Origin of the sequence: Polynucleobacter rarus (assembly GCF_003072505.1) — a bacterium.
In the GTDB taxonomy this organism is placed as follows: domain Bacteria; phylum Pseudomonadota; class Gammaproteobacteria; order Burkholderiales; family Burkholderiaceae; genus Polynucleobacter; species Polynucleobacter rarus.
The window spans coordinates 2,814,203-2,928,910 of record NZ_NTGB01000001.1 but is presented as its reverse complement, the minus strand read 5'-3'; the positions used below and the strand labels follow the sequence as shown (position 1 = coordinate 2,928,910).

Below are 114,708 nucleotides of genomic sequence, written 5' to 3'. Positions count from 1 at the left end.
CTATATACATCCTTCCTAACTTGAGATTCAAATTCAGCGCAAAGATAGTTGGCAGATAAGTCAAAACAGGAATACCAATCGCTAAAATAGGGATTGCAATTTTAGCGATTCTAATCACCCAAACTGCTAGCCAAGAGGGTAAATTACGATAAAGGAAGGACGGGCCCTCTTTCATATAATCTTCAGCATCTGACTGCAATGGCAGATCAAGTCGAATGCTTGAAGGGAATTCTGAGACTTCCTGAATACGGGTATAGTTTTTTAATAAATCATACAAAACTTCCATGATTAGATTTACAAATCCAGGACTAATATCTTCTCGCGCCACTAAAGTAGCTGTTGAGGCAATTACATGGATACTTTTAGGGGGTTGATTAAACTCTAAACTGACATTACCGTGTGGCAAGTACACTTTGCTCAAATACGGAAGCTGCCTAACATAGGTATCAGCTTGATCAAAATCCATGATGGTGAGTCCAGGCGATCTATAGAATTTTTCCAAAATAGGCGCATCTACACCAACAGAAAAACAAACCACATCAATTTCCTTAGCCTGTATTTTTTTTAATGCTTCATCCGGAGATATTTCAAACAACTGGATTTGAGAGGAGTCAAACCCATGAACCTTGAGTAACTCTTTTGATAAAGTATTCGTACCACTTCCCGCAGCACCGATGGCAACACGTTTGCCTTTTAACTGTTGAATACTATTTAAATGACCTGAAATATCTTTAAACGAATCTGTTCTATACCAAACCCAAAAAGGTTCATGAAAAACGCCTGCGATTGAAACTAAATTAGGATTTTTTTGTTCGTTTGTTACTCCAGATTGAACTAAGGCTAATTGAACATCGGATTTTTTATCTGCAATTAATTTTAGGTTTTCAAGCGAACCGGCAGTAACCTTTAACTCAACTTTAATACCGCTTTTTTCAAGCTGTTTTTTAAAATCCTCGCCAAATCGGTAATAAAGCCCCGTCTTAGATCCAGTTGCAATAACTACTTTATTTGGAATCGAGGGAACCAAAAACCACATTATTAAGAAAAAGATACCAATCAAAGCAACTAAAGAAATAGATGCAATATAGATTACTTTTTTAGGTACGTTATAAATGTCCATATTTTTTAGTAGTGGTTTGTTGATATTAATTTCAATTCTGTAATAGACTATCAGAATTACATGTTATTTACATTGGGATTTGTATTGTATAAACGACCTTTTCATCACTTTTTTCATAGAACTTGGCTTCTCGGTTGTGTTTTATTGCTTTCAAGCTGTCAACTGTTGAGCGAAACACCCAGAGCGGTCAGTGTCATTCAGGCAAAATCAGGTTCTAATATCCAAGGTTCAATGTCCTTTATTCAATCGGGGAGCCAAGTTCAAGTAACTGGCACTTTTTCAGGTCTTAGCCCGAACTCTGAACATGGCATTCATATTCATGAATTAGGCGACTGTAATGCTTTTGATGCATCTAGTGCTGGCGGACATTACAATCCAGGTGGCAATAAACATGGCAATCACAACAGCATTTTTTCTCACGCTGGAGATATGCCTAATATTCAAGTTGATGATCATGGTAATGCTTCTTATATAGCCACTCTCAACCATTTTAGTTTAGTTGGCGAACAAAATATTCTAGGAAGATCCGTGGTAGTTCATCTCAACAAGGATGACTATGTTTCTCAGCCAGCCGGGAACTCTGGGGAACGAATTGGCTGTGGAATTATTCGTTGATCACTATTGCTGAATTAATCCTCTTCCGTACTAGAATTTTCAGAACTACGATTCGTTTGTAAAATTCGGTTAGTCAATTTTTCTAGTGGTCCACCTAGTATTAAAATCAATAAAATCCCGAGTAGCCCAATGATTCCTAGAGAAATTTGGCCGGCTCCGAAAGCAACCCCCATTACTGCACAAACCCAAATACTGGCTGCTGTGGTAAGTCCTTTAATCGAGGCATTTTCACCACGATGAATAATCACACCAGCACCCAAAAAGCCTATGCCAGAAAGAATACCCTGAAAAACATGACTTTGCGCCTGAGCATCACCACCTGTAACCCCTTGCATAATTAAAATAGCCAGAGCAGCGCTTAAGGCCACTAGGCTATGGGTTCGAACTCCAGCTGACTTATGGTGCATCCAACGATTGAGGCCGAGTATTGTGCCACTAACAATCGCTAACAGCAGTCGAATCACAACTTCGTGTATGGGCAGATAAATTTCAAACATTATTTTTCCTCCTTTAATCCAGACCAACCTGGTAAATAGGATGCCTCCGTTTTTTTAGCGCAGTCTAATGCAAGCACAATTGCCTTATCCATGGACTCTTTTATCGTTTTGGCTTTTATATGTAGTCGAAAGTAATCGGCCCACATAAACTCTGCAAATGGAGTGTCTTCTTTGGCATACGCACCTTTATTTCTAGCGAGGCCCGCTAAACTGCGATACGGATCATCTTTAAGTTCGCTGACATGCTTCGGAAGGGACTGATAATCCAATCGGTTACCTTTAGCGTCATAAGGATGGACCCACTGAGAAAATTCCATTACTTTCCAAAAGATTTCTAAATCAAGCCAAGATAAGTCTTTCAAAACGGTAAGTAGAACAGTTTGTTGACCTTCCTGATGTAAAGCTAGCCCTAAATGATGGTGGTCCACAATATAGTATTGTTTGTTTGGACCAATAATACTTGGGAACCAATGCGTATCAATTAACCCCGCTCTTTTTTTCTCAGTTAAGTCAGCCCATTCTTTTCGCTTTGCGATGACTTCTTGATAACCAACTGTCGCTTGCGTGGGTTTGATTTCATCTAAAGCTATTTTCACAAGATGATGATGAACTGGATGCATATTAACCTTTCCTAAAATAGTGAATTATTGAGTTTTGCTTACCATACTTCTTCGTTCAATCACATTTACCTTGAGGAGCCAAACTAGCCCAAGTTATTGTTACGGCTTGATAAAGTGAATTTGCTGGAATAATAATTGGTGATTGTACTTTTGCATCGGGAAATTGATTTAGCTCTTTTTGGCTTGGTGAAATCATGACCATGCCACAATTTTTTACCATGTCTGGATGAACCCATGGGGCTAATTGATAATCTGCTTGGGTAAAAACAAAAATCTTACCTTCATTAAATAGGCTGATAAACCCCGCTTCCCACTCACCGCCTGCAACAATTCTGAGCGGTGAACTTGGATATAAATTTTGCCAATTTGTATGTACCATTTGAGCTATTTCAGGCGCTGGATAATTTCCTCTATTGGAATTTTTGTTAAAACTTGCTTTACCAACGTAGACAATCCCAAAAACGACTTGTATCAGAATGAAGCTGATTAAATATTTCTTTTTAAACAAATGAGAAAGGCGTCCCCTCAGCAAAAAGGCTAGCACGATGGTCAACATCGGCAACATTGGAGTGGACCATCGATAGTAAAGGGGAACACAAATACCAATCACACAAGATAATAAAAAAGGACCAAGACCCAAGTAAATTAAAAACTGCTTGTTCCTTAAAGTTTGTTGTTCAATCACTTTAGGAGTTAACAATCCCAAATCTTGTGGCTTAAATTTCACATAACAGAAAACTGCTGCAATCCATAAGAATAAATGCGCAATGAAGGTATTACCTACATAATCTAATAGTGATAAAAAATTACTCTTGGATTGATCAAGTTCCTCGAATCTTTCTGAGACATAACGAAATGGCATGAAGTCATGTTGAGTTAACCACCATAAATGAGGGCCAAAAACTAATAAAAACCCCAATGTTGCCACCACAAATATCTTTAAATTAACCTGCTCACGCCACTGTTTTGAAAAAATGAGCAGCATTAAAGCACAGGGAACAATAAATGCAGCAGTGTATTTTGACAACGCATTGAGTCCCATCATCACACCCAAAACAAAAGCTAGGCTCACGGACTTTGCTTGTAAAGTCTTATGTAAAAAAAGCAGGCTCCAAGCCCAAAAAGTCATCTGTATTTGGTTATGATTGAAATCTGTAGACCATAAGTGACAATAAATAGTGAGTGCATAGAGGAAAAGCGCAACGATGGCCTCTTTCTCTTCAAGAAACTGACTTGCTAACCAGGCGACTGCGTAGTAGGTGGCACTGATAGCAAGACTAGCGCATAAAAATAAAGAGAGCATGTTTTTGCCTACGATTCCTTGCATGACGGCAACAATCCAAGGAGGCATTGGGGGGTGCTTATAAAATCCCCACTCGAAACTTAAGCTCCAACCATACATTTCCGTTGCATCTAACGGCGGAGCATGATGAGATACCAATGGAACTAAGGTCCAAAAAAACATCTGAAAAAGGATTAAACCCCAAGTAAAACGCGTTATTAATGGTGACACTAGTAACCTTAAAGAAATAATTTTGTATTATTGTTAATCATCGATATTTCTATACAATTAAATTAACAGATTTCTTCTAGTTTAACCCCATAGAATCCGCATTTTGAACCCTTTTTAAGTTGCTATGAATCCAACTCCTATAGAAATTATTGCAACCGCTATTTTTGGCATTGCAATAGCTCATACTTTTTCAGTCTCTTTTTTTGAAAAGTTGTCCAAAACTCATCCGCAACATGCTGGGCTTTTCCATCTTTTAGGTGAAGTAGAAGTTGTTTTTGGTTTTTGGGCGTTGGTACTCGTTTTGATGCTTTCAATTCTTCAAACCTCCAAAGATGCCGTTCATTTTGTCGAAGATCAAAACTACACGGAAGCATTGTTTGTTTTTGCGGTAATGGTCGTCGCGGCGAGTAAACCAATTCTAACTTTTGCTAATACGGGTATCAATGGCGCTGCACAACTGGTTTCTAGATTTACACCTATTCCTGTAAATACAGTCATTTTCTTTCTTAGTCTATCTGTTGTTCCATTAATGGGGTCTTTGATTACCGAACCAGCTGCGATGACTTTAGCTGCTCTATTGCTGCGTGATCGATTTTATAAAGTGGGTCTGCCCATCAAATTTCAATATGCCATTATTGGCGTCCTATTTGTAAATATTTCCATTGGAGGTACCCTCACTAATTTTGCCGCCCCACCAGTTTTAATGGTTGCGGCAGCGTGGGAGTGGTCCACTCCTTTTATGTTTACTCATTTTGGCGATAGAGCGGCATTAGCAGTCTTCGTAAATGCCTTATTAATCACTATTATTTTTCGCAAACACATTCCAATTGAATTTAAAGAGTCGCCTGCTGAGAGTATGCCCATTACGGTGATTTTTGTGCACTTATTGTTTTTAGCAGCCGTGGTCGTATTCGCCCATTACCCTGCCGTATTTTTATGGCTTTTCTTATTTTTCTTGGGCTTTACTAATGCTTACTCAAAATACCAAAATCCATTAATCCTACGTGAAGCCTTACTTGTTGCATTTTTCTTGGCCGGCTTAGTTGTTCTCGGTAGTTTACAAAAGTGGTGGTTACAACCAGTCCTAGAAAGTATGACGCCGACGGTTGCCTTTTATGGAACAGCAGCCCTTACAGCTCTAACAGATAACGCTGCATTAACTTATTTAGGATCGCTAGTAGAAGGTACATCTCAAGAATTTAGGGTGGCATTAGTGGCTGGAGCGGTAACTGGAGGAGGTCTAACTGTGATTGCAAACGCTCCGAATCCTGCCGGTATATCTATTTTACGCGAGTACTTTAATGGCAAAGTTGTCAATCCGACTTATTTATTTTTAGCAGCACTAGCCCCTACTCTAGTTGCTGTGATTGCCTTTAGGTTCATCTAACAGGATTTCGAAGCATTTGTTTAATTGAAGATAGACTGTTAGAATGTGCGTTTGCCCCCAGTTTTAACCACTGAGAACGGCCCTCGCTATGAAAAAAGTATTTATTAAAACCTTTGGTTGCCAAATGAACGAGTATGACTCGGAGAAAATGGCAGATGTATTACAGTCACAAAGTGGCTATACCTCCACTGACAATCTCGACGAAGCTGATATGGTGTTACTCAACACCTGTTCGATTCGAGAAAAAGCCCAAGATAAAGTTTTCTCCGACTTAGGTCGATTGAGAGATCTAAAAACACAAAAACCCAATTTAATCATTGGAGTCGGTGGCTGTGTAGCGAGTCAAGAGGGGAAACAAATTGTCAATCGAGCTCCCTACGTAGACTTAGTCTTTGGTCCTCAGACGCTACATCGCCTCCCCGCCTTAATTAATGAGCGTCAACGCTCTGGTCGTTCACAAGTTGATATTAGTTTTCCAGAAATTGAAAAATTTGATCACTTGCCTCCTGCCCGGAAAGATGGCGGAGCAGCATTTGTTTCAATTATGGAAGGTTGCTCTAAATACTGCACCTATTGCGTTGTCCCTTTTACAAGGGGTGAGGAAGTTTCTAGACCTTTTGAAGATGTCTTAGTAGAGGTTTCAGGTTTAGCAGCGCAAGGAGTCTGCGAGATTACCTTACTGGGTCAAAATGTGAATGCTTACTTAGGCAAGCTCAATGACCAAACGGATTTGGCTGACTTTGCGATGTTACTTGAATACATCTCAGATATTCCTGGTATTGAAAGAATTCGTTACACAACGAGTCACCCGAAAGAATTTTCAAATCGCTTGATACAGGCTCACGCCACCTTACCGAAGCTCGTCAATCATTTACATTTACCTGTGCAACATGGTTCAGATAAGATTTTGATGGCAATGAAGCGTGGTTACACAAGTCTAGAATATAAAAGCATTATCCGTAAAATTCGGCAAGTCAAACCGAATATTCCTGTTTCAAGTGACTTTATTGTTGGTTTCCCAGGGGAAACGGATGAAGACTTTTTACAACTAATGAAGTTGGTTGAAGATATTAAATTTGATAATAGTTATTGCTTTATTTTCAGTGCTAGACCCGGCACTCCTGCTGCAAACTTAAAAGATGATATTCCTCGTCAAGTAAAGGTGAAACGACTCCAAGAACTGACCTCCCTCATTGATGAGCATATTTTGACCATCAGTTTGTCAATGGTTGGTGCAACCGAGCGGGTCATGATTGAAGGGATGGCTCGTGATGGAAAAAAATTGCAGGGTCGTACAGAAAATAATCGTGTTGTGAATATTGATTTGCCAAGTGATACCAATGCGCAAAGACTCATTGGCAAAATGACTCCGGTTTTATTTACTGAAGCTCTAGCGCATTCGCTAAAGGGTGAGCTAGTTCTCAAACACTCTTAAAGTATCGTCATGCCCTCTAAAAAGTATCAAGTAAACACACAATTTGCTACCTCTGCTTTAGAAAATAAGTGGGGTGAATTACTAACGGATGCTCAATTAAAAAAATGGATCAAAGCGGCATGTCAATTGCCGTTTGAATTTACTCTACGTTTTGTCAATGCAAAAGAAGGCCTTTTACTAAACCAGATGTATCGTGGTGAAGACCATGCCACGAATATCTTAACTTTTTCACTCAACGATTTAAGTAGTGACCTGAGTGATCAAACTCTTATGGCAGATTTTGTATTTTGTGTGCCGGTTATAGAAAAAGAAGCAAAAGTACAAGGGAAGCAACTTCTTCATCACTTTATTCATTTATTGATTCATGGGGTATTGCATGCGCAAGGCTTTGATCATGAAGATCCAATCGAAGCGCATGCAATGGAAACGCTTGAAATTGCAATATTACACAGATTAAAATTAGAAAATCCCTATATCTGAACACTAATCAGGTAACCTATATAAATGACCGAACCAGACCCTAAAAGTTTTTTTAATCGCCTAACTAGCCTTTTATCTTCAAAACCTGAAACGCAGGCTGAAAAGCGCAAGGATTTAATTGAAACCCTGCGTCTAGCAAAATTAGAGGGATTAATCGACTCGGATGCTCTCTCAATGATTGAGGGCGTATTTCAGGTAAGCGAGTTGACAGTCAGAGATATCTTGCTTCCTAGAGCACAGATTGATTGGGTTGATATTCAAGACCCAATCGATAAGATTGTGCCCTCTGTCATCGAGGCTGCTCACTCACGTTTTCCTGTCTTTGAAGGTGCGCGAGATAATGTAATCGGGATTTTACTTGCTAAAGACTTACTGCGTCATGCCATTGATAAAGATTTTAATTTACGTGATTGGCTCAGACCTGCTGTCTTTATTCCTGACTCCAAACCACTAGGGGTTTTACTCAAGGACTTTAGAAGTAATCGTAATCATTTAGCGATTGTGGTGGATGAATATGGTGGTGTTGCTGGTATTGTGACCATTGAGGACGTCTTAGAACAAATTGTTGGTGATATTGAAGACGAACACGATATTGATGATGAGGCTGATAACATTGTCTCCACTTCAGATGGAAAGTTTCGAATTCGGGGAATGACAAGTCTTGAACAAATTAATGAAGTACTTGACACCGATTTCCATGACGAAGATATTGATACGATTGCTGGGCTTGTGATTCAACAAGTTGGGCGAGTTCCCAAGCGCGGTGATGTGATTGAAATCGGTAATTTGGTATGTGAAATTCAACGTGCCGATCCAAGACAAATTCATATCCTAGTCATCCAGAAAAAGACCACTCTAAATCCTTAAATGCTACTTTACCGGGCCTATCTTTATTCCTTTTTGATTGGAATTACTACTGCAGCAGTAGGTAATTTCAGCAATGGGGCCTGGTGGCAAATGCTTTTACTGGCGATTTTTTGGCGACAGATTCATCAACATCATTTTCACGGTCTCAAAACTCAAGTTACCTTAGGTTGGCTGTTTGGACTTGGCTATTTTTGCCAAGGTATTTGGTGGCTATATGTCAGCATGCACGATGTCGGTGGGATGCCAGCTCCCATGGCGGCAGGAGGTGTTGTCTTATTAGCGGGTTTTTTAGCGTTTTTTCCGACCCTTGCAGTAGCACTAGGTGCAAGGTTTTATAACCAGTCTAATAGTGCCATTGCTTGGGCAAGCGCCTGGACTATTGCCGAGTGGTTACGAGGGAACATTCTCACCGGATTTCCCTGGATTGGTTTTGGCGATGCGCAAATTAATGGGCCGTTTCAGGGGTTAATCCCTATTTTCGGGGTCCTAGGCGCCACTTTTGCAACCATTTGGGGTGCTTATAAAATTGGCAGTGCGCCGGGACGACTTTTCTTACCTTTATTTTCATTAGGCTTTGCCATTGCTATTTGCTCATTATTTGAAGGGGTTGAATTTACAAAGCCTGTTGGGAAAATGCTTGAGGTTCGGTTATTTCAAGGGAACTTTCCGCAAACGATGCAGTATGACCCTGTTGCGATAAATAAACAAAATAATTACTATTTCAATGGTTACCTGAGTAAAGCGGCTGATTTAACAGTTGGACCTGAGACAGCAATTACTTTGCCAGAGAATTTAATCCCAACAGACTGGGTAACAAATTTACAAACTCATTTAAACGAAACAAAAGGCTACGTTTTAACTGGCCTCATTGGGATGAATGGGGATCAATACTCTAATCGCGCGAAAGCATATGGTCCGAACGGAGAACTATATACCTATGACAAATCGCACCTAGTGCCTTTTGGAGAATATATCCCACCAGGTTTTGAATGGTTTATCCGCGCAATTAGGGCACCTCTTTCTCAATTTACTATGGGTACAAATGCTCAGCCTCATTTAAAAATAAAAAGAGGGGATGAGCCAGATATATCCGCCGCGATCATGATTTGTTATGAGGATGTTTTTGGGGCTGAAATTGCCCAAAGAATTCGTCAATTTCCCGCATCAGCCCCCAATATGCTCATCAATTTAACTAATTTAGCTTGGTTCGGCGATACCTCTGCTCCTTGGCAACATCTTCGATTGGCTCAATTACGCTCGCTGGAGACGGGTTTACCCACTATCCGCGCAACCAACACCGGAGTCACGGCAATTATTAATGACAAGGGTAAGGTCGTTTCTCAATTACCCGTATTTACGCAAGGGGTCTTGACAGGCTCGGTTCAGGCTAGAAGCGGTATTACCCCTTATGTACAGTTTGGAGATTTGCCAATTTTACTTTTATCCATCATCACCCTAGCGCTCAGTTGGCGTAAAAAGAAACAACTTACGCCTTCAAGCTCCCGAGCAACTGTACTCTAAGGTTAAAATAGTCGAATTATGCTGACATTTCAAGAAATTATCCTCACACTCCAACAGTATTGGAGCAACCAAGGTTGCACCTTATTACAGCCTGTCGATCTAGAAGTAGGTGCTGGTACTTCCCATACTGCTACATTCTTAAGAGCCATCGGCCCAGAGCCGTGGAAAGCCGCTTACGTTCAACCATCTAGAAGGCCTAAGGATGGCCGGTATGGTGAAAATCCAAATCGACTTCAACATTATTATCAGTTTCAAGTCGTATTGAAACCCTCTCCTGAAAATATCCTAGAGCTCTATTTGGGCTCACTTGAGGCATTAGGTCTTGATTTACAACAAAACGATATTCGTTTTGTTGAAGACGATTGGGAAAATCCAACACTTGGCGCTTGGGGTCTTGGTTGGGAAGTTTGGTTAAATGGTATGGAAATTACGCAGTTCACCTACTTTCAACAAGTTGGTGGCTTAGACTGCAAACCAGTACTTGGTGAGATTACTTATGGGATTGAGCGTTTAGCAATGTATTTACAATCCTGTGAAAACGTTTATCAACTGCAGTGGACTCCAGAAGTAAGTTATGGTGATGTATATCATCAAAATGAAGTTGAACAATCTACTTATAACTTTGAATACTCAAATACTAGTTGGCTATTTGAGCAATTCACTAACTATGAAGCTGAAGCGAAGAGATTGATGGCAATCCCATTAGCATTGCCAGCTTATGAAATGGTGTTAAAGGCTGCTCATACTTTTAATTTACTAGATGCCCGCGGAGCTATTTCTGTTACAGAAAGAGCTGCCTACATAGGAAGAATTCGGAACTTATCGAAACAAATTGCACAGGCTTATTTCGAGTCTCGTGAAAAGTTAGGTTTTCCAATGTTGAAAAATACTACTTTAAATACGGGAGTGAAATGATGCGTATCGCTCCTTTATTGATTGAATTATTAACCGAAGAATTACCTCCAAAATCTTTAAAAAAATTAGGGGAAAGTTTTTCTCAAAAAATCTTTGATCAACTAGCTCGCCTTGATTTATTGGCTCCTAACGCAAGTTTTCAATCTTTTGCAACACCAAGAAGACTCGCAATCTTAATTGATCAGGTCTATGAAAAGTCGAGCGATAAAGAAGTAAAAGAAAAGTTATTACCTGTTTCGATTGCTCTAGATGCAAACGGAAATCCTTCAGGACCGTTGCTAAAAAAATTAGCTTCCCTTGGAATCACTGAGCCGAAATTAAACGAATTTGAGCGGATTGGTGAAGGTAAAAACGAAGCATTTTATGTCAGCTTAACCAAGCCAGGTATTGCTCTCTTGGAGGGTGCGCAAGAAGCTTTAACCACTTCGATTGCTGCGTTGCCCATTGCTAAAACAATGCATTATCAGCTTCATCCTGGCACACCAGAAGAAGTTCCAGTGCAGTTTGTTAGACCCGTACATGGTCTCATCGCACTATTTGGTTCAGAAATCATTCCTTTAACAATCTTTGGTCTTCATGCTAGAAATACGACTTTAGGTCATCGGTTTTTATCGAAAGGGCCTATTGCAATTCATGATGCCAATGAATATGAAAATATTCTGATTCAGCAAGGTAAGGTATTACCTAGTTTTACTGGTCGTTTAGAAAAAATCAGACAAGATTTAATCTCAACAGCTGGTACTTTAAATGTTTTGATGCCACAAAGTTTATTGGAAGAGGTAAATTCCTTAGTGGAGTGGCCAGCGGTCTATGCCTGCGCATTCGAAAAGGAATTTTTAGAAGTTCCTCAAGAGTGTCTTATCTTAACAATGCAAACGAATCAAAAGTATTTTGCTTTGACAGATGCTCAAGGTAAATTAGTAAATCAATTCTTAATTGTCTCCAACATCACCACTACAACACCTGAAAAAATTATTTCCGGTAATGAAAGAGTCGTGCGTCCGAGACTCTCCGATGCTCGTTTTTTCTATACTCAAGATCGTAAACGAAAGTTATTCGACCGAGTGCCTGAATTAGCGAAAGTGGTTTATCACAATAAATTAGGTAATCAACTAGAGCGTATCCAACGTATTGAGGTGATTGCAAAAGAGATTGCTGGACAAATCGGGACAGCTGAAAATGATTTAGTCGCACGATCCAGTCGGGCAGCTTTAATTATTAAAACGGATTTGCTAACGGATATGGTGGGTGAATTTCCCGAGTTACAAGGCATCATGGGCACCTATTACGCAAATCATGATCAGGAACATCCTGACGTCGCCTCTGCTTGTTCTGAACACTATCTACCGCGCTTTGCAGGCGATGTTTTGCCAAGTACGACGGTCGGTACAGTATTGGCGCTAGCAGACAAACTAGAGACGATTATTGGCATCTGGGGAATTGGTTTGTCTCCTACTGGCGAAAAAGATCCCTTTGCCCTAAGACGTCATGCCCTCGGTGTTTGCCGGTTATTAGTAGAAAAAAATCTACCACTCAATCTCATCACTCTATTAACCCAAGTTAAAAAAGCCTTTAATTTTGAAGAAGTACAAAAAAATGCTGACTTAGGGATGATTACCAACTTTGTGATGGATCGACTCAGATCCTATTTAAAAGAGCAAAATGGTATTACTTACTCTTCCGAAGAGGTAGAAGCAGTTTTGGCGAATTGTGCTGGTGATTTAACTAAATTACCCGAAAAACTCAATGCCGTTAGATCTTTTTCGCAAATGGAAATGGCTAGTGATTTAGCAAATGCCAATAAGAGAATTAGTAACATCTTGAAGAAAAATGATTTGCCACTGCCAAGTCAAGTTGATGTCTCTTTACTTACAGCTAATGCAGAAAAAGAGTTATTTAAAGAGATGACTTTAGTGACACCACAAATTGATCAAGCAATGCAAGAATCTGACTTTACGAAGTCTTTACAGCTTTTAGCCCAATTAAGTTCTGCGGTTACTGGTTTTTTTGCAGATGTCATGGTGAATGATCCTGATGTGCAACTCCGAGGGAATCGACTGGCACTTTTAACTCAACTCCATCAGCAAATGAGTAGAATCGCTGACTTAAGTTTGCTAGCAAAATGAAGACCTTAAATAACAAATTGGTCATACTGGATCGTGATGGTGTCATTAATTATGACAGCGATGATTACATTAAATCGGTTGATGAGTGGGAAGCGATTCCAGGAAGCTTAGAGGCGATTGCCAAATTAAACCAAGCGGACTATAAGGTGGTCATTTGTACCAATCAATCTGGTATTAGTCGCAGGTTATATGATGTTGATACCCTCAATGCAATGCATGAAAAAATGTTTCGCCAATTAGCGCGCCATGGGGGAGAAATTTCCGCTATTTTCTTCTGTCCTCATGTAGACGAAAACAATTGTTCTTGTCGTAAACCAAAAACTGGTATGTTCAAGGATATTATTGAGCGCTTTAGTTTACAAAATGAACTAAATGGTATTCCAGTCGTTGGTGACTCCCTGCGAGACCTTATTGGTGCAGTTCAGTTGGGTGCAGAGCCGCATTTAGTTCTTACTGGAAAAGGTATACCGACTCGAGAAAAAGGTGGGCTGCCACCTTATACAGCAATACATGAAAATTTATCGGCCTTTGTTGAGCACTTTTTGCGAGTGAAACAATGTTAAGACTTCGCTCAGGAATTTTCTTTATTGCCCTCGTGATTTATACGATTCTTTATTCAAGTTCCTGTTTTGTTGTATTTCCTTTTCTTTCACTGACAAACCGTTACAACTATGTAAGAGGTTGGTCTGCTGGAATTTTATGGTTTCTAAAAGTAATTTGTAATATCACCTACGATATTCGTGGCATGCAAAATGTCATTATCAATCAGGACAAGCCCGTCATTCTTCTTTCCAAGCACCAATCGGCATGGGAAACGATAGCCTACATCTCATTATTTCCCAAGCAATTATGTTACGTGTTCAAAAAAGAGTTATTAAAAATACCTTTTTTTGGTTGGGCGATGGCGATGCTACGAATGATTCATATCGATCGAAGTCAACGCGATAAAGCAGCGATTGCAGTAGCAGAGCAAGGGAAAGTTCGTTTATCTGAAGGGTGTTGGATCATCATCTATCCAGAGGGAACCCGAGTTCCTGTCGGCAAGCAGATCGTGTACCAAAAAGGGGGTGCAAGGTTAGCCGTCAATACGCAAGCCAACGTGATTCCTATTGCTCACAACGCTGGGCATGTTTGGCCCAAGAATAGTTTTTTAAAATACCCTGGGGTGGTCACACTTTCGATCGGTCCTTTAATAACGACCGCGGACAAAAATCCTTCTCTTGTTTTGAAAGAGGTAGAAGCTTGGATTGAAGCAGAAATGCGTGTAATCGATCCTAGTTCCTACTAAATGATTCGATCTTCCTTTGGTATGTTCGCCAATTTAGTTGCCCACTCAAGATAAGTTTCTACGGGAATATTTTGCGCACGCGATTTTAGGGTGTCGGCATCTAACTCTAAGAGATGTTTTAAGTGACCTAGGTTATTAGCAAGCATTTTCCTACGTTGAGAAAAAGCTAGGGCTACTAGCTTTTCTAAAACATTGAAGGTTTCAGTTGGAATTTTCACATTCTTTTTTGGCCACATTGCCACAATTGCTGAATCAACTCTTGGCGGTGGCTCAAAAGACTCCGGGGGAACTTCAAAGCAATTTTCAAGATGGTAGACAGTTTGTAACATGACAGAGAGTCGGCTATATTCTGATTCACCAGGTGCCGCGACCATTCTTTCAACGACCTCTTTCTGCAACATAAATACTTGTTCATCTACATATTCAATAGCGCTAATTAAATGAAAAAGTAATGGTGATGAAATATTGTAAGGAAGATTACCCACTACTTTCACCCCACCTTTATTCCCTTCATCTATAACGCTTGATTTAGCCGCTTGCGCCCATTCACGAAAATTAAATTGCAAAACATCCATCGCGTGGATTGTTAATTTATTAATCTTTTTTGCTTCCCAAAATGCAATCAAGTCTCGATCTATTTCAACTACTTCTAGTTGAGGTAGATGATCAAGTAGGGGATAAGTCATGGCACCAGTTCCCGGTCCAATTTCAATCACACGGTCCTGAGCTTTGGGGTCGATACGATTTACGATAGAACGAATAATGCCCTGATCGGTTAGGAAGTGTTGACCGAATCGTTTACGCGTTTGATGTGCCATGCTGTGCCAATTCAAAAGCTAATTCAATGGCAGAAACCATACTACTGATTTCTGCTTTTCTTTTACCAGCAAGGGTTAAGGCGGTACCGTGATCTACCGAAGTTCGAATGATAGGTAAGCCAAGTGTGACATTCACTCCCTGCCCAAAACAAGCCAATTTAAAGGGCGCCAATCCTTGGTCATGATACATGGCAATGAAAGCGTCTACTTCTGAGAGTCGCGAAAGATCAAAAAGTGTATCTGCAGGATAAGGGCCAGTAACATCGATAGCTAGGTCCTTGGCTTGGTTAATTGCTGGCTGAATTATTTCTATTTCTTCCATGCCTAAATGACCTTCCTCACCTGCATGAGGATTTAAGCCCGTTACTTTTAACCGAGGATGTTTAATGCCAAATTGATCTTTTAAAGCTTGATGGACTATTTGAATTGTTTCTAAAACTGCCTCATAAGTAATTGCATCTGGGACTTCACGCAATGGAAGATGTGTGGTCACGAGAGCGACTCGAAAATCTTCTTGAAGGTTTGTTACTGTGCAGTCCTTACCACTTAACATCATTACTACACGCTTAACCTGCATTTTTTCCGCGAGATATTCAGTATGCCCCGTAAATTGAATGCCAAATTCATTTATGACACTTTTTTGCAGCGGAGCAGTAATCATTGCATCGTAAGTTCTACTTAGGCATCCATCGATGGCATGATCCAGTAAGCTCAACACATACGGGGCATTATGAAGATTTAGTTGTCCGAAAACATTAGAAGCCAATAACGGTATCTGTTTTATTTGCAAACGGCTAGCCATAGCAGGGTCGATATCTAGTTCTGTTTGATACTCTTCAAATAAAGACCGGTCACCTAAAATCGTAATATTTACATGAGGGACCCGTTTTAGGAATGCCAACGCACCCCAAAAACTCACTTCTGGTCCGATACCTGCTGGCTCACCTGATGTAATAACTAAATGAATATTTTTTGGGGTCAAAATGATTTTTCAGGCACAAATGGTGGACGATACTCAATCGTAGCATTGTCTTTTAATTCACGAACCCAATCTTGATAAGCTTGATCTAAACGCTCTTGTCGCAAGGCATTTTTCGCATATTCTTTTTGTTGGTTATAAGTAATTTCTTTAGTTTGTTTATTCACAACTTGTAATAAGTGCCAGCCATAACTTGTTTCAAAAGGTTCGGTTATAGAATTTGGCTTAGTATTCTTAATCGCATAGTCAAATTCAGGTAAAGTTTGACCGGCAGATATCCAACCAATATAGCCCATATTCGGCGCAGTATCTTTGTCATCAGAGAACTTCTTAGCTAAATCTCCAAAATTAGCATTTTTATTTTCAACTTGTAATTTATAAGCTTTTAATTTTCTCTCTAAACCTGCGTCGCTAACTCCCGCTTTTTTAGCAAGCATGAGATGTCGAAGCTCAGCTTGTTCAATTTGAACTGATTGACCTAAAGGAATTTCAACAGAGGTTGGTGGTGGATTGACCGTTTTTCCACCTTTTCGGTCTAGCAGTTTAACAATATGAAAACCTGCGGAAGTTCTTAAAATTGTTGGGGCTAACTCTCCGGCTTGTAACTTTGCCGTAGCATCAATAAAAATCTGAGGTAGTCGGTCCAAAGTCCTGTATCCGAGATCTTGAACCTTTACAGTCTTATCAACTTGAACCAGACGATTCACAAAACTAATAAATTCTTTTTCATTTTTTACTCTTTGAAAAATATCCTCCGCTTTTGCTTTGGCTGCATTTAGCTCTTGACGAGAATCCGTATCTTTAGTTGGTACTATTATTTGAGTGATATACAAAGTCTCCGGGAGATTTGAACTTGCAACCGGAACAGGGTTTGGATTGACGTTATTATTCAACCGAGAAGCAATGTAGTCGTTTACATCAGAATCAGAAACTTTTACTCTATTTTCAATCAGCCTCTCGCGATACCTTGTAATCAAGATATCTCTTCTTAAAGTCTCTTTAAATTTTTCAAGGGACTGGCCGCTTTTTTCAAGGGATTGTGCAAGCTCAGCAACTGTCATTTTCCTTTGCGCTAGCACGTTATTAAAAATTGAATCAAATTCAATGTCACTAATCTTAAAATTTACATAGGAAGCTTCTTGGAAGATGACACTCTCTTCAACTAATTTATCTAAGACGGATCGAATGAGAACATCCTCGGAAGGTAAGGGGCGCTTGTTTTCACTTAATTGTTTTTTTACCAGTTCAATGCGATCTTTTAAGTCTTTTACGGTAATCACCTCTCGGTTGACTGTTGCAATGACTCGGTCCACTTCGTTCTTATCTAAGCTTAAGTTAATTGAACTGGCTTTTTCAACTGGAGCTTGAACAATCTGGGGCGCCGGTTCAGCTTTCACATTTTTATTAGTAGATTTTAAGGCTGGTTTGCCAGGCTCTGCAGCCAAGGTAGTTACTGAAAAAAAGGCACCAATTGTCAAAACGGATAATAGTCCATTTAACAACCATTGTTTAAGCATTCGAGTCATAACGTTCCAATAGATTTATTTTGTTTAGATTTTAAATGGAAATTAAGAAATTCCCTATTCATAAGATTCAAACCTTGATAATGGCAGGGGTTTTTGGTCAACCGGGATATAACCTGGGATATTTAATCTCATAATATCAATTGGATTGTTACCAAAACCACTCAACCCCTTGAACTCCAGTTGGAAAAAGATTTGGCTGGTTGAAACTTGAGAGGTATTCACAAATCGATTGATGGCTACCCGAAATGCCCAACAATCCTGATCATACTCAAAGCCGGCGAGTGTATTTAAGGTTTGTCCGGTGACTTGATCAAAATTCCAGCGACCAATTCCATATAAAGATTTAGTTAATGGCCATTGTCCTGATAGTTCGTATTGAAAAATGGTGGTAGTCATTAAAGAGGGGTCAAGGGTATAACGATAACTGGCGTTTAACATCTTTCTTGGGGCGGGCCGCCAACTTGCTGTAATCGAAGATTGCACTACTCGATTTAGGTTTTGGTTATATTCACTAGCGGCATCTAAATTGATATTTCCATCCAAACGCGTGGCAGCCCCAACTAATAAATTCGAATACGATGGCACGACAGTTTGGTCGCCATAAAGACCCACTCTCTGACCACTAATGTCAAAGCGCTGGGCGATTACGCCTCGAATTCGCTCCACGCCAGTTTCAGACTCTAATATTTTTGCTGTAAAGCCGGCAGTAACTTTATTATTATCAGCTACACGATCGTTACCCACAAAAGTATTTTCTGAAAAGATTTGGGCAATTCCAAAACCTGCCGAGGTAGTATCAAACAGAGGAATCTTGGTTTGATCCACATAAGGTGTGTAAACATATAAAATTCGTGGCTCAATACTCAACAAAATATTTTTACCAAAAATAGATTTGAGCTCTGGGGCATCTCTTTCAAAAAACATGCCAGAATCAAGACTCAGAGTTGGTACAGCAAAACTTTGAGTCATTCCTGGGTAGTTAGTATTACCTAACATACTGTAATTATTTGCTCGGAAACTGATTTTGGGCGTAATGAAATACCCTGGGTCAACAAATGGCATACTAACGCCGGTATTGACGAAAGCGCGATCTGAAGAAGAATAACCTCTGTTCGGTATGGCCAATCCTGGCGGATCTAAAGGTCCGCTATAGGTAAAACGCGTTACATTACCGACAAAACTGACCGATGTACCAAAATAATCGAGATTTTTATAGGTGGCACTAATTTCTGGTTCGCGGTCATAAGGCGCCAATACCAAATTAAGAGGATCGGGTTGCAAGGTTTGGAATTTTTGCACCCTCGCCAAGATATTCCAGCCATTTAGATAATAGTTCACCCCGGCCTCTTGAGTATATTGACGGGTAATAGCTTGTCCTTGGTTTCTAGCTAAATCATCGGCATAAAAGTCATCGGAAACTCTACTCACATTGGCATAGGCATTCAAGCCAGGGGATACTAACTGTTGATGACGCACCGTGTAGGCCCAACGATTTGATTGCAAAACAGCGTCATTGGGTAAATATTCAGCTTGTAGAATGCCAGAATAACTAGGCTCTAAATAGCGGTATTCGCCACCTAACTGCTCACCCCGTTTTGACATGTACCTTGGGTAAATTGTTAAATCACGGTTTGGTGCAATATTTAAATAATAAGGCGTAGTAACATCCAGTCCAGAATTGGAGCTGACACCAGCAGTTGGAACTAAAAATCCAGATCTGCGCTCGCTGCCCATCGGAAATGAATAGTAAGGAAAATACAAAATAGGTGTATCAAAAAAATGAAGGACGCCGTTGTCACCTGTTGCATCATCCTCAGATTGGTCAATTAACATTGAACTTGAGGAAAAATACCAATCTAAGTTTTCTGGGCTACAGGTTGTGTAAGTAGGCTTCGTTAACAGTGTTCTATTCCGATCTAAAAACTCAGCCCGTTGTGCTCGACCGAAGGATCGATTATCTCTAAATTCATAAACAGGTTGATCTATCCAACCTTCTTTGGCATCTAACTTAAACTCAGATTGAGGTCCTGTAAAACTCGAATTTTTCTTACGAAGCAGTGTATTGCCTTTAGCATTGACAGTATCCGTATCGATGTTGTAAGTAATTTCATCACCCTTGAGCACGATGCCATTTTTACGAATCTCCGCATTTTCTTTTAAGACAATATCCCGTTCAGTAACACCGTCGATGGTTTTACTCTTAGAAAAAGTAATTGCTTTATCATCGGTTTGATCGTCGTGCTCAACCAATTTATCATCTAATATTAGTGATAATGGCTTTGCGGTAACCTTCGTTTGTGCCTGGCTGACGTCTGACCACCCTAAAACCAACATAAGAAAAATCGCTACCCCCAAATAGGTGGTAGGACTTTGGTATTCTTCAGATAGGCTGGGGTATGATTTTGACATTAAACTCTCTAACACCCTTATTATACGAATCAATTATGCCGAATACACGACTTCAACAATTAAACCATTGGTTAGAATCATTACCGGAAGCTCTAAAGCTTAACTTATCTTCTCTTGAGCCGGCTTCGAGTGATGCGAGTTTTCGGCGATATTTTCGAATTTTAACCAATCGAGATGATTTTCCTAGTTTAATCATTATGGATGCACCCGTGGATAAGGAGGATGTAAGTCCATTTATCAACGTCGCACAACTCTTATCCGAGGCTGGTTTAAATGTGCCTCAAGTTATACATATCAATCAAAAAGAGGGCTTCTTACTCCTCAGCGATCTAGGCAATACCACTTATTTATCTGCCCTTAATCAAAGTACTGCGAATCACCTCTATCAAGAAGCAAATAAAGCGTTAGTTTGCATCCAAAGTAAGGCGAATGCGAGCAATCTTGCTCTTTATGATGAAGCACTTTTACAAAGAGAAATGGATTTATTTCCGCAGTGGTATTTAGGTAAGCATTTAAATTACACGCTAAGTCCAACAGAATCCCAAGCGCTGTCGAAGATCTTTCAGCAACTGAATCAGAATATCTTGGCTCAACCTCAGGTTTTTGTGCACCGCGACTTTCATAGTCGAAATTTAATGGTCACACCAGAAAATAACCCTGGGATTTTAGATTTTCAAGATGCGGTAAAGGGGCCTATTACTTACGATTTAGTCTCCCTGTATAGAGATGCATATATTGCTTGGGATGAAGAGCAACAAGTTGACTGGGTGATTCGTTACTGGGAACTGGCGCGAAAAGCAAGTTTACCGGTCCATGCTGACTTTGGTGACTTTTACCGCGATTTTGAATGGATGGGTCTGCAGCGCCACTTAAAAGTTTTGGGGATTTTTGCAAGGCTTTATCATCGAGATGGAAAAGATGGGTACCTAAAAGATTTACCGCTCGTTTTAGAATACACTGAAAAAGTAGCGCAAAGATATATTGCGTTTAAGCCTTTAATTAGAATACTTGATGCGTCTAAAAAATTTGTACGGCCCGATGGCTTTACCTTTTGAGAAAAAGCAATTAATTCATGCAACTATTTAATGCCAATATTCCTGTAATGATTCTTGCGGCGGGTCGCGGGGAAAGAATGCGTCCGCTCACGGATCACTTACCAAAACCTTTATTAGAGATTCATGGCAAAAGCTTACTTGCCTACCATCTCGAGGGATTGAGCAGTAACGGCTTTGACCGTGTCGTCATTAATCATGCCTGGCTTGGGCAAAAGATTGAAGATGCGCTACAGAATGGTCAACAGTTTCACTTAAATATCTCCTACTCTCCCGAAGAAGAAGCTTTGGAAACAGCCGGTGGTATTGCTAAAGCGCTGCAATTACTCAACCCTGAAGATTACTTTTTGGTGATCAATGGTGATGTTTTTACACCCGATTTTCCTTTTCAAAGGATCTTTGACTTAGTCGAGCAATTTAGGGCGGATATTGATCAAGATGCGCCAGCTTTGATGGCTCATTTGTTTTTAGCTGCTAACCCTATCCATCATCCAAAGGGCGATTTTTATCTCAATTCTCCCTATATTTTTTCTGATGAGCAGTTGGCAAATAATGCCCTTTCACAAAGTAAATATACATTTACAGGTATTGGTATTTATCATAAGGATCTATTTCAATCAATTACCCCTGGTGCCAAAGCTCCTTTAGCACCTCTATTAAAAAAAGCAATGGGCTCTATGTTGGTTGAAGGTGAACTTTTAAAAACCACTTGGCATGATGTTGGTACCCCTGAGCGACTTTTAGAACTGAATAAAGTACGATGAAAACTAAACTAATCCCTCCTCAAGAAATCTTTGTAGCTAGGCGTTTCGCGCTCGTAAAGCGAGTTCGAGCTATTTCAGAAAATAGTATTGTGATTCTTAATACTGCGCCAGAAGTCGCTCGTAACCGTGATAATGAATATGCTTACCGACACGATAGCGATTTTTACTATTTAACTGGTTTTACTGAACCAGAGGCTTTTTTAGTCATTCAAACGATTGGTGACAAAACCACCACTCATTTATTTTGCCGTCCGAAAGATTTAGAGCGTGAAATTTGGGATGGTATTCGCTTAGGTCCAGAAGCCGCCCCTGAAGAACTCGGGATAGATTATGCCTATTCCATTGCAGATTTAGATACCAAAATGCCCGAGCTGATGACTGGATTTGATCAAGTATTCACCAGAAACCATACCAATGAGTTAATGGACGAGTATTTAAGAAAATGGACTGGTGAATTAGCTAAAAAATCACGTTTAGGTATTTCTAAACCTAGTGTATTTCAGGATGTTGAATGCCTCATTCACGACATGCGGCTGTTTAAAGACGAGAGTGAAATTGCCACCATGCAACAAGCCGCTTGGATTAGCTCTCAAGCCCACCTTGCTGCGATGAAACGGTCGAAACCAGGTCTCAAAGAATACCATCTTGAAGCAGAAATTCTATACACTTTTAGAAATCATGGTTCAGAGTCGGTCGCCTATAACAGTATTGTGGCCACCGGTGAAAATGCCTGTGTCCTTCATTACAGAGCTGCGGATAGTATCTTAAAAGATGGCGATCTTTGTTTGATTGACGCTGGTTGTGAACTATTAGGCTATGCCTCAGACATCACTAGAACCTTTCCAGTCAATGGCAAATTTAGCCCAGCCCAAGCGCAAGCTTACAACCTCGTTTTAGCTGCGCAAGAGGCTGCGATTGCCAAATGTAAAGTAGGTGAAAGTTTTCAAGCGCCCCATGATGCAGCCCTTGAAGTTCTAACAAAAGGTTTATTCGAAATGGGTATTTTGAACCAACAACAGCATGGTTCCATTGAGAGTGCTATCGAAAATAAGGCCTATCAGCCCTACTACATGCATCGAACTAGTCATTGGCTAGGTATGGATGTCCACGACGTAGGTTCTTATCGTGAGCTCAACGACCCTAATAAGGCTTGGCGAACTTTACAGCCAAATATGATTTTGACGGTGGAGCCAGGTTTATATTTCAGACCAAGCAAAGAGATTCCAAAAGAATATTGGAACATCGGTATTCGGATTGAAGATGATGTCGTGATTACCACTGGCGAGCCATTAATTTTGTCGCGGGATGTCCCTGTCACCGTTTCGGAAATTGAAGCATGGATGGCACAGTCGTCATAAAGAAGATTCATGCAAAATAATTCAAATCAGCTCAAGCCACTCTCTTCACCCCAAGTTGCCATTCTAGGTGCAGGTCCAGTGGGACTTGCTTGTGCCATATTATTGTTAGAAAGAAATCCGGATTTAAATCTAGAGTTGTTTGATAAATTTCAGGAGTCTAATGAGCTCATTGCTCAAGGAGATGAACGTGGCATCGCCATTTCTGAGGGGTCAAAACAATTACTAGAATCCATCGGTGCCTGGAAGCTTGAGGCGCCCGCAATTCATGAGGTTCATATCTCCCAGCGTCACCATTTTGGACAAACTGTCATCCGAAGAGATGAACTCCAAAAGGATGCCTTAGGTTATATCGTTCGTTATAAAGACATTCATTTACAACTTCGACTTCGCTTACAAGACCTGCAGAAGGAATGTAAAAATTTTAATTGGCAATTTTCGTCCACTCGAAGTTATTTTGAAGGGATGCCTGCCTCAACCTGTTGTATCCATGCTGAAGGTGGATTGTTTCACGAACAAGCTGCTAAAGACGCTCGCACCGATTATGGGCAATCAGCCTTAATCGGGTGGGTTCAAACTAGAGGAGTTTCTGAGCATATTGCCTGGGAACGTTTTACCTCTGGAGGTCCCTTAGCACTACTTCCTCATCATCAGGGTAAAAATGCCCGTAATTTGGTATGGTGTGCATCGCCTGAACGAGTAGAAGAATTAAAAAACTTGGATTCGAAGCAATTCTTAATAGAACTGCAAGAAGCATTTGGCTTACCGGTTGGTGAGTTTTTAGAAATTCATGATCGCCGCAGTTACCCATTAGGTCTAAACATCAGAGAAAGTATTATTAAACAAAACCATGTATGGATAGGTAATGCAGCGCAAACACTTCATCCGGTGGCAGGACAGGGATTAAATTTGGGTTTAAGAGATGCAGCAACCCTTTCCCAATGCTTAGGGCCAGTCTATCTCAGTATGAACGATCCACAGTTTGAGGTTTTAAATCAAGCTTTAGTTGATTATGCTCGTTTAAGAGAAAAAGATCGACGAGCCACTATTGGATTAACTGACCTCATGGCGAGGGTATTCGCTACTGACTTAGCGCCGATTGTTATTGCCCGAGGTTTGGCATTGTCGATTTTGCAATGGATTCCGCCCTTAAAAAGTGCCATTGCAAGACAAATGATGTTTGGACAACGTTAAGGTTCAAAGTCTGCCCAATTTTTAGGCAATTTAGGTCTTTTATGATAAAGTCCTAGATTCTATATTTTTCTAAACAACGAACTTCTGCGATTGATACCATTTTGCAAATTGGTCCTCACAAACTTTCTAATCGATTATTTGTTGCCCCGATGGCAGGGGTAACGGATCGACCTTTCAGACAGCTTTGTAAGCGTCTAGGTGCTGGTTATGCAGTCTCAGAAATGATTGCTTCTAATGCAATGCTTTGGAACAGTGAAAAAACACTTAGACGAGCGAACCATGAAGGCGAGGTGAATCCTATTTCGGTACAAATTGCTGGTGCTGATCCAGAAATGATGGCACGTGCGGCAATCCTCAATGTTGAGCGAGGGGCCCAAATCATTGACATCAACATGGGATGTCCTGCTAAAAAGGTTTGTAATGTTGCATCAGGTTCAGCGCTTCTGCAAAACGAACCTCTGGTTGAAAAAATTCTGCTAGCAGTAGTCAATGCGGTTGGTTATCCTCATGGCGATATCCCGGTTACATTGAAAATTCGAACTGGTTGGGACCGTGAACATAAAAATGCCATTCGTATCGCAAAAATTGCTCAAGATTGTGGAATTACCATGTTAACGATTCACGGTAGGACAAAAGCTGATTTGTATCATGGCGAAGCAGAATACGAGACCATTGCTGCAGTGAAAGCAGAAATTAGTATTCCCGTAGTGGCTAATGGCGATATCAACTCCCCAGAAAAAGCGAAGTATGTTTTAGAGTACACGCGTGCAGATGCTGTAATGATTGGTCGTGCTGCTCAGGGCAGACCTTGGATTTTTCGAGAAATTGATCATTATTTATCTACTGGTCAGCATTTAATTGCACCAACGATTGCTGAAATCTCCCACATCATGGAAGAACATTTAATAGAGCACTATGAGTTTTACGGCGAGTACGTTGGATTAAGAACGGCGCGTAAACATATTGGTTGGTATTGCAAAGGGTTGCGTAATTCCCATGATTTTAGACATCACATGAACACGATTGAATCCTGTACTGAACAATTAAGTGCTGTGAAGAATTACTTTTTAGAATTAGCCCAATACTCAACCCATATCGAGTATTTAGAGGCCGCTTAACAAATTATATTTTTATAATGACGAAATCAACCAAACACCCTGTTTCAGAAGTACTTGAAGTGCATATACAAAGATATCTCGATGATCTTGGTGAAATCCCTCCTAGTAATATTTATCCGATGGTACTTACTTTTATCGAAAAGCCCCTTTTAGAACTTGTGATGAAGCATGCCAACCAGAATCAATCTTTAGCAGCAAAGTACTTAGGTATGAATCGGAATACTTTGCATAAAAAACTCGTTGAGCATGGTCTCCTTTCAAATTAATTTTTTTACTTTACTTCCCTGGAATATTTATGATTCAAACCGCTCTCATTTCAGTATCTGACAAATCTGGTATTGTTCCCTTTGCTAAAGCACTTCATGAGAGGGGTGTACGACTTATTTCTACTGGTGGTACCGCTAAATTATTAGCTGAAAACCATTTACCTGTAGTTGAAGTTTCAGAGATTACACAATTTCCAGAAATGTTAGATGGTCGTGTTAAGACGCTTCATCCAATGGTGCATGGGGGCTTACTAGCGCGTCGTGATGATCCGAAACATTTAGCAGCGCTAGAAGCGCACGGGATTAAAACAATTGATATGTTAGTTATCAATTTATATCCTTTTGAAAAAACAATTTCTCAACAAGAGTGTAGCTTTGAAGACGCGATTGAAAATATTGATATTGGTGGTCCAGCAATGCTGCGCGCTGCCGCCAAAAATCATCAAGATGTGACTGTCCTCATTTCACCAGATGACTATGCTGATGTTTTAGCAGAAATGACCGCTAATCAAAATCAAATTTCATTTAATACAAATTTTCGTTTAGCAAAAAAAGTCTTTGCGCACACAGCCAGATATGACGGCGCCATTGCTAACTATTTATCTTCTTTACCTGAAAACCTAGAACACTCAGCACGTTCAAACTATCCACAAACACTACAAATGAGTTTTAACCGTGTGCAGGAATTACGCTATGGGGAAAATCCACATCAATCAGCTGCCTTTTATCAAGATGTGAATCCAGTACCTGGAGCACTTGCGAATTTTGTTCAGTTACAAGGTAAAGAGTTGTCTTACAACAATATTGCTGATGCGGACGCAGCTTGGGAATGTGTTAAAAGCTTTGGTCATTCGCTTGAGGACGGAGTGCCAGCTTGTGTGATTGTGAAGCATGCCAACCCATGTGGTGTTGCCATTGCAGCATCTGCGGTAGAAGCTTATCAAAAAGCGTTTAAAACGGATCCGACTTCGGCATTTGGCGGCATTATTGCCTTTAATCGTCCTTGTGATGAAACATGTGCCCAAGCAGTGACTAAACAATTTGTGGAAGTCTTAATTGCGCCTAGTTTCACGCAAGAAGCCTTGGCAATACTTTCAGCTAAACAAAATGTGCGTGTCTTGCAGATTGAATTAGCACAAACTGTCAATGCTTATGATTTAAAACGCGTTGGTGGCGGTCTTCTATTACAGACACCTGATGTCAAGAACGTTCAACCAAATGAGCTTACCGTTGTCTCAAAACGCATTCCCACACCAAAAGAGATGACCGAAATGCTATTCGCATGGCGCGTCGCTAAATTTGTTAAATCGAATGCGATTGTTTTTTGTGCGGATGGAATGACTTTAGGAGTTGGGGCTGGTCAAATGAGCCGCATTGACTCGGCAAAAATCGCTGGTATTAAAGCACAAAATGCTGGTCTTAGCCTCATTAATTCTGCCGTAGCTAGCGACGCCTTTTTCCCATTTAGAGACGGCCTAGATGTAGTCGTTGCAGCAGGTGCTACTTGCGTTATTCAACCGGGTGGAAGCATGCGCGACGATGAAGTTGTTAAAGCGGCAGATGAACACGGTATTGCGATGGTCTATACCGGCACCCGCCACTTTAGACATTAATTCGATGCGCATTGTTGGTATTGATCCGGGGCTTCGCATCACAGGTTTTGGGGTGATTGAGTTTCACCAACAACGCCTTCAATACATTGCCTCCGGGGTGATCAAGACCTCTAATCTGACTGAGTCGGATAGCGCCAGACTTGGAACTATATTTGAAAGTGTGACTGAAGTATTAGCCACTTATCAACCAGATATCGCTTCCGTTGAAAAAGTCTTTTTGAATGTTAATCCTAAATCTACCTTAGCCCTCGGCCAAGCTAGAGGTGCTGCTATTACCGCCCTAGTTTGTCAAAAATTACAGGTTTATGAATTTAGTGCCTTAGAAGTGAAAAAAAATGTGGTAGGTTCTGGGCGTGCCACCAAAGAGCAAGTGCAAGAAATGATTCGTCGCTTACTTAACCTTAAGTCAGCTCCTAGTAAAGATGCGTCCGATGCACTGGCTGTTGCGATCTGTGCAGCGCATCATCATCAGATGAACCTACAAATCCAAAAGTCATCTAAACTTAAATAATATTTAAATTAAAGGAAGATTGATGATCGGTCGCATACAAGGTCTTTTGCTGCAAAAAAACCCTCCCAGAATCCTCGTGGATTGTCATGGGGTGGGCTATGAGATAGACGTCCCGATGAGCACACTTTATCAATTACCTGACAACGGTCAGCAAGTTACCTTATTAACGCATTTTGTCGTCCGTGAAGATGCTCAACTCTTGTTTGGTTTCGCAACGGAGTCAGAGCGTGAAGCATTTAAAACCTTAATTAAAATTAGCGGGGTTGGCGCAAGAACTGCACTGGCTATCCTCTCAGGTATGAGTGTTTCTGAGATTGGTCAAGCCGTTGCCATGCAAGAAAGTGCGAGACTTACTACAGTTCCCGGTATTGGCAAAAAAACAGCTGAACGATTATTACTAGAATTAAAAGGGAAATTTGGGGTTGACACTATTTCATCTGCTCCAAATCAAATTGGTATTTCTAGCAATAGTTCAAGTGAGATCTTACAAGCGCTTCTAGCTCTGGGTTACTCGGATAAAGAAGCTGTTCTTGCCTTAAAAAATATTCCCACCGATGTTAGTGTTTCGGATGGTATTCGCATGGCCTTGAAAACCCTCTCAAAAGGTTAATTGGTATATTTTTCAAACTCATTTAAACTATCTTGATGAGTATTCACACTGACCAATTAGAAACAAATTCTGAACCACCTCGTGGGGCTAAGGACCGTATGATTCAACCCCTAGCTTCTTCTGAGGATAATGTTGTTGAAAGAGCATTACGCCCAAAGCAACTTGAAGAATACATTGGTCAACAAAAGGCCAGAGAACAATTAGAAATTTTTATCTCTGCTGCAAAAAGTCGCTCGGAAGCCTTAGATCACGTTTTATTATTTGGTCCTCCAGGTCTTGGTAAAACAACACTAGCTCACATTATTGCTAAAGAACTTGGTGTTAATTTACGCCAAACGAGTGGTCCTGTTTTAGATCGCCCTGGGGATTTAGCTGCCTTACTGACCAATTTAGAAGAAAACGATGTACTCTTTATTGATGAGATCCATCGCTTATCACCGATTGTGGAAGAAATTCTATATCCTGCACTCGAGGACTATAGTATCGACATCATGATTGGTGAAGGTCCTGCTGCTAGAAGTGTCAAACTTGACCTCAAACCATTTACCCTAATTGGTGCGACGACTAGGGCTGGGATGTTAACCAATCCATTACGAGATCGTTTCGGGATTGTTTCTAGGTTAGAGTTTTATACCCATGCAGAACTCAGCGAGATTGTAAAAAGATCTTCTAAATTACTCGGAGCGACCATTGCACCAGACGGCGCCAGTGAGATTGCTAAACGTGCGCGTGGAACTCCTCGAATTGCCAATCGGCTATTACGACGTGTGCGGGATTATGCCCAAGTAAAGAGTGATGGTGTTATTACTGCGGCAATTGCTGACAAAGCACTATTAATGCTCGATGTTGACCCTGTAGGTTTTGACATCATGGACCGAAAACTTCTTGAAGCCATCTTATATAAGTTTTCGGGTGGGCCGGTTGGACTCGATAATTTAGCCTCAGTCATCGGCGAAGAAAAAGATACGATTGAAGACGTTATAGAACCGTATCTCATTCAGCAGGGCTATTTGCAAAGAACCCCTCGGGGCAGAATCGCTACCCGCTTGGCTTATGCCCATTTTGGATTGACAATGCCAAACAATGGAAGTGGCTCTTCTAGCTTGCTAGATTTAGATTAATTACGGCAAATCCCAAGAAACAGACTTAGGAGAGCTTTGACGGTCAATTTCATCCAAAGCGTCATTTTGTAAATGACTAATATCACCCCAACTCAAAATTTGGAAATTTTCACCATCAAATACTAGGCGATTCAAACTAGTATTGAGTAATTCAATCTTTCTTTTTTCCGAGATATCAACTTTTGCCGCCTCACGGTAAATACAATCCAAGACACCACCGTGGGCTACGATTAAAATTGTTTGGCCAAGATGACGCTTGGCAATTTGTCTTACTCCCAAAACTACACGATCATAAAACTGCTGCAAGCTCTCACCGTCTTTAGGCTGAAAATTAGCATTACGCGTTACCCAAGCATGGTAATTTTCGGGATGGGTTTGTTCGATTTCTGCGTAAGTTTTACCTTGAATCTCTCCATAGCATCGCTCCCGCAATAAGGCGTCTTGCTTAACTTCTAATTGATGATGATTAGCAATTGTTTGTGCAGTGTCATATGCTCTTGATAAATCGCTCGCATAGGCAACATCAATACTTTCAGTTGCTAATACTTTTGCTAATAACTTCGCTTGCTCAACGCCAATTGAATTTAAACCAATATCTAAATAACCTTGTAAGCGTTTTTCACGGTTCCAATCTGTTTCACCGTGCCTTATCAATAAAATATTTGCCACAAAAAGTCCTTGTTAACTTAAATGAATTTTCACAAATTTACGCTTACCAACTTGTAAGATGAATGTCCCAGGATCTAATTTGAGTGTGCGATCACTCACCTGAATACCATCTATTTTTACGCCACCTTGATCAATATTTCGATAAGCTTCTGTCGTGGAGGGTGCTAAGTTTGCTTGCTTAATCAGCTGAGCTAAACCAATCGGTGCACCGGTTAATGTCAGCTCAGGGATGTCATCAGGGATGCCCCCCTTGGCGCGATGATTAAAATCTTCAAGCGCCTTATCTGCATCCGCACGACTATGGAACCTTGTAACAATTTCCTGCGCTAGGATGACTTTGGCGTCTTTTGGATTTCGGCCCCCAGCCACTTCATTTTTAAGGGCTTCGATTTCTTGCATTGATTTAAATGAGAGCAATGTAAAGTAACTCCACATTAACTCATCAGAGATACTGAGTAGCTTGCCAAACATATCGCCGGGATTTTCACTGATACCGATATAGTTACCCTTAGATTTACTCATCTTATCCACACCATCAAGACCAACAAGTAGTGGCATCGTCAAAATACATTGGGGTTCTTGACCATACTCTTTTTGTAATTCGCGACCAACCAGTAAGTTAAATTTTTGATCCGTGCCACCAAGTTCCAGGTCGCTTCTTAATGCAACTGAATCATAACCCTGCATGAGTGGGTATAAAAATTCGTGAACTGAGATTGAGACCCCAGACTTAAATCGTTTTGTAAAATCATCTCGCTCCAGCATCCTTGCCACTGTATATTTTGAGGCAAGTTGAATCATGCCAGAGGCGCCAAGTGGTTCCGACCATTCGGAGTTGTATCTGATTTCTGTTTTTTCAGGATCGAGAATTAAGCTTGCTTGACGATAATACGTTTGCGCATTCAGTGCTATTTCCTCTTTGGTTAAAGGGGGTCTAGTCAAATTCCTACCAGATGGATCACCAATTAAACTCGTAAAATCACCAATGAGGAAAATCACCGTGTGACCTAAATCTTGTAATTGGCGTAGTTTATTTAAGACAACTGTGTGACCTAAATGAATATCTGGCGCAGTTGGATCCAATCCAAGTTTAATTCGAAGAGGCGTCTTTGTTGCTGCACTTTTTGCCAGTTTAGCCAACCATTCAGACTCCACCAATAATTCCTCACAACCCCGTTTGGTTTGTTCAAACGCAGCTTGAACCTCTGGTGTTATCGGATATTTTTGAGAATGAGCAGAAACTTTCGCTTCCGGTATTTCAGATGTATTTATACTAGTCATACTTACTTTTTCTTTAAAAAGATTTTCACAATAACTACTATTTTCGCATTATTAGACAAACCATCCCTATTTAACTGTTAATGCTCTCCGCAATTCTTCCCAACTTATCGAACTACTTCATTGGAATCATGTCAGGCACTAGTTTAGATGGTGTAGATTGCGTTTTATCCACCATTGATTCCAAAGGTCAGTGTCAATATATTTCGCATGTGAGTAGACCTTATAGCGCGCAAATGCGAGAGCAGTTTTTAACACTTCAAAGTCCAAGTACTAATGAACTTCACTTGGAAGCGCTGAGCGCCAATGACTTAGCAATTGAATATGCCCACGCGATTCAGGCTCTACTGGAGCTTACAGGAATTAGAGCAGATCAAATAGCCGCAATTGGTGCACATGGGCAGACCATTCGACATCAACCCTCAAAAACTCTACAGTTAGCTTACACATGGCAAAGTTTAAATTCTTCTTTGCTCGCTGAGTTAACTAGCATCAATGTCATCAGTGATTTTCGTACGAGAGATATTGCTGCGGGCGGTCAAGGTGCTCCTTTAGTCCCAGCGTTTCATGCGGCGCAGTTTCGTAGCGATTTACCCATTGCCATTCTTAATTTGGGTGGTATTGCTAACTTGACACTGTTGGAACCGAATAAACCTGTTTTAGGTTTTGATACAGGTCCTGCAAATGTGCTCTTAAATGACTGGATCTATAAAAACTTACAGTTGCCCTATGATGAAAATGGCGACTGGTCTAAGTTAGGCCAAATCCTGCCCAATATTCTTGAGTCGATGCTTTCCGAACCGTATTTTACCGCGCCAATTCCCAAGAGCACGGGACGTGATTTATTTCATCTAGATTGGTTAATGAAACATCTGCCGCATGACAATATGCCTTTAGCACCAGATATTCAGGCAAGTTTAGTAGAGCTAACAGCTATTTCAGTTGCCAGGCAGTTGCACCATTACCTACCAAGTAGTTCTGAGGTGATAGCGTGTGGCGGTGGTGTACAAAACCGTTATCTGATGGAAAGAATTGAGATACATTGCCAAGATCTAATTCCTAACATAGAACTCAGCACAACACAGAAGTACGGTATTGACCCGCAAACAGTTGAGTCGCTCGCCTTTGCATGGTTAGCATGGTGTTTTGTAAAAGGCTTGCCGGGGAATTTAACTAGTGTTACTGGAGCAAAGAGCCCTAAAATTCTAGGTGCCTTTTACCCCAAGTAAAACTATTAGATAAGCTACTTTTTAAGCGGAGAAAGAAGAACCACAGCCGCAAGTAGTGGTTGCGTTAGGATTCTTAATAACAAACTGTGATCCGTTAATGTCTTCTTTGTAGTCGATCTCAGCCCCAACTAGATACTGAAAACTCATTGAATCAACTAATAATGTAACGCCTTTTTTAGAGAACTCAGTGTCGTCTTCATTCACGTCTTCATCAAATGTAAAGCCGTATTGAAAGCCAGAACATCCACCACCTTGAACGAAAACACGAAGTTTAAGTGCTGGATTACCTTCTTCAGCAATTAAATCGGCAACTTTATCAGCAGCACTTTCCGTAAAATTAATTGGAACTGGTGGCTCTTCCATTACTTCTACAACATTTTGAACTGTACTCATTTGTGACTCCTCAATCAATATTTCTCTATTCTAGGCTTATATTGCCCTATTTACAGTAAGGTTATTTAACTATATTTTAAGGCATTAATGCAATTTGTTGTAAACCCATGTCCTCAGGAAATCCAAACATCAAATTAAGGCATTGGATCCCTTGACCGGAGGCTCCTTTTACTAAGTTATCTTCAACCACCAAAATGACTAAAGTATCTGCCCCGCCAGGACGATGAACCGCGATGCGAAGTTGATTACTGCCTCTTACAGAACGTGTTTCAGGCAAACTGCCAGCTGGCATAACATCAACAAATGGCTCATTCGCATAAAAATCTTCAAACAATTTTTGAAAATCAACATCTAATCCATCTGGAAGGATTCGAGCATACAGAGTTGAATGAATACCCCGAATCATTGGGACTAAGTGAGGGACGAAGGTCAGCTTAATCTCATCATGGCCGGCGATTGCTTTTAAACCTTGCTCGATCTCTGGTAAATGGCGATGACCCTTCACTCCATATGCTTTGAAGTTATCACTTGCTTCCGCTAGGAGCGTTCCAACTTCAGCTTTTCTTCCTGCACCTGATACTCCTGATTTTGAATCAGAGATGAGGTAGTTAGTATCAATTAACTTTTTACCACCAGTGAGTTTTGGACTAATTAAAGGAGCAAAACCCAGTTGTACTGAAGTTGGGTAACATCCAGCAAGACCGATTACACGAGCAGTTTTAATTTTTTCCCGATTGATTTCAGCAAGTCCATATACAGCTTCTGCAAGAATATCTGGGCACTGATGCGGCATCCCGTACCATTTTTCGAACTCTGCTGTATCTTTTAATCTAAAGTCAGCGGCTAAATCAATGATTCTGACTCCTGCGGCTAACAATTCTTTTGCCTGTGCCATGGCAACTCCATGAGGTGTTGCAAAAAATACGGCGTCGCATTGATCAAGTTTGGCATCCTCAGGTGTGCTAAAAGCAATATTGACTCGACCTCTTAATGATGAATACATTTCAGAAACTGGCATTCCAGCTTCTTTTCTAGACGTAATTGCCGATAACTCTACTTCAGGATGCTGCGCCAACATCCGAAGTAACTCAACTCCTGTATAACCTGTGCCACCTACGATACCGACCTTGATCATGATATTCCTTGGATAGATGTTATTTTTTTCTTATTCTAACAAGCAATAGTGACCGATTGTTCACATTACCATCAAGAAAAAGAAGAGAGTAAAAAAACCGCATAAGCTATGTAACTTATACGGTTTTTTGACTTACTCAATACGCATTGTTTTAATACTCTAATTTTTAGCCTTGCCTTTGCAAGACATATCTTCGTATAAAAATTAACGCTTACTGAACTGTTTACGACGGCGAGCACCGCGTAAACCAACTTTTTTACGTTCAACTTCACGTGCATCACGTGTCACAAATCCAGCCTTCGATAAACTTGGCTTGAGTGTGTTGTCATAGTCAATTAAAGCACGTGTAACACCGTGACGAACTGCACCAGCTTGGCCAGTTTCACCACCACCAGAAACGTTAACTTTAATATCAAAAGTTTCAGCGTGATTCGTTAAAATCAAAGGTTGACGAGCAATCATTCGTGAAGTTTCACGAGAAAAATATTCATCAATTGGCTTACCGTTTACAACGATTTCGCCTTTACCAGATTTAATAAAAACACGGGCAACTGAACTTTTGCGGCGGCCGGTTCCATAATTCCAATTTCCAATCATGACCGCTCCTTAAATTTCAAGCACGCTTGGCTGTTGAGCCGCGTGTGGATGGTTATCATCGCCATAGACTTTTAATTTCTTAATCATAGCGTAGCCGAGAGGGCCCTTTGGCAACATGCCTTTGACAGCTTTTTCCAAAACACGTCCTGGAAATTTAGCTTGCATCTTGTCAAAATTCGTTTCGTAAATACCGCCTGGGTATCCACTGTGGCGGTAATAGGTTTTTTGCAAACCTTTGTTACCTGTAACGCGCAATTTGGCAGCATTGATTACGACGATGTAATCGCCTGTGTCAACGTGAGGAGTGAATTCGGGTTTATGCTTGCCGCGCAGACGGTGTGCCACTTCACTGGCGACACGACCGAGAACTTTGTCTGTTGCGTCAATCACGAACCATTCATGCTTCACCTCGTGGGATTTAGCTGAAAAAGTTTTCATGATTACTTTCTTTAAATTGTAAGTCCAATAATGCCTAAATTATTTTTCGAATCGGCCTTGCTTATATTTGCACGCTCTCATCTTAAAACTCATTAGGTAACGCATTTTCTCTAGGACTGAAGTAGAGAATCAATGATTATAGCAAAAAAAAGCCCAGAGGTAAACTCTGGGCTATGAATTCCACCTTTGTTTGGGTGGAGGAGACATCTGTAGCAGTAAAATTGAATTAATTTAAACATATTTAAATTAATTCGTGCAATAGGGTAATTATATATTAGGGTATTTACTAGGTAAAGCCTTTTATTCATTTTTTTTGAAAGTGCGCTATGGAGTGTAAGGTAAATTGGCTCGGCATTGATGGTATGAGTTTTTCTGCTGAGGTTGGTAGTGGTCATTTAGTTAATATGGACGGCGCCCCAGAAGCGGGTGGCAGAAACTTAGCGCCAAGACCGATGGAACTTTTATTAGCAGGTGCAGGAGGTTGTACGGCTTTTGATGTAGTAATGATTTTAAAAAAAGCTCGGCAAGATATTCGTGGTTGTGAAGTTAAACTCAATGCAACTCGCGCCGAAGAAGATCCAAAAGTTTTTACAAATATTCACATGACCTTTGTGGTTACAGGTAAAAATCTAGATTTGAATCGCGTACAAAAGGCAGTAGATTTATCTCATGAAAAATATTGCTCAGCAACGATTATGCTGGGTAAGACTGCCTCGATCACCCATAGTATTGAAGTAAAAGAAGCTTAAAGTCCAATAGATATAAGGGCTGATTGAAAGTGGCAGAGTTGGTCGATAAGCCGGATTCTGTCGACCGAACTTTCGTCCGGGGGCAATCATTCCTCTAGACCCATTGTTACCAATGGGTTCAAGCTCTCTACCCGCAGGCTCAGCGGGACGCCTCAATGCCTGCCTATTTGAGATTGCTCCGAGTGGAGGTTACCGCGTTTCACCGTAACTAAATACGCTCGTCTCTGTGGCCCTATTCCTCATGTCACCATGGATGGCCGTTAGCCATCACCCTTCCCTATGGAGTCCGGACTTTCCTCCCCTCTTTCAAGCGGCGGTTGCCTAACCAACTCTGCACCGCTAGTCTAACCTAGAAATGTCCAATCGAGTGACTTTCCTGCATTGAGCGGCACTATTTCTTCCTCACCAAATTGGTAAGTTGAGGGGATTGTTTGTGAAGTTTTTTCAAGCGTAATTTGCTTCGTGTTTCTAGGAAGTCCGTAAAAATCTGGTCCCCTAAAGGATGCAAAAGCTTCAAGTTGTTGTAATTTACCAACAGAATCAAAAGCTTGAGCATAAAACTCCACCGCTTGAGGTGCTGTAAAACATCCCGCACAGCCACATTCATTTTCTTTTAAATGCTTAGAATGCGGTGCGCTGTCGGTGCCTAAGAAAAAGCGCTTCGAATCACTTGTCGCCGCGTTGAGTAAAGCCAGGCGATGTTGTTCCCTTTTTAATACTGGCAAGCAATAAAAATGAGGGCGAATCCCACCAAGGAAAATAGCATTTCGGTTATAAAGCAAATGATGGGCTGTGATGGTCGCAGCAATTTCACCTAAATTAGCAGTATCCGTTGTATTGACGTAGTCAACAGCTTGCGAAGTCGTAATGTGCTCAAATACCACTCTTAATTGGGGATGGCGCATTCTTAATGGATGCAGAACCTCTTCAATAAAAATTGCCTCCCGATCAAATAAATCGATCTCTGCACTCGTGACCTCACCATGAACCAACAATGGAAGGTTATGCTGCGCCATTGCATCTAAAACCTCATCACATTTTGCTAAATTTGTTACACCAGCATCACTATTGGTAGTCGCGCCCGCTGGATACAGTTTCAGTGCCACAATCCCAGCCTCTTTCGCTTTAGCAATTTCAGAGGCCTTCGTGTTATCTGTTAAATAGAGCGTCATTAGCGGCACAAAGGATTGACTATTCTCAGGCAACTCCTTTATTGCTTGTAATATTCGCGCTTGATATTGCAGAGCTAATTCAACTGTCGTAATTGGCGGACGTAAATTGGGCATGACGATGGCACGACCAAATTGTCTACTTGTGTGGCCTAAAACATCTTTTAGTACAACGCCGTCACGCAGATGTAGGTGCCAATCATCGGGCTGGGTAATTGTTAATTTAGTAGTAGAAGTCATTTTTTTATTTGGGATTAATTAAAAGTATTCTAAAGTCATTTACGTTCGTAAGAGTCGGCCCTGTCATAACTAGGCCTTTTGCCTGCGCAAAGAACCCATAAGAGTCATGAGCTTTTAAATAATATTGGGTATCTAAGCCTAGTTCTTTAGCTTTTTTGATTACATCTTGATCAAAATAAGCGCCTGCATTATCTTCACTACCATCAATACCATCCGTATCTGCAGCCAAGGCAGATAAGTTTTCTATCCCTTGACTGGCGTCAAGAAGAGCAAGTAAAAACTCTGCGCAGCGACCACCGCGCCCATTTACATTGGGAGGAATTGTTACGGTTGTCTCGCCACCCGAAATGAGTGCAATAGTTTGATTCGGGTTGCTTTTTTGTAATTCTTTGATTTGCTTTAACTGAATGAATGCTTGCTCTTTGGACTCGCCACTAATCCGGTCGCCCAACACAATTGTTTGAATACCAAAACTATCACAATATTTTGCAGCGTTAGCAAGACTTTGCATCGCTGTTGCATACACATTATTCTCAATCTGGGTCACTTCTAGATCGGTTTCTTTTAGTGTTTCAGGTACATTACCCAATGCACCCGCTCTTAAATGCTTGAGTATTTTTGGACTAATTTTGGATTCATCCAATTGATATGTCTGCAAAATATGAATCGCATCTTGATACGTTGAAGGATCAACTGCACAGGGGCCGCTAGCAATATCAGCAGGTTCATCCCCAATCACATCTGAAATAATAAAGGCATGGACTTTAACCCCCTTAGAGACGGCTAAACGCGCCAAATTGCCACCTTGTATTTGAGACAAGTGTTTTCTGACTACGTTCATTTGCTCAATTGGCGCTCCACTTTTGAGCAATACCTGTGTCAGATTTTGCATTTCTTGCAGTTCGATTCCATCGACCGGTAATGTCAGAAGACTAGACCCTCCCCCTGAAATTAATACAATCAGATGATCACTCGCCTTTAGCTTTTCAATACGTTTTAAGATTTCTTTAGATGCATCTACACAAGCTTGATCCGGGACGGGGTGTGCTGCTTGAAGAACAGAAATCTTTCTATTCGGCAATGGGTCGGAAAGATCATGTTGATATCTAGTCACTACCACCCCACTAACTTCCAGTTGTGGCCAATAAGATAAGGCGTGTTTTTCAAAAGCATCCGCCATTGAAGCACTTGCCTTCCCGGCGCCAATCACCAAACATTTACCCTGGAGTCCATCTGGAAATGCTTTTTCTAAGGCTTTAGGAAGGGCAATTTGAGGATCTGCCACATTCAAGGCAGCTTGATAAGCTCCAAAAAGTATTTGTTTTACGCTAACTTGGCTCATTGATTTAACTGACTTCCTCATCCCTTGCTTCTTTTTGTTGGAGTTGCCAAATTTCAGCATACTTTCCTTGCAACCCGATTAATTCTTCGTGAGTGCCTCTTTCAACAATTTTGCCATCATCCATCACTAAAATTTGCTCTGCATTAATCACTGTTGATAGTCGATGGGCAATCACTAGGGAGGTTCGATTTACTGTTAATCGATCAATTTCTAACTGAATTGCATTTTCAGTTTTTGAATCTAAGGCAGAGGTAGCCTCATCAAAAATAACGAGGGCGGGATTTTTTAATAAAGTCCGAGCAATCGCAACACGTTGCTTTTCACCACCAGAAAGTTTTAATCCGCGTTCACCAACTGCTGTCTTATAACCGTCAGGCAGGCTCATAATAAAATCGTGAATATGCGCTGTACGAGCTGCAGTCTCAATCTCCTCCTGACTTGCACCTGGTTTGCCATAAGAAATGTTATAGCCAATCGTGTCGTTAAATAGTACGGTGTCTTGAGGTACTATTCCTATCAACATTCTTAAACTACTTTGCTGATATTTACTAATGTCTTGGCCATCTATAGTAATAACACCAGATTGAATGTCGTAAAATCTAAAGAGTAATCGGGATAAAGTACTTTTCCCAGCACCGCTATGTCCCACAACTGCGGTTGTGCTGCCAGCCTTTATTTCAAAGGAGACGCCTTTTAAGATGGCGCGATTTGACTCGTATGCAAAATAAACATTATCAAAAACAATGGTCGGACCAATTTTAGGGTTCAATAATTTTAAAGTTCCTGCATTAGGAATATCTTGTACTTCCTTATTTTTTGATAAGATTCCGAACATGTTGCCCATGTCGATTAACGCCTGCTTAATCTCCCTGTAAATCACACCTAAAAAGTTTAAGGGAATATATAACTGAATCATCAAGGTATTGATCAAAACCAGATCACCTAAGGTGAGTTTACCCGCCTCTACACCCGCAACCGCCCGCCATAAAATGGCAATTAAACCCACCACAATAATACATTGTTGACCAACATTTAAAACAGCTAAAGACTTTTGCGATTTGATTGCAGCAGCCTGATAACTCACTAAGAATGTATCGTAACGTTTCGTTTCAAAGGATTCATTACCAAAATATTTAACTGTCTCAAAGTTTAATAATGAATCAATCGCTTTTTGATTGGCGCTGGTATCCATCTCATTCATTTTGCGACGATATTTACTTCTCCATTCGGTAACTTTTACAGTAAAAAGGATATAAAAAGCAATGGCAATAAAAGTAATCCCAGCAAAGACCCAATCATAATTCCAGCCCAGGTAGACTAAAACGATTAAAAATTCTATACAAGTAGGAACGATGCTGTAGAGCGAGTAAGAAATCAGCGACTGAATCCCTCGCGAACCACGATCAATATCCCGACTTACTCCACCGGTTTGTCTACCTAGATGGAACCTCAAGGACATAGCATGTAAATGTTGGAACACTTCAATCGCTATCTGACGGATAGCGTTTTGTGTGACCTTGGCGAATAAAAATTCTCGAAGTTCTGTAAAGACTGAGCTTGAAAGTCTCAATAGTCCATATGCCAGAATTAAACTCAATGGAAAAATCAAATAGCGTTTCGGATCGTTTGGAGCAAAAGATAAATTATCGATCAGATGCTTGAGAACTACAGGAATACCAATATTAGATACTTTTGCGAGTATCAAACAACTCATTGCTAAAGTGACTCTTAAGGGATACTTTAAGACGTAGGGAAGTAGCGTTTTAATTGTCTTGCCATCATCTAATGGTTGTGATGGTGGGACAGGTGATCCTCTATCTGCGGAAGGACGCATAGATATATTTCCAAAAAAATCCCACTACTAGAGTGGGATATTGATTTATAAAGTGGTTTGAGTTGTATTTCGTAAACGAATATGTAATTCTCTGAGTTGCTTCTCATCCACAAAACTCGGTGCTTGCGTCAACAGGCATTGCGCTCTTTGTGTTTTAGGGAATGCAATCACGTCACGAATGGAGTCGGCACCCGTCATCATCGTCACAATACGATCAAGACCAAATGCTATACCACCATGAGGAGGAGCTCCATATTTCAATGCATCCAATAGGAAACCAAATTTTGCTTGGGCTTCCTTAGGGCCAATTTTTAAGGCACGGAATACTTCACTTTGTACAGATTCTTTATGAATACGGACTGACCCGCCACCGATTTCCCAACCATTGAGAACCATATCGTAAGCCTTAGCTAAACAACTGCTTGGATCAGAATCCAAAATACTTAAATGCTCGTCTTTTGGACTAGTAAATGGATGGTGACATGCAACCCAACGAGCGTTTTCATCGTCGTATTCAAACATTGGGAAATCAACTACCCATAATGGTTGCCAGGCTTTTGTGAAAAGGCCTTTTTGACTACTCCAATCGGAGTGACCAATCTTCACGCGGAGTGCACCCATCGAATCATTAACTACTTTGATGGTATCTGCACCAAAGAAAATGATATCGCCATCCTGTGCGCCAGTTCTTTCTAAAATCGCTTTTAAAGCTTCATCGTGCAGATTTTTGACAATCGGTGATTGTAAGCCGTTGCGACCTTCTGCAATTTGATTCACTTTAATCCAAGCTAATCCCTTGGCACCGTAAATACTGACAAATTTTGTATATTCATCAATTTCACTTCTGGAAATTTCAGCACCTGAAGGAATACGTAAACCAACCACTCGACCGTTATCAGAATTAGCTGGGCCAGAGAAAACCTTGAAGTCTACATCTTTCATGACGTCGGTTAACTCCGTGAATTTCAAATTCACTCGTAAGTCAGGTTTATCTGAACCGTAGACTGCCATTGCCTCAGAATAGGGCATAACTGGAAATGGATTGGCGAGTTCAACATCCATGACTGTCTTAAAAATATGACGGATCATATTTTCAAACAAATCACGAATTTCTAACTCATCCATAAAGGAAGTTTCACAGTCGATTTGCGTAAATTCAGGCTGGCGATCTGCTCTTAAATCTTCATCGCGGAAACATTTAACAATTTGGTAATAACGCTCGAAACCAGCCACCATTAATAATTGTTTAAACAACTGCGGAGATTGGGGTAAGGCAAAAAATTGACCATCATGTACGCGAGATGGCACTAAATAATCACGGGCACCTTCTGGGGTACTTTTGGTTAACATCGGTGTTTCGATATCGATAAAACCAGAGTTATCTAAATATTTTCTACATTCCATCGCTACGTTATAGCGTAGGCGCAAATTCTTTTGCATCTGTGGGCGGCGTAAATCTAAAACGCGATGGGTCAGGCGGGTTGTTTCGGATAAATTATCGTCATCTAATAAAAATGGAGGGGTTACTGAAGCATTTAAAACATTTAACTCTTTGCAAAGAATTTCAATCTTTCCGGTAGTTAATTCTGCATTTTGTGTTCCTTCAGGACGTGCTCTCACTAGACCTTTTACTTGGATACAAAATTCATTTCTAACGCCTTCGGCATTTTTAAAAACTTCTTCTTTGTCAGGGTCACATACCACTTGAACAAAACCATGGCTATCTCTAAGATCGATGAAAATGACTCCACCATGATCTCTTCTTCTATTTACCCAACCTGCAACACTGACCTCTTCGCCAATTTCTTTTTCTGTAACTAATCCTGCTGAGTGACTACGAATTGACATACACAAACCTTTTGATAAAAATTGAATAATTAAAGTTCTTGACCCGCTGGAGGCACGGTGCCCATTGAGACAATATGCTTCAAGGCATCTTCGACCGAGATTGAAAGCTCGATAACACTATCCTTTGGCACAATCATAAAAAACCCAGAAGTAGGGTTAGGTGTTGTCGGAAGAAAAACATGAATATGGGGAGTTCCCAACTTTTCAGCTACTTCTCGCATAGGAGTACCGGTCTGAAATGCTAAGGCCCAAGAATCTTGATGGGGATAACGAATCAGCACTGCTTTCTTAAAAGCTTCCCCACTACTAGAAAGTAATGTGTCTGAAACCTGTTTCACACTGGAGTAAATCGATCGAACAATTGGAATTTTGTTAAGAATACGTTCCCAAATTTTTAACCACCAACGACCAGCGAAGGTAATTGCAATCATCCCAGTCAGCATCATACTAAAAATGACAATCAGAATTCCAACCCCAGGAATATTCCTAAAATTGACCAATGGTACGGTCGAACTTGTTGGCATGACTGTAATGATTGCCTGCATTACGGAGCCAAAAACGCCGTCCAAAATACCAAGTGCCCAGGTTATTACCCAAATAGTAATAGCCAGCGGAGCCCAAACGAGTATTCCAGCGATGAAGTATTTTTTCATGTTTTTTACCTTAATCCTCTATTATCCATCTTTTGAGTTCATGATGGAAGATTAGGAAAATCTAAGAGAGTGGTTCTGTCTTACGAATTAAATCAGAAGAGATCAAAAGGCTACCAGCGACCATGCCAAACAAACTAAAGAGTAAACCAACCAATTGTGGGGGTACCATCGCCTCCGAGAAGGCAATTTCTGACAATATCCAAGTGCTAAAACCTAGTAAAACAGACAAAAGTCCACCGATTGAATTGGCTTTTTTCCAATAAATTCCAAAAACTAAAGGAATAAAAGCGCTGACGAGAGTAACTTTGTAGGCACTTTCTACCATTTTAAAAATAGATAAATCAGAGTGCATTGCCAAAATGGTGACCAATACAGTAAAAACTAACACGGTTATTCTCATTACTAACAGCATTTGACGAGGATTTAAATGTTTAAAGCTTCCTTTAATAATATTCTCTGAAATCGAAACAGAAGGAGCCAGTAGCGTCGCACTGGCACAACTCTTTAATGCCGAGAGTAAAGCACCAAAAAACATTACTTGAGCAAATAGTGGCGTATGTTTCAAAATTAATTGCGGCAAAACCAATTGTGAATCTGTTTCCATATTGGTTTTAACTAATTCAGGATCAATCATGGTGGCTGAGTAGGCCAAGAACATGGGAAGAAATGCAAAACAGAAATATAAAATACCACCAAGGATTGCTGCATTTTGAGCAATCTGTGAAGTTTTGGACGACGTCACCCTCTGAAAAACGTCCTGCTGTGGAATTGAACCCAACATCATTGTGCACAGTGCAGAAACAAATCCAATAATCGCTGTTGCATTTGCCTCGGGGAAAAAGTTAAAAAGACCAGCCTGATTTGCATGTTCGATGACAGGCATTACGCCACCAGTTTGAAGGGTAATTTCATGACCAATAAAAAACAGTCCGATAACAACAATAATCATTTGTAAAAAATCAGTAATTGCAACAGCCCACATCCCGCCAAAAAGCGTATAAATTAAAACACTTCCTGAACCTATTAACATCCCAGTATTTTGGCTAATTGCCCCTTCAGAAGCCACATGAAATACAAGGCCTAAGGCCATAATTTGAGCAGAGACCCAACCTAAATAGGAGGCTGCAATACACAAAGTAATTAATATTTCGACTGTTCTGCCATACTTTTCTCGATAAAAATCACCGATGGTCAGAAACTTTTTTTGATAAAGTGGTTTGGCAAAGAAGAGGCCAACTAAGATTAGGCAAAGAGATGAACCAAAGGGATCAGCAACTACTGCAGCCAATCCACCGTTAAGAAAAGTGGCTGGGGCACCAAGTACTGCTTCAGCACCAAACCATGTCGCAAAAACTGTGGCGGTGACTACATACATCGGCAAACTATGACCTGCAGCAGCAAAGTCAGTCGCATTCTTGACTTTTAAAGAAGCAATTAACCCAATGGCAACTGAGACTACCCAATATGCAATTACATACCAAAAAAGCATGAGAAAAAGTAAGTTAGTTAATCAATAAAAGAAGTGTGAATCCGCCAGTACAAAATCCTATCAAAAAGATACTAATCAATTTCCATGGCAAATTTGTGTTTTTTGACATTTTTAACTGATGAATCAAGTCATCCAATTGCTGCTCTTGTTTACTGTTGATATTCTTTTCTAACAGTGTAGTGATGAGTCTAGGAATAGTAGGAATGGATTGAGCCCAATGTGGTGCCTCTTTTTGAATTTTATGGAAAAACCCCTTGAAGCCGACTTGTTCATTCATCCAATTTTGCATAATTGGCTTCACTGTCTTCCACAAATCTAAGTCAGGATCAAGCTGACGCCCTAACCCCTCTACATTGAGTAGCGTTTTTTGTAACAAGGTTAATTGGGGTTGGATTTCTACTTTAAATCTTCTAGAGGTTTGGAAAAGTCGTAGTAAGACTAGTCCTAAGGAGATATCTTTAAGGGGGCGATCGAAATAAGGCTCACAAACTGCACGAACAGCTCCTTCTAGTTCTTCTACTTTCGTTTCTTCTGGAACCCATCCAGATTCAATATGAAGGGCTGCAACCCGATGATAGTCACGATTAAAAAAGGCTAAAAAGTTTTGGACTAAATAGTTTTTATCTACCTCAGATAAAGTTCCAACAATACCGAAGTCAAGTGAAATGAGTCGACCAAAGGTTTCAGGTGCTGTGCTCACCATAATATTACCCGGATGCATATCTGCATGAAAAAAGCCATGGGCAAAAGCTTGTGTAAAAAAGACTTCAACCCCGTCAACTGCAAGAAGCCTTAAGTCCACACCCGCCGCTTTAAGCTCATCTAGTTTCGCAATAGAAATACCGTACATTCTTTCCATTACCATCACATTCGGATGGCAATAATCCCAGTGTACTTCTGGGATCATAATTTTTGTGGAGCCTTCAAAATTTCTGCGTAACTGACTGCAATTCGCGGCTTCACGCAACAGATCTAACTCATCATGAATCGTCATATCGAAACCTTCTACTACCTCACGCGGTTTCAATCGTTTACCATCATAGGAGAATTTTTCTATCAAGCGCGCAATGCTATGCATAAGCGCTAAGTCGCTCTCTATCACCTTTAATATATTAGGTCTAAGGACTTTGACAGCAACTGCTTTGCCAGCAAGCTCTGGATTCTTTGTATCGCCTTTTAATATGCCAAAATGAACTTGTGCAATCGAAGCACTAGCAATGGGATCTTTATCAAAAGATATAAAAACTTCTGAGAGGGCTTTACCCAGTGCTTTTTCAACAATTTTGGCTGATTCTTCACTAGAGAATGGAATTACTTGATCTTGCAACTTAGCGAGTTCATCAGCAATATCTTCAGGTAATAAGTCTCTTCTCGTCGATAAAACCTGTCCAAACTTAATAAATACTGGCCCAAGTGCTTGCAAAGCCAAACGCAATCTTTCCGCTCTTGGTCGATTGCGGGATGGGTTGAAAATGGTAAGAGGGTAAATGCAGATGGATAAGACACTCGGTTTAAGCGCTTTTTTTAATAAGTCAAATAGTCCATAAAACCATAAAATATGGAATATTTTTATAATTCGACTCATTTTTTTCATGATTTATTCTTATTCTGCAGGTGTTGCATTAGTCGTTCTATACGTTTTTCTGATCGCTCAACATCATCTCTTAAAATCCTTAAGGCAGATTTCAAATCAATCAAAGTTGCCTGATCGACCAAGACTTTTTTTTCATTTACCAAATATCCTTTGATACCAGTTTGCAGATCGGCAATGGCTGCTTGACCTTGCGCAAGCATCGTCTTTGATCGTGCAGTAATTTTGGTAGCGACTGCATCACCAAATAACTTCGAAAGATCCTCTTCAACTTCCCAATGCAAATCAGTAGCTAAACGATTCAGGTCGGAAGCAAAATCAACGTCTCCAGCAATTTTGACATGTTTGAGTGCGGCTGTTTTACCACCAGATAAATATCCCCACACAGCGTCTTGACTCACTGTAAAAGTAACGGAGGGCTGTACCAGTGTCTGATGATCTTGTAGATTAGTTGCTGACGCATCATTGCTTAACTGGTAGGCAGAAAAATACCCATCCTTGATTTGCAGCATCACTTCACCGGCTGGCAACTGCAGTAATAACACTTTTCCTTCATGTAGACTGAGTAATCGATGCGCCCAAGCTTCCTGCAGGATTAGATGATTTAATGCTTGGCAGGCGATCTCTACGATTGGTAACATATTGTTTAAAACTTATAGCCGATATGAAGAGCGACGATCCCACCTGTTAGACGATGAACATCTACGCGATCAAATCCACTTTCCAACATCATTTTCTGAAGTGACTCAGCATCAGGATGCATCCGAATCGATTCGGCAAGATACTGATAGCTCTCAGAATCATTGGCAATTTTTTTACCTAACCACGGTAGAACTTTGAATGAATAAATATCATAAATTGGCTTGAGTTGATCAATCGGTTTAGAGAACTCTAACACCATAGTTTTGCCGCCTGGTTTAATGACTCGGCACATTTCTTTGAGTGCAATTTCTTTGTGCGTCATGTTGCGCAAGCCAAAAGAGACCGTCACGAGATCAAAGTAATTTTTTGGAAAAGGGATTTTTTCAGCATCTAACTGAACGCATGGCAAGATCGCGCCTTGATCAATCAATCGGTCACGCCCAACTTCTAACATGGATGAATTAATATCACTTAACCAAACTTCACCTGAAGGGCCAACTTTTTTTGAAAAAGCGAGAGCCAAATCTCCGGTTCCACCCGCAATATCCAAAATCTTCTGGCCTGTTTGAATATTAGCCACGCCAGTGGTAAAGAGTTTCCAAACACGATGCATCCCGAGTGACATTAAGTCATTCATAATGTCGTACTTATTTGCTACAGAGTGAAAAACACCAGCAACCTTATCCGCTTTTTCTGACTCATCTACTTTTTGATACCCAAAGTGGGTTTGTGTCATCTTACAAACTCCAGTAAAAATTATTTCATAGGGGTGTCACGAGTGACACCTGCAGCCTCTAACCTGGCTAAATATGCTTGCCACATTGCTTCTTGATTCTGACAAAGCTCATGTAAGTATTCCCAAGTGAACAAGCCTGAATCATGACCATCTGTAAAGGTAGGTTTTAGCGCATAATTGCCGACTGGCTCAAGACTCAAAATACTAACCTGACGTTTCCCAGTTTGCAAAATTTCCTGGCCTGCTCCGTGTCCACGAACTTCCGCAGATGGCGAGTGAACTCTTAAAAATTCGAAGGGGAGTAAATACTTCACTTCATCTGCGTACGTCAACTCGAGTACCTTGGACTTTTGATGAACCACCAGATTTTCTGGAACGGGAGTTTTGATCATACGAGTACTCTTTCAATTCCGCCTGAATTAGCATTTTTAACAAAATCTGCCATCCAATTTTTTCCTAACAGATGATTCGCCATTTCCACCACGATGTAGTCTGCAGTTGTTCCTGAATCTTCATCAAAACGAGATAGGCCTTGCAAACAAGATGGGCAACTTGTCAGAATTTTTACGTTACCGTCAAAGTTCTCTTGCAAATCAGAGGCACCCTTTTTCATCTCAATTTCTTTTCTAAAGCGTATCTGCGTGGAAATATCAGGGCGAGTAAGCGCTAATGTACCAGACTCACCACAGCAACGATCGTTTTTAGTAATTTGAGTATCATCCGCTAATTGGATCAGTTGATTTACAGTTTTCAAAGGTTCTTGCAATTTCATTGGCGTATGGCAAGGATCGTGGTACATGTATCTCGTGCCTTGCACACCCTCTAGTCGAATCCCTTTTTCTAATAAGAACTCGTGAATATCAATAATCCTGGAACCTGGGAAGATTTTCGGAAACTCATAACCGGCAAGCTGGTCATAGCAAGTGCCGCACGATACCACGATTGTTTTGATATCAAGATAATTGAGTGTATTGGCAACACGATGGAAAAGCACGCGATTATCGGTGATGATCTTATCGGCTTTATCAAAGTCTCCAGATCCTTTTTGTGGATATCCGCAACATAAATAACCCGGTGGAAGTACAGTTTGTACACCGGCTTCCCAAAGCATTGCTTGAGTAGCAAGACCAACCTGAGAAAAAAGTCGCTCGGAGCCACAGCCAGGGAAATAAAACACCGCTTCAGAATCCACTGAGGTTGTCTTCGGGTTACGAATAATCGGCACAATGGATGAGTCTTCGATATCTAACAATGCTCTAGCAGTTTTTTTCGGTAAATTACCAGGCATTTTCTTATTAATGAAGTGAATGACCTGCTCCTGAATTGGAGGTTTACCCAGACTTTTCGGCGGTAAGGCAGTCTGCTTTTTAGCTAACTTTTTAAATAAATCGTTAGCGATACGCTGCACTTTATAACCCGTTTCAATCATTAGCGTTCTCGCTAATTTAATCGTTTCAGGATTAGTCGCATTTAAAAAGAACATTGCTGCTTGTGCGCCTGGATTAAACTTTTTCTGCCCCATTTTGCGCAGTAAATTACGCATGTTCATCGTCACATCACCAAAGTCAATCTTCACTGGACAAGGGGATAAACATTTATGGCAAACAGTGCAATGCGCAGCTACATCATCAAACTCTTCCCAGTGTTTCACTGAAATTCCACGGCGAGTTTGTTCCTCATACAAAAATGCTTCAATGAGCAAGGACGTTGCCAAAATTTTATTACGCGGGCTATATTGAAGATTCGCGCGAGGCACATGGGTTGCGCAGACCGGCTTACATTTGCCGCAACGCAAACAATCCTTAATGCTGGCAGAAATGGCCCCAATTTCGCTTTGCTGCATGATTAATGACTCATGTCCCATGAGGCCAAAGCTCGGGGTATAGGCATTATTTAAGCCAGCACCAGGCATCAACTTACCTTTATTAAAGTGGTTATTTGGATCCACTTTTAATTTATAGGCTCTGAAGTCTTTTAGTTCATCATCCGTCAAATACTCCAACTTCGTAATGCCAATCCCGTGTTCGCCTGATATCACACCATCGAGTGATCTAGACAAAGTCATAATCCGACCCACGAGATGATGCGCTTCTTGCATCATTTCATAATCGTCAGAGTTCACTGGAATATTCGTATGCACATTACCGTCACCGGCATGCATATGCAAAGCAACAAAAACACGTTTACGCAGAATTTTTTTATGGATTGCATTACATTCATCCAAAATCGGCGTAAAAGGTGCGCCCATAAAAATTTGACGTAACTTTGCTCTAACGTCTAACTTCCATGAGACGAGAATCGTGCGATCTTGTAACTTAGCAAAGTATTGCAATTGATTTTTTGCGAGATCTAACCAATGCGAACGAACTTCACGAATTAACTCCAAAGCTTTGATGACTCGATCTTCTAACAAATCTTCGGACGGAATTTCAGCAGCATCATCAGATTTACCGAGTGGCATCGTGCCATTCGCAAAAAAATCTTCTAGCGCATCTAACAGAGCAATCTTGTTTTTTAAGGACATCTCAATATTGAGATATTCAATACCATCGGTATATTCACCCATTCTTGGTAATGGGATCACCACGTCTTCATTGATCTTAAAGGCATTGGTATGCTTTGAAATTGCGGCTGTTCTCGCTCTATCGAGCCAAAACTTCTTCCGCGACTCAGGAGAGATAGCAACAAAGCCCTCGCCAACTCTTTGGTTGGCAATCCGAATTACTTCACTAGCAGCACTTGCAACCAAATTCGCATCATCACCAACGATATCACCAATTAAAACCATCTTAGGCAACACGTTACGTCTTGATTTGGTGGAGTATCCTACCGCTTTTAAATACTTCTCATCCAAGTGCTCAAGGCCAGCAAGAATCGCTCCACCTTGCTTGGTTTGTTGGTCTAAATAGTCTTTAATTTCAACAATACTTGGAATCGCATCTCTAGCTTGGCCAAAAAACTCTAAGCAAACGGTGCGAATTTCTTTTGGCATTCTGTGCAGAACCCACTTGGCACTCGTGATTAATCCGTCGCAACCTTCTTTTTGCACACCAGGTAAGCCAGATAAAAACTTATCTGTCACGTCTTTACCTAAACCAGTTTTTCTAAATTTACGGCCTTCAATCACCAAGGTTTCTTGACTTAAAACTACTTCCCCGGGGGCTTTATTACCGTCTGAGAGGGTGCATTGAAAGGTCGCAACCGGTGCATCATGAATCTTAGAAAGGTTATGATCCATCCGCTGAATTTCTAACCAATTGCCATTGGGATCGACCATTCTCCACCACAAGAGGTTATCTAAGGCAGTCCCCCATAAGACCGCTTTTTTACCACCAGCGTTCATGGCAATGTTGCCACCAATACAACTTGCCTCTGCAGAGGTTGGATCTACAGCAAAAACTAAACCCGCCTTATCCGCAGCGTCCGCTACCGTCTTGGTAATCACACCAACTTCAGTAAATACAGTCGCTACATCTTGCTCATTACCTGGGATTTTCTCAAAACGAACTGGCGCAATAGTTAATAGCTTCTCAGTATTAATCACCGCTGACATCGGCGTCATGGGTATCGCACCACCTGTATAACCCGTTCCACCACCTCTTGGAATAATGGTTAGACCTAGTTCAATACAACCCTTCACTAAATTCGGTATTTCTAGTTCGTCATCTGGAGTTATCACTACAAAAGGATATTCCACCCGCCAATCGGTCGCATCCGTGACATGCGCAACTCGAACAAAGCCGTCAAAACCAATGTTATCTTGAGCTGTAAATTTACCAAGAACCTTTTTGGTTTTGATACGTAATTCGCGAGCTAAAAAGAGTTCTTCAGAAAATTTCTTTACAGCTACTCTAGCCGACTCAATCAATTGTCGAACAGGTACTTCTAAATCTTTCGTGACACGTTTTTCAATCTCTTTTAAGCGATGAGACAGAGCATCGATTAACGCATTTAATCTCTTTGGGTTATCTAATAGGTCATCTTGTAAATATGGATTTCTTCTAACTACCCAAATATCACCCAATACCTCATAGAGCATCCGAGCCGACCGACCTGTTTTTCTTTCACCTCTCAGTGCATTGAGGAGATCCCATGCAGACTCGCCTAATAGACGAATGACAATCTCTTTATCAGAAAAAGAAGTGTAGTTATAGGGAATCTCTCGCAACCTAGACGGCGGATTGGCTGTTTCCCGAAGGGGTTCTAAATTCAGGGGTGCGTTCATAATAATTGATGCTCAGTAAATAATCATTCTAACGGAGGGGGCAATTCTTTGCTAAAACTACTTTTAATTGGTATTTTGTAATCCACATTTAGCTTTTCACTACTATTTAGCGAATTTGTAAAAAAGTAACGACAACTATTACATAACGCAGGGACTTACCGACCAACATATAAAAAAAACAAGGTCCTAGAGGTAGTTTCATCCATCCTGCGAGTCCGCTGATGACATCCCCTACCAAGGGTAACCAACTAAAAATCAACATTCTAGAACCATATTTTTTCATATATTTCAATAATTTATGGTGCTTTTCAAATTTTGATTCACTACTTACAAGGCGATTACTGAGACTTCCTAAATACCAAGTACTCAGGCCACCAAGCGTATTGGCTATGGAAGCAATCACAACTGCTTCTAGATATTGCTGAGGATGAAGCTCTAAAAAAGCTAGCAAATACGGCTCAGAGCCTAAAGGCATCACCGTAGATGCAAGAAAGGACGTAATGCCGATAGCAATCAAGCCCACTTCTGTTATTGATAAAAATTGCCAAATTGGCTCAAAATAAGAAATCATGTGGCATTTTAGCAAATCAAATTTCCGCCAGCTTTCGTAGAACCTTATTTGTTGCTACTAAAATAGACGAATCTTGTCCATTTATTGAGAATTGCACTCATAATATATCCATGCCACAATCCTACTTAAGAAGAATCCTCAACGCCAAGGTCTATGACGTTGCTAGAGAAACAGAGTTGCAACCTGCTAGACATCTTTCAACTCGTTTAAAAAATAAAGTTTTTCTAAAGAGGGAAGACAATCAACCTGTTTTTTCCTTCAAACTGCGCGGTGCCTACAACAAAATGGCACACCTCAGTGCCGAAGAATTAAATAAGGGCGTGATTGCAGCATCTGCTGGGAATCACGCGCAAGGTGTAGCTTTAGGTGCAGCAAAGTTGCAATGCCAAGCCACAATCGTAATGCCGACCACCACTCCGAAGTTAAAAATTGATGCCGTCAAGGAGCGCGGTGGCAAGTGGGTAAAAATTGTTTTGCATGGCGATTCTTACAATGATGCTTTTGACCACTCGATGGTTCTAAAAGAAGAGCAAGGCTTGAACTTCATTCACCCCTTTGATGATCCTGATGTGATTGCTGGACAAGGTACGATCGCGATGGAGATTCTACGTCAACATCAAGGACCCATTGATGCCATTTTTGTCGCTATCGGTGGTGGTGGTCTGATCTCTGGGGTAGGTGCTTACATTAAATCTGTTCGCCCTGAAATTAAAGTAATTGGCGTACAAACTGTCGACTCTGACGCGATGCGCCAATCACTTGCCGCGGGAAAACGCATTGAGCTCAAAGATGTTGGACTCTTCTCCGATGGCACGGCCGTTAAATTAGTTGGTAAAGAGACCTTTAGGCTTTGTAAAGAAGTGGTGGATGACATTATCTTGGTTGATACGGATGCCATTTGTGCGGCAATCAATGATGTTTTTGCTGATACGCGTAGTATCCTAGAGCCAGCCGGAGCACTTGCTATTGCAGGTCTAAAAGCCTATGTTGCAAAACATCAAATCGAAAATCAAACACTCGTTGGCATTGCTTGTGGCGCCAATATGAACTTTAATCGTCTGCGCTTTGTTGCCGAGCGTGCTGAAGTCGGGGAAGCGAAAGAATCTGTCTTTGCGGTCACGATTCCTGAAGAACGCGGCAGTTTTAAGCGTTTTTGTGAAATTATCGGTAAACACAATGTGACGGAATTTAATTATCGGATTGCTGATTCAGCGAAAGCACATATATTCATCGGAATCGCCACCAACAATTTGAATGATGGCGTTCAAATTGCGAAGACCTTTACTAAAGCTGGATTTGATACGCTCGACCTAACCACAGATGAGATTGCTAAGTCGCACCTTCGTCATATGGTGGGTGGTCATTCTGACCTAGCTCAGAATGAGCTGCTGTATCGTTTTGAATTCCCAGAACGCCCAGGTGCATTAATGAAGTTTTTAAACTCAATGTCCCCGAATTGGAATATTAGTCTGTTTCATTATCGGAATCATGGGGCTGATTATGGAAAAATCTTAATTGGGATGCAAGTTCCCCCAAGAGAGAAAAAAGTATTTAAAGAATTTTTAAAACAAACTGGGTATCGTTACTGGGACGAGAGTAACCATCCTGCTTATCAATTATTCCTCAAGTAAATATGAGCTTTTCTCTTTCTGGAAAACTGGTCGTTGCTATCTCTTCTAGGGCATTATTTGACTTTGAAGAAGAGAATCGTATTTTTGAGGCGACTAATGATAGTGCTTATATGCGTTTGCAAAATGACCGCCTCGAAATTCCAGCCAAAGCAGGAGTCGCGTTTCCTCTCGTCGAAAAGTTACTACGATTTAACTCAGCAGAAATATCTCGAGTAGAAGTCGTGATCTTGTCTAGAAACGATCCAGTGAGTGGCCTTAGGGTTTTTAGATCTGCCAAGCATGCTGGACTCAAGTTAGAGCGTGGGGTATTTACCAGAGGACGCCCGCCCTATCACTATCTTCGCTCTTTACATGCCAATTTATTTTTATCTGCGAATGAAAGTGATGTACGCGAAACCTTAAATGCTGGCTTTCCAGCTGCTTTAGTTTATCCCCAATCCTCCAAATTAGCAGAATCCAATCCGAATGAAATTCGGATTGCCTTTGACGGTGATGCCGTGTTATTTTCTGATGAATCCGAACGGATTTATCAAGAAAAAGGCTTAGATGCTTTTGTTGCCCATGAAATCACTAGAGCACAAATCCCGTTGCCGCCAGGACCTTTCAAGCCCCTCTTAGAAGCACTTCATCAACTCCAAAACTCTGCAGGCAGTACGCCGATGCGCATCCGAACTGCACTGGTAACTGCAAGATCTGCCCCTGCTCACGAACGGGCAATTAGAACATTAATGAGTTGGGGAATTGATATTGATGAAGCGATGTTTTTGGGTGGCCTAGACAAGTCTGATTTTTTAAAAGAATTTGAACCGGATTTCTTTTTTGATGATCAAACAGGCCACTGCGAAAAAGCAGCCGAAGTTGCGCCAACGGGACAAGTTATTTCCGGTATTTCTAACGATAAAAAATCAACTTCCTCATGACAGACCACCACACTGAATCAACCGTTATTAATGCTCCATTAGGTAAAGAAGTTACTTATCCTACGACCTATAACCCTGAACTCTTGTATCCGATTTCACGTTCAGTCAACCGTAAATTATTAAATTTTTCAGGCACCATTCCCTTTATGGGAGCAGATATTTGGAATGCCTATGAATTAAGTTGGCTAGGTCCAAGGGGTAAGCCAGAGGTCGCGATTGCCCAGTTTCAAATCCCCGCAAATTCGACCTATATTATTGAATCAAAGTCTTTCAAACTCTATTTAAACAGTCTGAACTACGCTAAATTTAGCGATATTTTTGAAGTAAAAGCAGCATTAGAGAAAGATTTATCAAAGGTAATTGGCACCCAAATAAAAGTCAGTTTATTAACCCCGACTGATTGGGATAAGCGTGAACAGCCACCTCTACTAGGTAAGTGTATGGATCGATTAGATATTGAAATCGATCCTTCAAAGTCTCCCGATGCAAGTATTCTCAAGGCTGATTTTTCTGCTGGTCAAGTCGAAGAAACTCTTTATACCAATTTACTCAGATCAAATTGCCCAGTCACAGGACAACCAGATTGGGGTACTTTGATGATTCAATATAAAGGGCCGCAAATTGATGAGGCGAGCCTTCTTAGCTACATCATTGCTTTTCGAAATCATCAAGAATTTCATGAGCATTGTGTAGAAAAAATATTTTGTGATGTAAAAACCTACTGTCAATCGACTGAGCTCAGTGTTTATGCAAGATACACTCGGCGAGGTGGTCTAGATATCAATCCATTTAGAACGAATTTCAATGCACCTTGGCCGTTTAATATTAAATTAGCGCGTCAATAAAATTCATTACAAAAAAATACCTCCGAACCAAAATTCAGAGGTATTAGATAATTATTTTAATTACTTATTTATTGTTGTAGCGCCTACTTTACAGACTACCTCGTCTTGAGAGCCAGTACCACCGGAACAGCCAATAGCGCCGATGATTTTGCCATTCTCAACGAGTGGAATACCGCCCCTTGAAGCAATTACACCATCTAAAGTGATGATGTTGTTATTTTTGCCAATATTAATTCCCTTTTCAAACAGCTTTGTTTCACGACGAAAACGTGCAGCTGCTCTGGCTTTGTGCTCAGCAATTGCAACTGAGGCTATTTGAGCGTTGTCCATTCTCTTGAATGAAATCAAATCCCCATTAACGTCTACAACAGCTACGTTCATTTTCCAATTACGTTTTTTAGACTCAGCGATAGCGGCATTGATTGCGACTTCAGCCCGCTCCAAATTAATCGGCGTGCCAAGTGCCAAGTCAAATGGCATAACATCTGGAATATCATCTGCTGGATCTGGAGCTGGTTGAGCCATACCAAAAAATGCTTGAAAACCAACTAACAGCATTACCAATACTTTAAGCTTCATTTTATTCATCGTTTATCTCCTAATTTATTCAATTATTTTCAAAGGTCTCATTAGTTTGCTCTGATTTTCTTCTTTTGAAAATCAAAATGAACTAAGGATATTCCCTATGAGATGAAACTAACTCACTGAGTAAACCCTTTTTTCTTTAACCAATCATTAATTACTTGGGCAACTTGCATATTGTTTTTATCCATCATCATCATGTGAGAATTACCTTTAATACCAATCTCAGGTAAGTTAATCACATCCATTTTGGCACCTGCCGCAATATATTTTTCATTGAGTGCTAACTGTCCCTTTCTCATAGTTGGCCAACGAGAATCTTGCTCAATGTAATCTCCATAGACAGTTAAGATTGGCATACCATTTAGGGCGGCTACTTTTTGGGGATCTGGATCACCTAGTCCTGCTGGTTCAACGAGTACTAGTGCCTTCACTTTATCAGGTCTAGCTTGTGCCACTTTTTGACCAAACTGACCACCTTGACTATGTACTAAGACAACGCAGGGGCATACTTTGTCAACCAGGTCTGTATATGCTTTGATAATTGCTTCATCAGTTGTAGTCCAACGTGGTACTACTTGTTTCATGAAATTCAAATAGCCTTCAGCTGGAAACTGACTGCCAGGATATTGGTTTCTTTTTGCTGGATCATCATTCCAAGTACCTGTCCCGATTCGAAATCTACTCCATGGGTTATCAATTGTCAGGTATTGAGGTGACGCTGGCCAAATATCAGGGGATGCAAAGCCTGAACGACCACGCTCGACCGCATCAGAGACATAGGTTTTCCAACCATTACGAATAAAGTACTGCTGCCACCCCTCTCGTCCATCTGGAGTTGATTCATAGGTAACGCCGGTTAAGCCACCGCCGTGCCATAACAAAATGGGTAATTTTGCCTTTAAAGGTTTGGGTGTGAAATATTGCACGTACATCGATTCCACCAAATACTTACCATTGGGATCAATCCTGGCGGGTGCACCGCCCGGTGTAAAGACCACATCCTTCACTTCTTTGCCACTCACTTCAGCAAAACGACCACCAACGTGAAAAGATCCAATATCTACGATATTCATTGGCGGTAATTTTGGAGTGACTACAGACTGAGCATGTCCGATGACTGAGCCAAATACTATTGAAAAAGAAGCAATCGCTAATTTATTTTTAAAAATACGCATGGTGTCTCCATTATTTTTGATAATTTTTATTCAATTTAGCATAAAACCTACTCAATAGAGTTACCTCCATAAGCAAAAAAATAAAGTTTTGGATTTTAATACCAACTTATTGGACTAAATTATCAATAAATTTAAAGTTTCCAAATAATATGTTGTACTTCACAAAATCAAAAATAGGTGGTGATCATCGTCATCAAACGAAATAAAGCCATATTTTATGTAGAAATTTCTAGCTTTTTCATTCTTTGCCTCTACTATCAATGCAAAAGCTGCTACGAATTCTTTGGCTTTTAAACATCGGATAACAGCTTTACCAATCAACAGTTCGCCAATATCCTGGCCTTTGTGTTTCTGACTTCTTGCTAACCTTCCTAATCGAAAACAAGGTATCGGATATTTGGGTAATTTTTTTTGTAAGCCCTGATTAAATTGTGAGTGGTCAACCTGAGCGGCACTCAAAGAATAAAACCCCACAATTTCTGTTGGATTGTTTGGTTCGACTAATACGTAGGTATTAGTTATATTTTTTTTTGCTAATTGGCCTGCTAGATTATTAAGAAAATGATCTAGTTGAGGTTCACCACATCGAAATGCTTTTCGGTCATGGAGTTTGGTATCTAAAATTTGTTCTTCAAGCAATCTCTAAATTCCCAGCCTTTGCGATTGCATTTTTTAATGCTTCGTTCGGGGTAAACCCATGATTTAAAGCCTTTGAAAACTTTTCAAAGTCTTGCTGGCTAAGGGATAGGCGCGACTCTTTATCGATAATTTGCTGTGCCTTTTCTTTTGCGGCTGAACGCACGAAATTCGCCATTGAAGTACCGGTTAGTTTAGAAGCGTACAGGATTGCAGCTTTCTCATTGGCTTCAATGAGTAAATCAAATCGTTTATTCTCATTCATGACTAATTCCCTAGTAGTTTTTTACCGTATTTTTACCGTAATTATACCGTAATTTTTCAGAAAAGAGGCCTTAAAACTCAGAACGGAATATCGTCGTCCATTCCACCGCCAAGAGATGCACTAGGTGCACTCGACGGGAGATTCATTGGCGCATCATTTCTCTCTTTATAACCACCAGAGGATGAGCCACTCATTTCTGACTTGCCACCTAGCATCTGCATGGAGTCAGCAATAATGTCAGTTGAGTACTTTTCTACGCCGGCATTATCGGTCCATTTACGAGTACGCAGTTTTCCTTCAACATAAATAGCTGAACCTTTTTTTTGATACTGAGCAACAATCTCAGCTAGTTTTCCAAAAAAAGTAATCCGGTGCCACTCGGTTTGTTCTTTCATCTCATTGGTGGTTTTATCTTTGTATTTATCAGTTGTCGCTACCGTAATGTTGGTAACGGCATCACCACTAGGTAAATAACGTGTTTCGGGGTCTTTTCCTAGATTTCCAACAATAATTACTTTATTCACTGATGCCATGACAACCTCCAAAATTTATTTAGTACTTCTTAACGTTCGCTATTGCTTTAAAAGTGCATGCGATTAGATTCATTTTAGCAAGTAGTCTAAACCAAGCAAGCACAAATTACCCACTTAGTTAAGTGGTTTTTGCTTTTCTAACTAAGCCCGACATCTTCAAAATTAATAACCACCAAGCCAACATTAATCCCAGACTAATTGCAAATACCGCTTGGGTGCCAAGATTGCCAAATATCCAACTCCCCATGATTCCGCCTAAAAACAAGCCAATAGACATGGAAGTATTGTAAACACCAAGCCCAGCGCCCCGATTATCCCCAGCAATTACCGAAATAAGTGAGGGTATTAAGGATTCCAAAATATTAAAGCCCGTGAAAAAGATCGTTAGGCCAAAACCTAAAACATATAAATTGAGGTTATTAACTTCGACGATTCCGGCAAAGATGAGTTGGGCAATCACAATAAAAAATGCTCCAGCCTTCAGTAACCACGATAACTGATGTTTTTTCTCAGCCCTCATCAACATCGGCGCCATTACCACTAATGAAAGGATTAAAACGATGATATACATTTTCCAATGAGCATGAAGCTCAAGGCCGTCCGCTAGCATTAACCTTGGAATTGCAATAAACATTGCCACCTGAGAGGCATGAATTAATAACACCCCAATATTTAGCTTTAGTAATTGAGGGTTTTTTAATACTTTGATAAAACGATCCCAATTAGTTTTAGTCCCTTCCGGTTGTGGCGCTCTAAAAATTGGTGAGGAAGGCACAAATCGAACCGTAACAAGGAGGGCAAGCAAACCAAGGACAGCCATCATCAAAAATATGCCTGACATCCCGAGAAAAGCATATAAAGGAGTTGCAATAATGACCGACACAGCAAAACTTAAGGCAATACTAGCCCCAACAATCGCCATTGCACGAGTTCGAACCTCTTCTCTGGTCGCGTCTGCAACCCACGCGGAAATTGCGGCAGAGATGGCTCCTGCCCCTTGAATAGCTCTTCCTGCCAAAATCCAATACAGATCATCATGGCTCGCTGCAACTAAAGCCCCGATGATAAATAAAATGAGTCCAAACGCAACAATTGCTTTACGTCCATAACGGTCGGACAAAATACCTAAAGGGATATGGAAAAAAGCCTGAACCATGGCATAAATACCAATCGTGAGTCCGACTAAGGTGGCATTATCGCCCTGTGGCAAGTTTTTAGCGTGCAGGCTAAAAATAGGGATGATTAAAAATAACCCCAACATTCTGAGGGCAAAGACGCAAGCAAGGGTAATAGATGATCGAAGTTCTGACGAATTCATAAATTAAGACTATATTATTAGGTTAAGCTGAGTAAAAGTACATCATATTATGAACGAAGAAATTAAAATCCGTGGCGCCAGAACCCACAACCTTAAAAATATTAATCTTGATATCCCAAGGGATAAACTTGTCGTACTTACGGGTCTTTCAGGATCTGGTAAAAGTTCACTAGCATTTGACACCCTCTATGCGGAAGGTCAACGTCGCTATGTAGAGTCATTGTCCGCCTATGCTAGACAGTTCTTGCAATTAATGGATAAACCGGATGTAGATTCAATTGAGGGTCTCTCACCTGCCATTTCTATTGAACAAAAGGCCACCAGTCACAATCCAAGGTCTACGGTTGGAACTGTTACTGAAATTCATGATTATTTACGTTTATTATTTGCGCGGGCAGGTACGCCCCATTGTCCGGAGCATGAATTACCTCTTGAAGCACAAAGTGTTTCTCAGATGGTTGACCATATTTTAGCCATGCCTGAAGATACTAAGCTCATGATTATGGCGCCGATGGTCTCCAATCGTAAGGGCGAATTTGAAGATTTATTTGAGGACTTACAAGCCCAAGGCTTTGTTCGTTTTCGGATTCGTTCTGGTGGCGGTACCACGAATACGGCAAAAGCTAAAGTCTATGAGGTTGATAACCTGCCAGAATTAAAGAAAACCGATAAGCACTCTATTGAAGTTGTCATTGACCGGATTAAAGTAAAAGAAGATATTAAGCAGCGTCTTGCCGAGTCCCTAGAAACAGCACTTCGTCTAGCAGATGGTAGAGCTCTCGTAGTAGATATGGAGAATGGTGGCGAAATTTTATTTTCTAATAAATTTGCCTGCCCTATTTGCTCCTTTGCCCTCCAAGAATTAGAGCCAAGATTATTTTCCTTTAATAATCCGATGGGTGCGTGCCCTAGTTGTGATGGTTTAGGTCATAAGTCGTTTTTCGACCCAAAACGAATTGTGATGCATCCAGAGTTATCTCTCGCCTCTGGCGCCATTAAGGGTTGGGATCGTCGAAACCAATTTTATTTTCGATTACTTCAAAATTTAGCTGATTTTGCTAAGTTTGATTTAGATGTCCCATTTGAGTTACTCAATGAAAAAGTTCAAAACCTCATCCTGTTTGGCTCTGGAGCACATAAAGTTGCCTTTGAATATCTCAATGAAAAAGGCGTGCCAGTTATCAAACCACATACCTTCGAAGGTATTATTGCTAACTTCGAACGACGCTATCGTGAAACTGATTCCTCTGCAGTAAGAGAGGAGTTAGCTAAATACCAAAATGTGAAGGTCTGTCCAGATTGTGCGGGAAGTCGACTGCGCAAAGAAGCGCGTTTTGTAAAAGTAGGAGAAGGTCAAAGTAGTCGGGCTATTTTTGAAGTTAGTAACCTCCCCCTCAAAGCGGCGTATCAATATTTTTCTGACCTGAACCTAAAGGGCGCAAAAAGAGAAATTGCTGACCGTATCGTAAAAGAAATTTCTTCTAGGTTGAAATTTTTAAACGATGTAGGGCTAGATTATTTATCTTTGGACCGAAGTGCCGATACTTTATCCGGTGGCGAGGCGCAACGTATACGACTTGCTTCACAAATTGGCTCAGGCTTAACTGGTGTCATGTATGTTTTAGATGAACCTTCTATTGGTCTGCATCAACGTGATAATGACCGATTGATTCAGACCTTAGTCTATTTGCGTGATTTGGGTAACTCCGTATTGGTGGTAGAGCATGACGAAGATATGATTCGTGCCTCTGACCATGTGATTGATATCGGCCCCGGAGCTGGCGTGCACGGTGGCCGAGTAATTGCGCAGGGTACCCCCGCTGACATTGAAGCAAATCCAGAATCATTAACCGGTCAGTATTTATCCGGTAAAAAAAGAATTGAAGTACCCAAAGTGCGCCTCAAGCCTGATGATCGTTGGATTACGATTGAAGGAGCAACTGGAAATAATTTGCAAAATGTAACAGCCAAAATTCCGGTTGGCTTATTAACCTGCATCACTGGCGTTTCAGGTTCAGGCAAGTCTACTTTAATTAACGACACCTTACATCATGTTGTTGCCCATCATTTATATGGTTCACATGCAGAGCCTGAACCCTACAAATCAATTGATGGTTTAGAGCATTTTGACAAAATTATTAGTGTTGATCAATCTCCAATTGGTCGTACGCCTCGTTCTAATCCAGCTACTTACACTGGTTTATTTACACCTATCAGGGAATTATTTGCCGGTGTTCCTGCTGCAAGAGAACGTGGTTATGAAACCGGTAGATTCTCATTTAACGTCAAGGGCGGTAGATGTGAAACTTGCGAAGGTGATGGCGTTATAAAAGTAGAAATGCATTTTTTACCAGATGTTTATGTCCCCTGTGATGTCTGTCATGGCAAAAGATACAACCGTGAAACCCTAGATATTCGTTATAAAGGTAAAAATATTCACGAAGTTTTAAATATGACTATCGAACAGGCTCATGAGTTTTTTGAAGCTGTACCGATTGTTCGTAGAAAATTAAAAACTTTACTGGATGTTGGTTTGGGCTATGTCAGGCTTGGGCAAAGTGCAACGACACTCTCAGGTGGTGAAGCCCAACGTGTCAAACTCTCTCTAGAGCTCTCCAAAAGAGATACTGGAAGGACCCTTTATATTTTGGATGAACCCACGACTGGACTACATTTTCAAGATATCCAACTTTTACTTGAAGTCATTCAATCTTTACGCAAACAGGGTAATACGATCTTAATTATTGAACATAATTTGGATGTTATTAAGACAGCTGATTGGATTATTGATATGGGTCCTGAAGGGGGAGCGGGAGGTGGCCTCATTATTGCTGAAGGTAGTCCTGAGAAAATTGTGAAGTCGACAAAAAGTTTTACGGGAAAATATTTAAAGCCCCTCCTTAAAGGAGACTAGGGGAATGTTGTCAAACCTTGATTTTGTTTAATCGGTTTTCAGCTTTATCTAAACAATCAGGCTCACCCAGCAAAGTCAGAATATCCTCTGCTTGAAAAATAATTTTTTCATCCAGGGTGATATTTTTATAATTCGAGTGTGAGCCTGTGATTTTCCTTCGAATTGAGTGCAGATTAGCTCCTGATTCATGATGTAGCCACTCAACATCTTTCCCAATGGCTTGGGTATTCTCTTTTAATTTAACGGAATGCAAGCGAGGGGCACTGCTAGTTTCACCATCATCATTTTCAAAACTTGGGAAAAACCCTTTTAAATCTCCATACCTGTTTTCTCTCGCCTGAGTAACACGTCTAAGGACTCGCTTAATCGGTACGCCGACCACTGTTAAAACTTGTGCTGAGAGCATCAAACCGCCTTCGGTTTTTTCAGGGATCACTTGTGTGGCGCCCACTAACTCCAGTTTTTCTACATCCCTCTCATCAGTTGCACGCACAATAATTGGAATACCTGGGTGAAGTAACTCCACCTGCTGAATCACCTTCATCGATTCATTAATGTTTTGAAAAGTAATCACGACTGCTTTTGCTCGCACAATACCTGCAGCAATTAGGTGATTTTTACTTTGTGAAGTCCCGTACACTACCGATTTACCTGCTTGGCTCGCATCACTCACACGGTCAGGGTCTTCGTCAAGAGCAATGTATTTAATTTGCTCCTGTTCAAGAATCGTGGCAAGTTGCTGACCTGAAATACCAAAACCACAAATAATCACATGATCAGAATTTTTTAAGCTTTGTGTAGCAATTTTTGTTAGGTTGAGGGACTGGTTAAACCATTCATTTTTAACAAATCTTAGGGTGATTTTGTCGCTATATTGAATTAAGATGGGTGCTAACATCATCGATAACAACATTGCGGCAATCACTGCCTGAGAAACTCTCTGATCAATCCAGTCTAATTGATCAATTTGCTGAATTAAAACAAAACCAAACTCTCCGGCTTGAGTCAGACAAATTCCCGTTCTTATAGCTTCACCAGCACTAGCGCCAAAACGTTTTGCCAAGCCTGCAATAATGATGAATTTCAACACTAAAGCACCCAAGAACAAGAAAACGACTAAGTAGAAGTTATTGAAAACAACATGGAAGTCAACTAACATCCCAATCGAAATAAAGAATAAGCCTAATAAAATATCTCTAAAGGACTCGATACCCTCTTCAACCTGAAATCGGTAAGGTGTTTCAGCAATTAATATTCCAGCCATAAAGGCGCCAAGAGCCATCGATAACCCAAAATACTCAGTCAAGGCAGAAAATCCCATGACGACTAACAATACATTGAGCATGAAGAGTTCTCTGGACCGCATATTAGCCACGAGCTTGAACCAAGAACTGAATACTGTTTTACCAACCACCAAAATCAAGATTAAAGCAATCCCAATTTTTACAGCCGCAATCGATAGGGCAAGGGCCATATCACCAGAATTCTTATTTAATGATGGAATTAAGATCAATAAGAAAATAACCACTAAATCTTGAAAAATTAAGACCCCAATCACGTTTTTGCCATGGGGGGTGTCTAGTTCAAACTTTTCTGCCAACCCTTTCACAACAATCGCTGTTGACGACATAGCAAGAGCACCGCCTAAAGCCAACAACACATGCCATGGAAGGCTGATAGGAAGTACAAATCTTAAAAAATAGCCAGCAGGTATCGTCAACAGCATCGTGAGAAATACTTGACTTGCACCAAAGCCAAATACAATGTTTTTCATCGACTTCAGTTTGCTTAAATTAAACTCTAAACCAATCGAAAACATTAAAAAAACAACGCCAAACTCAGCAAAGTTCTTTAACATGTTGCTATCAGCTGCTAGAGCAGTTGCATTTGGACCAATCACGAGCCCGGCTAATAAATAACCTAAAATAGGAGGTAATTTACTGGCGCGTATGATTAACACCCCCGCAAGGGCGGATGCTAATAATATGAGGGTGGTTTGCAAAATAGAAGGCATATACTAATTACTATGATATTAGAACGAAGTGAACATTTCACTGCTTTGGCTAAGAATACCCTTGAAATTGAAACTCAGGGTATTCAACTACTCAAAGAACGATTTGAAGACCCAGAGTACTGCCAAGCTTTCTTAGCTGCCGTAGATCTATTGCTTCACTGTAAGGGTAGGATTGTTGTTTCAGGGATTGGTAAATCAGGGCACATAGCCCGTAAAATTGCGGCCACTTTTGCTTCAACTGGCTCACCCGCTTTCTTTGTTCACCCCGCTGAAGCAAGTCATGGCGACCTAGGAATGGTACAGTCTGAAGATGTTTTTCTGGCTTTATCCTATTCTGGCGAGGCCTCAGAACTCATGACTATCGTGCCTTTAATTAAAAGAATGGGCGCTAAACTCATTGCAATGACCGGAAAGCCTGAGTCTTCCTTAGCCAAGTTTGCAGACGTTCATCTGAATGTTGCTATACAAAAAGAAGCCTGTCCGCTTAATCTCGCACCAACTACAAGTACCACTGCAACTTTAGCAATGGGTGATGCTCTAGCGGTTGTTTTATTAGATGCAAGAAATTTTCAAGCCAGTGATTTTGCAATGTCTCATCCTGGTGGAAGTTTAGGTAGAAGACTACTTACCTTAGTACGAGATATTATGCATTCCGGTGAAGAAGTCCCCATGAATACAATGCATGACTCTTTTAAAGATCTTTTATTAGAAATGTCTAAAAAGAGATTAGGGATGACCGTGATTACGGATGGTAATCAAGAAGTATTAGGTGTCTTTACTGACGGTGACTTACGCAGGTTATTAGAAAAAACTTTGCAACTTGAAGCCATTACAGTTTCTGACGTTATTACTTTAAATCCGAAAACTGTCTCTCAAGATATGTTAGCTGCAGAGGCTTTAGAAATCATGGAACGTCATAGGATTAACCAGTTAATTGTCGTAGACCAACAAAATAAATTAGTTGGGGCACTAAACATGCACGACTTGCTTTCCAACAAAATTCTTTAGGTGACTCCACTTTGAGCAAAATGTATCTTACTAACCAAATCGCAAATTATCCTCAGGCACTAGAAAGAGCCCAAACCATCCGACTTTTAGTATTGGATGTAGATGGTGTATTAACCGATGGCTCACTTTTTATTAGTCCGGATGGCTTTGAACATATTAAAGTATTTAATAGTCTCGACGGTCATGGTATTAAGTTATTGATTGAGAACGGTATTCAGTGTGCGATTATTTCTGGAAGAGATTCTGAAATGGTAAAAGCTAGGGCAAGTGCTCTAGGAATTGAACATGTCTTTTTAGGCGTAAAAGATAAATTAGTGGTCTTTGAATCACTCCGGAATACATTAGATTTAACTTATAGTGCTTGCGCAGCAATGGGCGATGACTGGCCAGATTTATCTGTTTTAAGCAGGGTCGGTCTTCCCGTCGCACCAGCTCAGGCTCATTATGAGGTACTTAAAATTGCCAGGTATGTAACAAGTGAATCCGGTGGTAACGGTGCAGTTCGAGAAGTATGTGATTTGATTTTAAAAGCACAAGATAAATACGATCTTTTACTTAAACAAGCTCTTTAATAAATCAAGTGAACTATTTAACTACCATTAAAGAAACTATTACCGGATTTATTTTTCGGTTAATTCCCCTTTTAATCCTGGGGAGTATTACCTTGCTATCTTTTTGGTACCTAAAGAAAAATATTCAACCAGAGTTACCAACTGTGGCTAGAAGTAAAGCACATAAACCTGACTATGTTTTTACCGATGCTAAATTAACCGTATTAAATCTGGATGGCTCAACCAAATATCGATTACTTGGCCGCGAATTTAGGCACTTTGAAGATGATGCTTCGATTGATGTGACAAAGCCGCAATTAAGGCTTTTTGCAAAAAATACTCCACCTACCACGGTACGCTCTGAAACTGCGCATGTCAGTGGTAACTTAGATATTGTTGAACTTTTTAAAAATGTTCTCGTCAGTCGACCGAGTCAAATCAATGCCACAGGATTACTCATTAATCCTTTTTTTAAATTAAATACTGATTACTTAGAAGTGTTTGTTAATGATGATCGCTTAACCACCCGCTTACCAGTAAAAATTCAACGGGGAGATTCGATTGTTACAGCAAATAAGGGGGCTGATTATGATAACGTCAGCCAATCGATTCAAATGTACGGTGATGTGCAAGGGGTAATTGAACCCAGCAATACTTTAAAGAGGTGATGAAGTGAAATTAACTCACCCTGTTTTTTATCACTGGATAACTTGGTTATTTTTAGGATTTACTACCCTACAAAATTCCTTCGCCTTACAGTCGGATCAGAGTAAACCTACTAATTTTAAGGCGGATAAGGTGGATTTTAATGACGTCAATCAAGAGTATTTTTTAACTGGTCATATTGTAGTTTCGCGTGGGAGTATTTTAGTTAAAGGTGCGAAAGCCATTGTGGTGGTTGATCCTGATGGATTTCAAAAAATATCTGTGATTGGTGATGCGATGCAATTGGCTGAATTTACTCAACAACTTGATGGTACGACGATCGAATTCATCCATGGTGAAGGAGAGTTGATCCTATATGAGGAAAAAAATGATAGTTTGTTAATTACTGGCCAAGCCTTTACGGCCAGAAGTTCTGGTGAACAATGGCGTGATAAGCTTTATGCGGATCAAATACAATACAATTTATTTACTGAAAAATACCAAGCCATTAGCAAAGGTGATAAAAACTTTGCTAAATCGTTTCTTTCCCCGAAGTACAAAGAATCCCCTAAACTTTTTGATGTAAAGCCAAACTATGTCAGCCAATAGCTCTTCTCAGCCAGCCCTTATTGCTAAAGGGTTACAAAAAAAGTACGGTAAACGAACTGTTGTGCGAGATGTAAGTATTGAAGTCAAAACAGGTGAAATTGTTGGACTTCTAGGGCCTAATGGAGCGGGTAAAACCACTTCTTTTTATATGATAGTTGGATTAGTTCCTGCCGACCAGGGCACCATTACCCTCGATGGCAAATTAATTAGTAAGTTACCGATTCATGAAAGATCCTTTATGGGTCTATCTTACCTACCACAAGAAGCCTCGATTTTTCGGAAGTTATCAGTACGTGAAAACATTCAGGCGGTATTGGAACTCCAGGAAGATGCTAATGGCAGGAAGATGACTCGAAGTGCCATGAATGCTAGGCTGAATGAATTGTTAGATGAATTACAAATTAGTCATTTACGGGAAAATCCCGCTCTATCTTTATCCGGTGGTGAAAGAAGGCGTGTAGAAATTGCCAGAGCCCTTGCAACTAATCCTAAATTCATCCTCTTAGATGAGCCTTTTGCTGGCGTTGACCCTATTGCGGTTGGAGAAATCCAACGCATCATCAAGTTTTTAAAAGAGCGCAATATTGGGGTTTTAATCACTGACCATAATGTACGCGAAACCTTAGGTATTTGTGACCATGCCTATATCATTAGTGATGGTGTCGTCCTTGCCCAAGGCTTACCGAGTGAAATTATTGAAAACGAAAGTGTACGCCGGGTCTACCTGGGCGAAAACTTTAAAATGTAAAACATATGTTCTGCTCTGAACACTTGGCAAGCCAATAAATCACTGTTAATCTGAATGCGTAGTAAACTAAATTGACGGTAAATCTGAATTAGTTTTTTTCAACAGCAACGTTTTGGAGAGTCTATGAAAGTTCTTATTAACAGTAATCATCTTGAAGTTACTCCAGCAATAAATGAGCATTTAGCAGAAAAGTTATCCGTCATTAAAAAGCATTTTGATCAAATTCTACAAGTAAGCGTGACTTTTTTTGTCGAAAAAGCCCATGAAAAAGAACTTCGCCAAACCTGTGAAATAAGTTTTCATGCTTTAGGTAAAGATCTATTCGCACAATCACATCATGCAGATTTATACAAAGCAATTGATTTGACGATTGATAAATTAGATAAACAAATTTTAAAATCAAAAGAAATTGTAAAAAATCATCATCACCCTCTATGCGCCAAACATATTTCGGCGGGTATGGACTGATTAAACTTATAATAGAAATATGAGTGAACTCGCTAAAATTTTATTTGAAAAACATATCTATCTGGATGTCGAAGTACCTGACATTAATACCTTGTTTCGTTTGGCGAGTTCCAATTTTTCGGCTCAATCGCATTTAGATGAAAGTCTGATTTATAACTGTTTACAAGATCGGGAAAAACTAGGCTCTACTGCACTAGGTTTAGGTGTCGCGATACCCCACGGTCGTGTGAAAGGCCTGAAAGATCCCCTAGTTAGTTTTTATCGACTTCAAACTGGGATTGATTATGGCAGTTCAGATAGTGAACCCGTTGATATTTCTATTTTTTTATTAGTCCCTGAAGTAGCCACCCAACTTCACCTTGAATTACTGTCAGAAATTGCACAAACTCTTGCTGATAAAAATAAACGCGAAACCCTGCGACAGGGTCAATTACCTAATGAAATTCTGCATTCTTTGACCGTCTAGAAAGATTCATCATGATTCAGCAACTGTCGCTCATCGGGATCAGTGCTCAACACATTTTTGATGAGAATATTGATGATTTAAAACTCCACTGGATAACAGGTCAAGAAGGTGCAGATCGCTGTTTCGATGAACAAGTTGTTGCACAAGCCTCATCAGCGTCGGATTTAGTTGGTCACTTAAATCTCATTCATCCACGGCGACTTCAAGTTTGTGGCGAGCCGGAGATTACCTACCTTGATCGATTACAAAAAGCTCAATTACGGCATCAATTGGTTGACCTCATTGCGATGCATCCACCATGTATTATTATTGCTGATAATCAAATTGCCTCAGATTACTTGAAGCTTCACTGCCAAAGATCTTCTACACCGCTTTTTGAGACTCCTCTACCTGCTGCCGAGGTGATTGATCACCTACGTTTATATCTTACAAAAATTGGTGCGCCAAGTATCACCATGCACGGTGTCTTTATGGATATTTTGGGGCTAGGTGTTCTCATTACTGGGGAGTCTGGTCTTGGTAAAAGTGAACTCGGACTTGAGCTCATTTCAAGGGGACATGGTCTTGTAGCAGATGATGCTGTGGATTTTTCTAGGCTAGGTCCCGACTATATTGAAGGGCGTTGTCCAATCATTCTTCGAGATTTATTAGAAGTTCGTGGACTAGGCTTACTCGATATCAAAACTATTTTTGGAGAGACTGCAGTAAGACGCAAACTGAAGTTAAGATTAATTGTGCAGCTCGTCAAAAGAACCGACCAGACTTTTGAAAGACTTCCTTTGGAAAGTCAATATACTGAAATTTTAGGTTTAGGCATCCGAACCGTAAAAATTCAAGTTGCCGAAGGTCGTAACTTAGCTGTTTTAGTTGAGGCGGCGGTTCGTAATACGATTCTCCAACTTCGCGGTATTAACACTCTTGAGGATTTTATAAATCGTCAGCAAAAATTAATTCAATCCGATAACAATAATTAATATGAGCATCTTTATCATCACAGGAATCTCTGGATCAGGTAAATCTGTGGCACTACACGCCTTAGAGGACGCTGGATTTGAGTGTGTAGATAATTTACCGATTAATTTATTGACGACCTTGATTGATCAATTAGCTCCAGATAAAGACTATAAAATTGCAATTGCCATTGACGCTCGGCGTGGAGTAAGTGTTCAAAATTTGCCGGCTATTATTGATCGCGCAAAAGGACTTCATGAGATTCATACGATTTTTCTGAATGCGTCTACCGAAGCTTTGGTAAAACGCTTTTCTGAAACCAGAAGACGACACCCCCTCAGTTTAAATAAATTGAATCACTCTGTTCAATCATTGGAAGATGCAATAGATCAAGAGCGCTCTTTAATGGCCGGTGTAAGTGAAAATGCCCACCAAATTGACACCAGTAATATCTCTTCCAACACTTTGCGCAGTTGGCTCTTAGAGCTAGTTCATGAAAAAAAATCTGATATTACGGTTTTATTTGAATCTTTTGGCTTTAAAAATGGCGTTCCTCACGATGCAGATATCGTATTTGATGCCAGGTGTATTCCCAATCCCTATTATGAAAATGCTTTGAAACATTTAACTGGCAATGACCAAGCGGTGATTGATTTTCTGTTACTTTCAGAAGACTTTAATAAGATGTTTGAAGATATCCATGCTTTTGTAAAATATTGGTTGCCCAAATACCAAAAGGATGGAAGAAGTTACCTCACGGTTGCCGTCGGTTGTACTGGCGGGCAACATCGCTCTGTAGCATTAGTCAATAAGTTGTATGAAGCATTTAAAAATAACCCTGAATTTGCAGATCTCGCATCTCTAAAACGTCATCGCGACATTGTTGCTATTGCCCTAAACTCGGTCTAATAGTTGAAAGTCTTCCAATAATTTTTTTACTGGTGTGGGTAAACCGATACTAGCTAACTCAGAGAGTTTGATCCAATGACACGCATCGTTCCATTCGACCTCAGTTTTGGAAACTTTCACAATCCGTGTGGAAAAGTATAAAGTTCTATGTGTAAAAACGTGCTTATGAGGAGCCAAAACTCTCCCCTGTTGGTATGCTGCTGGGTTGGCCAAACTGATCAAATGACGGAACTGATCAATCTTAAACTCAACTTGAGACACCTCTTTCTCACTTTTTATTTCTACCCAAGGGGTTTCCGGTAAAGTCCATAATCCTCCCCAAATACCAGAATGCGGTCTTTTTTCTAGGAGAATATTTTCCTCATCCATCATCAAAAGCATTTCACTCACAACAATTTTAGAGGGAACCTTTTTGATTTTTAAAGGGATTTGAAGCACAGTTTGGTCTTTAAAGGCCAAACAATCTGCTAAATAAATACAGCTCGAAGAGAACTTGTTTTGACATGCGGGAGAAGTAGGTTTACAAACTGTGGCTCCAAAATCCATCAAAGCTTGGGTATAGGTGGGCATTAATTGAGCATCTTTAGGTAATAAGTTATCTGCTAAGATCCATAACTTTTGATTCTCAGCACGGGTCTTTAAAGATCCCTGGATACCATGCGTTCTGGCTATTAAGCGTTGAACATTGGCATCTAATATACTTGCCGGATGATTAAAGCAAAAAGCGGCTATAGCTCTGGCTGTTGACTGACCGATGCCAGGTAGTTGATTTAACTGTTCGGGTAACTGAGGAAATTGACCAGCATATTGAGCCAAAATCATCTTGGCACAGGCATGTAAATTTCTAGCTCTGGTGTAGTAACCGAGGCCAGCCCACAAAGCCATTACTTCATCTAAAGGGGCCTGCGCCAAGGTTTGTACATTCGGGAACTTTACTAAAAAAGTTTGATAGCGATCGATGACTGTGGCAACCTGTGTTTGTTGCAACATAATTTCAGATAACCAAACTTTATAGGGGTCTTTGAGGCCTTGCCAAGGCAATCCTTTACGCCCATGTTGTTGATGCCAATCAATGAGTTTTTTTGCAAAGTCCTTCATTTCTGACAGTTTGAACAATAAAAAGTGGATCTCTGACCTTGTTTAATTTGTTTAATTAAGCTTTGGCATTGATGGCAAGGCTCCCCAGTGCGGTCATAAACCTTTGTTTGGACCATGAAGTGACCGGGTTCTCCCTGGCTGTTCACGAAATCTTTTAAGCTGCTTCCGCCTGCTTCAATCGCTTTTTCTAAGGTCACCCGAATCGACTCAGCCAATAATTCATAGCGCTTGAAGCTAACTTTACCAGCTGGGGTTTTTGGATTGATGCCGGCAGTAAATAAGCTTTCTGAGCAATAAATATTTCCCACTCCAACCACACATTGTCCTGCTAATAAAAACTCTTTAACTGAGACTGTTCTTGACCTTGATTTTTTAAAAAGTAACTCAGCCCCTAAAGCGCCTTCAAAAGCGGGTCCAAAGGGTTCTACCCCTAAACGTTTTAACATTGGGATTTCGTCAACAGGTGTTTCTGAAAGTGGATGCCAATGAATTGATCCAAACTTACGTGGATCGTGCAATCTTAAAACTTTTTTACCGAAATGAAACTCAACTCGATCATGTTTTCGAGCAGGTTCCGTCTTTTCTTGAATCCTTAAAACACCCGTCATCCCCAAATGAATAATCATGGTGCCATGGTCAAATTCAAATAAAATGTACTTTCCTCTACGCCTTAGTAAACGCACTTTTTGATCGCACAAAATATTTTTTAAATTTATGGGTACTGGCCATCGTAATCTACCGTCGTATATCACGACATCTGAAATACTTTTTCCCTCAATAATTGGCGCAATACCCTGTTTGGTGACTTCAACCTCTGGTAATTCTGGCATTTTTAGAAATAATATTGAATGTTATATAGAATAAGCAAATGGAAAAACACAATTTATCTTCTTTTCGTCAAATAGCGTTTAATTCGCTGTTTGTAATTTTTACCACTCTGCTCAGTGCTAATATTTTTGCACAATCTGCCCAATCAGATCAGGATACTGAGAAATATGTTGAAAATATTTATTTATTTTTAACTTCAGAGATTGCTTTGCAACGCGGAGAAGTCGCTGCAGCCTACCAAACTTTGTTTACTTTGGCGAAATCTACCAAAGATCCAAGAATTGCTCAAAGGGCAATGGAGATTGCCTTAATGGCTAAATCCCCCAAATCCTCGCTAGAGGCTGCAAAACTTTGGGATGAACTAACTCCACCGACTGACAATACATCTAGAGAGGTCTACCTTACTTTATTGATGATTAATCAATATTGGAGCGATGCCGTCGAACCTACAATTAAATTTCTAAAGTATGAATCTGTCAAGAAGCGAGATGCATTTTTAAAACAAGTCTTACCCCTTTTTAATAAAGCGGACAATCAAGATGAGGCAATGCTAGCGTTTGCAAAAATTGTCGGTGATTTAAAGCCTTTAACTAAAGACAATGAAATCTTGTTTTTGTATGCATTAGGTCTAGAAAAAGCAGGCAATCTTGAAAAGATGGAAGACGTCTTACAGTCCATGTTAAAGAGCAATCCTGACGATGCAAACGCCCTCAATGCATTAGGATATGCGTTTGCGGACCGCAATATAAGATTAACTGAAGCTCTTTATCTAATTAATAAGGCCAATCAATTAAATCCTAATAACCCCTTTATTTTGGATAGCTTAGGTTGGGTTAATTACCGCTTAGGCAATAACGACTTAGCGCTTAAGTATCTTCAGGATTCTTTTAACCAACTTGCCGAAGCAGAGGTTGGTGCTCACCTTGGGGAAGTCTTGTTTAAGGCCGGGAAAGAGGCAGATGCAGATACCGTTTGGCGTAAAGCAGAATCTATTAATGCCAATAATCCAACTCTTAAAGAAACGTTACGCAGACTTCGTCCAACTTGGTCAAGTCCCGAAGTTTTTGATCAAACCAAGAGTAGAAAATGGGATGGTCGGTTTTCTGTAAAAATCAATGATGCCAAATCACAAGATGGTGGTAGTGGGGCATTTACACTGGTTCATGCTGACTTTATTGATGATTTAGAGATTAGATCACCCATCGGGACTTCTATTGCCAAACTTCAAATCAAACCAGGTAGTGCCTCTTTAGAACAAAATGGAAAGATCATTAATGCTATCGATGCTGATCAATTAATGGCTCAAACTTTAGGTTTACCCATTCCAGCAAGAGGTTTAACTGAATGGCTATCAGGTTTTCCAAGAGCGGGCAGCCAAAGCACTTTAAAGAGAAATACAACGGGGCAAGTTGAGGAAATTATTCAAGACAATTGGACTTTAAAATATACTTGGACGAATGACAATAAATTACAAAAATTACAGATGAATCGATCAGATAGAGGCACAGAGATTGATATTCGTTTAATTTTTAACCTTATCAATGAGTAATCAGTTAAGTATTCTTGCGCCCGCAAAAATCAACCTATTTTTACACGTCGTTGGACAACGTCCTGATGGCTACCATCTCTTACAGAGTGTTTTCCAACTGATTAATTTATCGGACCAAGTCATATTAAATAGTCGTCAAGATTCTGAAATTCATCGAATTAACCCCTTAGCAAATGTTGCCGCCAAAGATGACTTGGTAGTTAAAGCCGCGGTTTTATTACAAAAAACTTGCGGGGTTTCTCAAGGTGTAGATATCGATTTAGAAAAAAATATCCCAATGGGTGCAGGTTTAGGCGGGGGCTCCTCCGATGCAGCAAGTACTTTGCTTGGTCTTAATCAACTCTGGAATTTAAACCTCTCAAAGTGGGATTTAATGGATATTGGTATACAGTTAGGTGCTGATGTGCCATTTTTCATTCAAGGGCATAACGCATTTGTAGAGGGTATTGGCGAGATCATCACCCCTATCGATTTGCCAATTCATGAATACGCCGTCGTTTATCCCGGTGTTTCCATACCAACTAAGGAAATTTTTTCATCTCCTGAATTGACTAGAAATCACAGTCAGATTACAATAACTGACTTCGCAGAGCAAAAATCCAATTTAACTATGTTTCAAAATGATTTACAGGAAATTGCCGAGCAAAAATATGTAGCAGTTAAGAACGCAATTGAGTGGCTGAAATGTACATTTCCAAATACTCAACCGATAATGAGCGGTTCTGGGAGTTCAGTTTTTTGTAAAATTCCCGACAGTTTTGATACGGATTCTTGTATTTCTGAACTACCGCACGAATGGAAATTTTTTAAAGTTAAGAGTTTAATGCGTCACTCGGCTTATAATTTAATTCCAAATAGCAACTTAAGTAATAAATTGTTGTTTAGTAAACCGCAACAGGGGAGTCGCCAAGTTGGTTAAGGCACTGGATTTTGATTCCAGCATGCGAAGGTTCGAATCCTTCCTCCTCTGCCACATTGCGTGTTTTCATAAAAATTTCACATTCTTCTCCTCTCTCTCTTTCTTGAAAAATCCTCTGTTTTCAACTATTTCACATCCTTTTTCCTATTGGAGCCAATATGAGCAATGAATCCATGGTTATTTTTACTGGAAATGCCAATCCAGATTTAGCAAAAGCTGTTTCTGATTATTTGGGATTAGAGCTTGGCAAAGCGATGGTAGGTAAATTCTCAGATGGTGAAATTCAAGTTGAGATTCAAGAAAACGTTCGTAGTAAGCATGTGGTTGTCTTGCAATCCACTTGTGCGCCGACCAATGATCATTTGATGGAGCTGATGATTATGGTGGACGCGCTCAAAAGAGCCTCCGCGGGAACCATCACAGCAGTAATCCCCTATTTTGGCTATGCCAGACAAGACCGTCGCCCCCGATCGGCAAGGGTTGCCATTTCAGCTAGGCTCGTGGCAAATATGTTGCAATCTGTTGCTGGCGTAGAACGTGTTCTGACAATGGATCTTCATGCTGACCAAATTCAAGGCTTTTTTGATATTCCAGTGGATAACATTTACGCCTCACCAGTCTTATTAGACGACTTACATAGCAAAAAAGGCGGAGATTTATTAGTAGTTTCTCCTGATATTGGTGGTGTAGTGCGAGCAAGAGCACTTGCAAAACAGTTAGGTTGTGATTTAGCAATTATTGATAAACGCCGCCCTAAAGCGAATGTTTCAGAAGTAATGCATGTCATTGGTGAAGTAGAAGGTCGTCGTTGCATCATTATGGATGACATGATTGATACTGGTGGCACTTTATGTAAAGCTGCTGAAGTATTAAAACAAAGAGGTGCTAAAAGTGTCATGGCCTATTGTACGCACCCTGTGTTTTCAGGGTCTGCTGTAAGTAGGATCTTAGAGTCTCACTTAGATGAGGTGGTAGTTACTGACACAATTCCCCTCAGTGATGAGGCAAAGGCAAGTTCTAAAATACGTGTTTTATCGATTGCACCATTACTTGGAGAAACTCTGCAAAGAATTAGCCGTGGTGATTCAGTTATGTCGATGTTTACCGATACAGACTAGCCTTCTAGAACAAATTCAAGTTATAATAGCAATCTTTTCTGTTTGGTCGCGAACAGGAATAAGTGCCTTATCTTTGATAAGGCAAATTATTATCGAAATTTATTAGAGGATTACTCATGAAAGTTACAGCCTACGAACGTAGCGTACAGGGCACTGGTGCGAGCCGCCGCCTGCGCAATTCTGGAAAAACACCAGGTATTATTTATGGTGGAACAGATTTACCGCAAGCAGTGGAATTAGATCACAATGCACTCTTCCACGCTTTAAAAAAAGAAGCCTTCCATTCTTCAATTTTAGACATTGAAATTTCTGGTAAGGTTACACAAGCTCTTTTACGTGATTTCCAAATGCATCCGTTTAAGCCGCTCGTATTACACATTGATTTTCAACGCATTGATGCAACCCATAAAGTTCACATGAAAGTTCCACTTCACTTTAAAGGTGAAGATACATGTCCAGCAGTGAAAACTGGTGGTGGTGTAATTAACCATATTGCAAATGAAGTTGAAATCGAGTGCTTACCTGCAAACTTGCCTGAATTTATTGAAGTTGATTTAAGTGCAATGGTAGTTGGTCAAACTCTCCATGCTAAAGATTTAACTTTATCAGCGGGTGTTACATTAAGTTTGCATGTTGAACATGAAAACCCAGCTATTGTTGTGGCACGTATGCCTTTAGTGTCTTCTGGAGTATTACCAACTGGTGCGCCAGAAGCTCCAGCAGCGCCGGTTGCTACTAAATTAAAAGATAAAGAAGGTAAAGAATAATTTTTAATTGTTCTTTTGCGAGAAAACCCGCTGTTGCGGGTTTTTTTCTAAGTTGTAGCTTCTACTCTCATCAATTTATTTGAAATATATTTAACATCAATGTACTTAATAATTGGCTTAGGTAACCCCACTGATCAACATCTGAATGATCGGCATAATGCCGGTTTTTGGTTATGTGATCTAATTGCCAGTCATTTGAATACGTCGTTCAAAACAGAGAGTAAATTTAAAGGTGAGCTTGCTAAAGGAAAATTTCAGGGTCAGGACGTTTACTTATTAAAGCCCATGACTTATATGAATTTAAGCGGTGAGTCTGTAGGGCAACTAATGCGATTTTTACAAATTAAGCCGTCTCAACTGTTGGTGATTCATGATGAGTTGGATCTTGCACCGGGTGTAATTCGTCTCAAAATGGGGGGTGGCACGGGCGGACATAACGGCTTAAAAAGCATCCAATCCCATATCGGCACCTCTGATTATTTAAGACTTCGAGTTGGTATAGGACATCCGAGAGATTTTGTAGAAAAAGGTAGTCCTCATCAAGAGGTCGCAAGTTATGTTTTGAAACGTCCGCCCAAAGCAGAAATGGCTTTAATTGAAGATTGCTTTGATCAATTTATGAGAGTTTTCCCATTGGTCATAAATGGTGATTTGTCGCAAGCAATGAAAGACTTACACACTCTTTGATGTCAACTTATAGTACTTTTGCATAAGCTGATCGTTATTTTCAATAAAGCCAGGATTTTTAGGGATACAGGCTATCGGGCAAACGATTTGACATTGTGGTTTATCGTAGTGTCCGACGCATTCTGTGCATTTATCAGGGTTAATTTCGTAAATCTCTGGCCCCATACTAATGGCATCATTTGGGCATTCCGGCTCACACACGTCACAGTTAATACAATCATCAGTAATCATTAATGCCATATTAACCTTGGGCTGCTTTCACCTTTTTATCTAACCATTGTTCAACCGATGGGAAAACAAATTTACTTACATCACCGCCGAGTAATGCCACTTCGCGGACAAAGGTACCAGAAATAAACTGATACTGATCAGATGGTGTCAGAAATAGTGTTTCTACATCTGGTACCAAATAGCGATTCATACCTGCCATCTGAAACTCGTATTCAAAGTCGGATACAGCCCTTAAGCCTCGAACAATTACCCTCGCATTGTTTTTTCTTACAAAGTCCTTCAGGAGTCCAGTAAAGCCCTCTACGCGTACATTTGAGTAATGACTCAAAACTTCTCTAGCGATTTGTATACGTTCATCTAGAGTAAATATTGGCTTCTTATTTTTACTATCCGCAATGCCTACAATCACCTCGCCAAATATAGAAGCGGCTCGACGAACTAAATCTTCATGTCCACGTGTTAATGGATCAAAAGTTCCTGGATAAACTGCAATTGTCATAATTAATCCTAAAATGGCTCTATATTTTTACTTTTAGAAGGCTTGCCTTTACAGCACCAGCAACTAATTGGCGTTCAATCTGCCAATTATTCAAATTTTCTAAAATTACTTCATTTTCAATCTTAGTTGTGGATTCTACATAAATTATTGGAGTTTTAGTTTGAAACTGATAGTTTCCAATAGTTTTTAGAGAATTTTGTAACAAATTTACGTCATCAAACGGTGGGTCTAAGAAAATAATGTCAAAGTCCAAAATTTGATGACTCGCTAACCAATAAAGTGCTTCTGCACGAGTTATCTCAATTTGACAGTTAACTGGACCCGGCTGCAGTGTTTGCAAATTATTTTGTAAGTTTACATAAACTTTTTGGTTGTGCTCCACTAATTGAACAAATTTGGCTCCTCGCGATGCAGCCTCAAACCCTAATACACCGGAACCAGCAAATAAATCTAAACACCTAGAACCATTTAAATAAGGATTAATCCAATTGAAGAGGGTTTCTCTCACACGATCCGTCGTTGGTCGCAGTCCTTGTTGGTCAACAACTTGAACTTGTCTACTGCGCCAATGACCACCAATGATCCTGACTTTGTTGGAAAGTGGTAAATTTTTCTTCAATTGCCGCCAACCACCACGGTAATCATTCTTTCAGGATCTAAGTATTTTTTAAATACTCTTTGAATATCCTCTTTACTTACTTTATCTACTTGAGTTGTCCAAGTATCTAAAGTATCCAATGGTAAGTCGTTCCATGCTATTCCAGCAACATTTGCAAGTAATTTACTATTGCTATCAATGCGTAGTGCAAAACCATTCATCAGATTATTTTTAGCAGCCGTGATTTCATCATCGCTAGGACCATTCACAACGAACTGTTGAATTGTTTGATTTAAAAGTTCAACTGACTTCTCTGACTGATCTTTTTTTGTTTGCATACTCGCAGAAAAGAATCCCATGTATTTAGAAGGCATAAAGTAACTAGATACGCTGTAGGCTAAACCTCGTTTTTCACGTATTTCATTCATGAGGCGTGATACAAATCCGCCACCGCCGAGGATGTAATTACCAACTAATAAAGGGAAATAATCGGGATGGTTTCGCGGAACAGAATCGATGCCCATTTGAATATGTGCTTGCGTAGAAGGATGAGAAATATGAACTTCCCTTTGATTAGCTGGCTTAATGGGTAATGGTTTAAATGCTGGAATTGTTAAATCAACGTTGGCGCCTTTTGGCAATTTTTGAGTTAAACGATTAGCAATTTGGACGGCATCTTGCGTACTTACATCCCCTACTATCACTACATTCGTATTTTTTGCTCTGTAATAAGTTTGATGGAATTTTCTTAAATCATCTACTTCGATTTTTTTCAATTCTGCAACTGATGCAATTGAACCAAGTGGATTACCTTGGTACAACATTTTAGTAAATTGCTCACTCATTATGTACTCTGGTCTTGTCTGACTTTCCAACAAGCCACTAATTTCTAAAGATTTTTCTCTAGATAATACTTTTTGGTCAAAACTAGGATTAGCTATCATCTGCGCTGTTAAATTAATAACATCATCCAAGATTACTTTCTTACTTAATGATTTAATACGAATTGAGGTTAACTCATTGCTAGCACTGGCGTTAAAAACTGCACCTAGATCAGAGATTTTGTCAGATAAAAATGCTTCATCTTTTTTGCCACCGTCTACCATTGCTCCCTTGTTCAAAAGATTGGCCGTCATTTCTGCTATGCCTTTTTTTCCTTTTTGATCAAAGACAGAACCTGCATTAATATCCATCCCGATATTGATCATTGGAATAGTTCTTGCTTCTACGAAGAATAATGTTGCCCCTGAATCAAGTAGGATTTTTTGAATAGGTAAAGCGGCATAAGTGAAACTAGTAACCATTAATGAAATCAGGGTTAATATAGTTATGCACGATCTTTTTAGAATTGTTTTCATATTAAATCTTCTCTAGTAATCAGTTTGAAGACGCTTTTTTAAGCGTAATTGGTTTCAATACACCAACGGTTAACTGGCTATCGTTAATAAATTTCTTTACTACTTCTTGAACTTGCTCGGAAGTGATTGATTGCAGTTTTTCATCAATTGTATCTATTTGCCGCCATGAAATATCATGCATCTCTAATTCACCAATCTCCATTGCTTGACCAAATACTGAATCTTTTTTGTAAACCTGGGCGGCATTTACAGCAATTTTTACTCGTTTCAATTCCTCTGGCTTCACCCCATTTTGAGCAATTTCTTTTAGAATTCTTTTCACTTCTGACTCAAACATTTCTGGGGTTTTACCAGGTAGAAGGACTCCAGAAATATTCAACATACTCTGACCTCTTGAAAATCCGTCATAGCTTGTCCCAATAGAACTCACAATTTTTTTATCTATCACGAGTTGACGATTTAATCTGGAATTTTGGTTTCCGTCTAATATTCCCGTTAGAACATCAATTGCAAATGGATCATTATTATTAAATTGACCATTTTCAATCTTTGGGACTTTCCAGCCCAGCATAACAACAGAGTTTTCTGCTGGTGCGCTTAATTCAAAATATTTTCGACCCTGTTGTACAGGCTCTAACTTTAATTTTCTTTCTTTAATTTCTTTAGCTGGAATTTTTCCATAAATACTTTCAGCCATTGCGAACACTTCATTAGGATTCACATCACCAACCACCAGTAGTACCGCATTTTTTGGGGTATACCAACTGTCGTACCAATCTCTGGCATCTTTGTAGGACATATTTTTTAAATCATTCATCCATCCAATCACTGGGTGTCTATTCGGTGCAGAGTTTAGTGCTGTTGCCATAAACTGCTCATATAACAAACTGGGTGCCTTATCATCAGTGCGAAGTCTTCTTTCTTCCATAATGACTTGAATTTCTTTTTTAAATTCCTCTTCAGAAAGTTCTAGATTATGCATACGATCTGCTTCGAGTTGCATGACTTTGGCTAGATGGGATTTTTCGATTTGTTGAAAATAGGCTGTGTAATCATTTGAAGTAAAAGCATTTTCACGACCACCTAGAGCAGCCACTCTTTTTGAAAACTCACCAGGACCAATCGTTTTTGTACCCTTGAACATCATATGTTCTAAAACATGGGCTACGCCTGTAACGCCTATATCTTCGTCGACCGAACCAGTTTTATACCAAACCATATGCGCTACAGTTGGGGACCGGTGATCTTCCTTCACGATAACGCGCAAACCATTACTTAATTGCTTTTCATGGATATACTTTCCCTGATTTTGCTCAGCAAACGCAAAGCTCTGATAAATTAGAGTTATGCTCAATAAGATACATTTGAAAATTTGTCGATTATTCATGCTCATAGTCATTCTTTGTATTCCCCTATATCTTCGCTTAAAATATTAATCTATGTTCGGACTGCGCAAATCTCTTTCTTCTATTTTCAAACGTACTCGTGTTGATGAGGAACTCTTTGAATCCTTAGAAGAATCATTACTAATGGCCGATGTTGGTATTCATGCTAGTAACGAACTTATTTCTCAACTTCGAGTTGTTGCAAAAAAAGAAAAAATTGATAATGGTGAAGTTTTAAAATCAGCTCTTGAAAAGTTAATTATTAAACTTCTCCAACCCTTAGAGTTTACTAATAATCCACTAATTTCACATACCCCTACAAATCATCCTGAAATTTGGCTAATTGTAGGTGTCAATGGCGCAGGCAAAACCACTTCAATCGGTAAGATTTGTTATGCCTTACAACGTCAGAATAAGAAAGTATTGCTTGCAGCTGGGGATACATTCAGAGCGGCTGCCCGGGAACAACTTGCAGAGTGGGGTAAACGTAATCAGGTTGAGGTGATAAATCAAACAACAGGTGATGCTGCCACAGTAGCACATGATGCTATTGGTGCTGCAATCGCTAGGAATGTCGATGTTTTAGTGATTGATACTGCAGGTAGGCTGGCTACTCAGAACCATCTGATGGAAGAACTCAAAAAGGTTAAGCGAATTATTCAGAAACTCATTCCGTCTGCGCCTCATCATACGGTTTTGGTATTAGATGGAAATACAGGTCAAAACGGGGTTTCACAAGTGAAAGCCTTTCATGAGGCTCTTGATCTCTCAAGTCTCATCATCACCAAAATGGATGGAACGGCTAAAGGTGGAGTTTTATGCGCCATCTCCCACGTTTTATCTTCAAGTCACATTCTGCCTCAAATTATGGCAATCGGTATTGGTGAAGGAGTAGATCAGTTAATTCCTTTTGATGCTGGTGCTTTTGCAAAAGAATTAGTTGGTGATTAACTTACTAAATTCCTGCACAATTTTTATATCCTATTTTTTCATTTAAACTACGCCTTTAATCCAAAGCTATTGATAAGTTCAATTACGAAAATATTTGCTTGCTCAACTGCCCAGGCCGCATCTTCATACTCAACTGTATCGCCTTTATAGTCCGCCATTAAACGAAGATCTTCAACCTTATTCAAAGATTTACCTAAACTAACTGAAACCTGACCTGTCTTGACCAGTTTAAGACTGAAATTTGAAATTAGACCACTATGAGTTTTCGTAAAAATAATTTCCTGTTCGTGGCCTGTAGCTATAAGAGCGGCTCGAGCAGCATCAAACATGGCGTAATAAGCGCGGTTACAAGCACCATCTAGATCTTTTGAATCAAGCAGTATTTTCGCTGACGATGCAGCAGTCTGAGCCTTTACAAATAGTTCTTTAGCTTTCAAAGAACAATACCTTCTACTTGAATGTTTTTCAGCAACTCTGGATTAGAGTATTTTTCAGGATGGTCCCATTCTGTTTGCCAAATGGGTAATGGCTGAATCCGAATACCAGTTTCTAAAAGTACATCGTAGGCTAAGTCATCCATGGCAAACTTAGTTGTAATAAAACGTCCAGCAGTTCCATTTAAGAGTACGGCAATATCCGCATCACTATCACTTTCGTGCGTATTACGGGCGCGACTACCAAACAAAATTATCCTTCTTACATCGTAATGAAGAGCTATTTTTTTCCAAAAAGCATGGGCTGCCTTTTGAGTATTGAGTTCAATTGTGGAAGTCGATTTCATATTGTTTAATTATGATGAGAAAAAACTTTTTGGGCAACAAGTATGATATTAACCTTCATTTTATAAGTCCTTACTATTCCTATGGAATTCAATGACGTTAATTTTTTAAGGCTTCTTTAAGTTTTTTGTCTCCAATCAAACTCGATTTTTTATATCCATATTGATCAATTTACCCTTTAATAAATCATTGAAAAAGATTGGCACTCTTTAAAGAGGAGTGCTAAAATGAACATATGATGAGTGCAAATTTAGTTCATTTAACTTCTGACGTTATTCCTTCAAAGAAGAAGGGGGCTTCACTCATACCTCAAATGCCAGTGTTACCCTCAGGTGGAGTTGGCTCCTTAGACTCTTACATTTCAGCAGTGAATCAAATGCCGATGTTGACTGCTTCGGAAGAAATTGAGTACGCAAAAAAACTACAAGAAGAAAATGATTTGGAATCAGCAAGAAAGCTTATTCTCAGTCATTTACGCTTAGTGGTTTCTGTTTCTCGGCAGTACCTTGGTTATGGTTTGCCGCATGCTGACCTGATTCAAGAAGGAAATATTGGCTTAATGAAAGCTGTTAAGCGTTTTGATGTGAATCAAGGTGTTCGTTTAGTTTCTTATGCTATTTTTTGGATAAAAGCTGAAATTCATGAGTTTATTTTAAAAAATTGGCGTCTTGTCAGGGTTGCTACAACCAAACCGCAAAGAAAATTATTTTTTAATTTAAGAAGTAATAAGCCTACTTTAAATGCTCTTAGCTCTGATGAAATCACAAATCTAGCCAAGGCTTTAGACGTTAATCAACACGATGTGCGAGAAATGGAAATCCGTCTCTCTGCTGCTGACATTGCCTTAGAGCCAGAAAATGAAGATGGTGAAGTTCGTGAGCAAGGTAGTTGGATGTCAGATTCCAGTCTTGAACCGACTCATGTACTCATGAAGCAAGAGGATATGAATCAAGAAGTGGATGGTCTGCAGATAGCTCTTGCCTCTTTGGACGAACGCTCACGCAGAATTATTGAATCTCGTTGGTTGCCTAACCTTGTTGGTGGTACTGCTTTAACATTACATGATTTAGCGGATGAGTTGCAAATTTCTGCTGAAAGAGTGCGTCAAATCGAGGCAGCTGCTCTTAAGAAAATGAAATCCGCTCTAAGCGCCTAATTCATTAACTGCTTTAAATCATTCACTAGTCCTATGGCACCTTGATTGTGCTTAATAAACAAACGTAATTTACCCTCTTTATCCACTACATAGCTGCCGGCGGTATGGTTGATTGTGTAGTTTTTACCGTCCTTTGAATAATCTTTTTGGACAAATATCTTATAACCTTTCACAACTTGTTCCAATGCTTCAGGAGTTGCTGGTCTTAAACCTAAGAAACTAGGGTCGAAACTCGGTACATATTGCGCTAAGATTTCTTGAGTATCTCTATCAGGATCGACTGTAATAAAAATGACCTGAAGTTTATCTTTATCTTTACCCAATAACTCTTTTACTTCTTTAATTTCATTTAATGTCGTCGGGCAGACATCCGGGCACTGGGTAAATCCAAAGAAAATAATGGCAACTTTTCCTTTGAAGTCAGCTAAGTGCCTGACGTTGCCTAGATGGTCGACTAGTTCAAAGTTAGGGTTAAATGCCGTTGAGCCAGTGATATCCGTATTTAAGAATTTTGGGGGAACATTATCACAGGCAAATAAAGCAGAGAGTAGGCATAAGGCGATAGAAAATTTTATAGCCTTGGTAGAGAGGAGTTTTTTAAACATAATGGTCTGCTAGTAAAGCTAAAAATAAGACAGACAAGTAGATAATTGAATACTTAAATGTCTTTTTAGCCAATTGATCGGAGTAGTTGTAATATAGTTTGATGGAATACCACAAGAATACTCCACCTAAAATAAGCGCACTCGCCAAATATAAATAACCGCTCATTTGATAAACGTAGGGCAATATTGAGGCTGCCAAAAGAATCAATGTATAGAGAATGATATGCAATAGTGTGAATTTTTCACCATGGGTGTTGGGTAACATCGGCAGGCCAGACTTTTCGTAATCTTCTCGTCGATAAAGGGCTAAAGCCCAAAAATGCGGTGGCGTCCAAGCAAAAATAATCAATACTAGAAGCCAAGCCTCAGGCGATAAATCATTAGCAACAGCCGCCCATCCCAAAGCAGGTGGCATTGCACCAGACAGGCCACCAATGACAATGTTTTGAGGAGTAGCGGGCTTCAAAATCCAAGTGTAAATAACCGCGTAACCAACGAAAGTTACAAAAGTTAACCACATGGTTAAGGGATTGGCAAAATACCATAAGATCACCATTCCTAGACAACCTAGAATCGCTGAAAAGATTAATATTTGATTAACCGTTACATCGCCAGTGGCAGATGGACGCCAAGAAGTTCTCTTCATTTTGGCATCTACCTTTTGTTCAATTAAACAATTCACACTGAACGCCGCACTTGCCAATAACCAAATTCCAATTGAACCGCCAATTAATGGTTTTAAGGGCACCATGCCAGGAACAGCTAAAAACATCCCAATGATGGCGCAAAAGACCGCTAACTGAGTGACTCTAGGTTTCGTCAATAAATAATATTGACGCCATTTAGGGATAGGTAAAGAAGTTGAATTACTCATTAATTAATAATTAGGTTTTGGTGAAGCCAACAATAGTAACTTTGTTGCAGTGATGATTAAAAGTGCAGCACCGCCAGTATGAATTAAAGCTGCGATTAATGGCCAATTTAGCACTACGTTAGAAATTCCAGTTACAAATTGTAATACGACCAATCCCACTAAAATTTTTAACCACTTTCTAAGGATCAAATGCCAATTCGAAGATCCCGATAAACTGAGCTTTCGGTAGTTAAAGTAAAAAGTAATGACCGACAGAAAAACAATTGCTGCAAAAACACGATGAAGCCAATGAATCGCTATTAAAGCCTGTATTGGTAAGTAATCACCTGTTACAGTCTTACCCAGTTCACGCCAGAATGTAAAGCCATTTTGAAAATCCATAGGTGGCATGAAACTCCCATTACAGCTCGGAAAATCTTGGCAAGCTAAAACGGCGTAGTTGGTACTTACCCACGCTCCTAAAAATATTTGTATGCTACACACCATTAAAAGTCCAATTGTATGGACCCTCAAATATTTAGGATCTTTCTTTAATTCACGGTAATTTAAGTGAGTCGCATGATTAAAAACAACTAATCCCATTAACAGCAAAAGTGCCAATAGCAAATGTATTGTCACGATGATGGGTTGTAATTTGAGTGTTACAGTAAATGCACCGAACGCACCTTGTAGGCAAACCAAAAAAAATAATCCTATGGCTAAGTTTGTAATCCATTTTTCTATTTTTTTTCGATTAGTCCATGAAAGTATGGCAATACTTAAAATCAAAAAACCGACCCCGCTAGCGAAGTAACGATGTAACATTTCTATCCAAGCTTTACTTTCTGTTACGGGGCCAAAAGGCATTTGAGATTGTGCGAGCGATATTTGCTCTGAAGCCAATAAAGGGTTCGAGTGTCCATAACATCCTGGCCAGTCTGGGCAACCTAAGCCCGAATCAGTTAAGCGAGTAAAGGCCCCAAATAAGACTAAATCAAAGGTAATAAACAATGTAATGGAGCTCAAGTGGTGAAGCCCCAACTTATTACCCCTATAAGCGTTGATGATAAGTGGAATCGCCCCCATAAATAAGGCGATAGCTGCTAGCTGAATGATCAACTTCAAGGACATCATTACGAACCTGTCTTACCCGTTGGATTCCACTTCAATAGCTTTTCGATATCTTTACGCATCTTATTGAATACTGGTCCATCTTTACTGACTGGATATTGCATCATTCTTGCACCGCTTGGATCCAATAGTTGTAATGCATTAGGATTGTGCTGCAAATTTAACCAAGTATCGAGTTGCTCACGATCAATCCCGGCTTGTGGCATCTGAATAATATTGACCCCAGCAATTTCTGGATCATAAGCTTTTAGAATTTTGTCACTAACAGTTCCCTGATCACTAACTAGCCAAACAATTTGCAATCTTGATTTTTCCTTACCCATTGCAGCACGAACTTGCCTCATTAAATATAATTGTTTTATACAATTCTCTTCATCAGTTTCACAGTTTTGTGCAGGTCTTGCCATCAATAGCGTCCATTTACCTTGAACTTTTGGTAAAAGAAATTCGGCAGGAACTGGTTCAACTGGAAATACCAATTCGCCATAGTTAGTTTGTCCACCTCTTGGCTTTATTAAATAAAAGGTGACATATGAAGCAATGACAGGGGCCGCGCAGACCATTAACAGTAAAAACATCTGCCAACGACCTTTTCTTACATTCGACATTGGCATTGAGTTTATTTTGGACGCTGGTATGAGTGGAGTATCTTCGTTCATAAATTCATAATTTTTGGCAATCTTCTATTATCCCAATCTTTTCGATTGTTTGCGGATTCCGGTAAATAACCAAAATAAAAAGGTCATTAGTGATAATGCATACCATTGCAATGCATAGGCATTGTGTTTAGATGCTCCTGAGTCCATTCTTGGCCAATTGCGATCCAATCCATCTGAATCCTTAGAGTTCACTTGTCGCAGAACAAATGGTTGATAAGGTAAGTTCAATTTATTTGATAAATTTTCTATATTGAGATTTTGAACTAATTTTTTACCATCACTTGCAGTGGAATTGTTTTCTTCCCCAATGTTGTAAGTTTTACCTGCATCAGCTAATACAACGCCCTTAATCCGAACAGTGGTGTTCACCTCTAAAATCTGAGGTACTAAATCTCTTTGCGTAAAACTTCTCGGCGCCCAACCTCGATTCACCCAAATAATGAAATCCTGTTGCTGAACTTTTATTTTTAATGGCATCAATAAATTAAATCCAGTGGTAATACCTGTCTTTGGGTCACGGCCATTAGGGTGTGGTCGGTTATCTAACCAAACACCATCAGAGGTCAACCACTCACCATCTGCAACCATCTGGTGATAAATTGCTTCATTTAACGACCACCTTTTTTCTGATGCTGACAATGGGGACAAACTCTCCTTGGCAGTAATCGTATTAGCTAAATTTTCTTTATATTCAGCTCTTCGTAGTTGCCAATTACCTAACTGTATACCTAAGATAACTAAAAACAACATCGATATAAATGCAGTTTTTCTCTGGAGAACGTCTTTTCGAAAGGAGTATTGGTTCATAAATTTATTTCAAGCGATAATTGTTATATGAAAATACTAATTCCAATAATTTTTGTTTGCATTTTATTAAGTCTTGGGTCCGCATTATTTTTTATGATGCGTGATAAGGGTTCAAGTTCAAATATGGTCAGGTCCTTATTTCTAAGGATTGGTTTATCCATTTTTTTGTTTGCGGCTGTTTGGTTTTCCCATTACATGGGCTGGATTCAAAGTACAGGAATACGAGTCGGTAGTTGATTGATTATTTAGGTGTTAAAAAAACCGCTGACTATGCAGCGGTTTTTAACGATACTTTTTACATCCAATAAACTAGCAAATATAAGCCGAGCCAAACAACGTCGACAAAGTGCCAATACCAAGCAGCTCCTTCAAATCCGAAATGATTATCTGCAGTAAAGTGTCCTTTAATCATACGACGAAGAACGACTGATAACATTATTGCACCTAAAGTTACATGGAAACCATGAAACCCTGTGAGCATAAAGAATGTTGAGCCATAAATGCCTGATGATAACTTTAAGTTCAGTTCAGAATAAGCATGAACATATTCAAAAACTTGTAAACATACAAAGAGAAAACCAAGGCCAACTGTTAAGGCTAAACCTTGAATAGCTTGTTTACGGTGATTTTCTCTAAGGGCGTGATGAGCCCAAGTAACTGTTAAGCCTGAGGTCAACAAAATTGCGGTATTAATTGTAGGAATAGGCCATGGACCCATAGTTTCGAATTTATCGACTAATCCACCAGGACCAGCATTTGGCCAAACAGCAGAAAAATTAGGCCAAATTAAGCGGCTATCAATGTCACCCAACCAAGGCATTGCGATATTTCTAGCATAGAACAATGCTGAGAAAAACGCAGCGAAGAACATAATCTCAGAAAAAATAAACCAACTCATTGACCAGCGATATGAAATATCAACGTTTACACTGTTTAGACCGCCTTCAGATTCAGCAATTGCATCGCCAAACCACTGGTATAAAACAAACAATAGCCAAAGAATTCCAAAGCCTGTAAGGTAGGCACCCCATTGGTGACCATTGACCCATTGGGACATTCCGAATCCAAAGGATAGTAAGCCAAGGCAAGCCATGACTGGATGGCGTGATGGCTCAGGCACATAGTAATATGGGGCTTGAGTAGGTATTGACGACATAAAGTGCTCCTAAAAACAAATATTGATAAGCTATTTTAATAAAACTAATTTAACAATTAACAGTAGGAGTCCCATAAAAATGATTACCCCAACAACTGCTGCAATTATTACATGAACAAACGACAAAGAGGCCATATCTTGCTCTTGGCCCTTACCTTTTCTAACGCCTAAAAACGCCCACAATATTGCCACCATTGACTGTAAAAATGTTGAGCGTGTTTTATTTTCAGACATTATTTAATACTTTAAATTTTCGAAGGTTTAACTTCATTACGAATCACAGGAGCTGCCCCTAGAATTTCAAAAAACGTATAAGACAAAGTAATCGTTTTGACGTCTTTCGGAAGATCCTTGTCAATAACAAAAACTACCGGCATTTGCTTAGATTCTTTCGGCTGCAATGTTTGTTGCTCAAAACAAAAACACTCCAACTTCGTAAAGTGTTGGGTAGCAACTTTAGGTGCAAAGCTCGGTATAGCCTGGGCAACGATTGCTCTATTTTGTTCATTTACAACTTCGTACACAATCTGAGTTATCTCTCCTGGGTGAACTTCTAAATAGCTTTTCACCGGCTTAAATCTTAAAAGTCCTTTAACATTCGAGTCAAACTCTACCGTTACTATTCTGTCACTTTGAACTTGAGTATTCTCTTTGACTGCTTTAGAACCAAAAGCCCTGATACCATACTCATTTTTATTTGTTACTACATTGATACCCGTTAATTCACAAATAGCACGGTAAGCTGGAACCAAAGCGAAACCAAAACCAAACATCATTACTGTTACAACCACCAACTTCAATGACATTTTTCGATTTAGATTTGCTAAAGTTAACACCTCTTAAGCCTATCCTATGAAGAGTTTTTTTACTATTACCGAAGCAAAAAATACTACTGCAATACTAAGTAAGGTCAAACCCATCCGCTTATTAGCGGATGTGATTTTTTGATCTTTTACATTTTTACTAACATCCGAATTCATAGTATCGATTCTTATTTAGTCAAAACTGGTGGAGTTTCAAAAGTGTGGAATGGTGCAGGTGATGGAACAGTCCATTCTAAGCCCTCAGCGCCTTCCCAAGATTGTGCTTCTGCTTTCTTACCACCGCGGTAAGTTGGTAACGCAACAAACAACAGGAAATAGAGCTGTGAAAGACCAAACCCAAGTGCGCCGATAGATGCGATCACATTAAAATCAGCAAATTGAACTGGATAATCAGCATAACGTCTTGGCATACCCGCAAGTCCTAAAAAGTGCATTGGGAAGAATGTCACATTAAAGAAAATCATTGAGCACCAAAAATGGATCTTGCCACGTGTTTCGTTCACCATAAAGCCAGTCCATTTTGGTGCCCAGTAATAAAAACCGGAGAACATCGCAAATAATGAGCCTGCAACTAATACGTAATGGAAGTGCGCTACAACATAATAAGTATCTTGGAGACCAATATCAATCGGAGCCATTGCAAGAATCAGACCAGTAAAGCCACCAACCGTGAAGACGAAAATAAATCCAACAGCCCAAAGCATTGGTGTCTCAAAAGTCATTGAACCTTGCCACATCGTTGCGATCCAGTTGAAAATTTTCACACCCGTTGGAACAGCAATTAACATCGTTGCATACATGAAGAACAACTGGCCCGTAACTGGCATTCCAGTTGCAAACATATGGTGAGCCCAAACAATGAATGACAAGATCGCAATAGAGGAAGTCGCATATACCATTGAGCTGTAGCCAAACAATTTCTTACGAGCAAAGGTTGGAATAACTTCACTGACAATACCAAATGCAGGCAAAATCATAATATAAACTTCAGGATGACCGAAGAACCAAAAAATATGCTGGTACATTACCGGGTCACCACCGCCTGCTGCAGCAAAGAAACTAGTGCCAAAATGACGATCAGTTAAAACCATCGTAATCGCACCAGCCAAAACTGGCATCACGGCAATCAATAAATAAGCAGTAATTAACCAAGTCCAGCAAAACATTGGCATCTTCATTAAAGACATACCAGGAGCACGCATATTTAGAATCGTAACGACAATGTTAATTGATCCCATAATTGATGATGCACCCATCAAATGGATAGCAAAAATTGCCATATCCATTCCTGGGCCCATTTGCACCGATAATGGCGCATAAAGCGTCCATCCAGCTGCTGCTGCACCACCTGGTGCCAAGAATGAGCCAAGTAATAAACTTGCAGCAACTGGCATAATCCAGAAACTAAAGTTATTCATACGAGCAAACGCCATATCTGATGCTCCAATTTGTAATGGAATCATCAAATTTGCAAATCCTACGAAAGCTGGCATGATGGCACCAAAAACCATCACCAATCCATGCAATGTAGTGAGCTGATTAAAAAACTCTGGGCGAAGAAACTGTAGTCCCGGTTGGAATAATTCCAAACGAATTAATAATGCCATTGTTCCGCCAGCAAACAAATTCATCATGGCAAAAATAAGATACATAGTTCCAATATCTTTATGATTCGTTGCGAATAACCATCTTCTCCATCCTGTTGGCATCGCATGTGCATGATCGTGGTCGTGACTGTGATCATGCATCGTATCGTGGGTAGTTACATTGCTCATGAATTCTCCAAACTTAGTATTTATATTGGTTATCAATAAATTGAATTATTATTTAGCAGCTCGGGCTGTTACAAAATCACTTGGCTGAATTACTTCACCAGTATGATTACCCCAAGAATTTCTTGTGTAAGTCATCACTGCAGCTAGCTCTGTATCAGACAATGCACTCCATTTAGGCATTGCATTTTTGCCATTTAACAAAATTTTGTACTGACCTTCTTTTGATCCATTGACAACCATTGAACCATCCAAGGCTGGGAATGCTCCACCACCCTTACCATTAGGTTGGTGACAAACTTGGCAATTCGCTGCATAAACTTTCGCACCTCGAGCTTTTGCTTCTTCAAGGGTATAAGTCTTACTTGGATCATCTGCCATGGATGCCATCTCTTTTTTCTTGCTTGAAACCCATGCTGAATAGTCTTCATCAGAGACAACTCTTACAACAATCGGCATGAAGGCATGTTCTTTTCCACAAAGCTCTGAGCATTGACCGCGATATGTACCGATTTTTTCTGCCTTAAACCAAGTATCCCGAACAAAACCAGGTATTGCATCTTGCTTGACCCCGAAACCTTGTACTGTCCATGAATGAATCACATCATTAGCTGTAGTAATGACGCGAATCTTTTTGTTTACAGGTACAACAACTTCGTTGTCCACTTCCATCAAGTAAGTGTCAGATTTCTCAGCTAAGTTATTAATTTGTTCACGTGGTGTTGACAAAGTCGAAAGGAAAGCAATACCTTCTCCCTCACCCTTAATATAGTCATAGCCCCATTTCCATTGATATCCAGTTGCTTTTATCGTGATATCAGCGTTGGTCGTATCTTTCATTGCCACAACTGTCTTGGTTGCAGGAAGAGCCATACCAATAACGATGATTAAAGGAATGATTGTCCAGATAATTTCTACCGTAGTACTTTCATGGAAATCAGCAGGCTTGTTACCTTTTGATTTTCTATGTTTAAAAATTGAGTAGAACATTGCTCCGAAGACTGCAATGAAAATTAAAGTACAAATGATCATCATGAACCAATGCAACCAATGGATGTCTTCCATTATTTTGGTCACAGGTGCAGCAAAATTTAACTGTCTTACGGCAGGGCCACCAGGCATGTCGTTATAAGCAAGTGAACTAAATGATGCTGATAAACCGACCATAGTTACACTTGCCGCAGTGAAGAGGCGTTTTGTTGTAGTGTTCATTTTCTTCCTAAAAATTGAAGATTTTTATAATTTAGATTCATATTATATTATTTATTTTTGATATCTCGCTGACAATGCTGTTTTTATTATTTATATGTCCAATTTAGGGAAATAATCTAATTTTTTACATGAATCGTAAGTAAAAAATTATTTTTTCTTTACCAAAATAGAATTTGCATCAACTGTGGCGATGTATTTGCTTCTTTTTGCCACTTTCCAAGCATGTCCATAGACGATTTCTAGGGTTAAATACCATTGGCCGTTATCACTTTTTAAATTGTTTAATCTCTCAAGAAATTCAGTATTAGATTCGAGCTCTGTTAATTCTTGAAAAAGATTTAAGGCTTTTAGTTCTTTTAACAAAACATCAATATCTTCATATTCTAATTTGAGGTACTCCATTGTCATCACAGGGTCAGAATACCCACAGTGCACCAATAAATCCCCAAAATCATGCATATCAACGATATCAGGTTTAGTTGAAAAAAGTGCTTGATACTCCTTCGCTGTGTCCGGACCTAAATAAGTCAGCATTAGTAACCCGTCTGTTGCATTCAACTCATTCCAGGTTTTTATTTGCGATTCCGTTTTTTCTCCCTTCGGAATAGCTAAATTACAGGTCCAAATTAAATCAAAGTTCTTTACTAAATTTAAGGTGTCTGTATTTTTAGTGAATGCTTTTTTGATTTGAAGAAATGCCTCAAGGGGAGATTTCGGTAGTGAAAAACTAGCTACAAAGTTTGCCTTAGGGTAGATACTCTTTAATTCCTTGACTGCTTTTAGTTCTATTTTATTTTCAAGAAATATTCTTTTAGGATCGATCTTAATAAATGTTAAGTTTTGAGCCATGCGCTCGGATAGTTCAGTCTTTATCCATAATAAGAATGGGTTTTCTATTATTTTGGTTTTTGGTTTGCCCATATCATCAAAGTTTTACTTAACAAATGTTGAATTATCCTCTGATTTTCGAGTTTTTAAAAATCTTTGCGCCTTGTGCTTGTCTTATCTGCAATCAAAGGCAAAAAAGTGTTATTTGTAGATTTTGTTTGAGCCGTCTTTATTCGGAGGTTCCTTCAAAAAATTGCGTCATTTGCGCAAATCCAAACAGGACATGGGTCTGTAAACGTTGTATGGTGGCAAAGTGGGCGTTTGATACAACCCACTCTCTCAGTTCCGAAAACTCTCGACTAGTGCCCTTAGTTAAGAAATTTCATTTACATGGCAACCTAAAACAATCCCGTGGTATTTTTTTAATTTGGGATCAATTAAAGTCTAAAGAATTCTTGCCAGTAGACCTGCTTATTCCCCTTCCGGAACCACTTGCGATAACGCAATCACGTGGATATCAAAGTAATTTAGAAATTGCTAAATTACTTTCTAAACAAAGAAAATTACCGTTACTTCTATCCTTATTAGATTCTTATCCTGATGAAAACACCCTCACACCTACTAATAGTCCATTTCAAATTAATTCAAGGGAAGAAATCATCCGATCTATTACTAATTTAAGGGTTGGCGTGGTCGGTAACCTTATGCAATCCGAATATATTTATCATCATTTTGCCAAGGAGTTAAAGTCACTAGGAGCACTTTGGGTTAGTAATTGGATTATGATACGAGTGCCTAACAAAAAAACACAAACATGTTCAATATTGTCCTAGTTCATCCTGAAATTCCAGCCAATACTGGCAATATCATTCGCCTTAGTGCGAATACGGGGTGCACGCTTCATCTAATTGAACCACTCGGCTTCGAATTAGAAAGTTCAAAATTAAAGCGCGCTGGTCTTGATTATCATGAATTTTCAAATCTCAAAGTTCATAAAAGCTGGCTGGATTTCATGAGTAGTGCGCTCCCACAGCCTGAACAAATGCATGCTTTAACCACCAAATCCAGCCACTCTATTTCTAATGCCACTTTTAAGATAGGTGATTTTTTAATTTTTGGTAATGAAACTAGTGGCTTGCCTGAAGAGGTACGGAGCCAGATTTCTCTTACTAATCGTTGGCGTTTACCAATGATGCCGGACAGCCGGAGCCTGAATCTTTCTAACTCTGTAGCGGTTGTCACTTATGAAGCTTGGCGTCAAAATGGATTTCAAAATGGGGTTTAAAACGTTCGATTTTTAAAATCTATTTAGGCTTTGGCTCTCTCGACATCATTTTATGTACGGCATCTAAAGGCTTTACATCTCTAAATAAAATATCGCATACTGCACTAATAATAGGGGTTTCGACATGAAATCTTTGGGCAAGTCGCTCGATTGCTTGTGCACATCGAACTCCTTCAGCAACGTGACCAAGCTGATTGAGAATTTCCTCTAAGGAATGATTTTTTGCTAATTCAATCCCGACCTTTCGGTTTCTAGATAGTTCGCCAGTAGCAGTTAAGATCAAGTCACCAAGCCCGGCTAGGCCTAAAAAGGTTTCCAGTTTCGCGCCCATAGCAATTCCTATGCGACTCATCTCATTCATTCCACGAGTAATCAAAGCGGCTCTAGCATTTAACCCCAGCTCTAATCCATCTGCTATGCCAGTTGCGATTGCTAAAACATTTTTAATGGCACCACCCAACTCAACTCCTGTAATGTCATCAGTAACATAAATTCGCATTGATTTTTGATGAAAGAGTGTTTGGGTCATTTCATTAAGGTCATTAAATTGACTTGCCACTGTTAATGCGCATGGCAAACCTTGAGCCACCTCTTTGGCGAAGCTTGGCCCTGATAAAACACCATAATGGATAGCACTTGTCATCCCTTGAGTCTGTAGTGCTTTCTCCACGATTTCATGGGGCAGCATGCCAGAATTCGCTTCAATTCCCTTACACAACCATAGCCAATGTTGGATAACTTGATTATTTTCTAAATTTCGCCTGCATAACTGCTCAGCAATTTCTCCCAAAGCTGCCAAAGGGGTCGCAATGACGACTAAATCTTCACTTGTCATTACTTGACCTAAAGCAAAATCCCAATTGCTAGTAATGTTTAAATTGGGAGGTAATTCAATGCTTGGTAGATATTGTGCGTTAATACGCGTATCAAACATCTCTTGAGCTTTGATAGCATCACGAACCCAAAGAGTAATCTTCGAGTTCGGGATTTGGCTTTGGTATTTTGCTAAATGGATTGCAATAGCAGTTCCCCAGGCACCGCCACCAAGAATAGTTACGTTCATCTGCCTGGGTTATTCTTTTTATATTCCGTTTAGGAATTAATTAGGTAGTGCGTTTCCAGTTGCCGTAGCAGCTTTTTCGGCTTCTGCAATTCTTTGCATACGCTGTTCGTATAACTGATGGAAGTTAATTTCAGTCAAATGAATCGGCTGGAATCCCCCACGACCAATTAAATCAGCGATGTTCGATCTTAAATAAGGATACAAAATTGTTGGGCATGCAATACCAAGCATTGGGTCTAGTTGCTCAGCTGGAATATTTCTGAGTTCAAAAATACCTGCCTGTTGTGCTTCAATTAAGAAAAGTACTTTTTCATCAACAGTTGTTGTAACGTTGCCGATTACAACGACTTGAAATACACCTTCATTTAACGCCGTAGTTTGGATATCGATCTGAATCTGAACTTGAGGTTCACCCTGAGCCAAGAAAATTTGTGGGGCGTTAGGCTGCTCTAAAGAGATGTCTTTTAAATAAACGCGTTGAATTTGAAAAACTGGACTATTTGCTTCTGCTGCATTTTGTGTACTATTTGCTTGATTTTCTGCCATTTTAATTTCCAATTAGGGTTGTTATTGTTGAAGTAACTTATCAAGACCGCCAAGTTTATCCAAAGCTGACAAATCGTCAAAACCGCCTACATGCACGTCGCCAATATATATCTGTGGAACTGTACGACGGCCAGTTCTTTGCATCATCTCTTCCCGTTTTGTAGGGTCAAGATCAATCATGACTTTTTCAATTTCAGTTATACCTTTAGTTGCAAGTAACTTTTCAGCCATTCTGCAATAAGGGCAAACTTGCGAACTATACATTAAAACATTAGCCATTTTCTACTCCAATTGTGAAATTATTTAACAAGAGGCAAACCAGCTAGATTCCAAGCTTTAATACCACCCTCTAAATTAAATACCTCGGCATATCCTGCACCCTTGATTTTTTGGATCATGTTGGATGAACGAGTACCAGAGTCACAGACTAAGATTATAGGTAAGTTTTTTGCAAGTTTCAAGGCTTCTAAACCACTAGGTAGCTGATTTATAACAATATTTTTTGATCTTGCCAAATGTCCTTTAGCAAATTCTTCAGCTGTTCTAACATCAATCACTATTGCTTTACTACGATTAATGAGAAGAGTAGCTGCGGTTGGGTTGACAGAATTACCACCATGAATAAGTCCTGGTAGGAGAGGCGCAAGAAGCATGCCTCCACTAACGAGCATCATGGATAGTAAAATGAGGTTGTTTGTATTTAAAATGAATTCCATTCGTCAATTATATATAAAGAGTGTGTATATGAAACAGTTAGTACTTATTCGTCATGGTGAATCTGCCTGGAATCTTGAAAATCGTTTTACTGGTTGGGTAGATGTCGATTTAACTCCAACTGGAGTTACTCAAGCATTAGAATCTGGTAAGAAACTACTGGATGCTGGGTTTACTTTTGATCTAGCCTATACCTCTGTGCTTAGAAGAGCGATTGAAACATTATGGTTAGTTCAAAAAGAAATGGATTTGATGTGGATACCTACAGTTCACAGTTGGCGTTTGAATGAGCGTCACTACGGAGCTTTAGCTGGCCTTAACAAAGCTGAAACAGCTGAGCAGTACGGCGCTGAACAAGTTCATATTTGGCGTAGATCCTATGATGTCCGACCACCTGAGTTAGCACTCGATGATGAGAGGAACTCATTTAATGATCCAAGATACGCGAAACTGAATAAAGAAGATATTCCAAGAGGTGAGTGTTTAAAGGATACGGTACATCGTGTGCTTCCTTTATGGAATGAGTCAATTGCACCTGCATTGTTGGCTGGGAAGAGACCAATCATTGCCGCCCATGGCAATAGTATTCGTGCTTTGATGAAATATTTGAGTGAAATCTCAGATGAGGATATTATGGAAATTAATATTCCTAATGGCAAACCGCTTATTTATGAATTAGACGATAATTTAAAACCTATTCGTCATTACTTCTTGGACTAAACCATATGCAACAAACTTTTAAAAATTGTCTTCTGATTGTTAGCGGTGTTTTAACAGGGGTAGTCATAACTTGGCAATTAACTGCAACGGCTCAGCAAAGTGCATCACTCCCGCTTGAAGAGCTACGATTACTTTCAACAGTGTTTGGTAGCATCAAGAGAGAATACGTTGAACCGATTGATGATAAAAAGTTACTTACCGATGCAGTAAAAGGTATGGTCGGTAGTTTGGATCCTCACTCAGCATTTTTAGACACCAAAGACTTCTCAGATATGCAAGAGCAAACTCAAGGTCGATTTGCGGGCTTAGGGATAGAGATCTCTTCAGAAGATGGTTTAGTTAAAGTGATGAATCCGATTGAAGATACTCCTGCTGCGAAAGCAGGCTTACAAGCCGGTGACTTGATTACTCGCCTAGATGACAAGCCCGTGCGTGGCATGACACTAGACCAAGCAGTGCGCAAAATGCGTGGTGAACCTGGTACAAAAATCACATTAATGATTTTAAGAAAATCGGAAGATAGATCATTTCCTGTAACCCTGACCCGTGCAGAAATCAAAGTTCAGTCTGTCAAAGCTAAGATTTTTGATGACAATATTTTATGGATCAGAATAACTAGTTTTCAAGAAAGAACTGTTCCTGATTTAGCAAGAAGACTAACAGAATCCTATCAGAAAAACCCTAATATTAAAGGTGTAGTTCTAGACCTAAGAAACAATGGCGGCGGTATTTTACAAGGTGCTGTGGGTGTGTCAGCCGCCTTTTTACCAACCGGTGTAGAAATTGTATCTACCAAAGGTCAATCTCAATCAAGTAAATTAGTTTACAAAGCAGAACCTGATAATTATCGTCTCTCAGAGCCAAATGATGCGTTAGCAAACGTACCAGCTATTTACAAGAAAATTCCTTTAGTGGTTTTAACGAATGCCTACTCTGCTTCTGCCTCCGAAATCGTTTCTGGTGCTTTACAGGATTACAAACGGGCTACGATTATGGGTAAAACTACCTTTGGTAAAGGGTCCGTACAAACCGTTCGTCAGATCACAGCAGATACCGCTTTAAAAATTACTACGGCCTACTACTACACGCCAAATGGTAAATCTATTCAAGCATATGGTATTAAACCTGACATAGCAGTTGATCAAAATCCCGAGGGTGATCCATTTGATGTTTTAGTAACGCGTGAAATTGATAGTGAAAATCATCTTAAGAACAAACAAAAAGCTGAAGATCAATTAATGAGTGAACGTGAAAAGCGTCGGATGGCTGAGTTGCAGGCATTAGAAGAAAAAAATGCCAATATGACTCCTGAAGATCGTGCTCGTGAAAAGGCTAAAAAGCTTCCAGAATTTGGTTCAGAGGAAGATTTCATGCTTTCCCAAGCTAGAGCATTCCTCACCGGTCGTGAAGTAATTAAATCTAAATCAAAGCTAGAATAATCTTTGTAAAGCTTGATGATGGATGACCAAGAGTTACTGAGGTATTCAAGGCATATTCTGCTAGAGGATATAGGTATAGAGGGAGTTGAAGCACTTAAGAACTCCCATGTACTGATAATTGGTGCCGGTGGCCTTGGCGCAGCCTGTGTCCCATATTTGGCGGCATCAGGAGTTGGTACCCTCTCCATTGTAGATGACGATACTGTTGACTTGACAAACTTACAACGACAAGTTATTTACTCCTCTCAAAACATCGGAAGTCCTAAAGTCGATGCTACAAAATCTTTTTTAAGTCAATTAAACCCATCCACTCAAGTCTATACTTACGCTTTTCGGGCTGATGAAACATTTCTTAGTCAGATGATTGATCAGGTAGATGTAGTGATAGACTGCTCTGATAATTTCCAAACTAGGCAGTTAGTCAATCAAGTTTGCGTTGCTGCAAAAAAACCCCTCGTGTTCGGCGCTGCTCTCCAATTTGATGGTCAATTTAGTGTGTTTGATAGCCGTTTAGAGCATTCGCCATGTTACGCTTGCCTTTTTTCTCCTGATGAGGTTTTTGAAGAAGTACGTTGTTCCCAAATGGGCGTTTTTTCTCCTTTAGTAGGGATCATCGGATCAATTCAGGCTGCTAATGCTTTGCAATTATTAATCGGTTTTGGCAATACTATGGTTGGTAAATTAGGCCTGTGGGATGCGAAGCGGTCTGAGTTTTCTCAAATCAAAATTCCACGTAATGCTTCTTGTAAAGTTTGTAATGCCAAAAAGAGTTAAAGCTTTTCTATCAGTTCTTTGATTGTTTCTGGATGATAAGTTTGCAAAATTTTCGGTAACAACTTTTTTAATTTCAGCGTATTCGACTTTAAGATTTCTCTTTTTACAATTAATATTTGATTAGCATGCATCGAAAAATCTTTGAGGCCCATTGCTAACAGTAATTTCGTCAATTTTGCATCCCCTGCCATCTCGCCACAAACTGAGATAGAGATGTTGGATGCGTTTGCCTCACTAATAATTTTAGCGATTAATTGAATAATCGCAGGGTGTAGAGGGTCATACAAATTAGCCACCGCATTATCTGTTCGATCAATGCCCAAGGTGTATTGAATTAAATCATTAGTCCCAATCGATAAAAAATCAAAACGGCTTAAAAAGATTGGCATGGTTAAAGCAGCGGCTGGTAATTCAATCATTGCCCCGATCTTAATATCAGGATCAAAGGCAATTCCACGTTCCTCTAATTGCTTTTTTGCTTGCGCAACCAAATTAAGAGTCAAATCGATTTCGTGCGTTTGGGCTAGCATTGGAATCATTATTTGCGTTTTGCCATGAGCAGAAGCTCTAAGAATAGCTCTTAACTGTGTGAGAAAAATCTCTGGCTCTGATAATGACCAACGAATACCCCTTAGGCCTAATGGAGAAATATCACTAGTTACATTATTTTCATCATTCCCTAGATTTTTATCAGCGCCAATATCAATTGTCCTAATATTGACTGGCAGACCCTGCATCGCTTCAATAGTTTGGGAGTAAGCGATATATTGTTCTTCTTCATTTGGCAATTTGCCACCACGATTCATAAACAAAAACTCTGATCGGAATAAACCAATCCCGAGAGCTCCCCTCTCCAATGCCTCTGGTGCATCTTCAGGCATCTCGATATTTGCCATCAAATTGATTTGTACGCCATCTAAAGTTTTTGTTTGTGTGTACTTTAATTGCTCGAGCTTATCCTTGGCGAGTTTTAATTCAGCCTGACGGTGACGGTATTCATCTAATATAATCTCGGACGGATTCACGATAACGATGCCACGGTCTCCGTCGACAATAATCCATTCATCCTCTTTGATTATTTGACTTGCTAATTTAACTCCTACTGCAGCTGGAATGTCCAAACTTCTAGCAACAATAGCGGTATGTGAATTACGTCCGCCGAAATCAGTAACGAAACCACAAAAATTAAATTCCTTAAAATGCATCATGTCATGTGGCGCAATATCCTGCGCAACAATAATGACCTCCGAATTAGATCTATCTAGGTCTACATGATCCGTGTTTGTGGGTCTTGTATCTTCTTGTAATGCAACCAATACGCGTTCAATTACTTGTCGAAAATCTGCCCCTCGTTCTTTTAAGTAGGGATCATCAATTTCATCAAATTCTGCCAATAGTTCATCTAGAGCAGTAGTTAATGCCCAAGCTGCGTTATATTTTCTTTTTAATATAAGTTCAGTTGGTTTTTTCTGTAAATCTTTATCTTCAAGAATAAATCGATGCACATCCAAAAATGCCGCCATCTCTTCTGGGGAATTCTCGGGTAAGCTATCTTTTAGTTTTTTTAACTCTTCTAGTGCTTTAGAAAATGCCTTTTTCAGTCGATCAACTTCTAGCTCACATTGGTCTTCTTGAATAAATTGGTGATTTACTTCTAAAGAAGCTGCAGAAATCGTTAAAGCACGGCCAATTGCTACTCCCTGGGAGACGGATAAACCATGCAATGTAAAACTCATTATTGGCCCTCGCCAAACTTATCGTTAATCAGTGCCACAAGCGCATCCATTGCTTCTTGTTCTTGATCTCCAACTGTTTCTAGTTGAACCTCGCTGCCAATTCCCGCCGCTAACATCATCACACCCATAATACTTTTGGCGTTAACTTTTCGTCCTTTTCTTTCAATAAAAATATCGCAGGGGAATTCACTAGCTAATTTAGTCAATTTAGCTGATGCTCTTGCGTGAAGGCCTAATTGATTAATGATTTTTATCGTTTGTGATTGCATATTTTTAAATATAAATTTAAATAGTCATCTTCGATGTGGTTCGAATCTTCACAACTCCTTGATTGCCGCCTTGAATTGCTTTTTCCACAATTTGTTCAAGGGGCTCATGGCGATGACTAACGGCTCTCAGTAACATCGAAAGATTTAGTCCTGTAATTACCATCACTTGATTGTCAGTATCGTTTAGCGCAAATTTACCAGCCACATTGGCAGGGGTTGCGCCTAATATATCAGTAATGATTAAGACTTGCTTATTATCAGATACCGTCTCTACAGCGACTTTTAATCTTTGCGTAGAAATTTTAGTATCTTCGTGCGCAGGAATATCCAGCGCTTGGATTTTATCTGGGATGGAGCCATAAATATGGTCCAAAAAATCTAACATTGCCGAAGCAATTGGTGTGTGAGCGACGATTAAAATACCAGCCATATTAGCTTTCCAAAATTCGCTTTTCTAAAGCTCCAATAAAAGTTGAAGCGACATCATAACCAGTTTGGTCAAAGATTTCGACAAAACAGGTAGGACTTGTTACATTGATTTCAGTTAAGTAAGACCCAATCATGTCTATACCTATTAAAAATAATCCTCGACTGGCTAATTTGCCACCGATTTTTTTTGCAATTGATATTTCATTATCATTCAATGGTCTAGCTACTCCTTTACCACCAGCAGCTAAATTTCCCCGAATATCACCATCTTGAGGAATTCTTGCCAGTAAATACGGAATTGGCTCCCCATCAATAATTAATATTCGGTTATCACCATCCTTAATTTCGGGAATATACTTTTGTACCATGAGTGCGCGGGTACCGTTGTTCCCTAAAGTTTCGACAATACTACCCAGATTTACCCCATCCATACCGACCCTAAAAACGCCCATGCCACCCATGCCGTCGAGTGGCTTAATAATGATGTCTTGATGAAGTTGATGAAACTCCCGAATCAAAGCAAGATCCCTAGTAATGGTCGTTGGTGCGATTAATTCAGGAAATTCCAGTATTGCAATTTTTTCAGAGTGGTCTCTTAAAGCATTTGGCGCATTAAACACCTTAGCACCTAATCGAGCTGCTTGAGAGAGTAGTAAAGTATTGGCTAGATACTCTGAAGAAAAGGGGGGATCTTGACGCATTAGTACAGCGTCAAAATTACAAAGACTTTCTCGACTCTCATGATGCTTTGTAAACCAAGTTGTGGCTGATTTATCAACGCTGATTTTTACAACTTGAGCAGTAACTATTGCATCATTCGAGACAAGAGACTCCGACCACGCATAATAAATTTCATGTCCAGCTTTTTGTGCTGCAACCATCATTGCTAAAGTAGAGTCCTTCTTCGGCTTAAAAGACTCTAATGGGTCAGCAATGAATAAAAATCTCATTTTTATTCTCTATCTGGATCAGTTCGTTCTAATTCAAGCGAGGCAGCGAGTAAGGCTAGTCTTGCCACAACTCCATATAAATAAAATCGATTGGGGACTGCGCATCCAGGTTTTGCTGTAATGTCAGGAATCGCATTTTGTTCAAAGGCTAAAGGTACAAAATGCATACCAGGCGCGTTTAAACTTTCATTGGGGCCTCTACCAGTATGTACTCGGTAAAAACCACCAATCACATATCGATCAATCATGTACACCACAGGTTCAGCCACTGCTTCATTGACTTTCTCAAAGGTGTGGACACCTTCTTGAATAATCACGTCAGAGACTTCAAGACCTTCTTTAATGACACTCATTTTATTGCGTTCACGACGATTGAGGTCTTTTAACTCACTCGCATCATGAATCGTCATAATCCCCATTCCGTAGGTTCCGGCATCTGGCTTGACTACTAAATAGGGCTTTTCTTTAATCCCCATTTGTTTATATTTTTTTGCGACTTTCTTAAGAAGTGCCGCGGCAGTTTCTTGCAACTCTTCTTCGCCGACCCTAGCATTAAAGTCGACATTTTTTACTGATGCAAAATAAGGATTTAATACCCATGGATCAATATCGATCGCTTTTGCAAATTTCTTCACTACATCATCATAACAAGCAAAATGTTGAGATTTTCTACGGGTACCCCAACCTGCATGAAGTGGTGGCAACACATACTGTTCGTGAATATTTTTTAAGATGTCTGGTACACCAGCTGATAAATCGTTATTCAACAGGATGGAACAAGGATCAAAATCTTTGAGCCCCAACCTTCTTCCTTTGAGACCAATACGCGCTAGAGGCTCTAGGGTTAAACGCTGTCCATCAGGTAAATCGACAATCGTTGTTTTTTTTATTTCATCAGACAGCGTTCCAAGTCTGACATTCAGGCCTGTTTGGCGCAAAATCGAAACAAGTCTTGCCACATTTTGCAAATAAAAGACGTTTCTTGTATGACGCTCAGGAATTAAGAGTAAGTTTCTAGCCTCAGGGCAAATTTTCTCGATTGCAGCCATCGCCGCTTGAACTGCAAGAGGAAGCATTTCAGGAGAAAGATTATTAAACCCACCCGGAAATAAATTCGTATCAACAGGGGCTAATTTAAAACCCGAATTTCTTAAGTCGACGGAGCAATAAAAGGGTGGAGTGTGCTCCTGCCATTCAAGGCGGAACCAACGCTCAATCGTGGGAGTAGCCTCTAAAACTTTTCTTTCCAGTTCAAGTAGAGGACCGTTTAATGCAGTAATTAAATGTGGAACCATAATCCTATTGTAAGTAATTTTTGATATTTAATTGTCCATTTTAAGTAATTTTTATATTTAAAATGAAAATAGGGTACTAACTTTCGTTAGTACCCTATCAAATTACTTACTAAAACTTCTAAAAAATTACATTTCGTAAGCAGTTTCGCCGTGTGAACTAATATCTAAACCTTCACGTTCTTCTTCTTCAGTTACGCGAAGACCAACGAGCATATCAACAATCTTGTAGCTAAGGAATGCAACAACCCCTGATACAACAATCGTGGTACCTACCGCAGTAGCCTGAATAATTACTTGATCAATAATCGAATAATCAGGAGCAACTGCATTAGCGACGTAGTCATAAATACCAGTACCGCCGAGTGAAGGTGAACAAAATACGCCAGTTAACAATGCACCTGTAACACCACCAACACCGTGCACACCAAATACATCTAAACTATCGTCAGCACCAATCAACTTCTTGAGACCAGTTACACCCCACAAGCAGATTACACCAGCAATTAATCCAATGATGAGAGCACCCATAACACCAACATAACCAGCAGCTGGAGTAATCGCAACTAGACCTGCAACCGCACCGGAAGCACCACCTAACATAGATGGCTTACCCTTTAATGCCCACTCAGCAAGAATCCAAGACATTACTGCTGCAGCTGTTGCCATCAAAGTGTTTGCAAAAGCTAAGGCTGCACTACCGTTTGCCTCTAATGCTGATCCAGCATTAAATCCAAACCAACCTACCCACAATAATGAAGCACCAACCATGGTCAAAGTAAGGCTGTGCGGCTTAAATGCTTCTTTGCCGTAACCAATTCTCTTACCAACTACAAAGGCTCCTACCAATCCAGCAACCGCTGCGTTGATGTGAACCACAGTACCACCAGCAAAGTCTAAAGCGCCTTTTTGGAACAACCAACCAGCCACAGCAGTTGCTTTTTCAGCAGCAGCAGCGTCAGTATAGGCATCAGGACCAGACCAGAACCATACCATGTGAGCGATAGGTAAATAGCTGAATGTAAACCAGAGAACTGCAAAGAGTAACACTGCAGAAAACTTAATACGCTCTACAAACGCACCGATGATCAAACATACTGTAATGGCAGCAAACGCAGCTTGGAACACCATATATGCTAATTCTGGAACAACTACACCTTTGGAGAAAGTCGCTGCAACTGAGTCAGGAGTCATACCTGATAAGAAGAGACGATCAAATCCACCAAAAAATGCATTTCCTTCTGTAAATGCTAAGCTGTATCCATATATAGCCCAAAGAACCATGATTAATGAAAATACAACTAAACACTGCATTAATACAGATAGCATATTTTTCTTACGTACTAAACCACCGTAAAAAAGTCCAAGTGCAGGAACGGTCATCATAATTACTAGTGCAGTACATACTAATAACCATGCAGTATCACCTTTATTAGGAACAGGTGCAGGAGCAGCTGGCTCAGCCGCTGCAGGTGCAGCAGCTGCTGCAGCGGCAGGGGCTGCGGCAACAGCAGCTTTTTCTTCTGCAAACACGTTAGTAGTAGGAAATAATGAAGCAGCTCCCAAACTTACTAATACCGCGCTTACAGCTACGATTTTTTTAATCCAATTTGTCATAATAAACTCCTGTTATAGTGCTGCCGCACCGGTTTCACCGGTACGAATACGCACAACTTGCTCAATAGGTGTAACGAAAATCTTACCGTCGCCAATTTTTCCTGTACGAGCAGCAGTTTCAATTACTTCGATCGCACGATCAACTAAATCATCGCTAACTACTGCATCAACTCTTACCTTAGGCAAGAAATCAACTACGTATTCAGCACCACGATATAGTTCTGTGTGACCCTTTTGACGTCCAAAGCCCTTTACTTCAGTAACGGTAATTCCAGAAACACCAACACCTGCTAGTGCTTCACGGACTTCGTCCAGTTTGAAGGGTTTAATAATTGCTATGATTAGTTTCATATAGCTCTCCTCATCCGTGGATGATTAAATTAAAATGCTTTTGTGAAAGAAATGAAGCCAGTACCACGACCAAGGTTTTGACCAGTTGGTGACTGATAAAAAGCTACAGATCCATTTGCATTGGTTCCAATATAGGCTACTGCAACGTTCATACCATTACCTAAGTCTTTTGTTAAGCCCAATTTCCAATCTGTGTAAGAAGAGTTTGCGTTTGCAGTACCTGTTACATTTTGGTAACCAACGTGACCATTTAAAATGATACCTTCAACACCTGTATCGTAATTCAAAGCTAAATCCACATAGCTAGAGCCTTTACTACCTATTTGTCCGAATAAATCTGTAAGAGAGTAAGAGTACTTTAATGTTGCAAAGCTATAAGTAGCAGCTACATACAATTCTGTTGTATTAGGATTAGAAGCAGTAGTAGGTATTTTTAAGTTAGATGTTGGATAGTAGTATTGAAGTACACCACCGTCTAAAGTTAAACCCTCAGAAACTTCTTTTTTAAATCCAGCATAAAGATCCATCTCGATAGGTGCTGATGCGCCCGCATATGTATCACCAATCCAGCTAATAGTTGAATTCCAGTTACCAACATAAAAACCACTTTCGTGAGCATAATCAAAACCACCTTGAACTGCTGGCAATGAATTTGTTTGAGCAATACCGCGGTAACGATACTCGCTTGCTAAGGTTACGTTTGCTGTTATAGGACCTGGCTCAGCTGCGGCAGCGGCAGGAGCATCTTCAGCCATTGCTGAAGACATTGTCATTAAACATGCTGCGGTGATTGCGCTTAAAGCTAAAAGTTTGTTTTTCATAAAATAATTCCAGTTCAGTTAAGTTAAAAAAATTACAAATAAAGAGTTACTACTTTTCTTGACTCTATTCTTACAAAACTATGACTCCTGCCACTAACCCTATTCACCAATATATTGCAAGACAATAAATTAAGCACCAAAATGGTGAATTTATGCTTCACACAAAAGTCGCGTAATCAGTTTATGATTAGAAATTCTCAATTCCTTGGAAAGTTCTTATGAGCAATACAGATTTCTTTAAAAAATTCCAATCAATGGCTGAAGATGTCCAAAAAAAGGTTTCAAACGCCGTTGCTCAGTCACCTGCAAAAGATATTGAAAAAAATGTTAAAGGCTTAATGCAGCAGGGTTTTCAGAAGATGGATTTGGTGACTCGTGAAGAATTTGATATCCAAGTTCAAGTGCTAGCAAAGACACGTGCAAAACTGGAAGAGTTAGAAGCGAAGATTGCTGCTTTAGAAGCCAAGTTACTCTCTAACTAAAACTTTTTTTGCCTCTTTTTAATACTCTTTGTTCGATCGATGAGTAGGATTTCAATAAGGCCTAAAGCCACCGAGGAATGTTGAAAATTGCTCGGTGACTTCATTTGATTCTTTATCCGTCGGTTTTTGTTTAAAAGATTTAATGGCAGTTAACTGATATAGACGCGTCATTTGATTACTATCAGACCGCTTCACCCAATACACCCAGTAAATGCGATGTAATCCATCGAGACTCACTCCATTCAACTGATATCCTTCACCGCCAACTTTGGAATTACCCTCGCCAGCTAATGTAAAGTTTGTTTTCAAAAGCTCTGGCGAAGTCGGATTGGCAATACTCTTTTGGGCGTTGTTCTGCATCGCAGCCAGTAACTCATCACTAGAAATATTTTTTTCATCTAATTTAAGGGTGCTAATAGCAAATACTGCATCACCCGCATTGGATGCTTCCAACGAAATATCGATGGGACGATCTTTAAAAGGGAACTGCTTTTGTTCAAAGGTTGTTTTGGCTGGAAATAATGCCGAAAAACCCTGCTCATCAGATCGTATTTCTCGCCAGTTAAAAGTAGCTGTGCAAGCAAATAAAAAGCTAATGATTAATAAAGCGGACAGTTTTTTCATAGAACTTGGTATTAGATAATGCCAGCCTCATGAGCTTGTTGATCAGCGTGATAACTTGATCTGACCATCGCCCCAACTGCAGCATGACTAAAGCCCATTTTGATCGCCTCTTGCTCAAACATCTTGAAAGTATCAGGATGTACATATCTTCTAACAGGCAAGTGATGACTTGATGGAGAGAGATATTGTCCTATAGTTAACATATCAATTTGATGCTCTCTCATATCGCGCATCACTTCTAAAATTTCCTCATCAGTCTCACCAAGTCCAACCATCAATCCACTCTTAGTTGGGATGTTGGGATACATCTCTTTAAAGTCTTTTAATAACTTTAGGGAGTGTAAATAATCTGCCCCAGGTCTAGCTTCTTTATAAAGACGTGGAACCGTCTCTAAATTATGGTTCATGACATCAGGTAAACCCATACCATTATTTGAGCCAAAAATTTCTAAAGCTTTTTCTAAACGCCCCCTGAAGTCAGGGACTAAAACTTCTACTTTGGTACTTGGGGATAGTTCTTTTGTATTTTGTATGCATGATACAAAGTGCATTGCACCACCATCGCGTAAATCGTCTCGATCAACGCTGGTTATCACGACATAACTGAGTTTTAACGCTGCAATGGTTTTCGCCAAGTTCATGGGCTCATTTTCATCGAGTGGATCCGGTCTGCCATGGCCAACATCGCAAAATGGGCATCTTCTAGTACATTTTTCGCCCATAATCATAAAAGTAGCAGTACCTTTACCAAAGCATTCACCAATGTTGGGGCAACTCGCTTCTTCACAAACTGTTACTAATTGATTTTCTCTCAGGATTTTTTTAATCTCAGAAAATCTAGAGTTTCCAGAGCTTGCACGAACTCGAATCCAATCAGGTTTTTTTAATACCTGATCAATTGGAATGATCTTAATTGGAATACGGGATGTCTTCTCAGCAGATTTTTGCTTTTTGGAGGGATCGTAGGCAAGTTCAGTATTTATTTTTTCACTCATAACAGTATTCTATTCTTTACGCCTTAAGCGTGTTGTTGCAATTGTCTTTTAAGTTGATGAATCAATTTATCAGACACTTCCAAAACAGTGCAATTCTTATTTAATGTCGCTAAATCAACGGTTTGTAAACCCTTAGAACCACAAGGATTAATCATTTCAAAGGGCTTTAAATCCATCTTCACATTGAGGGAAAGGCCATGATATGAACATTGTTTTGTAATTTTCAAGCCTAAAGCCGCAATTTTGGCTCCCGATAAATGTTCATTCCCACTATTTTTATCATTTAAATAAATACCTGGTGCCCCTGATTTTCTCTCTGCACATACTTCTAATTGCGTTAAAGTATCGATGATGGCCTGCTCAATTTTGTTAACGAATTCACGAACGTAAAGGTTTTTTCGCTTTAAATTTAATAATAAATAAACTACTAATTGACCAGGTCCGTGATAAGTAATTTGGCCGCCGCGGTCAACTGGCACCAAAGGGATGCCAGAATTCTGAACTAGTAAGTGCTTATTTTCGCCCGCTAAACCTAAAGTAAAAACGGGTGGATGCTCCAATATCCAGATTTGATCTTTGGTAGATTCTGTACGCTGCTGCGTAAATATCTTCATCTTCTCATAGGTAGTTAAATAATCTTGTAAACCAAGATGTATCACTTCTATGACATCACTTGCCATAGCTTATAAAACTACACTAACCAATGGATGTGTCGATAAAGTTCGATAAATTTCATCTAATTGCTCTCGACTAGTTGCGTTAATGTTCACTGTCAATCCTAAATAATTATTCGCTTTAGAAATACGCTCTTCTATTTCAGAATAATTAAATTGTGGATCAAACTGCTTACAAACCATCGCAACAGCCTGTTTAAAATCGGGATGATTTTTCCCCATTACCTTAATAGGAAAGTTACAAGGGTACTTTATTAAAGACTCATTATGTATTGTCATATCCATTTTCTACTCCATACCAGGCTGAAATAATTGCCTGTCTAATGCAATGTAATTTGCGATGAAAAAAATGATCTGCTCCGGGAACGACCTGAACTAGTAATTCTTGCGGCCTGGCCCATTCAAACACATCATTTAATAAAATTGTTTCATCTAATTCACCATGAATTATGATGGAATTAGCTGGCACATTGGGTACATCCCATTTGCCACAAGCAGTCCCTACTAAAATTAACCGCTGTGGTAAATCCTCCTGTAGCTTTGCTACCAGTCGGCTACTGACATAGGTACCAAAAGAAAAACCGGCTAGTACATAAGGTAATTTAGAGATTTGACTTACCCAAGGGTAAGACTGAATTTCTGGAATCGCCCCCCAAAATACTGAGCTTCTTGCTTGTGCAAGGATCTCTTCAAGATCCTGTGTTTCACCGATGCCGTGATCATGAACTCCTGTCGACTGCCCAACACCCCGAAAATTAAACCGAATCGTTATGAAACCCAACTGATTAAGTGTTTTTGCAAGTGTTACGGCCACCTTATTATCCATTGTTCCACCCATTAGGGGATGTGGATGCGCCACAATGGCAATGCCTTTTATTGGGAAATCAGGGTCCGTCATTAAGCGTTCAGGAAGTTCTATCTTAGACTGGGCAAAGCCAATCGTAATTGGAATCTGAAGGTCCAAGGAACGCAAAGTCATGCCAAGGTATCCCTAAGGATCAATCTTGTCACTGGTTTACCATCAATAAAATGGCTTTGAATAATTTCATCGATATCTTCTTTATCTACAAATTGATACCAAATGCCTTCTGGATAAACCACCATTACCGGACCTAGGTCACATCGATCAAGGCAACCTGCGCGATTAACTCGAACCTTGCCAACTCCATTGAGGTTTAAACGCTTACATTCGCTTTTAGCGTAATCAAACATATCGGTTGCACAATGATTTTCACAAGAATTTTCACCGTTCTTACGAAGATTCAAACAAAAAAAGGCATGGAATTGGAATTGACTCATAGATAAATTATATCCCTTATATCTCTCAAACTTAATACTCAGAAAAGGATGTCTGTGTAATTTTGTATTGTTTGATTAAAACCACGATTCCGATTAGAGGCCAAACCATCGTTAACCATTCAAGCAAGCCATTAAAGTGCTTAAGACGCCCCTGTGGAAGCAGTTGAACTTGTGACAAATAATAAGGATTTTGAGGCAAGATATTGACGACAATTAAAAGCAAAATAAAACCGATGATAGCAATCACCCAATGAGTGCTTCTTGAGTAATTCCTGATGATTATCACGACGATAAAACCCAGCGCAATCCCAAAACCATTAGCGACGCTAATCCAATGTTTCACATCAAAAGAGCCATATTGAAGCTCTGACATTGCAAATTTTAAGAACGCACTAAACGCAATAACACTAAAGATCACTTTCAATTTAGGTGCTTGGCGACGAATTCCCGTCATCATAAATGCGCTTGTACTAACAACTGCAAGTGTTGCGATTAGAATTTCCTGCGTCGCATTGCTAAGAATTCTTGTCCAGTAAGGCGAGATTCTTAAGAAATTGATTTGCCAGTCGCCCATTCCCAACCAGACATTTTGAGGAAAAATTTGGGCTAAAGGAAAAATAGCCAGTAACAAAAAAAATTCTTGGTTTTTTCCAAAAAAAACATTCCTAAAACGACTTGTCCAATGCTTTGATAGCGCAACAGGATTGATTGTAATGGCGAGAAGGGCGCCGATAAAGGTACCTAAACCATTCGCATAAAAATCAGTTAGGCTAGCAACCCTAGTGGATAAAAAGGATTGTGCAGACTCCAAGCTTGCAGACACTAATAATCCAAAGAGCAAACTAAGTAGAAATGCAGGCCATTTGACCCATCTTGGATATAGTGCCAAAACAGCTAAAAAGCCAAATGGTAAATAACCCAAAATATTCACTTCCACATCAAAAAGAGGGATATATTTGGGTAGTGGTGCGGTGATCCATGACAATGGATCTAAAGAGACATATTCAAAATTAAAAGGGGTTAAGCTAGCAAAAATAATCAGCGCAATGGTCACGCATAGAGTGAGTCTCGCCAATGAAAAAGGTGTTGGTGCTTTCTTTTCGTCAGGGAAACTGGTTA

Annotated in this window: 122 protein-coding genes, 1 tRNA gene and 1 other RNA gene (2 of these 124 only partly in view); 50 read left to right on the top strand and 74 right to left on the bottom strand. The window is 39.9% G+C overall.

The window, feature by feature from the left end:
* Positions 1–1,120 carry the 5' portion of a TAXI family TRAP transporter solute-binding subunit gene (locus AOC35_RS14375; protein ID WP_108648299.1) on the bottom strand. 215 nt of this gene lie to the left of the window's left edge, so 1,120 of the gene's 1,335 nt are visible here — the first part of the coding sequence; its start codon is at positions 1,118–1,120; the stop codon falls past the left edge of the window.
* Between the two features lie 165 nt (positions 1,121–1,285).
* Here AOC35_RS14375 and AOC35_RS14370 point away from each other — a divergent pair, with 165 nt between their 5' ends.
* Positions 1,286–1,735 carry a superoxide dismutase family protein gene (locus tag AOC35_RS14370; protein ID WP_245898528.1) on the top strand — a complete coding sequence of 150 codons (450 nt, stop codon included), beginning with the start codon at positions 1,286–1,288 and terminating at the stop codon, positions 1,733–1,735.
* A 14-nt stretch (positions 1,736–1,749) separates the two neighbouring features.
* Here the strand turns inward: AOC35_RS14370 and AOC35_RS14365 are convergent, their stop codons facing one another.
* The 3 genes from AOC35_RS14365 to AOC35_RS14355 are packed head-to-tail and all read right to left on the bottom strand — an operon-like array spanning position 1,750 to position 4,365.
* On the bottom strand, positions 1,750–2,232 hold the full coding sequence (locus AOC35_RS14365; protein WP_108648295.1) for an MgtC/SapB family protein: 483 nt from the start codon (positions 2,230–2,232) through the stop codon (positions 1,750–1,752).
* Positions 2,232–2,852 carry a ParB-like protein gene (locus AOC35_RS14360; RefSeq protein WP_108648293.1) on the bottom strand — a complete coding sequence of 207 codons (621 nt, stop codon included), beginning with the start codon at positions 2,850–2,852 and terminating at the stop codon, positions 2,232–2,234. Before AOC35_RS14360 ends, AOC35_RS14365 begins: the two co-directional genes overlap by 1 nt.
* Before the next feature lie 55 nt (positions 2,853–2,907).
* Positions 2,908–4,365 (bottom strand): glycosyltransferase family 39 protein, encoded by a 1,458-nt coding sequence (locus tag AOC35_RS14355; RefSeq protein WP_159077607.1) that lies wholly within the window; start codon positions 4,363–4,365, stop codon positions 2,908–2,910.
* Positions 4,366–4,489: 124 nt separating this feature from the next.
* On the opposite strand from AOC35_RS14355, the gene AOC35_RS14350 reads away from it, so the two are divergent.
* The 9 genes from AOC35_RS14350 (at position 4,490) to AOC35_RS14310 (ending at position 14,384) form a co-directional block, all read left to right on the top strand.
* Positions 4,490–5,752: a putative Na+/H+ antiporter gene (locus AOC35_RS14350; RefSeq protein ID WP_108648289.1), complete on the top strand. Its 1,263-nt coding sequence runs from the start codon at positions 4,490–4,492 to the stop codon at positions 5,750–5,752.
* A gap of 88 nt (positions 5,753–5,840) precedes the next feature.
* Positions 5,841–7,187 carry a tRNA (N6-isopentenyl adenosine(37)-C2)-methylthiotransferase MiaB gene (miaB, locus tag AOC35_RS14345; RefSeq protein WP_108648287.1) on the top strand — a complete coding sequence of 449 codons (1,347 nt, stop codon included), beginning with the start codon at positions 5,841–5,843 and terminating at the stop codon, positions 7,185–7,187.
* A gap of 9 nt (positions 7,188–7,196) precedes the next feature.
* Positions 7,197–7,667, top strand: a complete 471-nt coding sequence (ybeY, locus tag AOC35_RS14340) for an rRNA maturation RNase YbeY (protein ID WP_108648286.1) — start codon at positions 7,197–7,199, stop codon at positions 7,665–7,667.
* Positions 7,668–7,691: 24 nt separating this feature from the next.
* Positions 7,692–8,534, top strand: a complete 843-nt coding sequence (locus AOC35_RS14335) for a CorC family transporter (protein WP_108648284.1) — start codon at positions 7,692–7,694, stop codon at positions 8,532–8,534.
* The gene (gene lnt / locus AOC35_RS14330; RefSeq protein ID WP_108648282.1) at positions 8,535–10,055 is read left to right on the top strand and encodes an apolipoprotein N-acyltransferase; all 1,521 of its coding nucleotides are present in this window, start codon (positions 8,535–8,537) and stop codon (positions 10,053–10,055) included.
* A gap of 18 nt (positions 10,056–10,073) precedes the next feature.
* Positions 10,074–10,970, top strand: coding sequence for a glycine--tRNA ligase subunit alpha (gene glyQ, locus AOC35_RS14325; protein WP_108648280.1), 897 nt, complete (start codon positions 10,074–10,076; stop codon positions 10,968–10,970).
* A 5-nt stretch (positions 10,971–10,975) separates the two neighbouring features.
* A complete protein-coding gene (glyS, locus tag AOC35_RS14320) occupies positions 10,976–13,096 on the top strand; it encodes a glycine--tRNA ligase subunit beta (RefSeq protein WP_211307573.1) in 2,121 nt (706 codons plus the stop codon).
* Positions 13,093–13,659, top strand: coding sequence for a D-glycero-beta-D-manno-heptose 1,7-bisphosphate 7-phosphatase (gene gmhB, locus AOC35_RS14315; protein WP_108648276.1), 567 nt, complete (start codon positions 13,093–13,095; stop codon positions 13,657–13,659). Before glyS ends, gmhB begins: the two co-directional genes overlap by 4 nt.
* Positions 13,653–14,384: a lysophospholipid acyltransferase family protein gene (locus tag AOC35_RS14310; protein ID WP_108648274.1), complete on the top strand. Its 732-nt coding sequence runs from the start codon at positions 13,653–13,655 to the stop codon at positions 14,382–14,384. Before gmhB ends, AOC35_RS14310 begins: the two co-directional genes overlap by 7 nt.
* Here the strand turns inward: AOC35_RS14310 and rsmA are convergent.
* From rsmA to AOC35_RS14290, 4 genes are read right to left on the bottom strand one after another with little or no spacing between them, the layout of a single operon-like run.
* On the bottom strand, positions 14,381–15,202 hold the full coding sequence (rsmA, locus tag AOC35_RS14305; protein ID WP_108648271.1) for a 16S rRNA (adenine(1518)-N(6)/adenine(1519)-N(6))-dimethyltransferase RsmA: 822 nt from the start codon (positions 15,200–15,202) through the stop codon (positions 14,381–14,383). The genes AOC35_RS14310 and rsmA overlap by 4 nt on opposite strands.
* A complete protein-coding gene (gene pdxA, locus AOC35_RS14300) occupies positions 15,183–16,184 on the bottom strand; it encodes a 4-hydroxythreonine-4-phosphate dehydrogenase PdxA (protein ID WP_108648270.1) in 1,002 nt (333 codons plus the stop codon). Before pdxA ends, rsmA begins: the two co-directional genes overlap by 20 nt.
* The gene (locus tag AOC35_RS14295; protein WP_108648267.1) at positions 16,181–17,707 is read right to left on the bottom strand and encodes a peptidylprolyl isomerase; all 1,527 of its coding nucleotides are present in this window, start codon (positions 17,705–17,707) and stop codon (positions 16,181–16,183) included. Before AOC35_RS14295 ends, pdxA begins: the two co-directional genes overlap by 4 nt.
* Before the next feature lie 54 nt (positions 17,708–17,761).
* A complete protein-coding gene (locus AOC35_RS14290) occupies positions 17,762–20,116 on the bottom strand; it encodes an LPS-assembly protein LptD (RefSeq protein ID WP_108648265.1) in 2,355 nt (784 codons plus the stop codon).
* Positions 20,117–20,151: 35 nt separating this feature from the next.
* Here AOC35_RS14290 and AOC35_RS14285 point away from each other — a divergent pair, with 35 nt between their 5' ends.
* The 10 genes from AOC35_RS14285 to ruvB all read left to right on the top strand — a co-directional run bounded on the left by AOC35_RS14285 (position 20,152) and on the right by ruvB (position 29,720).
* Complete coding sequence (locus tag AOC35_RS14285) at positions 20,152–21,171, top strand: aminoglycoside phosphotransferase family protein (RefSeq protein ID WP_108648865.1); 1,020 nt, start codon at positions 20,152–20,154, stop codon at positions 21,169–21,171.
* Between the two features lie 17 nt (positions 21,172–21,188).
* Positions 21,189–21,932 carry an N-acetylmuramate alpha-1-phosphate uridylyltransferase MurU gene (gene murU, locus AOC35_RS14280; RefSeq protein WP_281259294.1) on the top strand — a complete coding sequence of 248 codons (744 nt, stop codon included), beginning with the start codon at positions 21,189–21,191 and terminating at the stop codon, positions 21,930–21,932.
* Complete coding sequence (locus AOC35_RS14275) at positions 21,929–23,290, top strand: aminopeptidase P N-terminal domain-containing protein (protein ID WP_108648263.1); 1,362 nt, start codon at positions 21,929–21,931, stop codon at positions 23,288–23,290. Before murU ends, AOC35_RS14275 begins: the two co-directional genes overlap by 4 nt.
* 9 nt (positions 23,291–23,299) lie before the next feature.
* Positions 23,300–24,481, top strand: a complete 1,182-nt coding sequence (locus tag AOC35_RS14270) for an FAD-dependent monooxygenase (RefSeq protein WP_108648261.1) — start codon at positions 23,300–23,302, stop codon at positions 24,479–24,481.
* Positions 24,482–24,582: 101 nt separating this feature from the next.
* Positions 24,583–25,599 (top strand): tRNA dihydrouridine synthase DusB, encoded by a 1,017-nt coding sequence (gene dusB, locus AOC35_RS14265; protein ID WP_108648259.1) that lies wholly within the window; start codon positions 24,583–24,585, stop codon positions 25,597–25,599.
* A 17-nt stretch (positions 25,600–25,616) separates the two neighbouring features.
* Complete coding sequence (locus tag AOC35_RS14260; protein WP_108648257.1) at positions 25,617–25,865, top strand: helix-turn-helix domain-containing protein; 249 nt, start codon at positions 25,617–25,619, stop codon at positions 25,863–25,865.
* A gap of 29 nt (positions 25,866–25,894) precedes the next feature.
* Entirely contained in the window at positions 25,895–27,478 is a 1,584-nt protein-coding gene (purH, locus tag AOC35_RS14255) for a bifunctional phosphoribosylaminoimidazolecarboxamide formyltransferase/IMP cyclohydrolase (RefSeq protein ID WP_108648254.1), read from the top strand.
* A 4-nt stretch (positions 27,479–27,482) separates the two neighbouring features.
* On the top strand, positions 27,483–27,989 hold the full coding sequence (ruvC, locus tag AOC35_RS14250; RefSeq protein WP_108648252.1) for a crossover junction endodeoxyribonuclease RuvC: 507 nt from the start codon (positions 27,483–27,485) through the stop codon (positions 27,987–27,989).
* 22 nt (positions 27,990–28,011) lie between these two features.
* Positions 28,012–28,599, top strand: a complete 588-nt coding sequence (gene ruvA, locus AOC35_RS14245) for a Holliday junction branch migration protein RuvA (RefSeq protein ID WP_108648250.1) — start codon at positions 28,012–28,014, stop codon at positions 28,597–28,599.
* Between the two features lie 98 nt (positions 28,600–28,697).
* Positions 28,698–29,720, top strand: coding sequence for a Holliday junction branch migration DNA helicase RuvB (gene ruvB / locus AOC35_RS14240; RefSeq protein ID WP_245898576.1), 1,023 nt, complete (start codon positions 28,698–28,700; stop codon positions 29,718–29,720).
* On the opposite strand, the gene AOC35_RS14235 is transcribed toward ruvB, so the two are convergent.
* Complete coding sequence (locus AOC35_RS14235; protein ID WP_108648246.1) at positions 29,721–30,389, bottom strand: histidine phosphatase family protein; 669 nt, start codon at positions 30,387–30,389, stop codon at positions 29,721–29,723.
* Positions 30,390–30,401: 12 nt separating this feature from the next.
* Complete coding sequence (gene tyrS / locus AOC35_RS14230) at positions 30,402–31,670, bottom strand: tyrosine--tRNA ligase (protein WP_108648243.1); 1,269 nt, start codon at positions 31,668–31,670, stop codon at positions 30,402–30,404.
* Positions 31,671–31,750: 80 nt separating this feature from the next.
* Here tyrS and AOC35_RS14225 point away from each other — a divergent pair, with 80 nt between their 5' ends.
* Positions 31,751–32,896, top strand: coding sequence for an anhydro-N-acetylmuramic acid kinase (locus AOC35_RS14225; protein ID WP_108648241.1), 1,146 nt, complete (start codon positions 31,751–31,753; stop codon positions 32,894–32,896).
* Between the two features lie 21 nt (positions 32,897–32,917).
* Here the strand turns inward: AOC35_RS14225 and erpA are convergent, their stop codons facing one another.
* The 4 genes from erpA to rplM form a co-directional block, all read right to left on the bottom strand.
* The gene (gene erpA / locus AOC35_RS14220; protein ID WP_108648239.1) at positions 32,918–33,289 is read right to left on the bottom strand and encodes an iron-sulfur cluster insertion protein ErpA; all 372 of its coding nucleotides are present in this window, start codon (positions 33,287–33,289) and stop codon (positions 32,918–32,920) included.
* A 76-nt stretch (positions 33,290–33,365) separates the two neighbouring features.
* Complete coding sequence (gene argC / locus AOC35_RS14215) at positions 33,366–34,424, bottom strand: N-acetyl-gamma-glutamyl-phosphate reductase (RefSeq protein WP_108648236.1); 1,059 nt, start codon at positions 34,422–34,424, stop codon at positions 33,366–33,368.
* 204 nt (positions 34,425–34,628) lie between these two features.
* Entirely contained in the window at positions 34,629–35,021 is a 393-nt protein-coding gene (gene rpsI / locus AOC35_RS14210; RefSeq protein ID WP_108648234.1) for a 30S ribosomal protein S9, read from the bottom strand.
* Between the two features lie 9 nt (positions 35,022–35,030).
* Complete coding sequence (rplM, locus tag AOC35_RS14205; protein WP_084282941.1) at positions 35,031–35,459, bottom strand: 50S ribosomal protein L13; 429 nt, start codon at positions 35,457–35,459, stop codon at positions 35,031–35,033.
* 326 nt (positions 35,460–35,785) lie between these two features.
* Between rplM and AOC35_RS14200 the strand changes: the two genes are divergently transcribed.
* The gene (locus AOC35_RS14200) at positions 35,786–36,208 is read left to right on the top strand and encodes an OsmC family protein (protein WP_108648232.1); all 423 of its coding nucleotides are present in this window, start codon (positions 35,786–35,788) and stop codon (positions 36,206–36,208) included.
* A 30-nt stretch (positions 36,209–36,238) separates the two neighbouring features.
* Here the strand turns inward: AOC35_RS14200 and rnpB are convergent.
* From rnpB to AOC35_RS14135, 13 genes are all read right to left on the bottom strand, one after another.
* Positions 36,239–36,541, bottom strand: an RNA gene (gene rnpB / locus AOC35_RS14195) — RNase P RNA component class A.
* A gap of 11 nt (positions 36,542–36,552) precedes the next feature.
* Positions 36,553–37,617 carry a dihydroorotase gene (gene pyrC / locus AOC35_RS14190; RefSeq protein ID WP_108648230.1) on the bottom strand — a complete coding sequence of 355 codons (1,065 nt, stop codon included), beginning with the start codon at positions 37,615–37,617 and terminating at the stop codon, positions 36,553–36,555.
* Positions 37,618–37,621: 4 nt separating this feature from the next.
* Positions 37,622–38,959, bottom strand: a complete 1,338-nt coding sequence (locus tag AOC35_RS14185; RefSeq protein WP_245898526.1) for a glycerate kinase type-2 family protein — start codon at positions 38,957–38,959, stop codon at positions 37,622–37,624.
* A 4-nt stretch (positions 38,960–38,963) separates the two neighbouring features.
* Positions 38,964–40,793 (bottom strand): ABCB family ABC transporter ATP-binding protein/permease, encoded by a 1,830-nt coding sequence (locus AOC35_RS14180; protein ID WP_108648226.1) that lies wholly within the window; start codon positions 40,791–40,793, stop codon positions 38,964–38,966.
* Positions 40,794–40,838: 45 nt separating this feature from the next.
* Positions 40,839–42,641: an aspartate--tRNA ligase gene (aspS, locus tag AOC35_RS14175; RefSeq protein WP_108648224.1), complete on the bottom strand. Its 1,803-nt coding sequence runs from the start codon at positions 42,639–42,641 to the stop codon at positions 40,839–40,841.
* A gap of 29 nt (positions 42,642–42,670) precedes the next feature.
* Positions 42,671–43,294, bottom strand: coding sequence for a DUF502 domain-containing protein (locus tag AOC35_RS14170; protein WP_108648222.1), 624 nt, complete (start codon positions 43,292–43,294; stop codon positions 42,671–42,673).
* Between the two features lie 61 nt (positions 43,295–43,355).
* Positions 43,356–44,783: a high affinity choline transporter 1 gene (locus tag AOC35_RS14165; protein ID WP_108648220.1), complete on the bottom strand. Its 1,428-nt coding sequence runs from the start codon at positions 44,781–44,783 to the stop codon at positions 43,356–43,358.
* A gap of 13 nt (positions 44,784–44,796) precedes the next feature.
* Complete coding sequence (gene ubiB, locus AOC35_RS14160) at positions 44,797–46,377, bottom strand: ubiquinone biosynthesis regulatory protein kinase UbiB (RefSeq protein WP_108648218.1); 1,581 nt, start codon at positions 46,375–46,377, stop codon at positions 44,797–44,799.
* The gene (locus tag AOC35_RS14155) at positions 46,374–47,015 is read right to left on the bottom strand and encodes a ubiquinone biosynthesis accessory factor UbiJ (protein ID WP_108648119.1); all 642 of its coding nucleotides are present in this window, start codon (positions 47,013–47,015) and stop codon (positions 46,374–46,376) included. The genes ubiB and AOC35_RS14155 overlap by 4 nt, the downstream gene beginning before the upstream one ends.
* Before the next feature lie 5 nt (positions 47,016–47,020).
* Entirely contained in the window at positions 47,021–47,752 is a 732-nt protein-coding gene (gene ubiE / locus AOC35_RS14150) for a bifunctional demethylmenaquinone methyltransferase/2-methoxy-6-polyprenyl-1,4-benzoquinol methylase UbiE (protein WP_108648116.1), read from the bottom strand.
* Positions 47,753–47,772: 20 nt separating this feature from the next.
* Entirely contained in the window at positions 47,773–48,144 is a 372-nt protein-coding gene (locus tag AOC35_RS14145; RefSeq protein ID WP_108648113.1) for a gamma-butyrobetaine hydroxylase family protein, read from the bottom strand.
* Positions 48,141–51,977, bottom strand: coding sequence for a DUF3683 domain-containing protein (locus tag AOC35_RS14140; protein ID WP_108648111.1), 3,837 nt, complete (start codon positions 51,975–51,977; stop codon positions 48,141–48,143). The genes AOC35_RS14145 and AOC35_RS14140 overlap by 4 nt, the downstream gene beginning before the upstream one ends.
* A gap of 106 nt (positions 51,978–52,083) precedes the next feature.
* Positions 52,084–52,548, bottom strand: coding sequence for a YqaA family protein (locus AOC35_RS14135; RefSeq protein WP_108648109.1), 465 nt, complete (start codon positions 52,546–52,548; stop codon positions 52,084–52,086).
* 110 nt (positions 52,549–52,658) lie between these two features.
* On the opposite strand from AOC35_RS14135, the gene ilvA reads away from it, so the two are divergent.
* The 3 genes from ilvA to queF are packed head-to-tail and all read left to right on the top strand — an operon-like array spanning position 52,659 to position 55,944.
* On the top strand, positions 52,659–54,179 hold the full coding sequence (ilvA, locus tag AOC35_RS14130; RefSeq protein ID WP_108648863.1) for a threonine ammonia-lyase, biosynthetic: 1,521 nt from the start codon (positions 52,659–52,661) through the stop codon (positions 54,177–54,179).
* A gap of 2 nt (positions 54,180–54,181) precedes the next feature.
* On the top strand, positions 54,182–55,099 hold the full coding sequence (locus tag AOC35_RS14125) for a 5'-nucleotidase (protein WP_108648107.1): 918 nt from the start codon (positions 54,182–54,184) through the stop codon (positions 55,097–55,099).
* Positions 55,096–55,944, top strand: a complete 849-nt coding sequence (gene queF / locus AOC35_RS14120; RefSeq protein WP_108648105.1) for an NADPH-dependent 7-cyano-7-deazaguanine reductase QueF — start codon at positions 55,096–55,098, stop codon at positions 55,942–55,944. Before AOC35_RS14125 ends, queF begins: the two co-directional genes overlap by 4 nt.
* Positions 55,945–56,004: 60 nt before the next feature.
* On the opposite strand, the gene AOC35_RS14115 is transcribed toward queF, so the two are convergent.
* The 6 genes from AOC35_RS14115 to AOC35_RS14090 form a co-directional block, all read right to left on the bottom strand.
* Positions 56,005–56,532 carry a GlcG/HbpS family heme-binding protein gene (locus tag AOC35_RS14115; RefSeq protein WP_211307530.1) on the bottom strand — a complete coding sequence of 176 codons (528 nt, stop codon included), beginning with the start codon at positions 56,530–56,532 and terminating at the stop codon, positions 56,005–56,007.
* Between the two features lie 113 nt (positions 56,533–56,645).
* A complete protein-coding gene (locus AOC35_RS14110) occupies positions 56,646–57,704 on the bottom strand; it encodes an alpha/beta hydrolase (protein WP_108648103.1) in 1,059 nt (352 codons plus the stop codon).
* Positions 57,705–57,863: 159 nt separating this feature from the next.
* Positions 57,864–58,343: a GNAT family N-acetyltransferase gene (locus AOC35_RS14105; RefSeq protein ID WP_108648101.1), complete on the bottom strand. Its 480-nt coding sequence runs from the start codon at positions 58,341–58,343 to the stop codon at positions 57,864–57,866.
* On the bottom strand, positions 58,336–58,605 hold the full coding sequence (locus tag AOC35_RS14100) for a type II toxin-antitoxin system TacA family antitoxin (RefSeq protein ID WP_108648099.1): 270 nt from the start codon (positions 58,603–58,605) through the stop codon (positions 58,336–58,338). Before AOC35_RS14100 ends, AOC35_RS14105 begins: the two co-directional genes overlap by 8 nt.
* A gap of 77 nt (positions 58,606–58,682) precedes the next feature.
* The gene (gene ssb, locus AOC35_RS14095; RefSeq protein WP_108648096.1) at positions 58,683–59,138 is read right to left on the bottom strand and encodes a single-stranded DNA-binding protein; all 456 of its coding nucleotides are present in this window, start codon (positions 59,136–59,138) and stop codon (positions 58,683–58,685) included.
* A 118-nt stretch (positions 59,139–59,256) separates the two neighbouring features.
* On the bottom strand, positions 59,257–60,456 hold the full coding sequence (locus AOC35_RS14090) for an MFS transporter (protein WP_108648093.1): 1,200 nt from the start codon (positions 60,454–60,456) through the stop codon (positions 59,257–59,259).
* 49 nt (positions 60,457–60,505) lie between these two features.
* On the opposite strand from AOC35_RS14090, the gene uvrA reads away from it, so the two are divergent.
* Complete coding sequence (gene uvrA / locus AOC35_RS14085; RefSeq protein WP_108648090.1) at positions 60,506–63,370, top strand: excinuclease ABC subunit UvrA; 2,865 nt, start codon at positions 60,506–60,508, stop codon at positions 63,368–63,370.
* A gap of 10 nt (positions 63,371–63,380) precedes the next feature.
* On the opposite strand, the gene AOC35_RS14080 is transcribed toward uvrA, so the two are convergent.
* Complete coding sequence (locus AOC35_RS14080) at positions 63,381–65,384, bottom strand: cation:proton antiporter domain-containing protein (RefSeq protein ID WP_108648087.1); 2,004 nt, start codon at positions 65,382–65,384, stop codon at positions 63,381–63,383.
* Positions 65,385–65,396: 12 nt separating this feature from the next.
* Between AOC35_RS14080 and AOC35_RS14075 the strand changes: the two genes are divergently transcribed.
* From AOC35_RS14075 to rapZ, 9 genes are all read left to right on the top strand, one after another.
* On the top strand, positions 65,397–66,392 hold the full coding sequence (locus tag AOC35_RS14075; RefSeq protein ID WP_108648085.1) for a KpsF/GutQ family sugar-phosphate isomerase: 996 nt from the start codon (positions 65,397–65,399) through the stop codon (positions 66,390–66,392).
* Positions 66,393–66,412: 20 nt separating this feature from the next.
* A complete protein-coding gene (locus AOC35_RS14070; RefSeq protein WP_108648082.1) occupies positions 66,413–66,964 on the top strand; it encodes a KdsC family phosphatase in 552 nt (183 codons plus the stop codon).
* A gap of 8 nt (positions 66,965–66,972) precedes the next feature.
* On the top strand, positions 66,973–67,611 hold the full coding sequence (gene lptC / locus AOC35_RS14065; RefSeq protein ID WP_281259293.1) for an LPS export ABC transporter periplasmic protein LptC: 639 nt from the start codon (positions 66,973–66,975) through the stop codon (positions 67,609–67,611).
* Positions 67,612–67,615: 4 nt separating this feature from the next.
* Positions 67,616–68,197: an LptA/OstA family protein gene (locus AOC35_RS14060; RefSeq protein ID WP_108648078.1), complete on the top strand. Its 582-nt coding sequence runs from the start codon at positions 67,616–67,618 to the stop codon at positions 68,195–68,197.
* On the top strand, positions 68,184–68,945 hold the full coding sequence (lptB, locus tag AOC35_RS14055; protein WP_108648076.1) for an LPS export ABC transporter ATP-binding protein: 762 nt from the start codon (positions 68,184–68,186) through the stop codon (positions 68,943–68,945). Before AOC35_RS14060 ends, lptB begins: the two co-directional genes overlap by 14 nt.
* Positions 68,946–69,068: 123 nt before the next feature.
* On the top strand, positions 69,069–69,413 hold the full coding sequence (gene hpf, locus AOC35_RS14050) for a ribosome hibernation-promoting factor, HPF/YfiA family (RefSeq protein WP_108648073.1): 345 nt from the start codon (positions 69,069–69,071) through the stop codon (positions 69,411–69,413).
* A gap of 19 nt (positions 69,414–69,432) precedes the next feature.
* A complete protein-coding gene (locus AOC35_RS14045; protein WP_108648071.1) occupies positions 69,433–69,879 on the top strand; it encodes a PTS sugar transporter subunit IIA in 447 nt (148 codons plus the stop codon).
* A 23-nt stretch (positions 69,880–69,902) separates the two neighbouring features.
* Positions 69,903–70,853, top strand: a complete 951-nt coding sequence (gene hprK, locus AOC35_RS14040) for an HPr(Ser) kinase/phosphatase (protein ID WP_211307571.1) — start codon at positions 69,903–69,905, stop codon at positions 70,851–70,853.
* 1 nt (position 70,854) lies between these two features.
* A complete protein-coding gene (gene rapZ / locus AOC35_RS14035; RefSeq protein WP_108648066.1) occupies positions 70,855–71,739 on the top strand; it encodes an RNase adapter RapZ in 885 nt (294 codons plus the stop codon).
* On the opposite strand, the gene mutY is transcribed toward rapZ, so the two are convergent.
* A complete protein-coding gene (gene mutY, locus AOC35_RS14030; RefSeq protein WP_108648063.1) occupies positions 71,725–72,837 on the bottom strand; it encodes an A/G-specific adenine glycosylase in 1,113 nt (370 codons plus the stop codon). The genes rapZ and mutY overlap by 15 nt on opposite strands.
* Entirely contained in the window at positions 72,834–73,667 is an 834-nt protein-coding gene (mutM, locus tag AOC35_RS14025; RefSeq protein WP_108648061.1) for a bifunctional DNA-formamidopyrimidine glycosylase/DNA-(apurinic or apyrimidinic site) lyase, read from the bottom strand. The genes mutY and mutM overlap by 4 nt, the downstream gene beginning before the upstream one ends.
* 38 nt (positions 73,668–73,705) lie before the next feature.
* Between mutM and AOC35_RS14020 the strand changes: the two genes are divergently transcribed.
* From AOC35_RS14020 to pth, 6 genes are all read left to right on the top strand, one after another.
* Positions 73,706–75,214, top strand: coding sequence for an outer membrane lipoprotein LolB (locus AOC35_RS14020; RefSeq protein WP_108648059.1), 1,509 nt, complete (start codon positions 73,706–73,708; stop codon positions 75,212–75,214).
* A complete protein-coding gene (ispE, locus tag AOC35_RS14015; protein WP_108648056.1) occupies positions 75,207–76,133 on the top strand; it encodes a 4-(cytidine 5'-diphospho)-2-C-methyl-D-erythritol kinase in 927 nt (308 codons plus the stop codon). Before AOC35_RS14020 ends, ispE begins: the two co-directional genes overlap by 8 nt.
* Positions 76,111–76,187, top strand: a tRNA-Gln gene (locus AOC35_RS14010). The genes ispE and AOC35_RS14010 overlap by 23 nt, the downstream gene beginning before the upstream one ends.
* Before the next feature lie 104 nt (positions 76,188–76,291).
* Positions 76,292–77,251, top strand: coding sequence for a ribose-phosphate pyrophosphokinase (locus AOC35_RS14005; protein WP_108648054.1), 960 nt, complete (start codon positions 76,292–76,294; stop codon positions 77,249–77,251).
* A gap of 116 nt (positions 77,252–77,367) precedes the next feature.
* Entirely contained in the window at positions 77,368–78,018 is a 651-nt protein-coding gene (locus AOC35_RS14000; protein ID WP_108648051.1) for a 50S ribosomal protein L25/general stress protein Ctc, read from the top strand.
* A 99-nt stretch (positions 78,019–78,117) separates the two neighbouring features.
* Positions 78,118–78,705, top strand: coding sequence for an aminoacyl-tRNA hydrolase (gene pth, locus AOC35_RS13995; protein WP_108648049.1), 588 nt, complete (start codon positions 78,118–78,120; stop codon positions 78,703–78,705).
* Here pth and AOC35_RS13990 read toward each other — a convergent pair.
* Genes AOC35_RS13990 through AOC35_RS13970 form a run of 5 tightly spaced genes read right to left on the bottom strand, consistent with a single transcriptional unit; the run spans position 78,691 to position 82,778 of the window.
* Positions 78,691–78,945, bottom strand: coding sequence for a YfhL family 4Fe-4S dicluster ferredoxin (locus AOC35_RS13990; protein WP_108648046.1), 255 nt, complete (start codon positions 78,943–78,945; stop codon positions 78,691–78,693). The genes pth and AOC35_RS13990 overlap by 15 nt on opposite strands.
* Position 78,946: 1 nt before the next feature.
* On the bottom strand, positions 78,947–79,435 hold the full coding sequence (coaD, locus tag AOC35_RS13985; protein WP_108648044.1) for a pantetheine-phosphate adenylyltransferase: 489 nt from the start codon (positions 79,433–79,435) through the stop codon (positions 78,947–78,949).
* Positions 79,436–79,454: 19 nt separating this feature from the next.
* Positions 79,455–80,054: a 16S rRNA (guanine(966)-N(2))-methyltransferase RsmD gene (rsmD, locus tag AOC35_RS13980; RefSeq protein ID WP_108648041.1), complete on the bottom strand. Its 600-nt coding sequence runs from the start codon at positions 80,052–80,054 to the stop codon at positions 79,455–79,457.
* Positions 80,051–81,391 carry a M16 family metallopeptidase gene (locus AOC35_RS13975; RefSeq protein WP_108648039.1) on the bottom strand — a complete coding sequence of 447 codons (1,341 nt, stop codon included), beginning with the start codon at positions 81,389–81,391 and terminating at the stop codon, positions 80,051–80,053. The genes rsmD and AOC35_RS13975 overlap by 4 nt, the downstream gene beginning before the upstream one ends.
* A 19-nt stretch (positions 81,392–81,410) precedes the next feature.
* On the bottom strand, positions 81,411–82,778 hold the full coding sequence (locus tag AOC35_RS13970; RefSeq protein ID WP_159077605.1) for a M16 family metallopeptidase: 1,368 nt from the start codon (positions 82,776–82,778) through the stop codon (positions 81,411–81,413).
* A 52-nt stretch (positions 82,779–82,830) separates the two neighbouring features.
* On the opposite strand from AOC35_RS13970, the gene ftsY reads away from it, so the two are divergent.
* Complete coding sequence (gene ftsY, locus AOC35_RS13965; RefSeq protein WP_108648034.1) at positions 82,831–83,727, top strand: signal recognition particle-docking protein FtsY; 897 nt, start codon at positions 82,831–82,833, stop codon at positions 83,725–83,727.
* A gap of 47 nt (positions 83,728–83,774) precedes the next feature.
* Here ftsY and AOC35_RS13960 read toward each other — a convergent pair whose 3' ends face one another.
* Both AOC35_RS13960 and AOC35_RS13955 read right to left on the bottom strand, forming a co-directional pair.
* Positions 83,775–84,164, bottom strand: a complete 390-nt coding sequence (locus AOC35_RS13960; protein ID WP_108648032.1) for a HEPN domain-containing protein — start codon at positions 84,162–84,164, stop codon at positions 83,775–83,777.
* Positions 84,161–84,508, bottom strand: coding sequence for a nucleotidyltransferase family protein (locus AOC35_RS13955; protein ID WP_108648029.1), 348 nt, complete (start codon positions 84,506–84,508; stop codon positions 84,161–84,163). Before AOC35_RS13955 ends, AOC35_RS13960 begins: the two co-directional genes overlap by 4 nt.
* 236 nt (positions 84,509–84,744) lie before the next feature.
* Here AOC35_RS13955 and rpoH point away from each other — a divergent pair, with 236 nt between their 5' ends.
* On the top strand, positions 84,745–85,662 hold the full coding sequence (gene rpoH / locus AOC35_RS13950; RefSeq protein WP_425440632.1) for an RNA polymerase sigma factor RpoH: 918 nt from the start codon (positions 84,745–84,747) through the stop codon (positions 85,660–85,662).
* Here rpoH and AOC35_RS13945 read toward each other — a convergent pair.
* The 5 genes from AOC35_RS13945 to AOC35_RS13925 are packed head-to-tail and all read right to left on the bottom strand — an operon-like array spanning position 85,659 to position 89,717.
* On the bottom strand, positions 85,659–86,267 hold the full coding sequence (locus AOC35_RS13945; protein WP_108648023.1) for an SCO family protein: 609 nt from the start codon (positions 86,265–86,267) through the stop codon (positions 85,659–85,661). The two genes, rpoH and AOC35_RS13945, sit on opposite strands and share 4 nt — an antisense overlap.
* Positions 86,260–87,141, bottom strand: a complete 882-nt coding sequence (gene cyoE, locus AOC35_RS13940) for a heme o synthase (protein ID WP_108648021.1) — start codon at positions 87,139–87,141, stop codon at positions 86,260–86,262. The genes AOC35_RS13945 and cyoE overlap by 8 nt, the downstream gene beginning before the upstream one ends.
* A 3-nt stretch (positions 87,142–87,144) precedes the next feature.
* Positions 87,145–88,251 carry a COX15/CtaA family protein gene (locus AOC35_RS13935; protein ID WP_245898525.1) on the bottom strand — a complete coding sequence of 369 codons (1,107 nt, stop codon included), beginning with the start codon at positions 88,249–88,251 and terminating at the stop codon, positions 87,145–87,147.
* A 2-nt stretch (positions 88,252–88,253) separates the two neighbouring features.
* Positions 88,254–88,910 (bottom strand): hypothetical protein, encoded by a 657-nt coding sequence (locus AOC35_RS13930; RefSeq protein WP_108648019.1) that lies wholly within the window; start codon positions 88,908–88,910, stop codon positions 88,254–88,256.
* Between the two features lie 27 nt (positions 88,911–88,937).
* Positions 88,938–89,717: an SURF1 family protein gene (locus AOC35_RS13925; RefSeq protein ID WP_108648018.1), complete on the bottom strand. Its 780-nt coding sequence runs from the start codon at positions 89,715–89,717 to the stop codon at positions 88,938–88,940.
* A gap of 27 nt (positions 89,718–89,744) precedes the next feature.
* Between AOC35_RS13925 and AOC35_RS13920 the strand changes: the two genes are divergently transcribed.
* Positions 89,745–89,954 carry a twin transmembrane helix small protein gene (locus AOC35_RS13920; protein WP_108648860.1) on the top strand — a complete coding sequence of 70 codons (210 nt, stop codon included), beginning with the start codon at positions 89,745–89,747 and terminating at the stop codon, positions 89,952–89,954.
* 58 nt (positions 89,955–90,012) lie between these two features.
* Here AOC35_RS13920 and AOC35_RS13915 read toward each other — a convergent pair whose 3' ends face one another.
* The 7 genes from AOC35_RS13915 to AOC35_RS13890 all read right to left on the bottom strand — a co-directional run bounded on the left by AOC35_RS13915 (position 90,013) and on the right by AOC35_RS13890 (position 95,602).
* A complete protein-coding gene (locus AOC35_RS13915) occupies positions 90,013–90,873 on the bottom strand; it encodes a cytochrome c oxidase subunit 3 (RefSeq protein ID WP_108648015.1) in 861 nt (286 codons plus the stop codon).
* Positions 90,874–90,903: 30 nt separating this feature from the next.
* A complete protein-coding gene (locus AOC35_RS13910; protein WP_108648013.1) occupies positions 90,904–91,107 on the bottom strand; it encodes a DUF2970 domain-containing protein in 204 nt (67 codons plus the stop codon).
* 11 nt (positions 91,108–91,118) lie between these two features.
* Positions 91,119–91,679: a cytochrome c oxidase assembly protein gene (locus tag AOC35_RS13905; RefSeq protein WP_108648859.1), complete on the bottom strand. Its 561-nt coding sequence runs from the start codon at positions 91,677–91,679 to the stop codon at positions 91,119–91,121.
* A 39-nt stretch (positions 91,680–91,718) separates the two neighbouring features.
* Positions 91,719–91,853 carry a cytochrome oxidase small assembly protein gene (locus AOC35_RS15670; RefSeq protein ID WP_211307529.1) on the bottom strand — a complete coding sequence of 45 codons (135 nt, stop codon included), beginning with the start codon at positions 91,851–91,853 and terminating at the stop codon, positions 91,719–91,721.
* Positions 91,854–91,864: 11 nt separating this feature from the next.
* On the bottom strand, positions 91,865–93,472 hold the full coding sequence (gene ctaD / locus AOC35_RS13900) for a cytochrome c oxidase subunit I (protein WP_108648011.1): 1,608 nt from the start codon (positions 93,470–93,472) through the stop codon (positions 91,865–91,867).
* Between the two features lie 48 nt (positions 93,473–93,520).
* Positions 93,521–94,681: a cytochrome c oxidase subunit II gene (gene coxB / locus AOC35_RS13895; RefSeq protein WP_108648008.1), complete on the bottom strand. Its 1,161-nt coding sequence runs from the start codon at positions 94,679–94,681 to the stop codon at positions 93,521–93,523.
* Between the two features lie 147 nt (positions 94,682–94,828).
* Positions 94,829–95,602, bottom strand: a complete 774-nt coding sequence (locus AOC35_RS13890) for a hypothetical protein (RefSeq protein ID WP_108648005.1) — start codon at positions 95,600–95,602, stop codon at positions 94,829–94,831.
* 209 nt (positions 95,603–95,811) lie between these two features.
* On the opposite strand from AOC35_RS13890, the gene AOC35_RS13885 reads away from it, so the two are divergent.
* Together AOC35_RS13885 and AOC35_RS13880 are read left to right on the top strand one after the other, a co-directional pair.
* A complete protein-coding gene (locus AOC35_RS13885; protein ID WP_108648002.1) occupies positions 95,812–96,342 on the top strand; it encodes a hypothetical protein in 531 nt (176 codons plus the stop codon).
* On the top strand, positions 96,324–96,794 hold the full coding sequence (locus tag AOC35_RS13880) for a tRNA (cytidine(34)-2'-O)-methyltransferase (RefSeq protein ID WP_108647999.1): 471 nt from the start codon (positions 96,324–96,326) through the stop codon (positions 96,792–96,794). Before AOC35_RS13885 ends, AOC35_RS13880 begins: the two co-directional genes overlap by 19 nt.
* Before the next feature lie 19 nt (positions 96,795–96,813).
* On the opposite strand, the gene AOC35_RS13875 is transcribed toward AOC35_RS13880, so the two are convergent.
* From AOC35_RS13875 to AOC35_RS13860, 4 genes are read right to left on the bottom strand one after another with little or no spacing between them, the layout of a single operon-like run.
* Positions 96,814–97,857 carry an NAD(P)H-dependent glycerol-3-phosphate dehydrogenase gene (locus tag AOC35_RS13875; RefSeq protein ID WP_108647997.1) on the bottom strand — a complete coding sequence of 348 codons (1,044 nt, stop codon included), beginning with the start codon at positions 97,855–97,857 and terminating at the stop codon, positions 96,814–96,816.
* 36 nt (positions 97,858–97,893) lie between these two features.
* Entirely contained in the window at positions 97,894–98,403 is a 510-nt protein-coding gene (gene secB / locus AOC35_RS13870) for a protein-export chaperone SecB (RefSeq protein ID WP_108647995.1), read from the bottom strand.
* A gap of 21 nt (positions 98,404–98,424) precedes the next feature.
* Positions 98,425–98,682, bottom strand: coding sequence for a glutaredoxin 3 (gene grxC / locus AOC35_RS13865; RefSeq protein WP_108647992.1), 258 nt, complete (start codon positions 98,680–98,682; stop codon positions 98,425–98,427).
* Between the two features lie 20 nt (positions 98,683–98,702).
* Positions 98,703–99,119 (bottom strand): rhodanese-like domain-containing protein, encoded by a 417-nt coding sequence (locus AOC35_RS13860; RefSeq protein WP_108647990.1) that lies wholly within the window; start codon positions 99,117–99,119, stop codon positions 98,703–98,705.
* A 28-nt stretch (positions 99,120–99,147) separates the two neighbouring features.
* On the opposite strand from AOC35_RS13860, the gene gpmA reads away from it, so the two are divergent.
* From gpmA to AOC35_RS13845, 3 genes are read left to right on the top strand one after another with little or no spacing between them, the layout of a single operon-like run.
* Positions 99,148–99,837, top strand: coding sequence for a 2,3-diphosphoglycerate-dependent phosphoglycerate mutase (gene gpmA, locus AOC35_RS13855; RefSeq protein WP_108647987.1), 690 nt, complete (start codon positions 99,148–99,150; stop codon positions 99,835–99,837).
* 5 nt (positions 99,838–99,842) lie between these two features.
* Positions 99,843–101,276: a S41 family peptidase gene (locus AOC35_RS13850; RefSeq protein WP_108647985.1), complete on the top strand. Its 1,434-nt coding sequence runs from the start codon at positions 99,843–99,845 to the stop codon at positions 101,274–101,276.
* A gap of 18 nt (positions 101,277–101,294) precedes the next feature.
* Complete coding sequence (locus AOC35_RS13845) at positions 101,295–102,050, top strand: HesA/MoeB/ThiF family protein (protein ID WP_108648858.1); 756 nt, start codon at positions 101,295–101,297, stop codon at positions 102,048–102,050.
* Here AOC35_RS13845 and ptsP read toward each other — a convergent pair.
* The 8 genes from ptsP to AOC35_RS13805 form a co-directional block, all read right to left on the bottom strand.
* Positions 102,047–103,786, bottom strand: a complete 1,740-nt coding sequence (ptsP, locus tag AOC35_RS13840; protein ID WP_108647983.1) for a phosphoenolpyruvate--protein phosphotransferase — start codon at positions 103,784–103,786, stop codon at positions 102,047–102,049. The genes AOC35_RS13845 and ptsP overlap by 4 nt on opposite strands.
* Positions 103,786–104,055: an HPr family phosphocarrier protein gene (locus tag AOC35_RS13835; RefSeq protein WP_108647980.1), complete on the bottom strand. Its 270-nt coding sequence runs from the start codon at positions 104,053–104,055 to the stop codon at positions 103,786–103,788. Before AOC35_RS13835 ends, ptsP begins: the two co-directional genes overlap by 1 nt.
* 16 nt (positions 104,056–104,071) lie before the next feature.
* Positions 104,072–104,485 carry a PTS sugar transporter subunit IIA gene (locus tag AOC35_RS13830; protein ID WP_108647977.1) on the bottom strand — a complete coding sequence of 138 codons (414 nt, stop codon included), beginning with the start codon at positions 104,483–104,485 and terminating at the stop codon, positions 104,072–104,074.
* 1 nt (position 104,486) lies between these two features.
* On the bottom strand, positions 104,487–105,434 hold the full coding sequence (gene gshB / locus AOC35_RS13825) for a glutathione synthase (RefSeq protein WP_108647975.1): 948 nt from the start codon (positions 105,432–105,434) through the stop codon (positions 104,487–104,489).
* Positions 105,435–105,436: 2 nt separating this feature from the next.
* Positions 105,437–106,729 (bottom strand): glutamate--cysteine ligase, encoded by a 1,293-nt coding sequence (gene gshA, locus AOC35_RS13820; RefSeq protein ID WP_108647973.1) that lies wholly within the window; start codon positions 106,727–106,729, stop codon positions 105,437–105,439.
* A 126-nt stretch (positions 106,730–106,855) separates the two neighbouring features.
* On the bottom strand, positions 106,856–108,343 hold the full coding sequence (gene amt / locus AOC35_RS13815) for an ammonium transporter (RefSeq protein WP_108647970.1): 1,488 nt from the start codon (positions 108,341–108,343) through the stop codon (positions 106,856–106,858).
* Positions 108,344–108,355: 12 nt separating this feature from the next.
* The gene (locus AOC35_RS13810) at positions 108,356–108,694 is read right to left on the bottom strand and encodes a P-II family nitrogen regulator (RefSeq protein ID WP_084283972.1); all 339 of its coding nucleotides are present in this window, start codon (positions 108,692–108,694) and stop codon (positions 108,356–108,358) included.
* Between the two features lie 29 nt (positions 108,695–108,723).
* Positions 108,724–109,515, bottom strand: coding sequence for a TorF family putative porin (locus tag AOC35_RS13805; protein WP_108647967.1), 792 nt, complete (start codon positions 109,513–109,515; stop codon positions 108,724–108,726).
* A gap of 254 nt (positions 109,516–109,769) precedes the next feature.
* Between AOC35_RS13805 and AOC35_RS13800 the strand changes: the two genes are divergently transcribed.
* Complete coding sequence (locus AOC35_RS13800) at positions 109,770–109,997, top strand: accessory factor UbiK family protein (RefSeq protein WP_108648857.1); 228 nt, start codon at positions 109,770–109,772, stop codon at positions 109,995–109,997.
* Positions 109,998–110,048: 51 nt separating this feature from the next.
* On the opposite strand, the gene AOC35_RS13795 is transcribed toward AOC35_RS13800, so the two are convergent.
* The 7 genes in view from AOC35_RS13795 to AOC35_RS13765 are tightly spaced (at most 31 nt apart) and all read right to left on the bottom strand, a layout consistent with a single transcriptional unit that may run on beyond the window.
* Positions 110,049–110,621 (bottom strand): hypothetical protein, encoded by a 573-nt coding sequence (locus tag AOC35_RS13795; RefSeq protein WP_108647965.1) that lies wholly within the window; start codon positions 110,619–110,621, stop codon positions 110,049–110,051.
* 11 nt (positions 110,622–110,632) lie between these two features.
* Positions 110,633–111,616, bottom strand: a complete 984-nt coding sequence (gene lipA, locus AOC35_RS13790; protein WP_108647963.1) for a lipoyl synthase — start codon at positions 111,614–111,616, stop codon at positions 110,633–110,635.
* A gap of 23 nt (positions 111,617–111,639) precedes the next feature.
* The gene (gene lipB, locus AOC35_RS13785; protein WP_108647961.1) at positions 111,640–112,296 is read right to left on the bottom strand and encodes a lipoyl(octanoyl) transferase LipB; all 657 of its coding nucleotides are present in this window, start codon (positions 112,294–112,296) and stop codon (positions 111,640–111,642) included.
* A 3-nt stretch (positions 112,297–112,299) separates the two neighbouring features.
* Positions 112,300–112,569, bottom strand: a complete 270-nt coding sequence (locus AOC35_RS13780; protein ID WP_108648856.1) for an HP0495 family protein — start codon at positions 112,567–112,569, stop codon at positions 112,300–112,302.
* Entirely contained in the window at positions 112,556–113,269 is a 714-nt protein-coding gene (locus AOC35_RS13775; RefSeq protein ID WP_108647958.1) for an alpha/beta hydrolase, read from the bottom strand. Before AOC35_RS13775 ends, AOC35_RS13780 begins: the two co-directional genes overlap by 14 nt.
* On the bottom strand, positions 113,266–113,589 hold the full coding sequence (locus tag AOC35_RS13770) for a (2Fe-2S) ferredoxin domain-containing protein (protein WP_108647956.1): 324 nt from the start codon (positions 113,587–113,589) through the stop codon (positions 113,266–113,268). The genes AOC35_RS13775 and AOC35_RS13770 overlap by 4 nt, the downstream gene beginning before the upstream one ends.
* A gap of 31 nt (positions 113,590–113,620) precedes the next feature.
* Positions 113,621–114,708: the 3' portion of a VanZ family protein gene (locus tag AOC35_RS13765; protein ID WP_211307527.1), read on the bottom strand. 28 nt of this gene lie beyond the right edge of the window; only the last 1,088 of its 1,116 coding nucleotides appear in the window; its start codon lies beyond the right edge, outside the window; the stop codon is at positions 113,621–113,623.

Coding starts and splice junctions, on each gene's coding strand:
- AOC35_RS14365 (WP_108648295.1), bottom strand. CDS start 2,232: ATGTTTGAAATTTATCTGCCCATACACGAAGTTGTGATTCGACTGCTG.
- AOC35_RS14360 (WP_108648293.1), bottom strand. CDS start 2,852: ATGCATCCAGTTCATCATCATCTTGTGAAAATAGCTTTAGATGAAATC.
- AOC35_RS14350 (WP_108648289.1), top strand. CDS start 4,490: ATGAATCCAACTCCTATAGAAATTATTGCAACCGCTATTTTTGGCATT.
- miaB (WP_108648287.1), top strand. CDS start 5,841: ATGAAAAAAGTATTTATTAAAACCTTTGGTTGCCAAATGAACGAGTAT.
- ybeY (WP_108648286.1), top strand. CDS start 7,197: ATGCCCTCTAAAAAGTATCAAGTAAACACACAATTTGCTACCTCTGCT.
- AOC35_RS14335 (WP_108648284.1), top strand. CDS start 7,692: ATGACCGAACCAGACCCTAAAAGTTTTTTTAATCGCCTAACTAGCCTT.
- lnt (WP_108648282.1), top strand. CDS start 8,535: ATGCTACTTTACCGGGCCTATCTTTATTCCTTTTTGATTGGAATTACT.
- glyQ (WP_108648280.1), top strand. CDS start 10,074: ATGCTGACATTTCAAGAAATTATCCTCACACTCCAACAGTATTGGAGC.
- gmhB (WP_108648276.1), top strand. CDS start 13,093: ATGAAGACCTTAAATAACAAATTGGTCATACTGGATCGTGATGGTGTC.
- AOC35_RS14310 (WP_108648274.1), top strand. CDS start 13,653: ATGTTAAGACTTCGCTCAGGAATTTTCTTTATTGCCCTCGTGATTTAT.
- rsmA (WP_108648271.1), bottom strand. CDS start 15,202: ATGGCACATCAAACGCGTAAACGATTCGGTCAACACTTCCTAACCGAT.
- AOC35_RS14295 (WP_108648267.1), bottom strand. CDS start 17,707: ATGACTCGAATGCTTAAACAATGGTTGTTAAATGGACTATTATCCGTT.
- AOC35_RS14290 (WP_108648265.1), bottom strand. CDS start 20,116: ATGTCAAAATCATACCCCAGCCTATCTGAAGAATACCAAAGTCCTACC.
- AOC35_RS14285 (WP_108648865.1), top strand. CDS start 20,152: ATGCCGAATACACGACTTCAACAATTAAACCATTGGTTAGAATCATTA.
- murU (WP_281259294.1), top strand. CDS start 21,189: ATGCAACTATTTAATGCCAATATTCCTGTAATGATTCTTGCGGCGGGT.
- AOC35_RS14275 (WP_108648263.1), top strand. CDS start 21,929: ATGAAAACTAAACTAATCCCTCCTCAAGAAATCTTTGTAGCTAGGCGT.
- AOC35_RS14270 (WP_108648261.1), top strand. CDS start 23,300: ATGCAAAATAATTCAAATCAGCTCAAGCCACTCTCTTCACCCCAAGTT.
- AOC35_RS14260 (WP_108648257.1), top strand. CDS start 25,617: ATGACGAAATCAACCAAACACCCTGTTTCAGAAGTACTTGAAGTGCAT.
- purH (WP_108648254.1), top strand. CDS start 25,895: ATGATTCAAACCGCTCTCATTTCAGTATCTGACAAATCTGGTATTGTT.
- ruvC (WP_108648252.1), top strand. CDS start 27,483: ATGCGCATTGTTGGTATTGATCCGGGGCTTCGCATCACAGGTTTTGGG.
- ruvA (WP_108648250.1), top strand. CDS start 28,012: ATGATCGGTCGCATACAAGGTCTTTTGCTGCAAAAAAACCCTCCCAGA.
- ruvB (WP_245898576.1), top strand. CDS start 28,698: ATGATTCAACCCCTAGCTTCTTCTGAGGATAATGTTGTTGAAAGAGCA.
- tyrS (WP_108648243.1), bottom strand. CDS start 31,670: ATGACTAGTATAAATACATCTGAAATACCGGAAGCGAAAGTTTCTGCT.
- AOC35_RS14225 (WP_108648241.1), top strand. CDS start 31,751: ATGCTCTCCGCAATTCTTCCCAACTTATCGAACTACTTCATTGGAATC.
- erpA (WP_108648239.1), bottom strand. CDS start 33,289: ATGAGTACAGTTCAAAATGTTGTAGAAGTAATGGAAGAGCCACCAGTT.
- argC (WP_108648236.1), bottom strand. CDS start 34,424: ATGATCAAGGTCGGTATCGTAGGTGGCACAGGTTATACAGGAGTTGAG.
- rpsI (WP_108648234.1), bottom strand. CDS start 35,021: ATGATTGGAAATTGGAATTATGGAACCGGCCGCCGCAAAAGTTCAGTT.
- rplM (WP_084282941.1), bottom strand. CDS start 35,459: ATGAAAACTTTTTCAGCTAAATCCCACGAGGTGAAGCATGAATGGTTC.
- AOC35_RS14200 (WP_108648232.1), top strand. CDS start 35,786: ATGGAGTGTAAGGTAAATTGGCTCGGCATTGATGGTATGAGTTTTTCT.
- pyrC (WP_108648230.1), bottom strand. CDS start 37,617: ATGACTTCTACTACTAAATTAACAATTACCCAGCCCGATGATTGGCAC.
- AOC35_RS14185 (WP_245898526.1), bottom strand. CDS start 38,959: ATGAGCCAAGTTAGCGTAAAACAAATACTTTTTGGAGCTTATCAAGCT.
- AOC35_RS14180 (WP_108648226.1), bottom strand. CDS start 40,793: ATGCGTCCTTCCGCAGATAGAGGATCACCTGTCCCACCATCACAACCA.
- aspS (WP_108648224.1), bottom strand. CDS start 42,641: ATGTCAATTCGTAGTCACTCAGCAGGATTAGTTACAGAAAAAGAAATT.
- AOC35_RS14170 (WP_108648222.1), bottom strand. CDS start 43,294: ATGAAAAAATACTTCATCGCTGGAATACTCGTTTGGGCTCCGCTGGCT.
- AOC35_RS14165 (WP_108648220.1), bottom strand. CDS start 44,783: ATGCTTTTTTGGTATGTAATTGCATATTGGGTAGTCTCAGTTGCCATT.
- ubiB (WP_108648218.1), bottom strand. CDS start 46,377: ATGAAAAAAATGAGTCGAATTATAAAAATATTCCATATTTTATGGTTT.
- AOC35_RS14155 (WP_108648119.1), bottom strand. CDS start 47,015: ATGTTACCAATCGTAGAGATCGCCTGCCAAGCATTAAATCATCTAATC.
- ubiE (WP_108648116.1), bottom strand. CDS start 47,752: ATGACACAAACCCACTTTGGGTATCAAAAAGTAGATGAGTCAGAAAAA.
- AOC35_RS14145 (WP_108648113.1), bottom strand. CDS start 48,144: ATGATCAAAACTCCCGTTCCAGAAAATCTGGTGGTTCATCAAAAGTCC.
- AOC35_RS14140 (WP_108648111.1), bottom strand. CDS start 51,977: ATGAACGCACCCCTGAATTTAGAACCCCTTCGGGAAACAGCCAATCCG.
- AOC35_RS14135 (WP_108648109.1), bottom strand. CDS start 52,548: ATGATTTCTTATTTTGAGCCAATTTGGCAATTTTTATCAATAACAGAA.
- ilvA (WP_108648863.1), top strand. CDS start 52,659: ATGCCACAATCCTACTTAAGAAGAATCCTCAACGCCAAGGTCTATGAC.
- AOC35_RS14125 (WP_108648107.1), top strand. CDS start 54,182: ATGAGCTTTTCTCTTTCTGGAAAACTGGTCGTTGCTATCTCTTCTAGG.
- queF (WP_108648105.1), top strand. CDS start 55,096: ATGACAGACCACCACACTGAATCAACCGTTATTAATGCTCCATTAGGT.
- AOC35_RS14115 (WP_211307530.1), bottom strand. CDS start 56,532: ATGAATAAAATGAAGCTTAAAGTATTGGTAATGCTGTTAGTTGGTTTT.
- AOC35_RS14110 (WP_108648103.1), bottom strand. CDS start 57,704: ATGCGTATTTTTAAAAATAAATTAGCGATTGCTTCTTTTTCAATAGTA.
- AOC35_RS14100 (WP_108648099.1), bottom strand. CDS start 58,605: ATGAATGAGAATAAACGATTTGATTTACTCATTGAAGCCAATGAGAAA.
- ssb (WP_108648096.1), bottom strand. CDS start 59,138: ATGGCATCAGTGAATAAAGTAATTATTGTTGGAAATCTAGGAAAAGAC.
- AOC35_RS14090 (WP_108648093.1), bottom strand. CDS start 60,456: ATGAATTCGTCAGAACTTCGATCATCTATTACCCTTGCTTGCGTCTTT.
- uvrA (WP_108648090.1), top strand. CDS start 60,506: ATGAACGAAGAAATTAAAATCCGTGGCGCCAGAACCCACAACCTTAAA.
- AOC35_RS14080 (WP_108648087.1), bottom strand. CDS start 65,384: ATGCCTTCTATTTTGCAAACCACCCTCATATTATTAGCATCCGCCCTT.
- AOC35_RS14075 (WP_108648085.1), top strand. CDS start 65,397: ATGATATTAGAACGAAGTGAACATTTCACTGCTTTGGCTAAGAATACC.
- AOC35_RS14070 (WP_108648082.1), top strand. CDS start 66,413: ATGTATCTTACTAACCAAATCGCAAATTATCCTCAGGCACTAGAAAGA.
- lptB (WP_108648076.1), top strand. CDS start 68,184: ATGTCAGCCAATAGCTCTTCTCAGCCAGCCCTTATTGCTAAAGGGTTA.
- hpf (WP_108648073.1), top strand. CDS start 69,069: ATGAAAGTTCTTATTAACAGTAATCATCTTGAAGTTACTCCAGCAATA.
- AOC35_RS14045 (WP_108648071.1), top strand. CDS start 69,433: ATGAGTGAACTCGCTAAAATTTTATTTGAAAAACATATCTATCTGGAT.
- rapZ (WP_108648066.1), top strand. CDS start 70,855: ATGAGCATCTTTATCATCACAGGAATCTCTGGATCAGGTAAATCTGTG.
- mutY (WP_108648063.1), bottom strand. CDS start 72,837: ATGAAGGACTTTGCAAAAAAACTCATTGATTGGCATCAACAACATGGG.
- mutM (WP_108648061.1), bottom strand. CDS start 73,667: ATGCCAGAATTACCAGAGGTTGAAGTCACCAAACAGGGTATTGCGCCA.
- AOC35_RS14020 (WP_108648059.1), top strand. CDS start 73,706: ATGGAAAAACACAATTTATCTTCTTTTCGTCAAATAGCGTTTAATTCG.
- ispE (WP_108648056.1), top strand. CDS start 75,207: ATGAGTAATCAGTTAAGTATTCTTGCGCCCGCAAAAATCAACCTATTT.
- AOC35_RS14005 (WP_108648054.1), top strand. CDS start 76,292: ATGAGCAATGAATCCATGGTTATTTTTACTGGAAATGCCAATCCAGAT.
- AOC35_RS14000 (WP_108648051.1), top strand. CDS start 77,368: ATGAAAGTTACAGCCTACGAACGTAGCGTACAGGGCACTGGTGCGAGC.
- pth (WP_108648049.1), top strand. CDS start 78,118: ATGTACTTAATAATTGGCTTAGGTAACCCCACTGATCAACATCTGAAT.
- AOC35_RS13990 (WP_108648046.1), bottom strand. CDS start 78,945: ATGGCATTAATGATTACTGATGATTGTATTAACTGTGACGTGTGTGAG.
- coaD (WP_108648044.1), bottom strand. CDS start 79,435: ATGACAATTGCAGTTTATCCAGGAACTTTTGATCCATTAACACGTGGA.
- AOC35_RS13975 (WP_108648039.1), bottom strand. CDS start 81,391: ATGAAAACAATTCTAAAAAGATCGTGCATAACTATATTAACCCTGATT.
- AOC35_RS13970 (WP_159077605.1), bottom strand. CDS start 82,778: ATGAATAATCGACAAATTTTCAAATGTATCTTATTGAGCATAACTCTA.
- ftsY (WP_108648034.1), top strand. CDS start 82,831: ATGTTCGGACTGCGCAAATCTCTTTCTTCTATTTTCAAACGTACTCGT.
- AOC35_RS13955 (WP_108648029.1), bottom strand. CDS start 84,508: ATGAAATCGACTTCCACAATTGAACTCAATACTCAAAAGGCAGCCCAT.
- rpoH (WP_425440632.1), top strand. CDS start 84,745: ATGAGTGCAAATTTAGTTCATTTAACTTCTGACGTTATTCCTTCAAAG.
- AOC35_RS13945 (WP_108648023.1), bottom strand. CDS start 86,267: ATGTTTAAAAAACTCCTCTCTACCAAGGCTATAAAATTTTCTATCGCC.
- cyoE (WP_108648021.1), bottom strand. CDS start 87,141: ATGAGTAATTCAACTTCTTTACCTATCCCTAAATGGCGTCAATATTAT.
- AOC35_RS13935 (WP_245898525.1), bottom strand. CDS start 88,251: ATGTCCTTGAAGTTGATCATTCAGCTAGCAGCTATCGCCTTATTTATG.
- AOC35_RS13930 (WP_108648019.1), bottom strand. CDS start 88,910: ATGAACGAAGATACTCCACTCATACCAGCGTCCAAAATAAACTCAATG.
- AOC35_RS13925 (WP_108648018.1), bottom strand. CDS start 89,717: ATGAACCAATACTCCTTTCGAAAAGACGTTCTCCAGAGAAAAACTGCA.
- AOC35_RS13920 (WP_108648860.1), top strand. CDS start 89,745: ATGAAAATACTAATTCCAATAATTTTTGTTTGCATTTTATTAAGTCTT.
- AOC35_RS13915 (WP_108648015.1), bottom strand. CDS start 90,873: ATGTCGTCAATACCTACTCAAGCCCCATATTACTATGTGCCTGAGCCA.
- AOC35_RS13910 (WP_108648013.1), bottom strand. CDS start 91,107: ATGTCTGAAAATAAAACACGCTCAACATTTTTACAGTCAATGGTGGCA.
- AOC35_RS13905 (WP_108648859.1), bottom strand. CDS start 91,679: ATGTCATTGAAGTTGGTGGTTGTAACAGTAATGATGTTTGGTTTTGGT.
- AOC35_RS15670 (WP_211307529.1), bottom strand. CDS start 91,853: ATGAATTCGGATGTTAGTAAAAATGTAAAAGATCAAAAAATCACATCC.
- ctaD (WP_108648011.1), bottom strand. CDS start 93,472: ATGAGCAATGTAACTACCCACGATACGATGCATGATCACAGTCACGAC.
- coxB (WP_108648008.1), bottom strand. CDS start 94,681: ATGAACACTACAACAAAACGCCTCTTCACTGCGGCAAGTGTAACTATG.
- AOC35_RS13890 (WP_108648005.1), bottom strand. CDS start 95,602: ATGGGCAAACCAAAAACCAAAATAATAGAAAACCCATTCTTATTATGG.
- AOC35_RS13885 (WP_108648002.1), top strand. CDS start 95,812: ATGGTGGCAAAGTGGGCGTTTGATACAACCCACTCTCTCAGTTCCGAA.
- AOC35_RS13880 (WP_108647999.1), top strand. CDS start 96,324: ATGTTCAATATTGTCCTAGTTCATCCTGAAATTCCAGCCAATACTGGC.
- AOC35_RS13875 (WP_108647997.1), bottom strand. CDS start 97,857: ATGAACGTAACTATTCTTGGTGGCGGTGCCTGGGGAACTGCTATTGCA.
- secB (WP_108647995.1), bottom strand. CDS start 98,403: ATGGCAGAAAATCAAGCAAATAGTACACAAAATGCAGCAGAAGCAAAT.
- grxC (WP_108647992.1), bottom strand. CDS start 98,682: ATGGCTAATGTTTTAATGTATAGTTCGCAAGTTTGCCCTTATTGCAGA.
- AOC35_RS13860 (WP_108647990.1), bottom strand. CDS start 99,119: ATGGAATTCATTTTAAATACAAACAACCTCATTTTACTATCCATGATG.
- gpmA (WP_108647987.1), top strand. CDS start 99,148: ATGAAACAGTTAGTACTTATTCGTCATGGTGAATCTGCCTGGAATCTT.
- AOC35_RS13850 (WP_108647985.1), top strand. CDS start 99,843: ATGCAACAAACTTTTAAAAATTGTCTTCTGATTGTTAGCGGTGTTTTA.
- AOC35_RS13845 (WP_108648858.1), top strand. CDS start 101,295: ATGGATGACCAAGAGTTACTGAGGTATTCAAGGCATATTCTGCTAGAG.
- ptsP (WP_108647983.1), bottom strand. CDS start 103,786: ATGAGTTTTACATTGCATGGTTTATCCGTCTCCCAGGGAGTAGCAATT.
- AOC35_RS13835 (WP_108647980.1), bottom strand. CDS start 104,055: ATGCAATCACAAACGATAAAAATCATTAATCAATTAGGCCTTCACGCA.
- AOC35_RS13830 (WP_108647977.1), bottom strand. CDS start 104,485: ATGGCTGGTATTTTAATCGTCGCTCACACACCAATTGCTTCGGCAATG.
- gshB (WP_108647975.1), bottom strand. CDS start 105,434: ATGAGATTTTTATTCATTGCTGACCCATTAGAGTCTTTTAAGCCGAAG.
- gshA (WP_108647973.1), bottom strand. CDS start 106,729: ATGGTTCCACATTTAATTACTGCATTAAACGGTCCTCTACTTGAACTG.
- amt (WP_108647970.1), bottom strand. CDS start 108,343: ATGACAAATTGGATTAAAAAAATCGTAGCTGTAAGCGCGGTATTAGTA.
- AOC35_RS13810 (WP_084283972.1), bottom strand. CDS start 108,694: ATGAAACTAATCATAGCAATTATTAAACCCTTCAAACTGGACGAAGTC.
- AOC35_RS13805 (WP_108647967.1), bottom strand. CDS start 109,515: ATGAAAAACAAACTTTTAGCTTTAAGCGCAATCACCGCAGCATGTTTA.
- AOC35_RS13800 (WP_108648857.1), top strand. CDS start 109,770: ATGGCTGAAGATGTCCAAAAAAAGGTTTCAAACGCCGTTGCTCAGTCA.
- AOC35_RS13795 (WP_108647965.1), bottom strand. CDS start 110,621: ATGAAAAAACTGTCCGCTTTATTAATCATTAGCTTTTTATTTGCTTGC.
- lipA (WP_108647963.1), bottom strand. CDS start 111,616: ATGAGTGAAAAAATAAATACTGAACTTGCCTACGATCCCTCCAAAAAG.
- lipB (WP_108647961.1), bottom strand. CDS start 112,296: ATGGCAAGTGATGTCATAGAAGTGATACATCTTGGTTTACAAGATTAT.
- AOC35_RS13780 (WP_108648856.1), bottom strand. CDS start 112,569: ATGACAATACATAATGAGTCTTTAATAAAGTACCCTTGTAACTTTCCT.
- AOC35_RS13775 (WP_108647958.1), bottom strand. CDS start 113,269: ATGACTTTGCGTTCCTTGGACCTTCAGATTCCAATTACGATTGGCTTT.
- AOC35_RS13770 (WP_108647956.1), bottom strand. CDS start 113,589: ATGAGTCAATTCCAATTCCATGCCTTTTTTTGTTTGAATCTTCGTAAG.